The sequence below is a fragment of the Streptomyces sp. 3214.6 genome (assembly GCF_900129855.1).
Lineage (GTDB): Bacteria > Actinomycetota > Actinomycetes > Streptomycetales > Streptomycetaceae > Streptomyces > Streptomyces soliscabiei.
On sequence record NZ_LT670819.1, the window covers coordinates 4,513,805 to 4,627,284 of the forward strand.

A 113,480-nucleotide genomic window follows, 5' to 3' on the forward strand; every position below is an offset into this window, starting at 1 on the left:
TGAGCGGTGTGACCGACTCCGGTACCGGCAAGCAGGCCGGCCTCTCCGGCCGAGCCAACGCCGGTAAGACCGGTACGACGGACTCCCGCAAGAACGCCTGGTTCGTCGGCTACACCCCGAACCTCGCGGGCGCCGTCTGGGTCGGCAGCGCCACCCAGAAGGTCGAGATGACCGACATCACCATCGGCGGCGTCTACCACGCACAGGTCTACGGCGGCGACACCCCCGGCCCGATCTGGCGGGACGCCATGACCAGCGCCCTCGAGGGCAAGGATGCGCCGTCCTTCAACCTCGTCAACATCCCGAACCCCCCGGACAAGAACAAGGGCAACGGGAACAACAACAACGGCGGGGGCAACAACAACGGCGGCACCGGCGGCGACGGTGGCAACAACGACGGCTTCCTCGGCGGCCTGCTCACCAACGGCACCACGAACGCCGGCACGGCGAACGGCGGCGCCGGCACCTACTTCCAGGGCCAGACCAACGGCAACGCAAACGGCGGCGGCGGCAGGCGCAACTGAGCCCACCGCCACCGAAGGCCATCAGCGCCGAGTAAGCACACAGCGAACGGCCCCCGTTTCTCTCGCAGGGAGAGAAACGGGGGCCGTTCGTCTTGCGGGGGCGGCTTCCAGCGCGGGGCCCCCGGTGTGAGGGTGGGGCGGGTCAGCCTGCGAGAAGCTTTTTGACGACGGCGGCTACGCGGCCGCCCTCGGCCAGGCCGGCCACCTTCGGGTTCACGATCTTCATGACGGCGCCCATGGCCCGCGGCCCCTCCGCGCCGGCCGCCTTCGCCTCCTCGACGGCCTGGGCGACGATGGCGTCCAACTCCTCGTCGCTGAGCTGCTTGGGCAGGTACGTGGCGAGAATCTCGCCCTCCGCCTTCTCCCGCTCGGCGCTCTCGGCCCGACCACCCTGCGCGAAGGCGTCGGCCGCCTCCCGGCGCTTCTTCGCCTCCTTGTTGATCACCTTGAGGACTTCGTCGTCGGAGAGCTCGCGCTTCTCCTTGCCCGCGACCTCCTCCTTGGTGATCGCGGCGAGCGTCAGCCGGAGCGTCGAGGAGCGGAGCTCGTCGCGCCCCTTGATCGCGGCGTTGAGGTCTTCCTGCAGCTTCGACTTGAGCGTGGTCATGGGTGTGATTGTCGCAGGTGTGGACAGCCGGGCGCCCGCTCATTTAGCGGGCGGTGCGGCACGGACACCGGAACCGCGGCGCAGCAAGGGCCCTTGCGGGCCAACGCAGTCAAGGGGGCGCTGCGGAAAGAAGCGCCGGCGGCGTCTGACACGATGGACGTATGCGCGCGCGATACGGAGTACCTCTGTCCATTGCGGCGGCCGGCGCCGCCGGCCTGGTGTACGCGGCGGGTTTCGAAGCCCGCTCCTTCCGCCTCCGACGGGTCACGGTCCCCGTCCTGCCCGCCGGAATGCGTCCCCTGCGCGTGTTGCAGGTCTCCGACATCCACATGGTCGGCGGCCAGCGCAAGAAGCAGCGCTGGCTGCGCTCGCTGGCCGGCCTGCGCCCCGACTTCGTGATCAACACGGGCGACAACCTGTCCGACCCGGACAGCATCCCCGAGGTCCTGGACGCCCTCGGCCCCCTGATGGAGTTCCCGGGCGCGTACGTCTTCGGCTCGAACGACTACTACGGCCCGACACCGCGCAATCCCGCCCGCTATCTCCTCGAGAAGGTCCAGGGCCGCCACGGCCTGAACGGCAACGCGCCCGCCGTCGGCGTGATCCACAACCCGTGGGAGGACCTGCGCGACGGCTTCGACGCGGCGGGCTGGCTCAACCTGACGAACACCCGCGGGGTGCTGAAGGTCGAGGGCGCGTCGGTGGAGCTGACGGGCCTGGACGACCCCCACATCAAGCGCGACCGCTACGCACAGGTGGCCGGCGGCCCATCGGCATCCGCCGACTTCTCGATGGGCGTGGTGCACGCGCCCTACCTGCGGGTCCTGGACTCCTACACGGCGGACGACTACCCCCTGATCCTGGCCGGCCACACCCACGGCGGCCAGCTCTGCATCCCCTTCTACGGCGCCCTGGTCACCAACTGCGACCTGGACACGGACCGCGTGAAGGGCCTGTCGACGCACACGGCGGACGGCCGTACGTCCTACCTCCACGTCTCGGCAGGCTGCGGCACCAACCGCTACACCCCGGTGAGGTTCGCATGCCCGCCTGAGGTGACGTTGCTGACACTGGTCGAGAAGGAGTAGCGGGAGAGGGGCCCGGCAGCCGGGGGCCGGAAGTCGGGCAGCCGGGGGCCGGAAGTCGGGGAGCCGGGAGCCGGGAGCCTGAGGGCCGGGGTCCCCCGGACGGACCACCCGCATCGCCCCCTTTGTCCCCCTTGCCTAGCGTGAGGGCATGACCGCGCCGATACCCAGGGACCTCCCGGATCTGCCCGCGATTCCGCGGACCCACGCGCTCCTGCTCTCCTCCGTCCCCGCCGCGGCGGTGGTGCCCCCGGTACGCCGCCGACTGGCCGCCGTCCTCCGCCTGCTGCTGGCCGGCACGGCGGCAGCGGGTGTGACACTCGCCCTCCTGCTCGGCAGCCTACTGCGGGTCCTGAGTCACTTCGCGATCCAGAGCAACATCCTGCTGACCCTGGTCATGCTGCTCTCCGCCCGTCGGGCGTGGACGGCCCGCCGCCCCCTCCCCTCCGCCGTGACCGGCGCCACGCTGCTCTACGTCGTGATCACCGGCCTCGTCTACCACCTGCTCCTGGCGGACGCCGCCGTCCCCTTCTCCCTGACCGGCACGACGACCCCCCTCACCGGTTGGCACATGATCGTCGGGCACGTCCTCCAGACCGTGACACCGCTGGCCGCCGTCCTGGACTGGCTGCTGCTGACCGCCCCGGGCCGAATGCGCCTGCGCCGGGCCGCTACGTGGATGCTCTACCCGGTGGCCTATCTGGTGTTCTCCCTCGCCCGCGCCCAACTGATCCACACCGGCACACCGGGCCGCTACCTCTATCCCTTCCTCGACGTCGAGGCCCACGGCTACAGGCATGCCCTCGCCAACGCTCTCCTCCTCGGCCTCTCCTTCTACGCCCTCGCGGTCCTCCTCGTGGCCCTCGACCACGCCCGCCCCAACCCGATCGGCCACCGCGGCAAAACCGGATTTCGTCTCCAGCCACCAGTGGGCTAAAGTAAACGACGTCGCCGCGACAAGCAGGACAAGCAGCGATATCGGGGTGTAGCGCAGCTTGGCAGCGCGCTTCGTTCGGGACGAAGAGGTCGTGGGTTCAAATCCCGCCACCCCGACACAGGTCAGAGGCCCATTCGCGTGATCGCGAATGGGCCTCTGTCGTGCGTACAGCAGCGGAGTACAGCAACCGCTATGACTCTGGTTGGCCGTCCTTGGCCGCCTGCTCTTCCGCCCGCTTTTGCTGCTTGCGCTTGCCCTTCTTTTCCTTCCCCTCCTTCTTCTGCTTGCTGCCGCCGCCCAGTGCCTTTCCGAGCTTGCGCAGCGCCCGGCGGGTGTCGGCGGAAGGTACGTGGGTGTAGACCTCCATCGTCACTGCGATCTCGGAGTGGCGAAGGATCTGCATCGCGATCCGCGGGTGGACGTCGAGCGCGGCCAGGAGCGAGGCGCAGGTGTGTCGGGTGTCGTGCACGCGGATACGGCGGACGCCGGCGCGCTCACAGCGGCGGTCGAACTCGCGGGTGAAGTTCCTCGGCTCGACCGGGGTGCCGTAACGGGTGGTGAAGACCATGTCCGATTCCGTCCAGAGGTCCTCGGCCCGCTCCTTTGCGGCTTGCTGTTCCTTCTGGCGGAGTCGGAGGGCGGCCAGGCAGATGTCCGGCAGCGGGAGCACCGCCTCCGAGGCCTCCGTCTTGGCCGTGTCGGTGTGCAGGAGACGTCGGCGGACCCGCTGTAGCTGGTGACGGATGTGCAGCTCCCCCGTGTCCAGGTTTACGTCCGACCAGGTGAGGCCGAGCACCTCCCCCTTGCGCAGGCCCAGGACGAGGATCAGCGAGTAGGCGCAGTACAGGTAGTCGCGCCAGAGCTGGGCGTTCTCCAGGAAGCTGCACGCCTCTTCGACCGACCAGGGTTCTGGCCGCTTACGCCGGGCCCGCTGGACTTTGACGAGCTGGGCGACGTTCTTCGAGATGCGCTCCTCAACCATGGCGTTGGTCAGGGCGCTGCGGAGGATCGTCCGGGCGTCGTTGACTGAGCGCTTCGAGAGCGTCTGTCGGCAGCAGTCCCCCTTCGCACAGCAGCGGCGCCGCTCCTCAGGCCGCTTGGCGTCCTTGTCCTGGGCGCAGCACTGGCAGGTGTCGGCGAGCTTGTTGAGCCAGCCGCGCATGTCCTGCACGGTCAGTCGGTCCAGCCGCTTGGAGCCGAGGAGCGGCACGATGTAGAGGCGGACGGTCGTCTCGTAGGTGGCAGCGGTCAGCGGCCGGAGGTTGGGCTCCACGACTTCCTTGAGCCAGTACGCAAGGTACTGCGCCAGGGTCGGCGTGTTGGTCGCGACCGGCCCCTTCTTGGCTTCGTTGTGGAGCTTGAGCCACTTCTCATGGACGTCCTTGCGGGTCGGTCCGTAGACGTACTTCCGTTTGCGGTTGCCCTCCGGGGTGGTCACCCAGGCGTAGGCCGCATAGCCGTTCCGGTAGGGGTAGATCGATCCTTCGCCGTTGCCTCGCTTGCCGCTCACGCGGACCACCTCTCGGATTCGTCGGCGCAGCGGTTCACGTACTCGTCCACCCAGGCCGGGAGGATGCGACGGTTCCGGCCGATCTTGACGGAACGGATCTCGCCGGTGAGGACGAGCATCTTGGTCTTGGAGAGGCTGAAGCCGAGCATCTCGGCGACCTCAGCCGTCGTGTGCCACTTCCGCTGGAGGGTGGCCGGGGTCATCGGGTGGGCTCTCCTTCTGTTCCGGGAGCGGGTTCGAGGGATGCGGCTAGCCAGGCTTCGGCGGAGCTGAGGCCAGTGCCGGCGAAGACCCAGTGAGAAAGGACGAGGGTGGATTCCGCCGGATCTGTCTCGACAGGCGCAGCGACTTGTGCGCGTCGCCAGTCCGCGCGGGCGGTGCGCAGTGCGCCGAGGGTGGTGGAGTAGCGGCGGGACTTGGTGGAGAAGTGGCCGCGGAAGCCGAGCATGTGAGCCCAGGCGCGCAGGCGGAGTTCGGCGAGCTCGGGGCGAGCGCCGAGCGTCCAGGCGGCGCGGATCATGCGCCGGGCGTGGTCTGAGATGCGTGCTTGGGCGAGCTCGGCGAGGAACTTGAGCGGGCGGTCGAGGGTGCCCGTTGCCGTCTCGGCACCTTTGGTGGCGTACTTCGCGATGTACGAGGCGACAGCTCGCTCGGTGAGCTCCTGGCCGTCGTCGAAGTCGGCGGATCGGATCGTACGGACGTCGAGTTGGCGGCCGAAGGCGAAGGTGTGGGGGCGGCCGTCGATGGTCGGGCCGTCGACGCGGGCGGCGGTGGCTGCGGCTTGGATGGCGTCTGTCAGGAGTTCTGCCGTGGCCCAGGTTGGGGGTGCGGTCTCGCCGCCTTCAGGGCCGTCGATGCGGATGACCGCATGGAAGTGGACCGCACCGCGCTTTTGGTACTCGGCGACCTTCGCGAAGGAGACGCGTGCGTGGTCGCGGAAGGTGCGTTGGGTGAGGCCGGCCCGCTTGGCGATCTCGCGGCGGAGGTAGATGGAGAAGCGCCGCCAGAGAGCACCAGCGTGGGCGTTCCAGAGGACGGCTGCTTCGTAGTCGTAGCGGTCCGGGTCGAGGGGGGTGCCCAGTGCGTTGTCGTTCTCGGCGTGGCGGGTGCCGCAGCGGCAGGGGCGTCCGTCGGTGCGGCGGTTGTGGACCGGGCCGAAGCCGGGAGCGGTGAAGGTTGCGAAGACGCGCGGGTGTGTGGCGACCTGGTCCGAGGTGCCTTTGCCGCCGCGCAGTCCGGCCGTGATCAGGTGGTAGGTGTCGCGGCGGTACGTCTCGGCGCAGGCCGAGCAGCGCGTTGCGCGGCGGTTGTTGCAGCGGACGAGGAGTTGGCCGGCCGGGAGGGCCGACGAGTCGAGGTGGTGCAGGGTGCGGCCGATTTCGCCGGATGCCGTGTCGACGGCGTATTCGGTGCGGTGGCCGTCGAGGCGGACAGGGTGGGTGCAGCCGCCCAGGCCGGAGAGTTGGCGGGCCAGTTCGGGCATGGTGCCGAGGGAGGCCAGCATGGAGAGTTCCGCCAGCGGGGGCGGAGTCTGCCGGGTGATGATGGGTATTCCTTTCGGCTGTTTCTGCGGTTGGGAGGGACGGCCCCGGGGCGGCGGGATGCTTGGCGGCGTTTGCCGCCCCGGCGGCCGGTCAGCGCCTGTTGGCGTTGTTGAGGAGCGAGCGCAGGACCACGGCGGCGATGGCCACGGAGATGGCCGTGACGGCGACGGCCGCCAGGAGCGCAGTGAGGACGACACCGCCGGCCAGGACGGCGGCGACCGGGCCCGCGTAGGGGCTGAGCGAGCGTCCGGTCGTGGGCGCCGGGTTGTGGTGGTGCTGAGGGATCAGGGTCGAGGGCGGAGTGGGGACGTCGGGCAGCTTGGGGCGGAACATGGCGGAGCTCCTTTCAGCGGTTGTCGCCGTTGACGACGCCGACCCCGGAGCGGGTGCCGGACTCGATGGCGGGGGCAAGGAAGGTATGGGAGAGCCAGAAGCCGAACAGGGCGATCACGACGGCGACCCACATGCGGACGCCGAGGAACTTGATCGCTCCCCAGGCGATGACGCCCAGGACGAAGACGAGCGGGAGCGAGACGGTCACTGGATCTCCTCAGCGGACGCGGCAGCGATGGGTGCGGGCGGCGAGTTCGGCGGCGGCGCGGGTGTCGTAGTCGTTGGAGAAGTCGCAGCGCGGGGCGGTGCAGACGGCGGTGTGCTTCTCGCGGCCGCGGCCGTCGTAGGCGGTGCCGACCTGAACGGGACCGATTCGGACGACGTTGCGGAAGCGACGGTTGGCGGGCATCAGGGCAGCTCCTTCGGGTCGTTGTGGTTCTCGCCGGTGAAGTCGGCGACGTGGTCGGCGAGCCAGCGCAAGATCTCGTCGCCCTCGTAGGTGTCGGCGGTGAGAATCACCGGTTCGGCAATGAGCACGGCTTCGGTGAGGCGGTTCTGACGTGTCAGCTCGGCGGCACGCTTGAGCGCGCGGAGCGTGGACGGACGCAAGGTGGAAAGTCCTCCGGGATCAGGCGAGTTGGGCGGCGATGACTTCGGCGAGCGGGAGCGGGACGCCGAGGCGGGTGCGAAGGGTCGGGGTGTCGATGTCCGTCCCGGTCCGGGTCCGGTGGTCGTCGGCGACCTTGCGGGCGAGGGCTACGAGCGCGGGCGGGACAGGGGCGGCGGCGGGCTGTGCAGCCGGTTGTGGGTCGGCGGCGGGCAGTTCGGGGGCGGCTGACGTGACGGGCGGCGCGGGTGTCTCGTCCTGCTCCGGTTCCAGCACCTGGTCGCGGTCCGGGGTGTCGTGGGCGAGGAGGGTTCCGCCGAGGAAGGCGACGGCGGGCCATCCGGCGACGAGGATGCGCAGCCGGGCCGGGACGTCGTCGAGGTCGAGCAGGCCGGCCGTGGCGACGTTCGCGCCCAGCGACGCGATCAGGGCGACGAGGAACCAGCACCAGCCAGCGGCTTTCGCCATACCGGAGCGCAGCCGTCGCCAGGCCGCGACGAGGAGCAGGTCAACGCTGATCGGGTAGGCCCAGGCTTTCCAGCCGTCCTGTCCGGCCGCCGCAGCGAGGTCGTGCAGGTGGGCGAAGGAGAGCGCGGCGGCGATGGCCGCTTGGATCAGGACGGGATCGATGCGGATGCGGTGGGTGCGCATCGCTCACTCCCCCGCTGTCTCGGAGGCCAGGCGCGCGGTGGTTACCGGGTTGGGGGCATCGAGGGCGACGGGCGGCACGTACGGCCGAAAGGCCGTGAGCGCCGGAACGTCCGGGGCGAGGTGGGCCGTGTCGCGGCAGGTGGCCGCAGCGGAGGCGAGAGACAGGTGGGGAGTGCGTATGCGGGACCAGCCACCGGAGGTGTCACCGGCCACGGCCAGGCCCGGCAGCTCGGCGGGGATGGCGCAGGAGGCGTAGACCGCTTCGGGGGCGATGTCCCCCAGGGCCATTTTCGCCGAGGCTTCGTCATTGACGCGGTGGCAGACCCGGCCGGTGAGTTGGGCTCGCAGCATGGTCGCGCCCTTGCCGAGTTCGGCACCGAAGCGCTGCCCGCAGACTTCCAGGTAGATGCCGGCCGCACGGCCGAGTTGGGCGAGCCGGATGAGGTGAGTGACCATCTCGTCGCGCCGATCCTCGTCCTTGCGCGTGGCGACGAGGAAGAGTTCCGCCACCTCGTCGACGAACAGCACGACGGGCACGGGCCGTTCGCTCTCGGGCAAGCCCCAGATGTCCGAGGTGATCTCCTCGTCGGGCGTGCCGGGGGCGATCCCCTGTCGGGCCTTGATCAGGTCGTATCGGTCCTCCATTTCCTTGACCAGGACAGGCAGCAGATCGGCCGCCTCGTCCGGATCGGTCGCCAGCGCGGCGAACCGGGAGGCGAACGGGGCCAGCTCGACACCCCGCTTGCAGTCGACGCCGACCAGGGCGACGGGCTGTCGGGCGAGCCCGGTGATCAGGTTCCGCAGGTACATGGACTTTCCCGACAGCGTTGCGCCGAGGACGAGTTCATGCGGTACGGCGCGGTAGTCGCGTAAGAAAGCCGTGGCGTCCTCCCGCAGCGCCACCGGCACGTTGAGGAACCCGCCCTCGGTCCGGCGCGGCATCCGCACCTTGCGCAGGACGTCGAAGCCGATGAGCCGCAGTTCGACGACACCGGGCTTGACGTCCTTCACGTACACGGCGTGCACACCCCAGGCGTGACGGAGCCGTTCCGCCGAGGCGGCGACGTCCGCGGGTTCCTGGCCGGGTGCCAGACGGAGCCGGACGCGCAGACCGGTCGTCGTGGGCCGGATGATGCCCCGACGAGGCGGAACGGGACGGATCTCCCGACGGCTGGTCGCCCTGATCGCCAAGACCCGCAGCCGTGACGGCGCGACGGTCAGGCCGCACGCGTCCATGGTCGAGGAGTACGAGGCCAGCAGCCGGGCCACCGAGACCGGCAGCCCGACCGTGGACCAGTACGCGGCCGGGTTGGCGTGCCGGACGTAGGCCGCGCCGCCTATCGCAGCGAGCGGTGCGCCCAGCTCGGCCAACGTGATCAGGTCCGTCACGACGATCAGCCCGCCTGAGCGACCGGGACCGGGAATGCGCCCGGCGCGATCGCGGTGGCGCGGTAGGCGATGCCGTGCCGCTGCTGGCCGTTGAACACGCTCTCCCACGGTCGGGCGATGAGCCCCGGCAGGGACACGGGAGCACCGACGGTCAGGCCTTCCGTCACACCGCTTTCGGGAACGGTGACCTGGATGAGCGACGAGTCCCCCTCGTCGATGAAGACGACGCCGACGGTCATCAGCGCCTCACCGCTCACGGCGTCCTTGGCGATCTCACCGGTCTGCCGGTCACGCACCTTCGGTGCCGGCGCTTCGGTGAGCAGGATCGTCGCGGTCGAGGCGTCAACGCGGATCACACGCACAGAGAGTTCTCCTTCTGAGATCGATCAACCCATCACCTGACAGGTTGACTTAGCAAGTTCGAAGTTAGGGTTGCCAGGTTGACTTGTCAAGCGAGAACGGGAGGTAAGTGGCCCGCAAATGGGCTCAGTTCAAGCGATACGTGTCTTCGAGTTCCTGCCCGTCGGCAGGAAGCAGCACTTCAGAGACCTGCAAAGCCTGGCCGGACGCGTCGCAGGCGACGACCAGGACACTCAGGACGGGCACGCCGTCAGGCAGGCAGAGGAGATCGGCCTCACCGACGTCGGGCATCCGGGCCGAGACGCGCTCCGTCACATGGTCGAAGCGGACCTTCTTCCGGCCCTCAAGGTGTTCCCGAACACCGGCGCCCAGCGGTTCGGAGCTCCCCAGCTCGGTGCCCTCGACGAGGCCGGCGGGGAAGTACGACGAGACGAGTTCCACCGCCTCCCCGTCCTCCTCGACCAGGAAGCGACGCATCAGGACTTTGGCCCGCTTGGGCAGCCCGAGCACCGAGGCGACACGCGCGGGAACCGGCACTTGGTCGACCACAACCAGACGCCCCGGAGTCTGCGACTCGTCACGCTCCAGCGCTCCACGCCCGCGGCGGTCTTTCTGCTCGACACCGGCCGGCCGCCCGCGCACGATGGTGCCGTACCCCTGCCGGGACTCCAGCCAGCCATCCCGTTTCAGCAGCTCAAGGGCTCGCACGACGGTCGGGCGGGACATTCCGAATGACTGGACCAGCTGATTTTCGCTGGGGACCTTCGTGCCCGGCGGGTACGTGCCGTCCTCGATGCGGCGTTGGATCGTCTGGGCGAGGCGTACGTACTTGGGTGCCTCCACTTCATACGCCATGAACGCCGCCCGTCGGGATTGGCCAAGTCAACTGGTCAACCAGACTAGCGAGAAATCCCGTGGCGCAGTACTGCGGCGTCACACCTGCCTCATGCGGGCCAGGCATCGGCCATCACGAAGGACACGACCGTCCCGCCGAAGCGGCTGGGCCCGGAGTGCCAGGAGTCGGCGATGGAGTCGACGAGGAGCAGCCCACGCCCATGCGCGTCGGCAGCGTCGGGCCGTCGTAGCCTCACCCCCGCCGGAAAGCCTGCATTGTGCACCTCGACCTTGAGCGAGGCTCCTTCCCGGAACCACTCCACCCGGACACGCCACACCTCGTCGGACTCGCCGTAGACGATGGCATTGGTCACCAGCTCCGAGATCATCAGCACGCAGTCATCCACCGAGCAGGCCGGGTTGTACGGGGCGATGAACTTCCGGAACCAGCGCCGGGACAGATGCACGGACTCCGCGACGGGGTACAGGGTCATGGCCCCGAGTCGCGGCGAGTCCTCAGAGGGATAGCGGTCGATCGTGTAAGCCATCCGTGCTCACTCCTTGCCGCTGCCGTCGCAGTCGAGGCAGCGCCGTTTCGTTGCGGCACGGGCACGGTCGTCGACGGTGGAGAGCGCCAGGGCCGTGCGCGAGCTGACGCGTTTCCAGCCCCGCCCACGACATCCCCGGCAAGGTAAGTGCGCGCCTCGTTCCGGCCGCTGACCCGTCACACCGTGCCCCCTTTCACTGAGTGGCCTTAGCCACTTACTGGATAGTGGCATTAGCCACTCACGCTGTGCAAGCGGTTCGCCGAAATGGCGACCCATCAGGTGAGCGGGTAGCCCTGCTCGAACGCCCAGCGCTGCGGCGGGTAGGTGGCTTCGGCGAACTCCAACGGCCGGTCCTGGAGGTCGAACACGACGTGGTGCACGATCAAGACTGCGGATCCAGGGTCGAGTTGAAGGTCTGCCGCCTCCTCGTCAGTCGCCTGTCGGGCGCACATGCGGTCTTCGGCGTAACTCCCCTGCCGTCCCGTCATGTTCTCGACGTACATCAGGGTCCCCTCCTGGATCCGTTCCGGCTCCAGAAGCTTGGGCGCCCGCTGCCCGACATCGGGCGCGAACCACGAGGTGGACAGTGTGATAGGGCCGTCCTGGTTGTTGGTCACGCGCCGGCGGTGCACCGCCCGACGATCCTTGACCAGGCCCAGCGCCTCAGCGACGTGATCCGGAGCCTCAAGCCACCCGGCCGAGGTGATCACCGCGTACTCACCAGGGGTGTAAATCTTCCCCGTCTGCCGCGCCCGCCCGTACAACTCCCGTGCCCGCCGGTTGACTTCAAGGCTGCGCACATACGTGCCCGAACCCTGCCGCTTCTCGACGAGACCCTGATGGCTCAGCGCCTCCAACGACCGCGCGGCCGTCGGCCTGGACACCTTCCAGTTCGCCGCCAACTGCCGCTCCGAAGGCACCTCGTCCCCCGCCCTCAGGTCGCCCCGAAGGATCTGATCGCGGATGTAGTGAGCGATCTGGAGATACTTCGGCTGCGCCTCTTCGATCTGAGGCATGTCCCCTCCTCGTCCAAGTGGCTATGGCCTCTAGCCACTATAGGGTGAGTGGCCAGAGGCCGAACCCGTAATGTTGAGCACATGACGCGGTTGATCGTCGCAGCAGGAGGAGGGGGCGACGCAGTCGCCGCCGCAATGCTTGACGCCGCCTTGTACGGCGACGACGACCAGGCGGTGATCCTCACCTACGCATGGGACCGCCTGTTGGTCGACCCGGTCCCAGGCCCCCGAGGCCCATCCGACTTCACGGGACTCGAACCACTCACCCCGTCTGTCTGGACAGTGCCGGCCAAGGCCCGCCCGATCGCCCCAGCAGGCTCCACCCTCCCCCGACTTGCAGCAGAACTCCCGCACACCTTCGCTCTGATCGACCCACACCACGGCGCCGAAGGCATCACGCGCCAACTCGAAGAGCTGCTAAGCCACTTGGAGCCGACATCCATTGACCTCCTGGACGTGGGCGGAGACATCCTCGCGCGAGGCGACGAACCGACGCTCAAGAGCCCGCTTGCCGACGCCTTGACCCTGGCCGCGTGCTGCCAGGTGAACGCGCCTGTACGGCTCTTGGTCGCTGGCCCCGGCCTGGACGGTGAACTTCCCCTCGACGAGGTGCGCAGCCTGCTTGGATCCCTCATCCACACCTTCACCGCGAAGGACGCGGAGCCGGTCAGCTCGGTCCTGGAGTGGCACCCATCCGAGGCCACCGGGATGCTCGCGGCAACAGCCCGAGGGGTCCGAGGCATCTGCGAGGTACGGGACGCCGGACTCCCCATCCCGCTCACGGACGAGGGCCCAACGGTTCATGAGGTCGACCTGGACGAGGCCCTGAATCGCAACCAGCTGGCCCGCGCCATCCTGTCGACCACCACCCTGGACGAGGTCGAGGCGCACAGCCGCGAGGTCTGCGGCTACTCGGAAATCGACTACGAACGCAACAAGGCCGCGTGGCTCAAGGACCAACCATCGGTAGAGCTCGACCCTGGCACCGTGCGCTCCCAGGTCGACGAGTTCGAGAACGAGGCCCGAAGCCGTGGAGTCACCCACACGACGTTCCGCCGCCTCGCTGAGACGCTGGGCCTCCCCGGCAGCCAGCGAGAAGCTCTGCGGGCGCTGCTCATAGAGACCAAGCCAGGGCAGTACGCGGCTCCACTGTGGGATCTCACCGCCACCAGCCCCGGGACCACCTCACGGTGAGCGTGTACAGAAGCGAACGCGACTTGGACGTGCAGGACGTCACCGGCACAGGGGCCGAAGCCGACGTTGCCCTGAACCTGATGACCGGCAGCATCAGACTGTCGATCCTCTGGACCCAAGAGATTCAGCTCTCCCCGGAGGACGCCGAGCAGGTGGCCCAGGCTCTTCAGCGGGCAGCCGCGGAATCCCGAAGCATGGCAGCAGCCTCGAAGCCGGAGAGCGCGCTAGCCTCAGAACGCGCAACAGGCTCCTGAGTTACAACCTTCTTCACGGGTTCAAGGCGCCGCGCAAGCGCGCCGCGCGGCGCTCGACCGTGCCGCGCGCCGCCGCTCCTGCCTCCGTCCCGCTCCGGCGCGCGGCCCCGTCGGCGCCGCAGCTAGTAACCGGCAAGCCCATAGATGGTGAAGCACGGTAAGACTCCGCCCGCCGGTCCAGGCACCAGGAGTCATCAAGACCGAGCGCAAGTTTCACGGTGCGAGCCGTGGCGGTCCATAAGGAACCCTTGTTCGGCAGCGCTGCCCGGGTGAGGAGGGAGCCCCTTGGCGTTTGCTATTCAATCTTTCTGCGCCTTCTCATATAGGAAACGATTCGGCGATGGAGCTTCGAATGTTTATCTTTGCGCTCCTTCAGCACGCGATGCGCCGACGTATAGAGCTCGACATCATCAGAGAGTACCGCGAGGACAATTGCTCCCCTAGTTTCGTGCGGCAGCCAATCATGGTCCGATATTATATATTCTCGAAGCCGCTTCTTCTCACCCTCGGTGAACCGCAAGGGCGGGAGAGATCCCAAATTCACCAATGCATCCGATATAACCCAGCCTGCGAAGGAATTAATACGACCCTTAGGTGGCCCCAAAAGGAAGCTCCTCAAAATCGGCAATAGGTTTACTTGCTGGGTTCGCGACAGCGAGAGACTTTGGGCCAGCCATGCCGTCGCCCACAATGAAATCACCTGGGCTGCCGGATTGGGATCCAATATGGCTGACAGCACCTGACTCAATGAGTCACGACAAATGACCAACGCATCCGCTTCGGTAACCCCGTGCGTTGATTCATTGATCATATTCTGGGATAGATGATAAGCGAAAATCATCAATAGCTTAAGGGCGGCTACTCTGTCGACCGGGTCATCGCTAGCCAATTTGGCGCGAATTTCCTCGCCCATCCTATCCGGGGCATTAGCATCCTGGATTAGACCAGCCAAGAACACTTTCCCCAATATTGCAATATACGAAGAGTCATAAGGATCGGTCGGGTCACTCACCCATGCACGAGCACTGTCGAGAAGCAGCGCCCCGTAGCGACTCGTAACCAATCCCATGTAATCGTCGGTTTCCTCATCATCAGGAAACCACTCGATCAAGAACCTCAGGGCCTCATCAGCAAGATCGGGGCCGACCTGCACCTCGTCTTCCAGGCACGTATACAACAGTTCTGCTAGGTTCCTGACCGTCTCCATTTCATCTTCATCATCTTCAACCGGCGCCACCATGAAATCTTCTGCTGCTTTTTTCGCCTCTTCCAAAATGAGCGCGACGACTGCGGCGCCCTTCCTCCCGCTCAACACTCCGAACAATGAGACAATCTCATGCCAGCGAGGATCGCTAATCACAGACGTCACGCGTTCAAGTGGGTCATAGCCATCTAGGGAATCTGGATGCCAACCACACACCAGGGCCATCGCCGTCAAATACTCTTGAAAGGTCAGATGTTTGAACTCATACACGGGTTGCAGAGTTCCATTGTATATTTCATGACCCACTTGTGTTACGAGACTGCTTCTCAATTCGATCCGACCTAGCAGGTCATGCGGGCTAAGCTTGCAGAAACCTAGAACCTCGGGGAGCGCTACACGCGCGTCCGCGAAAATCTCTAGCATCTCATCTTTGCAAATCCGTTGATTCCCAGACATGGTCATTGAGTAGGCCAGGAATCCGAGGTGTGGCTTGGCTTCATCCAAGTCAATAGGCTTGAACCCTTCGACGTTCCAGGTCATCAGAAGAAGTTCAATTGCCTTCTCGTACAGGACAGACCTCTTACGAGGGAGGTCTCCGATCCAGCGCTGAACCAGCAGTAGAGTGGTTAGGAGCAGCGGGTTGACTGCCAGTCGACGGACTCGATCCTTGCTGATGATTTGCTCAGCGAGAGCGGTTGCCTGCCCGATCGTTTGCTGACTTTCACCATAAGCTTGCACGTGCCAAGCCACCGTCAGGCTGTGGATCTCGTCAGGAGTCAAATCGGAAATGCGGTACCTCTTGAATCTCTCGCTAACGAATCCCGACACTTCGCGAAACCCGGCTTCGCGGCTGGTCATGATTACAGTGCATAGCGGATAAGTGCCCATGAACGTTCGAAGGCGCTGAAGGAATTTGGCCCTATGTGCCGCTTCTGGAAATTCGTCCACACCATCGACCAAGATTAGCGCCTGACCGCTCCGGAGGCAGGCATCAACAAGCGGGCCAAAAGATTGTGTGAATTGCGGCATCTCTGCGCGGCTCGGAATTTCGCGCAGTAGATTTACAATCGTTCGGCTGGCGTCTTGGATATCTCGGCATCGCAATACGAGGGGAACCCAGGCCGTTTTCGGCAGAGAATCACGAACGAGTCCAAGCCTGTCCCTGTCCGCGTAACTAGTTGCCAATCGCTTGATTAGGGTGGTCTTACCCGCACCTGGAACGCCCAGAATAGCAATGGCGTTACCGCTCGACAGGGCGTCGCTCACCCGAATTCGATTCTTCCGCGGATAACGCTCTCCTTCCTCAGCGTCAGTGGATGGCTCATCGTCGAATACCTCCTCTAGCATCTGCGGAATGTACAGATTTTCAAGGCTAATGCTTTTTGAGCCGACATATTGATCGACGGGAAATCCCTCGAGTGTGAAATTCCCGTACTCTTGGATCAGATGCTCGTAATAGGCGTTTCGTGCCGAATCTATGTCGGCTTCCTTAGGCGCCGGCCGCCCCGCCTTGAAGGGAATACTCACTTTTTCATGCTCGCGCAATCCATGGGCGATCTCCGCGGCGATGACTTCGGTAGGAAAATTGCCATCAGCGTGAATGAGTGTGAATGCTTGACGCCCCCCGCTGTGAGTGAAGTAAACCACCCATAGCCAACCGGAGGCATGAGCGGCTACATCGCATTCATCGTCTACACTCCATTCACCGGAACCAGCCATAAGAGTCCCTGCCCTGAAGGTTGCAGTACTCCTCGGCGTGAGGACGCGACTCTTTATGAGTTGCTCCACAATTTCGTTGGGGCCTAGCAGAGCCACACGCTTCCTGCCCGATGCCTCTTCTTGCTCAATGGCGGAGTCCTTAAACCCGGAAATTGAGGCAAAGTAACCAGAAATCTGCTCTTGCGGTCCACGTTCGGCATCCAGAGCGCCAACGAACTTGTTTACGTCACCCCCGCCAATCTTTTCCTTATGCGCCTTGCACTCGACTACGGCACGACGGCCCTCGAACGGATGCCTGGCAACGATATCGATTTCACGGCCAGGCTTGTGAATATTAGTCCTGACAACCTCGTAGCCAAGGGCGTGCACCAAGTCCTTCATGCGCTCGTTAAAAAGGTCGCCCCGAGAATTAGAATCATTAGAAATGACAAAAATTTCCACAGTCCTGAACCTTTGCTATATCCGCACGCGTAGTTGTCTAGTGTCCCGCTCTACGAGGGTGGTGTCTCCGTTTTCGGAAAGATAAGTGGACCAATGACCTCATCCAGAAGTAAACTCCCAACCTGAGCTGCTCCGCGCCGTCGTAAACTCTCGGCCGTCATGGGTTGCTCTGGTCGACATACCACCAGCGTGGCTGAGGCCGGCGGGGGTGCAGCGAGGCACACGCGCGCGTGATCGGTTGGCGCACCCACCGTCGTGGCGGACGGTCGTCGGCTGAGGCACAAACTAACCCGCGTCGATCCTTGCCCACGATGCGATCACGAGTGTCGGCTCTCGCCGTCGCGGCCGGCCCGGAGTGCGCGATGCTTGGGGTATGACCCCTGAACCCAGCGTTGCTCCGTCGATGACCACTCACATGAGTGCAGTGACCGATGGAATCACCAGAGCCTTCACATGGGAGGAAGGCGCACGCATCGAGGTCCGCAACCTGGGCGGCGAGACCGTCATTGAGGCCAACGCTGCCGGGTTGAAGACCCTGGCCAGCCACCTCCTCGCGCTCGCCCAGGACGGCACACCGGACGGTGCTCATCTCCATCTGGAGGAGAACAACGGGCTCGAAGAAGGCTCCGCAGGCCTGGTCTTGGAGCGGTGCGACGAGGAATGACTCGTGCCAAACGCGTGCCAGATCGTGTGGGGAACCACGGGGAACAGCAGGGAAGCAATCGACCGTCCACCGCGTGTCTGCATCCCATCGCCGCAGGTCAGGCCTGGAGCAAGCCCTAGACGCCCTGAGCTTCCCAAGCTGAGGGCGTGAGGCGGGAGAGGCCAAGAGCGGAGAGGGGAACCGCTGCGGGTGTTTCGGTCGTTTCGGATTCACGACGGGGGTGGTGTTTCTAGCCTGGTGTTCTTTGGGAGCCGTGACGGTAGGGGGTATCAAGTGAGTTCGGAGATCGTACAGTTGGTCGAACAGGCGGGCCCAGCGGTGACGGCCGCGGTGGGCGCCTACGGGGTGGCAGTGCTGACGAGGGCGCAGGATGCTGCTGCCGAGGCGACGGTTGGTCTGGGGCAGCGGATCCTGCAACTGGTCTGGCGGCGCACCGACGAGGCGGGCCGGACAGAGCTGGAACGGATCGTAGGTGAGACCGCCGACGAGCAGGACGACGCCTACTCCACTGCTGTGCTGGGCCGGCTCCTGAGGCGCGCGTTGCAGGAGGATCCGGCACTGCGGGAGGAACTGTCGTCCCTGCTACCCGCCTCAGTCGCAGGCACGGTCACCATCACGGCGTCCGGTGAGCGGTCGATCGCCGCGCAACGCATCGGCACCGCGATCACCGGTGACGGTCACACCCCGCCACGGTCGTGAGCATGGAAGAAGCCGTGTCCGGGCCGCGCATCGAGGCGGCGGGAGAGCGGTCGATCGGAGCCCAGCAGATCAGAGACGCCTTCACGGGTGACGTTGTGTTGCCTGCTGAGGCGTTGCATGCCGCGGAGAGAGTCACGGCGGCGCCAGGCACCTCGAACCTGCCTCCGCCGCCGTTGTGCCTGGGCCGTCAGGATGAACTGGCCTGGCTGCGGCATACCCTGACCGACCAGCGCGAGGGTGCAATCACGCAAAGCGGGACCGTCCATGGTTTGGGCGGGGTCGGCAAGAGCACGCTCGCTTTGCACTACGCCCACTGCTATCGCGGCGACTACACCCTGATCTGGTGGATCGGCGCCGCCTCCCCCGACGAAATCGAGACCGCCCTCACCGCCCTCACCCAGACTTTGGTGCCCGGCTGGGCTGGCACGGCCGGGCGTGGGGCGCAGGTGGCGTGGGCGAAGCAGTGGCTGGCCTGGCATCCCGGCTGGCTGCTGGTATACGACAACGTCGACAATCCCGAAGACCTCGCCCCCTATACAGGGGCACTCAATCAGGGGCATCACCTGGCCACCAGCCGCCTCACCATCGGCTGGCCCGACACGGCCCCTACCCTGCCCCTGGGCAACCTCCACCCGGACGACGCAACCACCCTGTTGTGCCGCCTCGCCTTCAAGGACACCGCTCCCACCCCTCGCCAGCAGTTCGATGCCCGCGCTCTCGCCGCTGACCTGGGGCACCTTCCTCTGGCGATCAAGCAGGCCGGCGCCTACCTCGCCCAGAACCGTGGCATCAGCCTCGACGCCTATCGCCGACGCCTGGGTACCAAACTTGCCAAGACTGCCCACGGCCTCGACGCCGAACGCACGATCGCCCGGGTCTGGAACGTCACTCTCCAGGTCCTGGAGCAAGCGGATCCGCTGGCCGTGCAGGTCCTGCACACGGCTGCCTGGCTCGCCCCCGACGACATCCCTTATAGCCTGCTCACCCCACCCGGCGCCGACCTGGACGAGATCGCCGAGGCCATCGGCACCCTGGCCGCCTACAGCATGATCACCGACACAGGCACCCACGTAAGCGTGCACCGCCTGGTGCAAACCGTCCTGCGCGCCCCCCTCACCACCACGGCTAACACACAGCCGTCCACGTGCCCGCCAGGACGCCAACGGGCCGAACGGACCGTCCTCCACCACGTGAGCCCTCCAGGCCGGGACGGCACCAGCAACACACAGTGGGACACCCTCATACCCCACCTCGCCGCCCTGGCAGCCACCACTCCACCAGGACACCACAACAACGCCCTCACCAGTGCGTACAACAACGCCGCCAATCGCCTCCACCAGCAAGGTCATACTGCCCGCACCATTCCCCTGATGGAGGCAACCCTCGCCCAACGCAAGCAGGTCCTCGGCGACGCCCACCCCGAGACCCTCATCAGCCGCAACAACCTCGCCAGCGCCCTCCTTACAGCGGGGAATCTCGGCAAGGCCGTCCCTCTGTTGGAGACCACTCTCGCCCAGTATGAGCGGGTCTTCGGCGACACCCACCCTGAGACCCTCACGGGCCGCGGCAACCTCGCCTGTGCGTACCGGATTGCGGGTGATCTGGGCAGAGCAATCCCCTTGTTGGAGACCACTCTCGCCCAGTGCGAGCAGGTCTTCGGCGACACCTACCCTCAGACTCTTATTTGCCGCGGCAACCTCGCCAACGCCTACCAGGAGGCGGGAAATCTAGGCACAGCCATCCCCTTGATGGAGACCACCCTCAACCAGTGCGAGCAGGTCTTCGGCGACACCCACCCAGAGGCCCTCACCAGTCGCGGTAGCCTCGCCAGGGCGTACCGAGAGGCGGGTGATCTAGGCAAGGCAATCCCCCTGTTGGAGACCACCCTCGCCCAACGGGAGCAGGTTCTCGGCAACACCCACCCCGACACCCTCACCAGCCGCAGCAATCTCGCAAACGCCTACCAGGAGGCGGGTGATCTGGGCAAGGCAATCCCTCTGTTGGAAGCCACCCTCGCCCAACGGGAGCAGGTCTTCGGCGACACCCACCCCGACACCCTCACCAGCCGTAGTGACCTCGCCGGCGCCTACCGGGTTGCGGGTGATCTGGGCAAGGCAATCCCTCTGTTGGAAGCCACCCTCGCTCAGCGCGAGCAGGTCTTCGGCGACACCCACCCTCAGACTCTTATTTGCCGCGGCAACCTCGCCAACGCCTACCAGGCGGCGGGTGATCTGGGCAAGGCAATCCCTCTGTTGGAAGCCACCCTCGCCCAGTGCGAGCAGGTCTTCGGCGACACCCACCCTCACACCTTTACCAGCCGCAACAACCTCGCCAGCACTTTGTTTACGGCAGGTGATCTAGGCAGGGCTACCTCTCTGTTGGAAGCCACCCTCGCCCAACGGGAGCAGGTTCTCGGCAACACCCACCCCGACACCCTCACCAGCCGCAACAACCTCGCCACTACCTACTACGCGGCAGGAGATCTCAGCAAAGCCATCCCCCTGTACGAGGCCACTCTCACCCAACGCGAACAGATCCTCGGCAACACCCACCCCGACACCCTCACCAGCCGCAACAACCTCGCCACTACCTACTACGCGGCAGGAGATCTCAACAGAGCCATCCCCCTGTACGAAGCTGCCCTCACCCAACGCGAACAGATCCTCGGCAACACCGACCCCGACACGCTCACCAGCCGCAACAACCTAGCCAGCGCCCGCCAAGCGGCCGAAGCTGTACAGCACGGAAGTACAGCAACCTCAGCGACTGAGGCTGCACCTCAAAGGCCCTCCACGGCTGATTGAGCAGCCCAATATCCATCGATGGCCCTCCCGCCGAGAGTTCGGGACGAAGAGGTCGTGGGTTCAAATCCCGCCACCCCGACAGCTGAGTAGCAGATCAGAGGGCCCTTACCGGGTAGGTAAGGGCCCTCTGGTGTTGCTGCGTGTCTAACTGCGTGACTATCGATTCTTGAGTGCTTGGCTGCGTGCTTACGGCCGCTGCTGGTCGGTGCCGAAGATGCCGTCCATGACGACGGCGCCGGTCTGGATCACGGGCCGGATCTGCTTCCGGTAGACCTCTTCCGTCACGGCCGTACCGGAGTGCCCGACGAGCCGGGAGATCTCTTCCAGCGGGACGCCCCGGTCTGAGAGCAGCGACACGAAGCTGTGCCGGAGCTCCCGTGGCGTCCACTCGTCTCCGTTGATCCCGTCGACATCCTTGAGCGCCTGGCGGAAGGCGCGGCGGATGTTCGCGGCGTCGAGGGGCTTGCCGACAGCCGAGGAGAAGACGAGGCCGTGTTCCTCCCACTTGTCGTCAGCGGCGAGCCGATCCCAGCCCTGATCTTCGAATTGTTGCCAGAGGGCATCGACACATCGCGCCGGCAGGGCGAGCGTGCGCCGGGACTTCCGAGTCTTGGTGTCCCCGCTTTTCCGGACGGAGCGCCAGACGGCGATCTGCGGAGGCTGCGGCGGGTCGAAGTCCGGCCGCCCCTTCAGGAAGACGTGGTCCCAGGTGAGCGCCCGCAATTCCTCAGTACGGGCCCCGGTCAGCAGGGCGAGGACGATGTACGCGTACATCGAGGTCTGAAGTTCCCCCGCTGAGCTGGACAGCCTGATACTGGGACGGATGGGTCCCAGAGGAAGCAGTTCCAGGTAGTGAGCAAGAAGAGCAACATGACCGCTGATACCGGGAGGCCGGCGTCCTGCTGTTTCTTCTGCTGCTCGTCGTGGCGGTTGCGCTCGGTGTCATCGGGGCGCTCGCCAGGGGCACGCTCTACCTGCTGGTCATCGGGGTGATGGTGCTCATCGCCAACCTTGTCCTCCTCACAACGCGGATGGGGCACAGCCACGGGCCCCGCCCCCGCGTCCGGCAGGGCGGTCCGTCGGCCACCCGACCTGCCCTTCTGCGTGGGATACCACCGCGTCTCCTGGCGCAATGCCCGACATCGCTCACATGCCACTTGCCTGAGCGAGGTCGGGCACTCGCCTTTAGCGTGAAAGGAAGGGGCACGACAGGCTGCCTGTTGCGGCGGAAAGTGGTGACCGAAGATGACCGATACCGGACTGCCGAACCGGCCCGAGACCTCTCGCGCGGGATCATTGGGCGAGCGCGGCGGGAAGAGTGCGAGGGTGCCGCACGGAAGCGATCCCGGGTCGCGTGGCCGTACAACGATCGCCGACGGTGTGGTGGCGAAGATCGCCGGGATGGCGGCCCGGGATGTGCCGGGCGTCCATTCGATGGGCGGTGGGTTCGCCCGTGGCATGGGGGCCATGCGTGAACGGATGCCCGGTGCGGGCGGGAAGTCCGTCACCAGCGGAGTGAAGGTCGAGGTCGGCGATGTGCAGACCGCTGTAGACCTGGAGATCGTCGTCGAGTACGGCGTCTCCATCATCGAGGTCGCGGGCGACGTCAGAGAGAACGTGATCGCTGCCATCGAGCGGATGACCGGTCTGGAAGTTGTCGAGGTCAATATCGCGGTCGGCGATGTGCATTTGTTCGACGAGGAGGAGGTCCAACCAGAGCGGCGGCTCGAGTAATCGCTTGCCGGAGCCAAGGCGAGCAAGGAGCGCGCGACGGGTATGGCCGCGGTTGGCCTGATCACCGGGATGGCGCCGGGTTTCGCCGGACGGTTCGCCGGCTTCGGCGTGTCCTTGCTGGTGGAAGCACTGGGTGCCATCGGGTTCGTCGCCGGACGGTTCGCCGACGGTGCCGGGGAACTCGGTGACCTCTTCTCACACCCGCGAGCACGGCAACCGGCGGCGACGGTGAGACCAGCCGGTCCTCGGAGGACGACCGCCGACTGAAGTGAGCCGACGTCCAGGAGCGGTCCGTTCGGCCTCTTCGGGGAGTAGCGTGAATTCATCGGGAGCACTTCGCACACCGGCTCCGATGCCGGTTTCGTTCCCGGTGAGCAACGACACCGGACGGCTGCCCTCGCGCAGAGGTGCAGAGGTGCAGAGGTCCGGAGACGGGTTCGCGCGATGTCCGCGACCACCTCTCATCCCCCGCTACGGGCCGTTCCCTTCAGGGCCCCGACCGCGCGACTCGCCCTGAAAGCCGTGAGTCCTTCACGAGGGCACGTCGAGTTGGACGGCGCCTGGTGGCCTCGGTCACGTGACCTGACACACGAACTCTCCGCTCTGGCGGACGTGCTGGATCCGCTGTGGGGACGTATTACCCATATCGCCGTCAACCCCCGCCACTGGCCGATCCTCCCGCGCAAGATCTTCGTCAACGGCCATGTGGTGAAGGCCGGTTGGTTCACGTCGGAGCAGGATCCGCACAAGATCCTGCTGCTGTCCTATACGGCAGGCCGCTGGGACCTCTTGGTGATACCCCGGGAGACCAGCGCTCCCTCAGCCGCCCGGCTGATGGCCGCCGCGAGCGCGAACACCGGCCCTCCGATGACCGCGACCGCCCTCGTGACGGCGGAACAGGCAGGCGGAACCACCTCCTCGTACGAGGCCACCGGCAGCCGGCCCGGCCGAGTGGTGGTGGGGGTGTGACGGTCGTCGTCGCCGCCCTGGCCGTCGGTGCCTGATGATCCGCCGGGCAGTCCGCGGGGGGGGGCGGATCACACGTGACCACCTGCCGCGGCCGCCATGAGCGGTTCCGCTGTCTCCTCGGTCGCATCCGGAGGCACGACCAGCAGGTCCCAGCGCCCCCGGCCGGGGGCGAGCAGGACGATCGTGTGCGGGGCGGATGCCGCCACGGTCCTGCGCAGGCGTACGACCTGGTTGAAAACGAGCATCCGGCCGGGCACCGCGGACCACGTCGCCCCGTTGACGGTGACGCTGGTGATGTGACCCCACGCGCGCGGCAACCCGGCAAGCAGCCGGGGGAGTTCGGAGAGCAGGTCGTACGAACGGGGCCACCACGCTCCGTCGACGGGCCGGGGCATGCCGCTGCGGGATGCGAGACGCATCCGCAGGACGGGGTGGGAGGGAAGCGGGGACTGCAGTGCGGTGGTCATGAAGGCTCCTGCCAACTGCCGTAAGCGATGGAGTGGTTGACGTCAGGCACGACGGGCCGCGACCCGCTGCGCCGTCGGCCAGCGCACGTCGTACACCCAGCCGAGGCGTTCAAGGAGGCGGATGACGGCGGCCGACGGGTCGATCTGACCGCGGTCGACGCCGTGCCGGGCACTGGTGGGGTCGGCGTGGTGGAGGTTGTGCCAGCTCTCGCCGAACGAGAGCAGGGCGAGGGGCCACAGATTGGTGGCCCGGTCGTGGCGCCGGGTGCGGAACGGGCGCTCACCGATCAGGTGGCAGAGGGAGTTGACGCTCCAGGTGACGTGGTGAAGCAGCGCGATACGTACAAGTCCCGCCCACAGCAGGGCGGTTACGCCGTACAGCCACGTACCGCCGATGGCCCAGCCCACCGCGAACGGCAGGGCGAGGGTGAGAACGCACAACGCCGGGAAGGCGCGGGCGACGGCACGGATGTCGCGGTCGGCCAGGAGATCGGGGGCGTAACGCTCCGGCGGCGTAGGGTCGTTGCGGAACAGCCAGCCGACGTGCGCGTGCAGCAGACCGCGCAACTGGCCTCGCAGATGCGTGCCGTAGCGGTACGGGGAGTGCGGGTCCCCCGGCCGGTCGGTGAAGGCGTGATGGCGGCGATGGGTGGCGACCCAGCCGATGACGTCGCCCTGGAAACTCATCGAACCGGCCACCGCGAGCGCGATCCGCACGGGACGGACGGCCCGGTAACCGCCGTGGGTGAGGCCGCGGTGGAAGCCGACCGTGACGCCGAGACCCGTGATCGTGTAGAGGACGAGCGCGAGCACGATGTCGGCGGGATGGATGAGACTCCCCCACAGCAGCCAGCCGGCGAGACCGATCGCCAGGAACGGCAGGACGACGATCACCGTCGTCACCGCAACGTTCAGACGCTCACCGCCGCTGCGCGCGGGCATCGGGCCGTCCGGCGGGAAGGGGGACGTCCCGTCGTAGCCCTGGGGCGCCGGGGCAGGATCCGACGGTGTGACCGTCGTGGACGTGGTCGGACTGAGTGGCATGCGTGGCTCCTCGGCCTGGATGCGGGTGGCGCGGCCGGGGTCACGGGCTGCCCATGTGATGGGAGTCGCGAGGACGGGCCGGTTCGGAGACCGGCAGACGAAGAGCCCTCGCTCCCTCCACCGTACTCCCCCACGCTCCGCGACGAGGCGGACCGGATCGCGTGGCCACCGCGTTGACACGGACCATTGCCGGACGTTGACTGGCAGCACGGTGCAGGGCCATGCCACCCCGGGACACACGGCGGGGCATTCCGCCTTCCCGCCTCGCCCGGACCCCGCGGGAACCCATCTACCGGACAACAGCGAGGCCGGCCATGACCGTTTCACGGACCATCAGGAACAAGGCGCAGACGATGAAGGGCAGGATCACGGAAGAGCTCGGTCGGGTCACCCACGACAGGCGGCTGCAACGCCGAGGCAGGGCCGACCGGGTCTCCGGAAGCCTGAAACAGGCCGTCGAGAAGACCAAGGACGCCTTCAGGCGGAACGGGAGCGGTCCCCGATGATGTACGACCAGACGCGCGCCCAGCAGCCTGCGGGCCACACCCCGGGCCCGGCCGGGCGCCGCAGCCCGGGCCCGGAGCCGCTGCTGTCGTCGATCGAACGGGACAAGGTCGTCCGGCGCCTCAGGCACGCCCTCAACACCTTCGCCGACACCCCGCGCGAGGCGCTGGATGAGGCCGAGAGCGCCTTCGACGAAGCCATCGAGCAGCTCGTGAACGCCCTCGCGGAACGGCGGCGTCTCCTGCGCGCCGGCTGGCAGGACCAGGACCCCGAGACGCAGTCCGACGAACCCCGCGCCGCGCTGAGGCAGTACCGGGAGATCACCCAACGACTGCTCCAGGTCTAGGCGGCCACTACTCCGCGCTGCGGCGGAGCGCGGAGTAGTGTGGACAGTACCGAGAGCATTTCGCACACCGGCTTCCACGCCGGGTCGTTCTCGGCGAAAGATGAAACCCGGGCCGCCGCAGAAGCGGCCCGGAGACGGGTCCGCATCATGTCGGCGACCTTGCTTCCACCTCTGACACACCCCGAGCCCGTCGCAGCCCCGGCCGCGCGTCTCACCCTGAAGACCGACGGCACCTCGCGCGGACTCCTGGACGGTGCCTGGTGGCCCCGCTCCCGGGATCTGCTGAGCGAACTGCCCGCACTGACCGACGTGTTGGACCCCCTGTGGGGCCGCATCACCCGCGTCGCCGTCAACCCGAAGCACTGGCCGGTCATCCCGCCCAAGGTTCCCGTGCACGGCCACATCGTCAAGGTCGGCTGGTTCACCCCGGAAATCGACCCGCACAAGCTGCTGCTGCTCTCCTACGGCACCGGCCGCTGGGACCTGCTGATCATCCCGCCCGAAACCGGGGCGGAGTCGGCGGCCCGGCTGATGGCTGCCGCGTCCGACTACGACGGCCCGCCACTGACCGCGAGCGCGCTCATCGCCGCGGACGAGGCCCGGCACGGCGTCTTGGCGACCGACGAGCCACTGGACCCGGACGAGGCATGGGAGTACGAGGGCGGCGCCTCCACGGTGTCGGTGTCAGCGGCCGTTCCGCAACAGACCGGTCTCCCCGGCCGGGCCAGCCGCCTGATCATCGGTATGTGAGGTGGCTGCCATGAACGCCTTCCTGACAGCCGCCGCCTTCGTGGTCCTCATCGCAGCGGCTGCGTACGTGATCCACCGGCTCAACATCGAGCACGCCGACAGAATCGCCGTGCACCAGTACAGCGCCCGCCTGCCCGGCCGTCGCGGACGTGACACGCCGCAGCCCCCGGTGGAACCCGACCGGTCCGAGTCGCCGACCGCCGGCGAACGACGGGACCACCGCGACGGGGACCGTGGCCGCTTCCCGCCGCGCCGCCGCCCTACCACTCACCACGGGTGACCAGTCGGTTTCCCCGCACCGGCCGTGCCGTACGTGTCGTCGACTCGGCCCGTACCGACGTGTGTGCCCGAGCGCGAGCACCCGGGCCATGGACCGCGCGAGAGCGGCGCGCACCTGGGGCGCGGTGGCCGGGTCGATGCCTCGGTTCATGGGTCCCGGCTGCTCCTGGAGCGGTGCCTGCATGACGGCATCACCACCATCGACGTGGATCTGACCACCGTCGGCCGCTGCGACAACAGCGGTCTGCGCGTCTTCCTCGACGCGTCGCGGCACGCCGCCGGGAGCCACGCGTCCCCGCGGCTGCACCACCCGTCCTCGCAGACCGCGCGGCTCCTCACGGACACCGGCTCCGATCTTCTGCTCCTGTGACGGCTCCGGGAGAGACGTGGTGCACAGCGGTACGGAGAGCCACCTTTTCTGATCATGTGTGACATGCCGTTCTCTGGAGTAATGGGCTGTTCGGGGTGACCGGCCGCGTCACTCTGTGCGGGTTGATCACGGTCGTGTCAGGAGCCCGTGTGTCGGTGCGGGCGCTGGACTCGCGGCACGAGGTGAGCATGGACACGGTCGCCGATGCTTTGACGACGCCGGTGCGGGGGTGCGGTTGTGGCGGAAGGTGAGCGCCGACCTGACGAGGGCATGCTGGACCGGTCGGAAGGGTTCGGTGAGCGACTTCTGGGGGTGCTGCTGGACCGGGCACACGAGATGCCGCCGCAGCTGATTGCCCCGCTGATCGCGGAAGAGGTGGCCAGGGTCGGTGGCCGCGACGTCTCGATCCTGCTGCAGGACTACGGCCAGCTGGTGCTGGTGCCACTGCCAGGTCGGCGGCTGATGGTCGGCGAGCCCGAGCCGATCGACGACTCTCCCGCCGGCACGGCCTTTCTGCAAGCGACCACTGTCGAGGTGCCGAGGGGCGGCGGCGTCCGGATGTACCTGCCGTTGCTGGACGGCAGCGACCAGGTGGGCGTGATGGCCCTCACCCTGGACACCGTCGATGACAACGACCGCCGGCTGCTGCGCAGACTCGCCGGCCTGGTCGCCGACATGCTGGTCACCAAGCACAGCTACACCGATCAGTTCTTCCGCGCCCGGCGCCGTGAACCCATGAGCGTGGCCGCGGAGATCCAGTGGTCCCTGTTGCCGCCGCTGGCGATGTCGGTCCCGCAGGTCGCGGTGGCCGGAATCCTGGAGCCTGCCTACGACGTCGCGGGCGACAGCTTCGACTACGCCCTCAACGAGGACATCCTGCACGTGGCCATGGTCGATGCGATGGGCCACGGCCTGGACGCAGCCACGATGGCGACCGTCGCCGTCGGGGCCTACCGGCACGCCAGACGTGCCGACATCGGCCTGTCCGAGATCTACGCGTTCATGGACCGGGCCATCGCCGAGCAGTTCGGGCCCGACCACTTCGTCACCGCCCAGATGATGCGTCTGAACATCGCGACAGGCCACCTGCAGTGGGTCAACGCGGGCCACCCCGCACCGCTGCTGATCCGCGACCACCGGGTCGTCCGGCAACTGGGAGGCCCTACCACCCTGCCCGTCGGCTTCGGCGGTGAAGAGCCCCGCATCAGCGGGCAGATGCTCCAACGCGGCGACCGGGTGCTGTGCTTCACCGACGGCCTGATCGAAGAGCACGAAGCCGGCGAAGAACAGTTCGGCGAAGAACAACTCATCCACTGGGTCAACCGCATCGAACACACGACGAAGGGGGTACGTGCGGTGGTGCGCTCACTCTCCCACACCCTGAAGCAGCAACGGGGCGGCCGCACCACCGACGACGCGACCCTCTTCCTGATCGAATGGCGCGGGGGCGCCGACGACCACCTCGTGCTCCTGGAGTGAGCCGACAACCGCACCGCCGAAGACAGGGCCGACGCCACAGGGACCCGCTGCCTGGCTGCGGGTCCCGGGGATTTTCCCCGCCGCCCCGCCCGCGACGATCGTTTCGCCACGAGGCTCCGACTCGGTCGGCAGCATCGTGCCCAGGCGAGTGCGGGACTCATCCGGACCGGGACGGCAAGGCACGGACCGCCCCACTCGGCCGGCTTGGGCGTTTCGCGTGCGAATACCGTGCGGTGCCTCGGACATGCGTGAGCCGCCGCGTTTCTTCCAACGCACCCGGGTGGGGCCACCGAACGACGCCGCGGCCAACCCCGCAGGTGCGCCGGCGGCGCACGTACGACCGGGTACGACGGGTGCTCGCGGAGGTGGAGCAGGGGTGGCCGGCTAGGCGTGCTGGAGTTCAGCGTCGGACCGGCGCGGCCTCCGTGCGGGGTGTTGGTATTCAGAGCGAGGCTGCTATGGCTGCCGCGGCCGCGGTAAGGATGCGGTGCAGGACGGGGACCGGGATCGCCGGGTTGGTGACCGCTGCGCATGCCGTGTCGCGGTCGTGCAGCAGCCCGGCCAGGACGCGGGCTGGAAGCTGCGGACTGCGCACCGCGGTGCCGCGGACGTGGGCCTCCGGGTCGTTCAGCAGCCGCACCGCGTCGGCCGGTGACAGTCGGGGGTCCTCCGCCGCGCGGCGGCGCACTTCGGCTTCGGGATCCCGGGCCAGGCGTGCGACGTCGGCCGGTGTCGACTCCGGATCGTCCAGGGCCAGGCGGCGCATCCGACCGCTGGGGTCGGCGGTGTAGCGCAGCAGGCCTGTGCGGGGGAAGTTGGGGTGGCTGCGGGGGCGGTCGGGGTGGCTGAAGCTGCCGTCCCACCAGCGCCAGACCTCCAGCAGCATGTCGGCCGGCGCGTCCTCGCACGATTCGGCGAGGAACAGGCGGACCACCCGGTCCTCGTCCCGTGCCAGGCGCGCCACGACATCCGGCGGGAGATGCCGGGCTCGGGCCACACTGCGGCGGACCAGCGGGTGGGACGACGCGGCCAGACGGCGCATCGCGTCGGCGTCGCCGTGCAGGTCCTCGACCCAGGGCAGGGTGTGCGACAGCGATGTCGGGTCGAAGTCGTGGCGCACCGCGGCACGTTGCTCCTCGGTGAGGTCGGGGCGCAGCGCCACCGCGGAGCGGATGTCGTCCTGCGGGTCCTCCGCCAGCACGGCGACGGCGTGCGCGCCCAGGCCCGGGTTGGCGGCCAGCGCCCGACGTACCTCCGCGTCCCCGTCCCGGACCAGCTCCGCCTCCAGCTCGGGCGTGAGGCGGCACCGTTCGAGCGCCCGCTGCGGGTCGGGCAGGGCGGCGAAAACCTCTCGGGGCATGGGTACGCCGGTGTGGTGGGCGAGCAGCGCTGCCGTTCGCACCGCGTAGTCGGTGTCGGCCAGCAGCCGCTCCCGCAGCGGCGCAGCGAGGTCCTCCCACCGGGCACACGCCGCCGCCCGCACCCGGGGATCGGCGTCGGCCGCGAGGCCAGGGAGGTGCTGTGCGGGGAGCCCCGGGAGTTCGGCGGCTCGCGCGCGGGACGGGCCTGCAAGGAGGTCGTCGTACAGGTCCTCGGGGAGTTCGGCGCCCCAGATGCAGGCGCGCTCCGCCCAGAGCACGCGTCGATTCGGCGACGGCTCGGCGCGGACCAGGGATACCCACTGATCGGACGTGAGCTTGGGCCGGAAGGTGTCAGCGGGCCTTGACCGCACCCGCGGATCCGGGTGCGCCACTGCGGCGTCGAGGACGGCGGGCCGGTCGCATCCGTGCAGGAACCCCTCCTCCACATCCAGCAGCCGGATCAGCAGTTCGTCCGTCGCGGCCGGATTGGACCCGATCCCCTCCGCCCAGTGCAGAGGCCACGCACGTCGGCCGGGCACCGCCGCCCACACCTCGGCGCGCTCGACCTCCGTCTCGCGCCCGGCGCCCGCGGCGGCCTCCTCCAGCCGCTCCGGCAGTCGGTCGAGGGCCGTTACCCGAGGCCCGCCCGCGACGGGCACCTCCGCCAGCAGCACCTGCCCGTCGAGGGAGAGCGCCACGAACCCGGGGTCGCCGGTCAACTCCGGCACGCCGCTCCCGGCGTGCCGGACCCGGGTCCACCAGGAGTCGTTGCCACCGATCCGATGTCCGAGGACGGCCACCAGGAACTCACCGTCGACATCGCAAAGACGGCGCCACCACGCGGCATCGAGCGCTTCCCGGGCCACGCCGTCCGGCGCCGCGATCCCCCGCGCGATCCGCCAGCCGGCCTCCGGCGGGAACAGGCTGCCCGGGCGCACGTCCTCGACGACAGTGAGTCCGGCGCGTGCGAGTAGTTCGTGGGGTTCCTCTCGGTGCTGCACGCGGTCATGATCCCCGCCGACTCGCGGTGGGACAAGGCCCTCAGCCCAGGCCCAACCGGCCCTCACCCGCGTACACATCATTGACTGCCGCGTCGTTCGGTGGCCCCACCCGGGCGGCTGGAATCGGCCCCCACTCCGGTCGAACTGGGCCAGCATCAGCGAAGGGTTCCCGGGCCAGGTCCGCAATACGGCTTCCGTCAGCACGAACACCGATTCCCGCCCCGACTCGTACAAGACGCTCTGCCGTTCCACACGGGCAGCCACGGCACGGCCGATGGCTTCAGGGGTCGCGTTCGGCGCACTCGAGAAGACGTGACGGGCGTATTCCGCACTCTGGAGCACGGCAGGCAGCACGACACATTGGAAGGACCGGACCAGCCGAGCGGACCGCACCGCCTCATCGAGGACTGCCCCCGGCGGCAGCCTCCTTGTCGGACGACCAGGAGCTCGCGCACTTCACGAGAGGTCGGCTCGTCGAGGTCGAGAGCCAGCGACAAGCGCCCCAGGACGTCGAGGCTGGGAACCATGCGCCCGTTCTTCGTCGTGCCAGTAGTGGCGGTCATGGGTCTGACAGAAGTACGAGAAAACTAACGAAATACGGCGAAAGCGTTGGTCTGGGCAAACTGGCCCCTGCCGTCGAAAGGCCCCACTGCTCGGCGTGGGGCCTTTCGTCCGGCTCGGTTACGGCTCAACTGCTCTTCGGGGGCATCTGGGGGGACGCGGGCTCGGCGGCGAGCGTGGTGTCCTTCCGCCCTGCAGGGAGTGTGACTCGGCTCTTCGAGCCGAGTACGCCGGGCCTGCCCTGCACAGGTACGGTTCTGGCTCCTGTCGCTCGTCCGAGTGCCGGATGCCAGCTGTCCGTCTGCCGCATCGCGCGTCTGCAGAGGTGGGGCAGGAAGGTGTAGAAGCGGTCGGGAAGGAACGCGGCGTCCGCGACGATCATCGCGCCGGAGAACAGAGGCAGCCCCATAAGCGCGGCGATGCCAATGTGCATGCCCAGCAGCATGGCGAGAACGGGGTACTTGAGCCTGCCGAAGAGAACGAACGGGAAGGCCACCTGCAAGAGCACGGTCATGTAGCCGGCGATGGCGACCGCGAGCGTGTGCTCGTCCACGAAGTGGGAGAGCGCGGGCCAGGGCCGGAAGAGTTCGAGGTTGAGGACGTAGTGGAGTGCGGTGCCGCTGCTCCAGGAAGGTCCCTGGACCTTGTAAAGGCCGGCTGATCCGTAGAGGAAGCAGACCTGTGTCGCGATGAGGAGCATGCCGCAGTTGTGCACCACCGTGCTCAAGGTGGTTCGGGCGTCGCGGAGTTGCAGCGTGAAGGGACTCCTCGCCGATTCCGGCGCGGTCCCCGCGCGAACCGTCTTCAGCCTGTTCCTGCGCGCGTCCAGCGACCAGCGCCGACCGCATGCCGTGAGGACCAGGTAGAAGGCCATCAGCAGGATCAGGTTGTCGCCCCCGTCCGTCATGAAGATCGCCCGGGCATGGAACGAGGTCACCATGACGGCGAACAGGACGGACAGGACGCGGGTCCGCCAGCCCAGCATGAACAGCGCGGACGTGACCAGGGCCAGCACGTAGCAGAGCTCGAAGTAGGTGCGGCCGTCGGACAGGGTCAGGATGCTGAACCAGCCCGTCTGCTCGAAGAGCTGGCGCGCCAAGGCGGGCGTCCACGCGGAACCGGGACCCCAGATCTCGGCACGGTGCGGGAACTCGCGCAGCAGAAAGAGCAGGTAGAGCAGTCCATAGCCGATCCGCAGCACCGACGCGGCGTACAGGGACACCGGGCGGCCGGTCAGAAGGTCCCACACGGCGGTGATCCGGTCGGCGAGCCACCGATCGGCGCCTGTGCACGCGGTCCTCTGCGCCTCATTTTCCATGGCGGGTCACCTTCCACCAGGGCAGGAGCCGGTTCTCGGCCGGCGTCGGCGGGCGATTGCCGGCGGCGGGGCCGGACGGGATGGGCATGGTGAGGACGCGGAGCTGAATGAAGTCGAAGGTGCCGCTGTTGTGGGCGGCGACGCGGTCCGCGGCGATGTTGGTCAGGTACTTCTGCATCATCAAGGCGCGTTCCGTGCGCGCCTTGTCGTCTCCTCCGTGCGTGTCGACGTAGCTGGACCAGGCACGGCGCAGCATGTTCTGAGCCGTGTGGCTCGGGAACGGCTGATGTTCGACTGCGGAACCATCCACGGCGGTCAAGTCGAACCAGGGACCTACACGGACCGATCCGTCGGAGACGGTGTGTGCGGTTCTCGCCAGAATCTGGCGATTGACGGATTCGGGGTCCGGGGCGAAGAGCCGCCAGTTCTGTTCGAAGAAGGGGTACACCCATGCATTGATCAGCGGGCTGTATCGCTTGGAGACGGTGTTGGCCGGTGCCACGTGAAAGAAAACGAGGATCACGTGGACGACGCTCGCCGCCAGGCATAGGACCACGGCGGCGCGCAGTCCGGATTTCAGGGCACGGGCACCCCTCGGCGACTTGTGCGGTGCGGCCGTGGCGTCAGGACGTTCCTGCGTGGCCGGACCGGAGTCGGACTGCTGGATTTCCTCCACGTCCGCTGAGTCAATTCCGCTCGACACCGCCTACCTGTCTTTCTCCTGGCTTTTTCGCTGAATGCCACCGACAGCGCGCGGCGGAATCGATGAGAATTCCGCCGCGCGTCGTCATTCGGTGAGTGGACTGACCGTTGTGGGCTGTCTAGTCCTCGTAGCCCATGGAGTGGTCGTCGCCCTCGTAGCCCTTGGGCGTCTCTTCGTAGCCGTAGTTCTCGTCAGGCTGCTTGGCGTGGTCGTACCCGGCGTGGTCGTACTTGCCGTGGTCGTACTTGCCGTGGTCGTACTTGCCGTGGCCGTACTCGCCGTGGCCGTACTCGCCGTGGCCGTACTCGCCGTGGCCGTACTCGCCGTGGTCGGGCCTGCCCCCGTGGTCGGGCCTTCCAGGCTTGACGCCGTGGTTCGGGCCGCCGGGCGCGTGGTCGTGTCCGCCGCCGTTACCGCCGGAGGTGTTCCCGGCCGTGTTGCCCACGGTGGCCCCGGAGCTGGTGTTCCCCGCGGTGTTGCCCGCGGTGTTCCCGGCGGTGTTGCCTTCGGTGTTCCCGGAAGTGGTGCCTTCGGTGTTCCCGGAAGTGGTGCCGGCAACGTTGCCCGAAGAGGCGCCGGGGGAGAGGATCGGCCCGCTCAGGACGCCACCGGTGACCAGCCCGCCGCTGAGCAGCCCGCCGCTCGTGGCGCCTGCGATCGTTCCGGTCGTGGCGCCGGTGGTCGTTCCCGCCGTGGTGCCGGCGGTCGATCCCGTCGTCGTTCCACCAGTGGTGGAGGTAGCGCACCCGCCGAGGAAGATCCTGTTGTTGTCGAGCGTCACGGAGCCATTACGGGCCAGCGCCCGCCCCTCGATGTTCGTCCCTGTCGTCACGGTGATCGAGGTCAGAGCCATGATGGTGCCCACGAATGTGGAGTTGGTGCCGAGCGTGGCCGAACTCCCGATCTGCCAGAAGACGTTGCACGCCGAAGCCCCGTTGGTGAGGAGCACTCGGCTGGAGGACGCAGTCGTCAGAGCTTCAGGAATCTGGAACACCCAGACGGCGTTCGGGTTCCCCGCGGCGTCCAGGATCAGGTCACCGGTGAGCCCGACACCGGAGACAGCGGTGTGGACGCCCGGAAGCAGCGTCTGGCCGTTGCCGATTGCCGACGCGAGTGCGAAGTTCGTGGCCTGGCCGGCCGCATTGTCGTACGCCGTGACCAGGTCGGACTTGGCCTGAAGTGCGACAGCGTCCGCCGCGTGTACAGCGCCGAGTACCAGGCCTGGCGGGAATCCGGTGATGGACGGATTCGGGTGCGTCCCAAGGTCGTGGGAGATCAGCGAGGGGCCGGTATTGGTGACTCCCTGACCCGCCAGAACGGAGAAACTCGCGGCCGTGGCCAGAGGCACCTGCGTAGCGATGGCCAGCGCCTGCGTCGGGGTCAGGGCGACCAGCACGGCGGCAATGGTCGCGGCGAGCGCGGAGGCCAGTACGCCGGACAAAGTACGGCGATCAGCCAATTGCGGGATCTTCAGCTTCATCGAAAGGCCATTTCCTGTGTAGGCAGCGGCGAACCGGTCTTACCGAACATTCGGGGAGCCTTGTCGCTGTTTGCGTCGCCGCATATTACGCAGAAATGTCCACGCAACAGCCTCAAGCAGGACAGACGAATATGCCAATCACGCGAGCAGCGCACAACGCTACGAAAATACTTTGATTGCATTTTCCGGCTATTGGTCACACTCTCGAATGGGCGGTGCCGGCGGCAACGAAACCCCCGGCCATCCCGCGTCGCCCTGCCCAGGAGGGCCGGAGGCGGTGGCGGCTCCCACGGTCGGCCGCCCATGAACGCAGGTGAACGGCCCCGTCCGAGTCGCTCAAGACCACCACCACAGTTGGAAAGCGGGTGGAGGGCAACGTACGCGCCCCAACCCGCTTGACATGGTTGAACCGTCGTGAGGTGATCCACCCACTGTGATCCTCTGGGGGGAGAAATCTTGTGTCGTACATAACCATGACGCTTGCTGGCGCCGATTCACCGAGTGAACATCTCCAGCTGGCCGCCTTCACGGCGATGGCAGCGGTCGTCTTCATATCGCTGGGCCGGAGGCAACGCCGCACCGGGCGCAACCTGATCGCTCCGAACGAGACGATGAGAGCAGACGATCGGCTGATCCAACCGCCGCCGCCAAGCCCCGGCCATCGAACCGCAGGGCGCATGTGGATCGGTGTCGGGGGCGTCTTCGTCCTGCCGGCGGTGTTCAACTTTGTGGCGGCGATCCACCAGCTCATCGGCTGAGCCTCGGGCCCTGGCCCATCGCTCTGGGAAACCAGCGCACCACAACCGCACCAGATCGAGCGGGAAGCAGCGGGGAACGAGCCGCAGCACGAACCTTCGGCAATCCGGACGTTCACGCTGGTCAAAGGCCGATCCAGCCCCAAATGATCGCAGCTTCCCAAGCTGAGAGCGTGGACCGGGCTCCACCCCAGCGACCACCCAGCCAGCGTCTTGGCAAGGGTTGCCTGCAGCAGATGTGCAGACGTCCACGCCTCGCTGGCAGACTGCGACCCATGAAGCAGCCTGCCCGTCTGCCTTTGACCCCTCGGCCCATGCCCCCGCTCCGCGGCGACGAGTCAATCGTCGGCGTCCCGGACGCAACCGTGGTCGACTTCTGGCGGTTCGCCATGCCAGACCTCCGTATGAACAACACACGCGGCCTGTTCGCCGAATTCCTGGTCCACCAGGCGATCGGCTCTTACGAGCCCCGTGTGGAATGGGCAAGCCACGATGTCGAGACCGACGACGGACTACGCATCGAAGTCAAGGCCGGCGCCTACCTACAAGCCTGGGAGCAACGGACACCGTCCCAAATCCGCTTCGGTGGGCTCCGCGCTCGCACCTGGTCATCTGATGACGGTTACTCAGAGGCAAAGTCGTACAACGCCGACGTCTACGTTTTCGCCGTCCAGACCGCCCGTGAACACGCTGTCTACAACCCACTCGACATGGCCCAGTGGGAGTTCTACGTACTCCCCCGCCCAGTAGTCGCCACCCTCGACGCGGATAGCCTCAGCCTGGGCGCGGTTCACGCGGCGGCGGGATCACCCGTGTCCTTTGCCACCCTCAATGACTGCATCCGGTCGGCTGATCCCCGCCTCGGCACGACCGGAGGCTGAGGGCCGAAGCCCGTGCCACAACGGTGCCAGATACAGGGGTCAACCACGGTCAACACCGGTGCCCCGCAGTCGAGTACTCGCCCGCAGCCTCGGCCGACGAAACCGCAGTTCAGCCGGAAGATCGTCCAGCCGCTCTCCTAAAGTGGTTGTCCAGCGTGCTCACCGATTCCACACCTGATGGAACTCTCCGGCCGGGATAGGCTCCAGCGGATCCTTCTCAGGATCGACCGCTTGGTCTGTCAGACCACCGTGCTCGTCCTCCAGGTGCTCCCAGCTGTATTGGTGGAGCTGGCCGGCCGAGGTCAGCTCCACCTGCTTGATGACAACCAACTCGCCGCGATCCGGTACGGCCTCGAAGTACCAGAGGCCGTCTTCCTCGTCAGCATGGCGAAAGTGGTGTCTCAGGGTGGCGCCCTCGTCGAGCGCTCGGTAGTACGCCATGATCTCCGTCGCGATGCGCTCTAGGTCAGCCACGAGGTCATCGTGCCAGCGAGCGCATACGGAAGTACGGCAGGAAGGGGGGACTGTGGGTAGGAGACGCTACGTATCTCGAGGTGTGCCAGGTGGATACCGGATCTGGGACAACCGAGGACGTCGTTGGTGGGGGGATCTCTACGAGTTGTGTCCTGACGATCTCGTAGCCGAACTCAACGGCCAGGCGGACCACGCACGGATCACTGCACTGATGAAGCGCTACAGGGCGCAGAAGCGATAGGCACTGCCGGGACGGGGACGAGGCATGCGTGCACCACAAGCGCACCAGAAAGCGACCGGGCCCAACGAGGCCCTATCTTGGTCGTTCGCGCAGGCCAGTGTACGAGTGAGCCGCGAAAGGCCGCAGCTTCCCAAGCTGAGGTTCTGACCTCTGGCCTCCGCTCATGGTCGACCTTCACCTTCCGCAGGCCGGCCTTGGTTTCTCTACAACTCGACGTGTACGCGGCTCGGTTGAGGGTGGTCGAGCATGTTCGTTCACACAGGCCGGTGGGTGACTGGAGCCCTGACGCCAACGCTCGTGGCGAACATCCTCGGACTATCCCAGCAGCTCAGAGCCGCATCAGCCCAAGGCAGCGCCTTCACCCAAGTTGCTTCGGGACGAAGAGGTCCTCACCCAAGGACTCACCGCCACGCTTCCGCCGTCGTGGCTGACTGTCGTCGGCTGAGGCGCACGGTGAGCTGGACACCGGTTCCAGGCCGTCCGTGGCCTTCCTGGACGCCTCCGGCATGGTGGCCCCGACCGCGGCGTACACCGCCGCCGGGGCCCATATGCCCTCTGCGCGCCCAGCAGTTCGCAGCCCTGGCCGACGAACCGCAGCCCGCCTTGTCCGCGGCGGCGGGCGGGGAGCTGTCGCCGGCGCTGTGCGTGCTGTAGGTGGGCGTTGCCCGGCCCTGCGCTAGAAGGTCAGGTTCCAGGCGTCGATCTTGCCTGTGTCGGAGGCGGCGTTGTCGTTGACGCGCAGCTTCCAGGTGCCGTTCGCGACCTCCGAGGAGGCGTTCACGGTGTAGGTCTGGGCGATGTCGTCGGCGCTGCCGCCGGCGTGGTTGTGCAGCGTGTAGACGGTGCCGTCGGGCGCCACCAGGTCGACTTTCAGGTCACCGATGTAGGTGTGCTTGATGTCCACACCCACCTTGAGGGTGGCCGGGGCGTTGCCGGTCACGCCGGTGACGGTGATCGGGCTCTCCACGGTCGCGTTGTCGTTGATCGCGAAGTCCGCGAGGTTCTCGAAGTACTTGCCGGTCGGCGGGGTGGTCCCGACGGCCTTGAGGGCGTCGACCTGTCCTTCGCCGAAGAACGAGTTGTTGGCCGTCGTGCCCGTGCAGCGGCTGTCCGAGGGGCAGGCGATGTCGTTGGCCTGCTCGGCCAGCTTGGCGCGGAGCTGCGCCGGGGTGATGCCCGGGTTGGCGCTGGCGATGAGTGCCGCCACGCCGACCACGTGCGGGGTGGCCATCGAGGTGCCGCTCTTGCTGCCGTAGCCGCCGCCGGGGACGGTGGAGTACACGTTGCTGCCCGGCGCCGCGACGTCGATGACGCCCTGACCGTAGTTGGAGAACGAGGCCTTGGTGACGCCAGTGCCGTTGGCCGCGACCGTGACCACGCCCGGCAGCTCGGTCGGGATGTCGAGGCAGGCGTTGGTGATGGTGCGGGTGACCGGCGTCGAGTCGTTCGGGCTCGCGGAGTCGGTCGTCTTGTGGGCGAGGTCGTAGTTCTCGTTGCCCGCGGCGGCGATCTGGAGGGAGCCCTTGCCCTCGGCGTACTCCTGGGCGCGCTTGACGCCCTCGATGATGGCGGCCTGGTCGATGTTGTCCGGGCAGTTGAACTGCCACGGGTCCGTGTAATAGCTGTTGTTGGTGACCTTGAAGCCGTGGTCACCGGCCCAGACGAAGCCGCAGATGGTGTTCTCGGCGAAGAAGAAGGAGTTGCCCGGCTCGGCGACCCGGACCGCGGCGATCTTCACCCCGGGTGCCACGCCGACGACGCCCTTGCCGTTCTTGGCCGCGGCGATGGTGCCCGCTACGTGGGTGCCGTGCGTGTCGACGTCCCGCCACGCGCCGGCACGGGTGTCGGGCTTGCCGTAGGCGCAGGAGACCGAGTCGGCCGCGTCGAAGTTGGGCGCCAGGTCCTGGTGCTGGTCGTCCACACCGGTGTCCAGGATGCCGACCGTGACGGAGGCGGAGCCCGGGTTCACGGCCCAGGCCTGGTCGGCCTTGATCTGGCTCATGTCGGCCCGGACCGGTTCTCCGGCCGGGGTCGAGGCCTGGGCCGGATTGGCCGGGAGTGCCGGGTTGTAGGCGTCGGCCGGGACGTCCGAGGTACGCGTGGCGCCGACCTGCTGCACGCCGGCGACGCCGCGCATGGTGGCGGCGAATCCGCTGGACGCCGAGTGGGCGACGATCACGCCGATGGCGTCGAAGTTCGAGAAGACGGTGCCGCCGTTGGCCGTGATCGCCGAGCGGACCGCCGAACTGTCACCGGGGGCGGTGATCACGAGGTAGGCACGCGTCCCGGCCACCCAGGCCGCACTCCGGGATGCCGGCACGGCGGCAGGAGCGTGGGCCTTGGCGACCGGCGCGGTGGAGGGGACGACGGGGAGCGTGCCCGCGAGGGCTCCCGGGGCGCCGAACGCGAGGGCGGCACCGAGCGTGGCCGCCAGCACCAGCGTGCGTCTAGGGCGGCTGGATATGTGGGGTATCAATGCGTCCTCCGGAGACGGCCCGGCCGTGCTGAGGGCACCGGCCGGGCCGTACGAAACGAATGGTGGATGCAAGATGTCAGGTGCATGCTCCTGTACGGAAGTACCTTTCCGTGCAGGGACGTTACAGAGGCATGGCTGAAAATAGACGTGCTCCGGGCATCGAGGGTCGGGAGCCACCGAGAGCTCGGCGACGTAACGGGCCCTGCAGCCACGCATCGTCCCTGGGGGGAAGCTTGCGCGTCATCCGGCATCGCCGCCCCGGACCAGAGTGAGCCGAGCGGACTCGGGCGCCGGCGTCCAGGTATGCCTCAGCGTGCGGGGGAGCCGGGTTGCGGCACCAGCGTTGCCTGGTCCGGGTACGGCTTGACTGCGAGGCTGTGCGCTTCCCGGAAGGCCGATGTCGTCGCCCACGCAAGCCTGGGGTTGACGGAGAATTCGGAGCGCAACCGGTTTTCCTTTGCCATGGTGGCGGCGTTGGAAGACACGCTCATGGTCGTGCGTCCGTGCGCCGTGCCTTCGCCGGGCGAGGGCGCGCCGAGCTGACCGTTGGAGAGGTCCGCCTCCCGGCGACGGTGGTTCGGGGCGGCGGCAGACACGCGGCTGACTGGTCGGGTCGCCCTTACTGGGCCGCTCCTTCGGGTTCGTCCGCTGCCGATGGGTGAATGTGTCTGCCCTCGTTGAACGGGGTGAACCACGACCTGAACGACTTGGGTGCGGTTCCCGGAGCCGCGCCCGACGGGGCTTCGTCGAATGCGTCCAGCGAGTCGTCGTAGAGCCACTCGTGGTCCTTGTCCTCGTAGACGTTGGCGGCGAACGCGTCCAGAGCGGCCGAGACGTCGTCGTCCAGGAGTCCGTGCAGTTCCAGGGTCGTGGTCGTCTCGCTCAGCAGGAAACGCAGGGCGAGTTCCTCGGCCACGCAGCTGAGCCGTTGGAAGCTGCCGTCGGTGAAACGGGTGGTCATGGCGATGGTGGTGACGAGGAAGCGGCGGGCGAAGCGGGCGTCGTACTGGAGGGCGTAGCGGTCGGGGAGGCGCTCCAGGTGCCACAAGGGGCCTTCGCATTCCGCGACGGTGGCGTCCTCCTGCGTCAGGACCTGCACGTCTTCGAACAGCTCGTCCACCAGGATGTCGATCGCGTGGACCAGGGCGCCGGCGGCGAGTCTGGCGCTCTCCGCGGGGATCACGATCTCCCCGCTCCCCTCTTTCCCCTCTTTCCGTTCACCGTCCGCGTCGCTGTCGAGTGTGCCGAACGTCGACAGCGGGAACGCGCGTAGTTCGTCGGCCGACTTCAGCATTCGGGTTCGTACAGCTGCGGCTTTCGCCTCGCCGGCGTGGGTCTCGTCGGTGCCTTCCGGTGCCGAGGCCTCGGTGTGGCGGGCCTTGCGGGCGGCGGGGTCGTCGGGCGGGGCGTCGGGGCCGTCGGCGGCGTCGAGGCTCTGCCTGGCCAGGTCCTGATGCAGCTCGACCTCGCACCGATCGATCGTCCAGTCGGCCAGCAGTTCCGTGCGCTCCAGCAGTTCGTCCACCAGGGCCTGTACGGATTCCTCGGCGAACTCCAGCGCCGGAGCATCCACGATGACTTTGAGGAAGGCGCCTCCGGGATGGACGGCCACGATGGTGTCGACGAGGTCGACCTCCACGCCGTCGGGGCCTTCGACGGACCTGACCGAGTTGAAGGCGTCCTCGATGAGCGCCACGGCGCCGGCGCGCTGCAGCGGGTCCATCTCCGGACTGCCCTGCGGGATGCAGGTGTCCACGCTCACTACGTACGTCACGCCCCCGAGCCTGTCAGGAAGGAACCGTCTCGCGCGAGGGGTGCTGTCTTAACAAATCCGCAGGTGCTCAAAGGTGGGTGGGTTCTCGGGAGAGGTCGTCGAGGAGGGAGGCCGCCACCGTTTCCTCCATCAGGGCCGTTCCCCGTCGCGCCATGGCCGGGGTGAGGGCCAGGTCCCAGGGGGCCTCGGTGAGGCGACCCGGGGCGGGGCCGTGCGGGGTGTGGGTGAGGCCGGCGAGGTAGTCGTGGGTGGACATGCGCCAGGGGACGGCAGAGGTCTTGTGCATGACGTGGGCCGCGATGCGGACGCCCTCGCCATCGAAGTCTCCGTGGTAGCGCAGTGGCGCGCCCTCCGCGGCGAGGAGGTGCAGGAGGCGGATGACGGCGCTGTTGGGCCAGCCCGAGGTACAGACCAGCGGCGGGCAGTGCGCGCCGAAGCGGCGCAGTGCCAGGGCGAGGACGCTCGGGTTCTCCGTGATGTGGACGGGTCGGGCGGGGAAGCGGACGTCACCCGGTGACCTCAGCTGGGCCAGGGTGAGCGAGACGGCGTGGCCGGACTCGGAGCAGATGCGGCTCAGTCGGCTCAGCATGCCCTCGCCGGACGGGCGGAGTCCGGCGGCGAGGACCGTCGTGGACAGCTCGTCGTCGGCGACGCCGGCCCGGGACCAGAGTGCGCGCCGCGCCTGGGAGCCGTCGGGCACGGGGGTGCCGTAGAGCGTGGACAGGGCCCGCAGCACGAGGGTGGCGAGGCGGGTGCCGTCGTCCAGGGCGTGCGGGTCGCCGTGCCGTGTGCGGGCCGCGAACACCGGCAGGGGTTCGCCCTCGGCGGGCAGCGCGGCGAGCACGGTGAGGGCGGCGGTCAGCAGGTCGCGGGTACGGGCGACCGAGCCGCCCACCAGCCCCTGGGCACGGCAGTACGCGGTCCACTCGGACAGCGCGGGCTGGGACCGGACGGTGTCTTGGTCCGCCAGCCAGACCCACAGTGCGCTCCGTTCGTCCTCGTGGCGCCGGCGTTCGGCCTCCCGGTCGCCGAGCGGGCCGATGACCTGTGCGACCAGGTCCCGTACGGTGCCGGCGCCGGCCCCGGCCACGGCGTCCTCCAGCCGGGCGAGACGCACGGTCGGCCGCTGGTCGGGCAGCCGGTCCATGCCCAGGAGGTCGGCCAGGGCCTCCCGTTCGTCGTCGTCGAGCGGGCCCACGCGCACCCCGCTGACGGGGCGGCCGGAGGACAGACGGTCGTGCACCGCCTGCCAGAGAGGGCGCAGGCGGGGTTCGGCGAGGTGCGGGGGGATGGGGGGCGTGCTCATGTCCCGGGGTCCCCTGCACCTCTGCCTTCGTCGGCTCCGCTGCCTTCGTCCGACTGCATGCCTGTCCCCGTCCACACGAAGCGGGCGCTGGTCACCGCGTCGTCGCCGTCCGTTCCCGTGATCAGTTGGTGGACGGCGATGCCGGAGAGTTCGCGGTAGTGGCACCACTCGTGGTCCGAGGTGAGCATCAGGTCGAGGTCGAGCGCGGCGAGCAGGGCGAAGATCTGCCCGCGGTTGGTGGCGTCGACGCCGACGAAGACCTCGTCGAGGAGGATCAGCCGAGGCGCCTCGGGTACGGCCTCGTAGTGCGCGGCGACGGCTGCGAAGAGCGGCAGGTGCAGGGCGATGGCCTTCTCGCCGCCGGACAGGGCGCCGTGGAGTTTCTTCGTGAGCACCTGCCATCCGGCGCCGTTCGCGCGGTCGAGCCGGACCACGAACTGGTGCCAGGCGGTGTAGTCGAGGACCTCGGCGAGCTGTTCCTCCCAGGTGGCCGCCGTGTTTCTGGCCTTCGCCTCTTCGATGCGGGCCCGGAAGAAGGCGTGCAGGGCCTCGCGGTCGGCGTCGGTGACGTTCTTGGGCTCCTTGAGCAGGAGCGTCCGGGCGGTCTGGGTGCCGGCCGGGAGGTCGGGGTGGATGCGCCACACCAGTTGGACGGAGACGTTCGACGCCGTACGGACCCGCTGCAGGTGGCCGTTCATGCGGTCGACGAGTTCGCCCGCCTGACGGATCCGGGCGGCCAGGTGGCGCCGGGTGTCCCCGGTGAGGGTCTGGTCGAAGAGGCGACGCTCGGCGACGGTGATGTCGTCCCGGCTGCCGTCCCGTTCGGCGGTGAGGGTGTGGAGCAGTCCCGTCGCGCCGGTCCGCGCGCCGTCCATGGTGGCGGTGAAGATCTGGACGTCCTCGTCGGCTTCCAGGTCGAGGTCGGCGCGGCGGCCGAGGACCTGACGGGCCTGGTGGACCGCCTCCGACAGCCGCTGCACGGCGTCCCCCAGGTTGCGCGGTTCGTGGGGGAGGTTCGGCCAGTCCGCGGCGATCTCGCGGGCCGCGTACAGCGTGGCGCGGGCGCCGTCCTGTGCGGTCAGGTGCAGAGCGGCCCGTTCCGGTGGAGCGCCCGTGTCCTGGGGCAGGCCGAGCAGGCACAGGTGGCGGAAGCGGAGCGCCGAGGCGTCTCTCGTGGCGGTGGCGTCGTCGCGTCGCCGGACGTCCTCGGCCATGGTCGCCTCCAGCGCGCCGATACGGCGCTGGAGGCGGCTCAGTTCGCCGTCGCTCGCGGTGATCTCCTCGCGGCTGCGGCGGGCGTCCTGCCTCAACTCGCCGATGCGGGCCGCTATCTGGCGGAAGTCCTCGCCGACCGAGCTGTCGACGGCCTGGAGGGTGGCGGCGAGCGCCCGTGCCTCGGTCTCGGCCCGGTCGGCCTCCGCCTGGCTCTCCTGGGCGGCCTCCAGGGAGCGTTCGGCCTGGCTGCGCGCCGCGGCGGCGCGGCCGAGGGCGGTGGCCCAGTGCAGGTGTGCGTCGGCCCATGCGTCGGCCGTGTCGGCGAACGCGTCGACCGCGGCAGACAGTTCGTTCAGGCGGCTGCGCTCGGTGGGCAGGGCGTGTTCCGAGGAGAGCCTGCCCAGGGTGCGCAGGCAACGGCTCACGTCGGCTTCCCGCCCGTCGAGCACCTTGACCGCGACGCGGACGGCGTCGTCACGCACTCCGACCGCCTCCTCCGCACGGTCCCAGCGGCGCCGTCTCTCGTCGAGCTCGCGGTGCCGGGGGCGGGCCGCGAGGTCGGCGTCGAGCCGGGAGCGGCTCTCGCGCAGGGCGCGCAGCCGCGCGTCGAGCGACGCGAGGTGCGTGTTCAGCTCGGTGAGGCGGGCGGTGAGTTCGGCGATGCGCCGCGCTCTGGCCTGTTCCCGGGCGTGGGAGCCGATGTGGGCGGGGGCCTCCTTGCTCCAGGTGCCGATGGCCGCGACCAGCCGCCAGCTGCCGTCCGCGGCGACGGCGGCGGTGTGCCAGTGCGGGAGCTGGTCCCCGTAGGCGATGCCTGCGAGGAGCCGGGCCACCCGGTCGCCGGACACCGGGCTGTCCTCTTCGGGTCGCAGGACCTCGAGCAGGGAGGGGCCCGGCGCGGGTGTCGCCCAGGCGGGCGCCGCGAAGGTGTCGTGGCCGGCCAGCTCGATCGTGTCCTCGGGGCTGACCCATGCGTCGAGCAGTCCCGATGCCTCCAGTGCCGCCTCGACGCCGGCCTGGACGTCCTCGGGGACGCCGTCGCGGAAGGCCACCAGCCGCCACAGGGGTGCGCCCTCCATCGTGGCACGGTCCGTGGTGCGGAACGGCGGGGCGGGCGGCGGGAGGTCGGTCTGTGCCGTGAGCGCCTCGACGGCCCGGACGGTCCGCTCGCGGTGCTCCAGCGCGGTCTCCCGCGCCGTCCGGAACCGCGTCTCGTACTGGGTGATCGCCTGGTCCTGGGCGCGTACGGCACGCTCCACGACGGCCAGCACGTCCGCTTCGACGGCGGCTCGCGCGGCCAGTTCCTCGACGTCGTCGATCCGCAGTTCCACACATCCGGCGGCCCACTCCCGGAGCAGCTCCGCCTGTGCCTGCAAGGCCTGCGCGCACTCCCGGGCCGCTTCGTCGCGACGGGTCATGGCCTCGGCCAGGCCGTCCCGGGCGCCGTCCAGGGCGGTTTCGGCGGCGGTGCGGTCGCCCACTGCCCGCTCATGGCGTTCGACGGCCTCGCGGACCGCCGCCATCTGGTCGCGCCGGCCCTTGACGGCGCCGCGCAGCAGATGGCGGACCTGACGGACCCGGTTGGCCTCCTGCGCGGGATCGTCGGTGGCGGGAGCGTCGGCGAGGGCGGCGCGCAGCTCCGTGTGCACGGACTCCATGCCCACGGTGCGGGCCGTGCGCTCGGCGTCCTCGGCGGTGTCCCGGGCGTGGTGGGCGTATTCCTCGGCCTGTCGGACGGCGGCGCCCGCCTGTTCGTCGTCCGCGTGGAAGCGGCGCTGCCGGTCGTCGGCGGTGGCGCGCAGCCGGTGGGCGGTCTGCGCGGTGTCCTGGGCGCGGCGGCGGAGTTGGTCCAGCTCCTTGCCCTGCTGGTAGAGGTCGCTGTCGACCAGGCCCTGGACGGCCGCGTCGAGTTCCTCGACCCGCTCGCCCAGCTCCGCCCTGCGCCGCCCGGTGACCTCCTGGTCGTGCAGGGCCTGTCGGTGCTGCTCCGCGCTCTCCCGGGCGATCCGGGTGCGGTTGTCCAGGTCCGTCGTCGCGGAGATCAGCTGTGCGGCGGCGGCGCGCAGCACCCGCTGGGCGTAGCCGCGTTGCCGGCCGGCGATGGCGGCCGCGGCGCTGACCTCCTCGTCGAGCCGCTTCAGGTCCTCGCGCTGCCGGTCGAGCCGCTCGAACCCCTCGGCGAGCTCCCCGATCTCCGTCTCGCCGAGCGGCGGCAGGGCCTTGGACAGCAGGGTGGACAACAGGGACGGGTCGAGCCGCTCGGAGAGTTTCGGCTGCCGGAGCTGGAGCAGGGCCGTGATCAGTGCCTCGTAGCGCTGCTCGCCGAGGCCGGCGAACAGGGTGCGGCGGATCGTGGACCGGTAGTCGGCGGCCGTGGCGTGGATCTCGCCGTGGCCCTCCAGGGCGTCCGCGAGCGCGGCCCGGGTGAGGGGCTGGCCCGCCTCGTTGAGGAGGGAGATGCCGTCGGGGCGGTCGCCGAGGCGCCGGGCGGTGGTGAAGTAGTCGGTCTGGACGCCGCTCGTGTGGACGCTGGCCTGCAGCCGGGCTCCGCAGGAAAACCATCCGCCGTCGGCCCGGCCGAACTCCATCCACACGTACCCCACGCGGGTCTTGCCGGTGGCTCCTTCGCCCATGAGGTTCCAGTGCATGGTGCGCTCGGAGCCGCCGAAGGTGGACAGCCGATGGGGCCGCAGGTTCGCGTCGAAGAGGAACGGCAGCAGCAGCTCCAGCGCCTTCGACTTGCCCGTGCCGTTCGGCCCGCGCAGCAGCAGGCGCCCCTCGTGGAACGTGAACGTCTCGTCGTAGTACCGCCAGACGTTGAGGATGCCGGCGCGGACGGGCTGCCAGCGGGCCCGGGTGGGAGCGATGCCGTCCGTCGGCGAGTCCGTGCCGCGTACCGGCAGTTCGGTCACGCTCACCACGAGCCTCCTTCTCCGTCCGTGGTGGCGACCGTCGCGTTGGTGGTCGTGGTGACGGCCGTGTTGGCGGTCGTGGTGACGGTCGTGTTGGCCGTCGTGTTGGTGGTGTCGGCGGTCGTCGTGGTGGTGGTGTCGGCGACGCGGTAGCGGTGGGCGGCCGGGCGGGCCACGACCCGGTCGCCGGTGCGGCGGACCAGGCCGAAGTCGCGCAGCACCGCCACGGCGTCGTCGGCCAGCCGACGGGCTCCTTCGGCGGCCTGGTAGGCCTTCGCCCAGCGGGGGAAGCGGTGCAGCAGCTCGGACGCCGCCGCCGCGAGCTGTTCGGGGGTCGCGCCCTCGGGCGTGTCGGCGATGCGTTCGAGGAGGAGCAGCGCCGCGACGCGGGCGGTCGAGGAGTCGTCCGGGAACCTGGAGTCGGTGGCGACGGCGTCGGGGTCGACGAGGAGGTAGCCCTCCGCGCGTTCCTCCAGGACGAGACCGGCCTGCTCCGCCGCCCGCCGCAGGATCTGACGCCCCGTGGGGGAGGCGAGGTAGGCGAGCTCGTCGTCGGTCAGGTCCTCCCGGTAGAGGACCGGGTCGTCGAAGAGGCGGCGCAGTACGGAGTGCCGTAGCCATAGGTTCCGCCTGGTCCCGGAGACCACGAACGCCTCGTCGCCCGTGCCCATGCCCGCACTGGTGCCGGTGCCGGTGCCGGTGCCGGTGCCTGTGCCGGTGGCCATGGGCTGCGTCGCGGGCGGGGGGCCGTAGCGTCGCTCCCGCATCAGTTCGGCGAGCAGTTCCTCGAAGCGGCCCGGCACCTCCTGCGCGGGCAGCGCCAGCCGGGACGGCCCCACGGGCGCGGCGGGCAGCCTCATCAGCAACGTGACGTCCACCCGGTAGAGGACCTTCGCCTCCGCCGTGTCCACGAAGGCCTCGGTCAGCCCGTCGACGACCGCCAGGACGCCGTAGGACTCCAGCAGCTTCAGGACGTCCACGAAGGCCGTCCGCTCCCGGCGGCTGGTGGTGTCGAACGACTCCAGCGCCGGGTCGGCGGCCATGGCCTGTACGACACGGTCGGCGAGCAGCCCGATGGTCGTCATCGGAACGGACGTCAGCTCGGCCGCGGTGACGCAGAACAGCACATACCTGCGGCGGTCGAAGGGCGCCCGGCCCGCTCGGGGGCGCAGGGCGGGCCGGGAGGCGTCGGCGTCCGGGCGGACCTTGACCAGCCGGGCGTAGCCGCGCCGCGGCTCCACCACCAGACTCCAGCCGCAGGTGTAGTCGAACCACTTGGCCAGCGGCTCCTTGCGGCGCCGGACCACCTCGAAGGCCGCGGGGTCACCGCGCTCGGTGATCAACGGCTGGGCGAGCAGCAGACGGATTCCCCGCGCCACCTCTTCCCGTTCGACCACCACCAGCTGGTTGGCGAGCGTGCTCATCCCACGGCCTCCTCGCGCCCCGCCGACGGGTTTTGGTCGTACTCGGCCGACGATGCCTTCTCATGCCCGGCGGCCGTGTCCACGCCGCCGATGCGAACGACGTAATCCGGTCCGCTCATCACGCCGTTCGCGGTGTGCAGCCGAGCGGTCCTGCCATCGGCCGCGGCCCCGCCCTCCAGGAGGATCTCGACTCCGCCGTCCGCGCTGACGGCTCGGCGCACCCCTGTGCTGTCAGGGCGGGACGACAGTGCTCTGCCGAGCAGGTCGAGCAGCCGCTCGAACGCCGCCGGGTCGAGTTCGCCGAAGGCGGAGAGCCGCACCGGCCGCCCGTCGGTGGTCAGCACCTGCCAGGCCGCCTGCAGTTCGGCGCGTTCCCGGCGCGCGCGCTCGGCTCGCGCGGCTCTCGTCGCGGAGATGTCGCGCACCCTGCCGGTGCGGGTGAAGCGCTCCGTGCGGCCGCTGGTGCGCAGCAGCGCGGACACCTCCACCGGTGGTGCGGCGGCCCAGGTCCGGGACGCCGGGACCAGTTCGGGGTCGGGATGGGCGAGGTGGGCGTGGCGCGCGGACCCCAGTCCGAAGGCCAGCGACCACAGCCGGTGCAGGTCCTCCTCCCCCGGCGCGGCGGCAAACCAGCGGGCCAGCTCCCGGAAGTCCTGGACGGCGCTGGACGAGCGCCGCCGTGACTCCGTGATCCGGTCGAGCACCTGCAGCAGCGAGACGATCGCCCGCCGGGCCACGTCGTGCAACTGCTCGACCCGGGGCGGCGACCCGTCGTCCGGCAGGAACCACGCGCGCAGCCCCGCCCAGCGTGCCCTGCGCCGCTCCAGCCACGCGGCCGCCGGGTCCGCTCCGGTCGCCGGCGGCAGTTCCGCGCCCCGTAGCGCGCGCTCGTGCAGCAGCCCGACCCCGCGCTCCTCCACGCGGGCCACCGCCACGGCGACCCCGGCGCCCCGCCGGTCCAGGTTGACGAGGAACTCCCGCAGATACGCGACCGTCGCCGCCTTCACCTCCCGGAAGACCCCGGGGTCGGCTCCTTCGGCGCGCAGCAGCCGCTGCAGTTCCCCGTTGAACGTCTTGGTGTTGTCCAGCAGCGCTTCGAGGTGCCCCTCCAGTTCCTGGAGGGTGCTGAAGATCCGGCGGTCCGCCGAGGAAGGCTGCTCCAGCAGGACGTACAGCTCGTCGAGCCGGTCGGTGATCGCCTCCAGTACCGCGGTCTGGAGCGCGCCCGTCGACGCGAGCACGGTCAGCGCGTGTTCCACGCCCGCGATGGCGGCCTCGCCCTGGCGGGTCAGGGAGTACTGGAGGTTGCGGCGCTCGTACTCCTCCGCGGTGCGGTAGTTCTCGGTGTGGTTCTGGACGACGTCCAGCAGGTTCCACTCCCTGAGCTTGCCGAGTGCGTCGTGCAGTCCCTCGTCCGTGATCGCGTCCAGCCAGCCGACGGTCCGCAGCCGCGCCCGGACCTCGTCGAGCCCGAGAGCCGTCTCCAGCCGCTCGTTGGCCGCGCCGAACGCCCGCAGCACCGCCCCGTAGAGATCGGCACGATCCCCCATGGTGAACCGGAACATCTCCGGCGGAACCCTGCGCACGTGCCTCCCCCTCCCCGACAGCGAGCCATCACCAGCTCACACAACGGTAAGGGCCGCCACTGACAACCAGGGCAGAAAGGTGGGGAGAACCACCACCGTCACATCCGGGCGGCACGTTCGTCACATCCGGGCGGCACGTTCGTCACATCCGGGCGGGACCTTCGTCGCGTCCCCGCGGGACTACTGATCGTCGGAATCCGTGGCGGTGCACACGCCGCACCGTTCGGCACCGGTCCCTCCCCTCGTGCGGACCGCTGCCGAACGGTGCGGACGGCGTCGACCGCGCCCCGTCGAGGGGCTGCCGACCGCGCCCGGTAGATGCGCTTCTTCCTCGGGATCGTGCCAGCTGAGGCCCGATCCGAGGAGGATCCGGTGTCCGGTCAACCCCTTCTTCGCAGGTCAGCCATATAAACTGGGTTTTCCGGTCCGGATTTCCAGGTGCGGGGGGAAGTAAGGGGTGGAGGCCTTGAGTCCCGACTCGGGGGCGCGTACAGCCTTCGCGGAACGACTCGCGCTGCTGTACAAGGAGGCCGGCAACCCTCCCCTCAAGCGCGTGTCCGAGGCGGTCGTCCGGCTGCGGCGGGTCGATGAACGGGGGCGGCCCGTACGGGTGTCCGCCCAGCGGATCAGCGACTGGCGACGGGCCAGAAACGTTCCCGCGCAGTTCGCCGCCCTCGCCGCGGTGCTGCACGTCCTGATACCCGACGCGCGCCGTTCGCGGCCCACGCCGGTGTCCCCCGGTCTGTACGACCTCGCCCAGTGGCAGCGGCTGTGGGAGCGGGCGGTGGCCGATCCGGTCGTCGGCGAGGTCCCCGTCGCCTCCACGCTGAAGCAGGAGGCACGGCCTGCGTCCGAAGGGGCCGGCGTCCCCGGCGGCGTGTGCCCGTACCGGGGGCTCGCCTCGTACCGCGAGGAGGACGCCCGCTGGTTCTTCGGCCGGGAGCGGAGCACGGACGCGCTCGTCGCCCAGCTCCGCGCGGTGGAGCGGACGGGTGGCCTGGTCATGCTGGTCGGCGCCTCCGGGGCGGGAAAGTCCTCGCTGCTCAGCGCCGGTCTGGTGCCCGCGCTGCAGAACGGCGCGATGGGCGAGGCGCCGGGCGAGCAGAGCGGCACGGCGAAGGTCCTGCAGCTCGTGCCCGGCGCGGACCCCCTCGCCGAGCTGACCCGCCACATCCCCGAACTCGCCTCCGTCGTCGCCGGGGAGCCCGCCCCCGACAGCCCGCGTTTCGCCCGCGCAGTACGGAAGGCCGTCACCGCGTGGGCCGCCGACGACACCCCGTCGCCCCCGACCCCGGCCTCTCCCGCGTCTCCGGCCTCTCCCGCGTCTCCGGCCCCGCCCTCGACCTCGCCGTCCCCCTCCCCCGCCCGCCCCGTCATCATCGTCGACCAGTTCGAAGAGGCCTTCACCCTCTGTTCCGACGACACTGTCCGCCGGCTCTTCATCCAGCTCCTGCACGCGGCCTGCACCCCCGTCGACAGCGGCACGGCGGAGGAAGCCGCCGATCCGCCCCCCGTCCTCGTCGTCCTCGGGATTCGCGCCGACTTCTATGAGCAGTGCCTCAGTCATCCCGAGCTCTCCGATGCCCTCCAGCACCGGCACATGGTGCTCGGGCCGTTGAGCACTCCGGAGTTGCGGGAGGCGGTGGTCGGGCCGGCCAGGGCGGTGGGGCTGGAGCTCGAACCGGGGCTGGCGGAGCTGATCATCCGTGAGGTGACCGTCGACGGTCCGCGCGGAGCGCACGCCGGCGTGCTCCCCCTGCTCTCGCACGCCCTGCTCGCCACCTGGCAGCGCCGCAAGGCGGGTCGGCTGACGCTGGCCGGCTATCGCGCGGCGGGCGGGATCCAGGGCGCGGTGGCGGCGACCGCCGAACGCGCCTGGTCCGGGCTCGACCCCGCCGCGCGCGCCGCGGCGCGGCTGCTCCTGCTGCGGCTGGTGCGGCTCGGGGAGGACACCCAGGCCACCCGGCGGCGGGGCACGCGCCGCCAGTTGGCGGCGGAGTCGACCGATCCCGGCAAGACGGAGGAGTCGCTCGAAGCTCTGGTGCGGGCCCGTCTGGTGACGCTGGACGCGGAGACCGTCGAGATCACCCACGAGGCGCTGCTGCACGCCTGGCCCCGGCTGCGGGACTGGATCGACGAGGACCGCAGCGACCATCTGCTGCGGCAGCGGCTGGAGGAGGACGGCAGGGCCTGGGAGGGCTCCAACCGTGACTCGGCGCTGCTCTACCGGGGTTCCCGGCTGGAGCAGGCCCGCAGTTGGGCGAAGTCGGCCGGCAACACGTTCCTGACCCGCAGCGCGGTGGAGTTCCTGGCGGCGTCGGTCCGGCTGCGCCGGCGCACGGTGTGGATCCTCCGGGGCGCGGTGTCGGCGCTGGTGGTGCTGGCGATCCTCGCCGTCGGCGCGGCCTTCGTCGCGTGGCAGCAGCGCAACGACGCCGTGTTCGAGCAGGTGGTCGCGGAGGCCGACCGGGTCCAGTACACGGATCCGTCGCTGTCCGCGCAGCTCGACCTGGTGGCGCACGACCTGCGGCCGGACGACGAGGGCACGAGAAACCGTCTGATCTCGATCGTGAACGCGCCGCTGGCCACGCCGCTTCTCGGCCACACCGGCGCCGTCTATCTCACCTCGTTCAGCCCGGACGGCAAGGTCCTGGCCACCGCCGGCTACGACCGGACGGTCCGGCTGTGGAACGTGAACGACCGCTCGCACCCGAGGCCGCTGGGCAAGCCGCTCACCGGGCACACGAGTTGGGTGAGCAGCGCGGTCTTCAGCCCCGACGGCCGCACCCTCGCCAGCGCCGGGGACGACGGCACCGTCCGCCTGTGGGACGTCCGTGACCCCGCGCGCCCGCGCGCGCTCGGGGCGCCCCTGACCGGCCGCACCGGCACGATCTATCTGCTCGCATTCAGTCCGGACGGGCGGACGCTGGCCTCGGCCGACGAGGATCACACCGTACGGCTGTGGGACGTGACCGACCGGGACCGGGTCCGGCTGCTCGGCGCTCCGCTGACCGGGCACACGGCGGCCGTGCGTTCCGTGGCGTTCAGCCCCGACGGCCGGCTCCTCGCGGCGGGCGGCGACGACAACTCGATCCGACTGTGGGACACGGCCGATCCGCGTCGGCCCGAGCCGCTCGCCGAGGTCCTCACCGGGCACACCGACACCGTCCACTCGCTCGCCTTCAGCCCTGACGGCGACACCCTCGCCAGCGGCAGCGCGGACGACACGATCCGGCTGTGGAACGTCGCCGACCCGCGTCGTACGACCCAGCTCGGTTCGCCGCTCACCGGCCACACCGGTCCCGTCTGGTCGGTTGCCTTCAGCCCCGACGGCAGGACCCTCGCCGCCGGCAGCGCGGACAGCACGGCCAGCCTGTGGAACGTCAGCGACCCCGCCTACCCGTCGCAGGTCGGCGAGCCGCTCGCGGGAGGCAGCGGCGAGATGTACGCCGTGGGTTTCAGTCCCGACGGCAGGACCCTCGCCACGGGCAGCGGCGACAGCAAGGTGCGGCTGTGGTCGGTGCCGACGTCGGACATGGTGGGCCGCAGCGGTGCGTTCCGCCCGGACGGGCAGGTGCTGGCCACCGCCGCGCGCGACGGGCGGATCCGGCTGTGGAACGTGCGGGTTCCCGGCCGGCCCGTGGCGATGGGAGAGCCGTTCATGCCGGGGGACGGCGACCAGCGCATGCTGACGTTCTCGCCCGACGGCCGCACGCTCGCCGTGCTGAACGGAAACCGGCGGCTGTATCTGTGGAACGTCACCGACCCGACCCGGCCCGTCCCCTACGGCAAGCCCCTCACCCTGCGGACCCGCTTCACGGGTTCCGACACGCTGACGTACAGCCCGGACGGGCGCACGCTGGCGACGCCCTACGACGACCGCACCATCCAGCTGTGGGACGTCGCCGACCCGTCCCGTGCCGTCAAGCTCGGCGCACCGCTCACCGGCCACAAGGGCTACATCAACAGCCTGGTCTTCAGCCCGGACAGCCGCACCCTCGCCAGCGGCAGCGCGGACGCCGCCATCCGGCTCTGGGACGTCACCGACCCCCGCCATGTCACCCCCCTCGGCGCACCGCTCATGGGGCACGGCGGACCCGTCAACGTCCTCGCCTACAGCCCGGACGGCCAAACGCTGGCCAGCGGCGGCGACGACGACATGGTCAGGCTGTGGGACGTCTCCGACCCGCTCGACGCGAGCGAGTCGAGCAGGCCCCTGACCGGTCACACCGAGGCGGTCGTGTCGCTCACGTTCAGCCAGGACGGCCACACCCTGGCGAGCGGCGGCAACGACAACACGGTCCGGCTGTGGAACGTGTCCGACCCGGACGGGGCCTCCCCCATCGGGCAGTCCATGAGCCCCAACGCCAAGACCGGCAACTTCCTGTCGTTCAGCCCGGGCAGCCACCTGCTCGGCGTCTCCAGCGGCGCCGACACCGTACGGCTGTGGAACCTGGACGTCGACGCGGCGATCAGCCGTATCTGCGCGACCACGCGGGGCGTGCTGACGGCTGACACGTGGCGCGAGTACCTGCCCAGGCTGTCGTACGACCCTCCGTGTGAGTCGTGATTGGGGGGATGAGTGAGGGATAAGCGACGGTTAAGTAAAGACCGCGATGTGACAGTGATCCCGATCACAACGGCAAGGCAGCTGAGAAGTCGGCTCCCGTCCGACCGGCTGCCTTGTTAGCCTTGGCCATAGCCCGGTCGCTGGTGCATCCCCCGTCGCCAGCGACCGGGCCTTTTCGCGCCCTGTGCCCTGGGATCACGGGCCGAACGGTCCGGGGCCCTTACTGTGGTGCCGTGCCCAAGGCCTACCGAGTGATCGCCGTCCGTGACAACGGCAGGCACCAGTGGGAGAAGGACCGGGCCCGCTGCCCGGAAAGCACCCGCGCCGCGACCGGAGTGACGGAACGCGACACCGGCCTCCCCTCCGAGGAACTGGTCTTCCACGCCGCGTACCGGCGGATCGAGGCGCCCGAACCACTCGCGGACGCGTTCGGCGTCCCGCCGGGCACCCCGCTCCTGGAGCGCTCCTACCGCACGCGCCGCGCCACCGAACACGCCCCACTCAGCCTCGTCACCTCCTACCTCGTGCACGCCATGGTCGCCGTCAACCCCGAACTCCTGGACGAGACCAGGGAGCCGTGGCCCGGCGGCACCCAGAGCCAACTGCACACCGTCGGCATCGAGGTGGACCGCGTCGAGGAACGCCTCACCGCCCGCCCGCCGACGCCGCAGGAGGCCCGGGACCTGGACCTGCCGCCGGGGACGCCGGTGATCCTGCTCCGCAAGACGTCGTACGCCGTCGACGGCCGCGTGGTGAACGTCTCCGACGTCACACTGCCCGCCGACCGCACCGAACTGCTGTTCACCACCCGACTGGAAAGGTGGTGAGTGCCGCCGTGAGCCGGCGCATCGTCATCGTGACCGCTGTCCACGCCCCGTCGGCCCGCTATCTGTCCGAGGCCTACGAGTCGCTGCGCGCACAGGAGTTGCCCACGGGGTGGACGTGGCAGTGGGTGATCCGCGAGGACGGCACGACGAACGAGGTCGCGCGCCATGTCCCCGTCGCCGACGCACGCGTGACCTTCCGGCAGGGACGCGCCGGCGGCCCCGGAGTCGCCCGCACGCTCGCGCTCGCGCACGCGGAGGGCGAGTACGTGAAGGTCCTCGACGCCGACGACCGGCTGGCGCCCGGCGCGCTCGCCCGCGACCTGGCCGCGCTGGAGGGCGACCCGGGCCTCGGCTGGGCGACCTCGCGCGTCCTCGACCTGTTCCCTGACGGCTCCACGGCCGGCTTCCCCGGGGATCCGGCCGAGGGGCCGATCGAGCGGGGGGCCGTCCTCGACCACTGGAAGGCCCACGACTTCCGCGCACAGGTACACCCCGCCAGCCTCTTCGCCCGCCGGGACCTGCTGACCGCCCTCGGCGGCTGGATGGCCCTGCCCGCCTCCGAGGACACCGGGCTGCTGCTGGCGCTCAACTCGGTGAGCCGCGGCTGGTTCACGGCGGAGGTCGGCCTGTACTACCGGAAGTGGGACGGCCAGGCCACGGGCCAGGCCTCGCACGTCGACCCCGTCGAACGGGCGGCACGCATGGCGGTCGTGGAGGCGAGGGCCCGGGCACTGGGGTCGTTCCGGTGGAGCTATCCGACGGCGCCGGCGTCGGCCCCGTCCGCCGCCGGCGGCTGACGGACGCTCACTCGACCGGCGCGCCGGCCACTGCCATCCAGTGGGCGACCCGCCGCAGTGTGCCCTCGTCGACCCGGTCGACCAGGGTCCGGACGGCCGTCACGTCGTCCGGGGTGAGGTCGTAGAGGCCCGCCTTGCTCAGGCCCGCCATGAGGACCTGATGCCGCCGGTCCTCCATACGTTCCGCGAGCTTGGCATGACCGGGGCGGGCAGCGCCGTCGGCCGGCGCCGGGGAGACGGCATCCGCCGGGGACTCCGATTCAGCCGGTGCAGCCGCCGGAGACGAGTCGAAACGCTGCCACTCACCGTCCTTCGGACCCCACAGGGCGACGGTCACCTCGTCGCCCCTGGCCCGTTTGACCTGGGTCATCTCGCCGATCGCGTACAGCACGGGCGTGCGGTCGGGGGACTCGGCGGCCTGTCGCCAGGACGCCGAGGACGGGTCGTAGAACATCGCCACCCAGCGGGGATCCCCCGGCGGCTGCGGGCTGCGGGAGGGACGGGTCGAACGGTCCGGGTCGGTCTCCATGGCGCTCACCCCTTCTGCGTCGGCACGTGCGACAGCACAGCAGACGGTATCTGACGGACCGTCAGCTCACCAGATCCGGAGACGCCGAGGTCCGGCCGGCTTCGGAAGATTCAGATGCCGTCGGCGCCGTCGCGGGTGAGCGCCGGTTCCCGGTGGTCGTTGCAGCGCGGGAGGGCGGCGCCGTCGGCCGCCGGGTACCGCTGATGGGCCTGGAGCGCGGCACTGACCAGCGTCATGAGCAGGTCGATGTCCGTCTCGCACTCCAGGTGGACGGTCACCCAGGGCGAGCCCGGCAGCAGCCGGATGGCCGTGGAATGTCTCAGGTCCCTCTCGAACCGCCGGATCGCCCTGGCGGTGAGGTGCAGGTCGACGCTCATGTCGGAATGGAAGTGCGCGATCTCGACACCGCCCGAGCGCAACGCCCAACCGGTGCCGCAGCTGGGCCGGTCCTCTGTGAGGTCCGGCCAGGTCGCCAGTCGTGTCAGGGCACGCGAGGCCGCCGTCATGCCCCCATCATGAGGCGATCACCGCCCGGCCACCAGGGGTTGAGGGGGGCGTAACCGGGATGTAGCGCAGGGTGGTTCGTCCCGTGCGGTGTCCGGTCAGTTGTTCCACGACTCGTCGTACGGGTCCCGTGGGGTCACGGTCGGTTTGGCGGCGGTCACCTTGATGAAGGGGATCGGGCCGTTGTTGACCGGGTCGTGGGTGATGCGGGGGGTGTAGGCGCCGGTGACGGTCAGCCAGGTGTCCGGCTGGAGGACCGGGGGGATGTCGCCGGTCAGGCCGACCTTGACCGGCTGGGCGTCGGCGGCGCAGCAGTTGAGGGCCATGCGCACCAGGTAGGGGGTGCCGGCGTGGTCCAGGGCGACGAAGCCGGTGAGCTGGACCTCGCGTCCGGTGAGGGTGCGGCCGTGGTCGTAGACGGCTCGGCCCGCGTAGTCGACGACGCTGAGCGGGAGCGGGTTCGTCGCCGCGAGGGCCGGATAGGCGAGGGGCTCCTGCAGGGCCGTGCCGGTGCGGGTCGCGCTGTACGAGCCCAGGGCCGGCGGGGCGACGAGGATCAGCGCCAGGAGGGGGAGGATCAGCAGCCAGGAGACGCGGGGTTCGGGGTGGGTGTGGGTCTCCGCGTCCTCCGCGCCCTCGACATCCCCGGCCCCCTTCTGCTGTTGCGTCGCTTGCTGGTGCTTCGCTTGCTGGTGCGTCGCTTGGTGCTTCGTCCTGCGGCGTTCGTACCAGGCCGTCGCCAGTGACGTCACGATCAGGACCACGCCGGACGCCAGCAGGAGCGGTTGCAGGCCCGCCTTGACGTAGCGCAGGTAGAGGTCGGTGGTGCCGGCGTGGAGGAGGGCCGCGCCGAGGAGGAAGAGGACGGCCGCCTGGGACTGTCGGTTCACAGCAGGATCCATCCCGTCAGGACCGCCGACGCGATGGCCAGCACGAACGTCGCCGGGGCGAAGCGCAGGGCGAAACCCCGGCCGAACGTGCCCGCCTGCATGGCGAACAGCTTGAGGTCGATCATCGGGCCGACCACCAGGAAGGCCAGTTTGGCCGTGAGGGAGAACTGGGTCAGGGACGCGGCGACGAACGCGTCCGCCTCCGAGCAGATCGAGAGGACCACCGCGAGAACGGCGAGCGTCAGGACCGCCAGCAGCGGGTTGTCCGCCGCCGTGCGCAGCCATTCCTGCGGGGCGACGGCCTTCAGGGTCGCCGCCGCCATCGCGCCCACGACCAGGAAGCCGCCCGCGTGCATCACGTCGTGGCGGACCGAGTCCCAGAACGCCGCGCCCTTCGTCTCCCCCTCGTGCGGCGCGTGGGTCGGCAGGCGCAGCCAGTCCGTGCGGCCCAGCCGCTGCCACAGCCAGCCCATCACGCACGCCACGAGCAGGCTGCCCACGAAACGGGCCAGCACCATCTCGGGGTTGCGGGGGAACGCCACGGCCGTCGCCGTCAGCACGATCGGGTTGATCGCCGGGGCGGAGAGGAGGAAGGCGAGGGCCGCGGCCGGGGTCACTCCCCGGCGGACCAGCGCGCCGGCCACCGGCACCGACGCGCACTCGCAGCCGGGCAGCACCGCGCCCGCGATCCCGGCGACCGGTACGGCGAGCGCGGGCCGGGAGGGGAGGGCGCGGGCGAAGAAGGAGGGGGGCACGTAGACGGCGATCGCCGCCGACAGCAGCACCCCCAGCACCAGGAACGGCAGCGCCTGGACCACGACGGCCACGAACACGGTCGTCCAGCTCTGCATCACCGGTGCGGACAGCGCGCGGCGGATGGGGCTCTGCAGCAGCACCATCAGGAGCAGCAACATGGTCAGGACGAGGGGGGAAGTGAGGCGCTTGGGCTCGTCCGGCGCGGGAGGGGTCTCCCGTCGGTCGTGGCGCGTGCCCTCCTCACGCGGAGCCGCCTTGGTGATGGCCACGGGTCGCGCACCTCCGGCTTCCGTGTTCGCCCTGCTGTTGTCGCTGTCGGTTTTCTGCATTCCCTCCCCTTTCATACGGGGGTTCCGCGCCGGTTGTTCACGTGTGTTCACGTCCGCCGTGGAACCTCCCGTCCTGGTGGGGCAGTCTTCTCCCTCGTGGGGAGCGTTCCGAATCAGGGTCAGCCGTCGCCGGGCTCCGCCGGCGCGCACATGGTGGTGTGCGGCGACGACGGTCTCGCACACCGGCTCGCCGCCGAACTGCGGGGCGTGTACGAGGAACAGGTCACGCTCGTCGTGCCGCCCGCCGAACGAACGGCACGGCCGCCGGTCGTCGGGCGGGCCCGCGCGGTGTCGGCGGCGCTGCTCGACCGTGTGGTGAGCGCGGCCGTCAACCGGGCCGCGGGCAACGGCACGCTCACCGCCGCCCCGGGTGAACCCGCTGACGGCCAGCGCACGTTGGAGGCCGTCGAGGCGACCGAGGCCGTGCTCGCCGAGGCGGGGGTGGACCGGGCCGCCGCGCTGGCGCTCGTGTACGACGACGACGAGACCAACATCCGCGCCGCCCTCACCGCCCGCCGGCTCAACCCCAGGTTGCGGCTCGTCCTGCGGCTGTACAACCGGCGGTTGGGCCAGCACATCGAGGAACTCCTGGACCAGGCAGCGGCGTTGGCGGCCGGGGGCGTACCGGGGGACGGCTCGGCGAGCGACGCCTCGACGACCGTCCTGTCCGACGCCGACACCGCCGCGCCCGCACTCGCCGCGACCGCCGTCGCCGGCACCACCAAGGTCGTCCAGACGAACGGGCTCCTGCTGCGGGCCGTGGAACGGCTGCCGACCGGGGCCGGTGAGGCCGACCCGCCGGGCCTGCCCACGCTCGCGCTGCTCTCCGCGAACAGCAACGACCCGGCCTTCGCGGACGGTTCCGACGCCAGCGGCGAGCAGGGGCCGCTGCTGCTGCCCGACGCGGCGACGGTGCGGGAGGCGGCCGCGGCCGGCAGGCGCGGGTCGGTCGTCCTGGAGCAGGTCGCGTACTCCGCCGGGCCCGCCGTGCAGTCCGGGCGGGGGGTCGGGGTGGTGGCGTCGTTCGCCTCACTGTTCTCGCGGCGGCTCAGGTGGTCGCTGGCGGGCCTGGTCGGGTGTGTGTTCGCGCTGGCGGTGGCACTGTGGCTGGCGACCGGGATCCATCCGCTGGGGGCGCTGTACCTGACGCTGCTGGACCTCTTCTCCATCAACGACCCGGCGATCGGCTCGACCACCGAGCGGCAGGTCCTCCAACTCCTCTCCGGACTGGTCGGGTTGCTGCTGCTGCCGGTGCTGCTGGCGGCGGTGCTGGAGGCGCTCGGCACGTTCCGCGGTGCGGGTGCGCTGCGCCGGCCGCCCCGGGGCCTCGGCGGCCACGTCGTACTCCTCGGACTCGGCAAGATCGGCACCCGCGTTCTGATCCGGCTGCGTGAGCTGAACATCCCCGTGGTGTGCGTCGAGGCGGGACCCGAGGCGCGCGGGCTCGCGGTGGCCCGCCGTCTGCGGGTGCCGGTCGTCCTGGGCGACGTCACCCAGGAGGGCGTCCTGGAGGCCGCGAAGATCCACCGCGCCCACGCCCTGCTCGCGGTCACCAGCTCCGACACCACGAACCTCGAAGCGGCCCTGTACGCCCGCTCGCTGCGCCCCGACCTCCGCGTCGTACTCCGCCTGTACGACGACGACTTCGCGACCGCCGTCTACCGCACCCTGCGCGCCGCGCACCCCCAGGCCCTGACCCGCAGCCGCAGCGTCTCCCACCTGTCGGCGCCGTCGTTCGCCGGGGCGATGATGGGCCGCCAGATCCTGGGCGCGATCCCGGTCGAACGCCGGGTGCTGCTGTTCGCCGCCCTGGAGGTCGGCGGCCACGCCCAACTGGAGGGCAAGACGGTCGGTCAGGCGTTCCGGCCGGGCTACTGGCGCGTCCTGGCCCTGGACACCGGCCGCGAAGGCCAGGGCGGCTCCGGCCTCCTCTGGGACCTCCCGGACACCCGCGTACTGCGCGGCGATGACCGAGTGATCCTCGCCGCCACCCGCCGAGGCCTGGCGGAACTACTGCGTCGACGGGGGCGGAGGGTCGCGGGGGCATAGGGCCCCCGCCCGGGCCTACGCCTCTCCGGCGAATGGATTGCCGTGCCCGGGAAGCCGCCCGCCTGGCGGCACATACCGCAGCCGCCCGTTCCGGTCGGTCACCGGCGTGAACCCGGCGGCCTGCAACCGGGCCGCGTACTTGGCTCTGTAACGTCGGCTGTAGGCGAGCATGACCGGCAGCAAGGCCATGAGCGCGGCCCAGACGATGCCGACGATGACGACGGCGGAGGTGTACGCACGGAGCTTGAAGCCGATGGCCCCGGCGAACGCGGTAAGGGCGAAAACCGCGATCGCCATCCGCAGCCTGTCGGTGAACTGACTGCCGAGGTCGACCACCATGCGGGCCCTGAGGAGCTCGATCGCGTCGGGCACGACGGGCGGCAGCGAGACCCCGTCACTCGCGTCCGGGTACCGCGCCCAGTTCCGCGCGGCACGCTCCTGGGCCTGCGGGCTGGGGTCGGGCACGATGAGCAGCGCGAACCTGTTGTCGCCGGTCTGCTGCAGGTCCGCGTACTCGTACCCGAACTGCTCGGCGATGAAGGCGAGTCGGCTGAGTCCCTTCATCGTCGTCATGGAGATGATGATCTGAACGGGCTCCCCGCTTGCCATCTTCCGCAGCATTTTCCGCGCATGCTTCTTACTCACCGGTGCCCCCCGTCACTCGCAGTCCAGGCAGTCTGCCACCAACGGCAACGGCAACGGCACCGTCATCGTCGCCGCGCGAAAACCAGTGGAACAGCGCCGCCCCGCCACCGGCAGTGACGACTGGAAATCCAGCGGTTCTGCTTCTGGTTCTGGTCAGACGTACTGCTCGACCCATGCCTGGCCGTCGGCCGCTGCGGTGGCGAGACGCATGGCACCTCGGGCAACGACCAGTTCCGTGGCGTGGATTCGGTCGACGCTGCAGACGTCCCACAACTCCGGTAAGGCGTGGGTGCGCGCCGTGGTCACGGCGGTGTCCCAGTAGCCCGCGTAGCCGAGGGTGCCACCAGCGATCCGGACCACGTCCGGGTTGAGGATGTTGACCAGCGAGGCGATGGCGAGGCCGAACGCCTCGCCCGCAGCGTTGACGATGCGCCGCGTTCGAGGATCACCAGCGGCAAGCGCGGCATGGATCTGTTCCGGCTGCTCACCGAGCGCGCGCACGATCGCAGCGCCGCCGGCGAGGTCGTCGAGCCGTTTGACGCCCTGTGGTGTCGGCACGGGCATGCTGCCGATCTCACCGGCCCATCCTCGCGAGCCGCGGACGACCCGTCCCTCGCACAGGTAGGCCGAGCCGACTGCCGTTCCACAGACGATCACCACAGCGGAGGAGGCCCTGGAGAGGCCGGAAGACTCCTGCGCGAGAGCGCCCCGGATGTCATTGACGAGCAACGCAGGGGTGCCGTCGATGTGGAGGCCCTCCCAGCCTGCGAGCTGGGGCAGCACGTCGGAGATCTTGACCTGACCCTTCTCGACCAGACCGGGCACGGCGATCCCCAGGGCTGTCGGCTTCAGGGAGTTGTCGGCGAGGAAGGCCCGGACGGCGGCCTCGACGTCCGCGGGCACGGCCGACGGCCCCGTGGCCAGGCGTCGAGCGATCGGCGCTTCAAGATCCTGCCCTTCCGCGAGCATGAGCAGCTTGGTACCACCGATGTCGACGCCTACTGCCGCGTGCCTCATCGCCACTTCCACCTCACGCCATGATCCCGAACAGAGACGCACCAAGAACGCTAGCGGAGACCGGCACCGCGAACGAGCTTCACCAGCAGCTCCGACTCCAGGAGATCTGGCAGCACGGTCTCCGCGCCGGCTTCACGAAGCGCGACCTCGTCGCTGCGTCCCGACGCCACGGCGATGACGCGCACACCGTTCGCGTGCGCGCCCTCCACGTCAGCCGGGGTATCACCGATCAGCACGGCGTCAACGGGTAAGGCGTCGGCTCGCTGGAGGGACATCCTCACGAGTTCTGCGCGCAGGTCGTTGTCCTCGCCATAGGCACCGAGATCCCACAAGATGTGCCGGTCGAGACCGAAGACCTGGAGCTTGATCTCGGCAACGGGGCGAACGTTCCCTGACACCACGGTCTGCTGGATGCCATAGACGGCGAGAAGGTCCAGGGCGGCGGCTGCGCCGGGCAGAGCGTGGCCCCGCTCGCGGAGATCCACTGCTTGCGCCAGATGCTCTTCCGTCAGGGCGGCAGCGAAGCGCTCGAAGTCACTGCGGTCGGTGGTCAAGCCGTGAAGTTTCGCGGTCTCCCGGAAGATGACGGGCTCGGTGATGCCGTCGATCTTTGCCTGCCGGCGCATGGCCGCGCCCAGCGTCCGTTGGAACGCCGCAGCCGAGAGCTCACGGCCCACACCGCGCGTATCGATCAGGGTGTGGTCGATGTCCCACAGGACCAGTCGCGCCATGACGCCTCCTCAACTTGCCGCTCTGTACCTGGGTGTTACGACGGGTCACTCGAACGTGTGCGGACCGGCACGCGGCAACGTGCTCCGTCCTACGCTGACGGTACGAGACCCGGGCGGGGGAAGGGGGCCGCAATGATGACCTCACCGAGGCTGCCTGTTGGCCAGATGGTCAGGTACTACCGGCGCAAGAACGGAGCCCGGACGCAAGCGGCCGTCGCCGGACTGTGCGGGATCACAGAACGCTATCTGCAGCAGATCGAGGCCGGACAGAAAGTACCCTCCGCAGACGTGCTCGCCCGCCTCGCGTCTGAACTCGGTGTGCCGCTGGCCGCGCTGCTCACCAGCGACCCCGTGGAGGATTCGGTCCTTCCCGTCACGGCTGCCCCGGGAGTCGTCAGCGCGCTGATGGGCTACGGCTTACCGGTCAGTTCGGCTCCGGCAAGTCCGGTACAGCTCCGGGAACGGGTAGAGCGGGCCTGGAGGTCCTGGCAGTCGTCGAAGGATCGGTTCACGGAAGCGGCGCGTGTCCTCCCGGAGCTGATCAGGGACGTCGAGCATGCCGTCCGCGCGCACCGCAGGGGAGACGACGTCGAGTCGCGGCGCGAAGTCCTGCGCGTTGCCGCTGACCTGTATGGGCTGCTCAGGTCGTATTGCCGCCGCGCAGCACGGCTGGACCTGTCGCTCATGGTCGCCGATCGCGCGATCAGAGCCGCCGAGGACGCGGACGACCCGCTACGCATCGCGGCGGCCCACTGGAACCTCGGTCACGTCCTGCTCTCACACGGGGAGTCCGCCGCCGTCGAAGAGGCCAAAAAGGTCGCCGTGCAGGCGATCGAGCAGCTCGGCCGGGCACAGGCGACTGAGGAAGCCAAGGCCGTCGAAGGGGCCCTTGAACTGGTGGCGGTGGTATCCGACGCGCGCCGCCGCCGCTGGTGGGATGCCCGTCAGCGGCTTGAGCAGCGGGCGGCTCCTCTCGCCCGGAGGGTTGGCGAGGGCAGCAACGTTCAATGGACCGTCTTCGGCCCGACGAACGTTCACCTGCATGCCATGAGCATCGAGATGCTGGCGGGCGAGGCATCCGAGGGGCTGCGCCTGGCCGACACAATCGATACGCGCGTACTGCCCAGCCTCGAGCGTCAGTTCACATTCGGCCTGGAACTGGCCAGGTGCTACGACCTGCGCAGGGAAGACGCGGCGGTCCTCGTGCACCTGCTGGACCTGGAAGAGACGGCACCCGAGGACCTGGCGCGCAGCCCCCTCGCCCGGGACATGATCCTCGGCCTCCAAAGGCGCGTCCGTCCCACCTTCCGCCGCCAGGTCGACGGCCTTGCCGAACGCCTCCAGCTCCTCTGACCCCGAACTCCTGGTTCACCCGAACTCTGGGTTCGGGTCGCGCCGTTGGTCCCGCCGTACCTTCGCTGCACACCGCAACGAAGGACGGACGACAGATGATCAACGATGCGGCACAGCTGCTGAGCGCGGCCGGAATGCGGCTCGCACCCGCCGGTGTCGAATGGGACGCCGTGAAGGTCGGTCGGCACCTCGCCGTCCGCGCCATCGAGCAGATCGCGACACCGGGGGCCGTCGCCGTGGACCCGGCTCCGTCCGAGCCGATGCTGTACTTCTTCGTCCCGCCGGGCAGCGCCGCCGACTGGGACGTCCCCGAGACCACGGCCCTCGGGCGCAACTCCCACGTGGTACTCCCGCCGAGTCACAAGGAGGAACCGCCCGGCCCGTACTGGCTCCTCGCGCAGCGACACGGGCTGACCCGGACCGCGATCCTGCGCCAGGCACTGGAGGCGGTCCGGTGAAGACGGTCGTGAACACCAGCGACGGCTCACCCATGCGCCTCTCGGCGATGCGCGAGACAGCGAATCTTCTCCTGGTCCCGGAGAGCCGCGCGCTCGTACAGGCCGTGTCCGGCGAGGAGTTGGCCACGGTCGCCGATACGGTACGCGGACACCTGGAACTTCTCATCCCCGAGGTCGAACGGGCGGCCAGGAAGCTGAACGAGGAGAGCATCCCCCGCTGCTGCGCGCTCGCCTGCGTCGGGGAGGCCCGCGGGAAGCTCCGCACCGGAGCGAGCCACAGACCCGGCGGAGTGTTCGAACACGTCCAGCGCCTGGCCCGCGTCCTGAACGCCCTGTGCGACCACTACGAGACGATCGGCGGCGAGCACGCGTGAGGACGACGGCCGACGGCACCGCCCAGACCCTGTCCGCAGAGTGCACGCTGGCCCGCACGCCAGGCTACGAGGACGTACACGCCGGGTACCGCCAGCTCAAGGACGTACCCCTGCCGCACTCGACGAAGGTACTGCTCGTGCACCGATGCCGCTGCTCGTGCCACCGGCAGCCAACGCCGAGGAACCCCGCGTGAGGGCCATCACCGGCCTGTTCGTGTACGTCGCAACGGTCACCGCCCCGGTCCTCGCCCTGGTGCTGGCGCGGGTGCCCTACTGACGCACTCGACGCGCACCCCACGCACACCCCCATGGCGGCCGCTCCAGCACAGGGCCGCACTTCCTGGGCCGTGTGAGGCGGTAGGGACGGCCGCCCCGGCGGTCAGCCCGGGGGCCGGAGGAGTCGGGTCGCCCCCGACGGCCCCCGGGCTGGTCGCTGGAAGCTGTCGGGAGTTGTGAACCCGGCGGTCGCTCGACGAACGGCTCGCCTACCCCAAGTGCCTCTTCGCGAACTCCAGTTCCAGCCTTACCTGCTTGATGCGTTCGTCGACCACCAGGGAGCCGTGGCCCGCGTCGTAGCGGTAGACCTCGTGGGTTGCTCCTCTGGCCTCCAGGCGCTTGACGTAGTTGTCGATCTGGCGGATGGGGCAGCGGGGGTCGTTCACGCCGGCCGAGATGTAGACGGGGGCTCGGACCTTGTCGACGTAGGTCAGGGGGGAGGAGGTCTCGAAGCGGTCGGGGACCTCTTCCGGGGTGCCGCCCAGCAGGGTGCGGTCCATCGCCTTCAGGGCCTCCATCTCGTCGTGGTAGGCCGTGACGTAGTCGGCGACGGGGACGGCGGCGATGCCCAGGGTCCAGGCGTCGGGCTGGACGCCGAGGCCGAGGAGGGTGAGGTAGCCGCCCCAGGAGCCGCCGGTGAGGATCAGGCGGGCGGGGTCGGACAGGCCGGACGAGACGGCCCATTCGCGGACGGCCTCGATGTCCTCCAGCTCGATGAGGCCGACCCGGTGCTTCAGGGCGTCCGTCCAGGCGCGGCCGTAGCCCGTGGAGCCGCGGTAGTTGACGCGGACGACCGCGTAGCCGTGGTCCACCCAGGCCGCCGGGCCCGCCGCGAAGGAGTCGCTGTCGTGCCAGGTCGGCCCGCCGTGGATGTCGAAGACGGTGGGGAGGGGGCCCGTGCCCGCCCCCCGCGGTCGCTGCACCAGGGCGTGGATACGGCCTCCCGGGCCCTCCACCCACACGTCCTCCACCGGGACCGAGCCGGGGGACTTCATGCCGGGCGGGTCCAGGACGACCCCGCCGGTCGTCGAGCGGACCGCCGGCGGCTGGGCCGCGGACGACCACAGGTACTCCACGCTGCCGTCCGGGCGGGCCGTCGCCCCGGACACCGTGCCCGCGGGGGTCGCCACCTTCACGAGCTCGCCGACGGCGAAGTCGTAGCGGAACAGTTCGCTGCGGGCCTCGAAGCTGTGCTCGATGAGCAGGCCCGAGCCGTCCGGGTACCACTCGGCGCTGACATCTCCCGGCAGGTCCAGGGCCAGGTCCTTCTCCGAGCCCGTCGCCACGTCCCAGACCAGCGGTTCCCAGCGGCCCCGCCGCTGGTGCCCGATCAACAGCCGGGTGTCGCCGTCGACCGGGGCGAAGCCCAGCACGTCCAGGCCCAGCTCCTCGGTGCCGCCCCGGGTGTCGTCCAGCTCGGCGACCGTCGAGCCGTCCGGGCGCAGCACCCGCAGCGCGGAGTGCATCGCGTCGCCGTGCTCGGTGTGCTCGATCGCGATCAGGCTGCCGTCGTGGGAGAGGTCGCCCACGCCGGCCGACTCCCGGTGGCGGTACAGCTCGAAGGGGGGCTCGCCGGCCCGAGCCACGTGGATCGTGGTCCCCTCCTCGTCCGTCGAGCGGCCGACGACCGCCGTACGGCCGTCCCTGCCCAGAGCCAGGCCCGCCGGGTAGGAGGGGTCCAGGCCCGGCGTCGCCAGTTCGTCCTCGCCGCCCGCGAACGGCTGGCGGCGCCAGACGCCGAACTCGTCGCCGTCCTTGTCGTCGAACCACCAGATCCATGCGCCGTCCGGGGAGAGCACTCCGTCCGTCGTGCCGTTGGGCCGGTTCGTCACCTGGCGCTGCTCGCCCGTGGAACGGTCCCAGGCGTACAACTCGTACGTCCCCGTCGCGTTCGACACGAACAGGGAGTGGTGCGGCGCGTCCTCCGCCCAGTCGGGCAGCGATACCCGGGGCGCCCGGAAGCGCTTCTCCCAGTCCGGCGTCTGCGGCGTCTTTTCGTCCCGCTCCGGTGCGGCGGACCCGTTGCTCTCAGTCATGACCCCATACTGCCCGTCCGCGCCGACAATCGGCCTCCCCGGCCCCCAGCCTGTGGATAACTTCGAACCAACCTCTCACACTTCCTGGCAGCTGCCGCCGGCAGTCCGCGGTCCGCAACCCCGCCAGCAGGTCTTCGGCACGTGCCCCGTACCGTGGAAGGCGTGTACCGGTTTCTGGTGACTCCCCGGTGGTGGGGGATCAACGTCTTCGTGCTGCTGGCCATCCCCTTCTGCGTGTTCATGGGGTCCTGGCAGCTGAGCCGGTTCGAGGCGCGGGTGGACGATCACCGTGACGCCAAGGCGCAGGCCCGCTCCGCCGAGACCGACGCCGCGCGGCCCCTGGCCGAGCTGCTGCCCGTGGACAAGGCGACGTCCGGCAAGCAGGCCACCGCCACCGGGCGCTACAGCACGCAGTTGCTGGTGCCCGACCGGGAGCTGGACGGGAAGAACGGCTACTACGTGCTGACCCTGCTGCGGACCGACGGCGGCAAGGCGCTGCCCGTCGTGCGCGGCTGGCTGCCCGGTGCCGCCGACGCCGCGAAGGCGCCGGCGCCGCCGGCCGGCCAGGTCACCGTCACCGGCGCGCTGCAGGCGTCCGAGCAGCCCGGCGACAACGGCGTGAGCGCCCGGGGCGGGCTGCCGGCCGGGCAGACCGCGGCGATCAGTGCGGCTTCGCTGGTCAACCTCGTGCCGGACGACCTGTACGACGCCTGGATCACCCTCTCCACCGCCGACCCGGGGATGACGGCGGTGCCCGCGAAGGCGGCCGCCGACACGGGGCTCGACCTGAAGGCGTTCCAGAACCTGGGCTACACCGGCGAGTGGTTCGTCTTCGCGGGGTTCGTGGTGTTCATGTGGTTCCGGCTGCTGCGCCGCGAGGTGGAGTTCGCCCGGGACGCGGAGCTCGGGATCGTGCCCGAGGAGCCCGCGGAGGCCGAGGTGGCCGAGGTGGCCGAGGTGGCCGAGAAGCCCGCCGGGTCAGCGGTTCACGAGGACACCAGCACGCCCGTGCGGTAGATCATCCCCGTACACGCGTTCGTCACCGTCGCCTTGGCGGTGGGCGAACCGCCCTCCGCCGTGTACGACACGATGACGCTGCCGTCGGCCGGGGTGCCGTCCTCGGGAAGCAGCTGGGCCGAGGTGCCGGACGTGGTGTCGCCGCTCGTGCCGGCCGGCTCGCTCGGGGTCGGCGACGGGGACGCCGTACCGCCGCCGCTGTCGCCGCCGCCGTTGCCGCCCGTGGTCGGACAGGTCGCGGCAGGCACCCAGGCGAACTTCACCTCGTAGGCGGAGCCGGGCGCGAGGACGTGCTCGGTGACGTAGAGGGAGGGGTCGGGAAGGCCGGCCGCCGCGTCGCCGGAGGTGTGCTCGACCACGGTGATCTTCGTGGCGTCGGCGGCGCCCTGCGCGGCGAACGTCATGGAGACCTTGCCGCCGACGGTGCAGGCGGCGGCTGAGGAGTTCGTGACGCGGAAGGTGCCGTAGACGATGCTGCCCGAGTCGGGGACGTTGACGACGGGGGTGCCGGCGGTGAGCTGGGACGGTCCGCAGACGGCCACGCTCGGCTGCGCCCCGGCGGTCGGGCCGGTGCCGCTGGAGGCGGTGCCGCCCGCGGACTCCTTGCCCTGGCCGGGGTCGGTGGCGCCGCCCTTGTCCTGCTCACCGGTCGCGCCGGAGGAGTCGCCGACCTTGCCCGAGGAGCCGCCGTCGGGGTTCTTGCCCTGATCCACGCCTCCCTGCGCCTGTGAGGCCTGGCCGGCGATGGAAGGGTTTGCGTCGGAGCTGCCCGCGTTCGAGACGTGCAGCACGGCCGGGACGGCGGTGCCGAGGAAGAGCGCCGCGGCCGCCATGCCGACGGCCGCCTGCCGCTTGCGGGCCCGGCGGACGGGGACGGCCCGTCGCAGGTGGTCCAGGGTGCCGTCGCGCGGCTCCATCTCCTGGACGGCGTCGTGCAGCATCCGGCGCAGTGCCAGCTCGTCCGAGTCGAGCCCTTCGAGGCCCTGGTCGTCGAGGTGGTGGTTCACGGTTGAGTTCCCAGCGTGCGATTGCTTCGGCTCTTGCTTGCCCGACGAGCCTGTCGAACGCGGCGAGTTCGACGAGGCCGTCGGCTCGTGCCACGCGAACGGCTCGTGGCGCTCGTGACGGTCGTGGCGCTCGTGACGGTCGTGGCTCTCGTGACGGTCGTGGCTCTCGTGACGGTCGTGGCCCTCGTGACGGTCGTGGCCCTCGTGACGGTCGTGGCCCTCGTGACGGTCGTGGCCCTCGTGACGGTCGTGGCCCTCGTGACGGTCGTGGCTCTCGTGGGGGCCCCGCCCTTCGGCTTCTCCGCTCACGCCGGAGCCTCCATGGCTATCCGCAGGGCGGCGATGCCGCGTGAGCCGTACGCCTTGACCGAGCCGAGGGAGATGCCGAGGGTCTCGGCGACCTGGGCCTCGGTCATGTCCGCGAAGTAGCGCAGCACGAGGACCTCGCGCTGGCGGCGCTGGAGGCCCTTCATCGCCTTGATGAGCGAGTCGCGCTCCAGCTGGTCGTAGGCGCCCTCCTCCGCGCTGGCCATGTCCGGCATCGGCTTGGAGAGCAGCTTCAGGCCGAGGATGCGGCGGCGCAGGGCGGAGCGGGAGAGGTTGACGACGGTCTGGCGGAGGTAGGCGAGGGTCTTCTCCGGGTCGCGGACGCGTTTGCGCGCGGAGTGGACGCGGATGAAGGCCTCCTGGACGACGTCCTCGCAGGAGGCGGTGTCGTCGAGGAGGAGGGCGGCGAGACCGAGCAGCGAGCGGTAGTGCGCCCGGTAGGTCTCGGTGAGGTGATCGACGGTGGTTCCGGCCGCCACGGCCTCTTCGACGCCGTCACGCTGACTGGGTATGCGGGCGGGCCGCGCTGCTGGCATGGGCGCGATCACCGGCATGCCGCCGGGCGCGCCGGGCATGCGGGGTCGCAGGACGGCGCGAGCCATCGGGAGTTCGAGTACCTCAGCCACGCCAGTTGGACACACGTCCCCCCGCGTAGGTTGTACGTGCCGGGCGTCACTTTTACGTCGGACGAGGCCACGCCTACCCGTCTCATGTGTCCCGCTCTTCCCTTGTATCCCATATGAACGGGCGTCCCCACGCCCGGATCACGGCGTCCCCACGCCGGGACCGCAAAGACGCTCCCCGCCCTGCGCGCGGTTGCACAGAACGGGGAGGAAGTCTTGGGACAATCTTCAAACGACAACGCTGTCCGATACAAGGGTTCCGAACCATCGACCCGCTCACACTTTCCCAAGGCTCTGGCCAGGGCTTTTGCCGACCGATCCGGAACAGCTCCTGACTCGCGAGTCAGCCCAGCTCCGCCGCCACCAGTTCCGCGATCTGCGCGGTGTTCAGGGCGGCTCCCTTGCGCAGGTTGTCCCCGCACACGAACAGTTCGAGCGCCGTCGGGTCGTCGAGGGCCCGCCGCACCCGGCCCACCCAGGTCGGGTCGGTGCCGACGACGTCGGCGGGTGTGGGGAACTCGCCGGCGGCAGGGTTGTCGAAGAGGACGACGCCGGGTGCCGTCGCGATGATCTCGCGGGCGCCGTCGACGGTGACCTCGCCCTGGAAGCGGGCGTGGACGGTGAGGGAGTGCGTGGTGACGACGGGGACGCGCACGCAGGTCACGGCCACCGGCAGCTTCGGCAGTCCGAGGATCTTGCGGGACTCGTCCCGCACCTTCATCTCCTCCGACGACCAGCCGTCCTCGCGCAACGAGCCCGCCCACGGGACGACGTTCAGCGCGACCGGCTCCGGGAACGGGCCGGTGTTGTCGCCGACGGCCCGCCGCACGTCCCCGGGGCTGGTCCCCAGCTCGGTGCCGGCGACCAGCGTCATCTGCTGCCGCAGCGTCTCCACCCCGGCCCGCCCGGCCCCGCTCACCGCCTGGTACGAGGACACCACCAACTCGCGCAGCCCGTACTCGGCGTGCAGCGCGCCCAGGGCGACGATCATCGACAGGGTCGTGCAGTTGGGGTTGGCGACGATGCCGCGCGGCCGGTTGCGCACCGTGTGCCCGTTGACCTCGGGGACGACCAGCGGCACGTCCGGGTCCATCCGGAAGGCGCCGGAGTTGTCCACCACGACCACGCCCTTGGCGGCGGCGATCGGCGCCCAGTGCGCGGCGACCTCGTCGGGGACGTCGAACATGGCGACGTCGACCCCGTCGAAGACCTCCTCCGACAGGGCCAGCACCTCGACCTCGGCGCCGCGCACGGCCAGCTTGCGGCCGGCCGAGCGCGGCGAGGCGACGAGTCTGATCTCGCCCCAGACGTCCGCCCGCTGGGACAGGATCTGGCGCATGACGGCGCCGACGACGCCGGTCGCCCCGACGAGCGCGAGCGTCGGCCGCCTGCGGGCGGACATCCCAGGCTGTACGGCCATCAGCGGCCGGTGCCTCCGTAGACGACGGCTTCGTCGCTGTCGGAGTCGAGGCCGAAGGCGCTGTGCACGGCGCGCACGGCCTCGTTGACGTCGTCGGCGCGCGTCACGACCGAGATGCGGATCTCGGAGGTCGAGATGAGCTCGATGTTGACGCCCGCGTCGGCCAGGGCCTTGAAGAAGTCGGCCGTGACGCCGGGGTTCGTCTTCATGCCTGCGCCGACCAGCGAGATCTTGCCGATCTGGTCGTCGTAGCGCAGCGAGTCGAAGCCGATGCCGGAGCGGTTCTTCTCCAGGGCGTCGATGGCCTTGCGGCCCTCGGCCTTGGGGAGCGTGAAGGAGATGTCCGTCAGGCCGGTGGAGGCCGCGGACACGTTCTGCACGATCATGTCGATGTTGATCTCGGCGTCGGAGATCGTGCGGAAGATCGCGGCGGCCTCGCCCGGCTTGTCCGGCACGCCGACGACCGTGACCTTGGCCTCGGAGGTGTCGTGCGCGACACCGGAGATGATGGCCTGCTCCACCGGCTTGTCCCCTTGCTCGATCGGTGCACTGCTGACCCACGTGCCCTGCAGTCCGCTGAAGGACGAGCGGACGTGGATCGGGATGTTGTAGCGGCGGGCGTACTCCACACAGCGGTGGAGCAGCACCTTGGAGCCGGAGGCCGCGAGCTCCAGCATGTCCTCGAAGGCGATCCAGTCGATCTTCCGCGCCTTCTTCACCACGCGCGGGTCGGCGGTGAAGACGCCGTCCACGTCGGTGTAGATCTCGCAGACCTCGGCGTCCAGCGCGGCGGCGAGGGCGACGGCCGTGGTGTCGGACCCGCCGCGCCCCAGCGTGGTGATGTCCTTCTTGTCCTGGCTGACACCCTGGAACCCGGCGACGATGGCGATGTTGCCCTCGTCCAGCGCGGTCCGGATGCGGCCCGGCGTGACGTCGATGATCCGGGCTTTGTTGTGGACCGAGTCGGTGATGACGCCTGCCTGGCTGCCGGTGAAGCTCTGGGCGCTGTGACCCAGGTTTTTGATCGCCATCGCCAGCAGGGCCATGGAGATCCGCTCTCCGGCGGTCAGCAGCATGTCGAACTCTCGTCCGCTGGGCATCGGTGACACCTGCTCGGCGAGATCGATCAGCTCGTCCGTCGTGTCGCCCATCGCGGAAACGACGACGACCACCTGGTGGCCGTTCTTCTTCGCTTCCACGATCCGCTTGGCGACGCGCTTGATGCCCTCGGCATCGGCTACGGAGGAGCCTCCGTACTTCTGCACGACAAGGCCCACGTGCGCTCCTCGCTCAGTTCGTTCGTTTCCGCACATACGCCCTTGTACTGCGGTCGGCTCAGTCTAACGAGCGCCCGAAATTCACCTCCCGAGTACCGCATCGTGAGATGTCCGGACGCCCGCTTCGGGAACTCCCTTCCCACTGAGGCCGAAGTGATAGCTGTGAATTAAGTTTCAAGCACTTCGTACGCACTATCGTGCGGCTGTGCACGTACTCCTGGTGGAAGACGACGAGCCGGTCGCCGAGTCGCTGCGGCGCGGACTGAAGCGCTACGGCTTCGAGGTCGACTGGGTCACTACGGGCGCCGCCGCCCTCGCCCACTCCGGCCCCTACGACGTCGTACTGCTGGACCTCGGGCTGCCCGACACCGACGGCCTCGACGTCTGCAAGGCGCTGCGCGAGCGCGGCAACGTGCCGATCATCGTGATCAGCGCCCGCAGCGACGAGACGGACCGCGTGGTCGGCCTGGAGCTGGGCGCCGACGACTATGTGTCCAAGCCGTTCGGGGTGCGGGAGGTCATCGCGCGGATACGGGCGGTGATGCGGCGCGTCCAGCCGCGTACGGCCGCCGCCCCCGAGAACGGCGCCGACCGGTACGGCGCCCGCCTGACCATCGACCGCAAGGCGGCCCGCGTCCATGTGGACGGCGAGGAGGTCTCCCTCGCGCCCAAGGAGTACGACCTGCTCTCCTTCCTCACCGAGGAGCCGGGCGCGCTGATGTCGCGCGAGCAGATCATGGAAGCCGTCTGGGACGCGAACTGGTTCGGGCCGACGAAGACGCTGGACGTGCACGTGGCGGCCCTGCGGCGGAAGTTCGCCGGGGTCGTCGCCATCGAGGCGGTGCGGGGCGTCGGCTTCCGCCTGGAGATCGTCAAGGACCCGGAGACCGTGAAGGGTCCCGAGTCCTCATGAACCGCCAGCTCATCCGCAGCTACATCCTGCTCGTCGCGGTCGCGATCCTGCTGTTCACGGTGCCGGTGGCCTTCACCCTCACCAAGCAGCTGCGGGACGACACCGAGCTGTCCGTCATGCGCGAGGCCAACACGATGGCGCTGCTCCTTGGCAACGGCGACCGCATCTCGTGCGAGGCGCTGACCGAGGTGGCGAACGCGTACGGCCGCAAGACCCCCGGCGACGTCCAGGTCACCCCCACCGGCAGCTGCGCCCCTGACCTGCCGAGGCCCACCGCGGACGCGGCGCTGACCCGGGCCGTGAAGAAGAACGATCCGACGACCGACTGGGGTTCGGACTTCATCTGGGGCAAACAGCTGACGATCACCGTGCCCGCCCAGGGCGACGCAGCCGTACGGATCGTCTACTCGACCTCGGACATGACGAGGCGGCTGTGGCAGATCTGGGGCTTCAGGGCCGCGCTCGCCGTGCTCGTCCTGGCGGCGGCCGCCGCGATCGGCGCGTTCGCCGCCCGCCGGATCACCGCCCCGCTGCGCGCGCTCAACTCCATGGCGAGCAGGTTCAGCGACGGCGATCTGACGGCCCGCTCCCCCGTGGCGGGTCCGCCGGAGACGCAGACCCTGGCGATCACCCTCAACCAGGCGGGCGAACGCCTCGACACGCTGATCGCCTCGCAGCGGATCTTCGTCGCGGACGCCTCGCACCAGCTGCGGACCCCGCTGACGGCGCTCCGTCTCTCCCTGGACAACATCGCCGACGGCGTCGACGACGAGTTCGTACGGGAGGACGTGGAGCAGGCGACCGCCGAGGTGGTGCGGATGAGCCGCCTGGTCAACGGGCTGCTGGTGCTGGCGCGGGCCGAGGCCAAGGTGACGGCCGCCGAGCCGCTGTCGCTGACGGACATCGTGGCCGAACGGCTGTCGGTGTGGAGGCCGGCCGCCGACGAGCGCGGAGTCACCATCGCGCTCAGGGGGAGTGGTGTCGACGACCGGCCGTCTGTGTTGGCCAGCCCCGGTCATCTGGACCAGGTGCTGGACAACGTGCTCTCGAACGCCCTGGAGGTGTCACCGGACGGCGGGGCGATCACCGTCCGGGCGGAGTCGAAGGGCGACAAGGTGGTGCTGTCGGTCCTCGACGAGGGTCCGGGCATGTCGGACGCGGAGAAGTCCCGCGCCTTCGACCGCTTCTGGCGCGGTCAGGGCCTCACCGGGCGCTCCGGCTCCGGTCTCGGCCTCGCCGTCGTCAAACAACTGGTGACCGACGACGGCGGGACGGTGACGCTGGTGGACGCTCCCGGGGGCGGGCTGTGCGTGCGGATCACGCTGCGGGCCGCACAGCGCGCCGGGTGAGCGTGGGCTGATCAGCCCTCGGGCATCGCGGACGAGTGGTGGTTGACGATCTTCCACTGGCCGCCGCGCTTCTCGTACTCGTAGGTGTAGCGGGCCTCGACCACCTTCTTCTTGCCGGTGGCCTTGTCGGTGAGCGTGAACTGGTACACGCCGGAGTCGAGGGCGGAGTTGCTGTCGAGGACGTTGATGTGCGTCTCGATCTTCTTGCCGACCGGCTTGTTCTGGAGGAAGTGCTCCATGTAGTCGACGATGCCGGCGTGGTCCGTGCGGACCTTGTTGGACAGGGTGGGCAGCAGGACCGCGTCCTTGGCGTAGCGGTCGGCCACGATCTCGGGGTCGCCGGTCTGCAGCGCGGCGTTCCAGCCGTCGAAGAGGGCGGCGATCTGCTTCTTGGTGGGCTTGGCGGGCTTGTTGTCGCCGGCCGCACTGACCCCGGCCGTCACCGTGGCGACGGTGGCGAGGGCGGTGGCGGTGACGAGGGCGGCGCGTATGCGGGTCTTGCGGGTCATCGCAACTCCTGTGCGGCTGGCGCTTGTTGGGATGACTCAAGATTCACGTGCGGCCGGTTAGCGTCCGTGCAGCCGTCGTACAGGGGACGTCCAAGACCTCTCCAACGTTCGCCGGCCGTCAGGAGCGGGCGGGCTTGCCGCGGTCGCGGACCAGGCCGGCACCGGCCCCGAGGGAGACGACGCCCATGCCGACGGCGGTCAGCACACCCTGCGATCCGTCGACCGCGAACCGATGGTGTAGGCAGGTACACCGTGACGAACGGGACGTGGGGGACGGGCGAGGCGCTGCTCGCCGGGATCGTGCTGCTGGGGTCGGGCGTGCAGTGGCTGACCGGGATGGGCTTCGCGCTGGTGGCCGTCCCCGCGCTGGTGCTGCTGCTGGGCCCGGCCCAGGGGGTGGTCCTGGCGAACTGCGCGGCGGGCGTGATCAGCGTGGTGGGTCTGGCGGGCGGCTGGCGTCGGGTACGTCCGGCGGCGATGGTCCCGTTGTGTGTGGCCGCCGCCTGCACGGTCCCGGCGGGCTCCTGGCTGACCCGCCGGCTCCCGGAGCCCGTCCTGCTGCTGGTGATGGGCGCGCTGGTGACGGTGGCCGTCGTGCTCGTCATGCGGGGCGCGCGGATACCCGCCCTGCGTGGCGCCCGGGGCGCGGTCGTGGCCGGCGCGGCGGGCGGCTTCATGAACTCGGCGGCGGGCGTCGGCGGCCCCCCGGTCTCCCTGTACGCCGTCAACGCGGGCTGGACGGTACGGGAGTTCGTGCCGAACGCGCAGTTCTACGGCGTCGTCGTGAACGCCTTCTCGGTGGCGGCGAACGGGGTGCCGAAGCTGGCCGCTCCCCAATGGGTCGCGGTCGCCGCCGCGATGACGGTGGGCGCGTCGATCGGCAGGGCGCTCGCGGGGCGGCTGCCGGAGCGGCGGGCCCGACTCCTGGTGCTGGGGCTGGCGTTGGCGGGTGGAGTGACGGCCGTGGGGAAAGGACTCTTCGGCATCTTCGTCCCCTTCCACCTCTGACACCACGCGCGCCGGCGCGAGGCGTCAGCACGGCAGTCCGCGGTCGCTCCCCCGCTCCGTTCGCGCGGTTACTTCGCCGAGCGGGCGCCCAGGTGGTCGCCCATCTCCTCCGCCATCACACGGCCCGCCTCGAACTCCAGCGTCTCGTCACCCAGCGGGGTCTGGTCGGTGTCGAGGCCGTCCAGTTCCTCCAGGGGCTGGTCCAGCCGGACGTGCGCGAGCACCGAGTGCAGGGCGCGCAGGGTCGCCGAGGCCGTGGAGCCCCAGTTGGAGAAGTAGGAGAACTGCCACCACCACAGCGCCTCGGTGGTGCGGCCCGCGCGGTAGTGGACCATGCCGTGGCGCAGGTCGGCGATGACGTCGGCGAGGTCGTCGGAGATCCGGGCCGGGACGGGCGCCTTGCGGGGCTCGTAGGGGTCGAAGACCTCCGAGTAGACGTCCACCGGGTCCAGCAGTCTGGCCAGGTTCTCGCGGAGTTCGTCCGCGTCCGGCTCGAAGCCCGGGTCGGGCTCGTAGCGCTCGTCGGGGACGATGTCCTCGTGCGCGCCGAGCCGGCCGCCGGCCAGGAGCAGCTGGGACACCTCCAGGAGGAGGAAGGGGACCGCCGAGCCCGGCTCGTCGCCCTTCGCCACCTCCGTGACGGCTACCAGGAAGCTCTCGACCTGATCGGCGATCTGGACAGCGAAGTCGTCCGGATTCCGGTCGGTCGCGTGCAGCGTGGCGTCAGACATCTAGGAGTCGTCTCCCCTCGAAGGCGCGGCCGAGCGTGACCTCGTCCGCGTATTCCAGGTCGCCGCCCACCGGGAGGCCGCTGGCCAGGCGGGTGACCTTCAGGCCCATGGGCTTGATCATGCGGGCGAGGTACGTGGCCGTGGCCTCGCCTTCCAGGTTCGGATCCGTGGCCAGGATCAGTTCCGTGACCGTCCCGTCGGCCAACCGCGCGAGAAGTTCTCGTATACGCAGGTCGTCGGGACCGACACCCTCGATGGGGCTGATCGCGCCGCCGAGGACGTGGTACTTGCCGCGGAACTCGCGGGTGCGCTCGATCGCCACGACGTCCTTCGGCTCCTCGACGACACAGATGACCGTCGGGTCGCGGCGGGCGTCACGGCAGATGCCGCACAGCTCCTCCTGCGCCACGTTGCCGCAGGTCGCGCAGAAGCGGACCTTCGCCTTGACCTCCATGAGGCACTGCGCGAGCCGCCGTACGTCCGTCGGTTCCGCCTGGAGGATGTGGAAGGCGATCCGCTGCGCGCTCTTGGGACCGACGCCGGGCAGCCGCCCCAGCTCGTCGATGAGGTCCTGGACCACGCCTTCGTACACGGACTGCCGTCCTTCCTGGGTTTCCTTGCAGTACGTACGGTAGTTGGCCGGGGCCGGTCTTAGAAAGGCAGGCCCGGAATGCCGCTGCCGCCGCCCAGGCCCTGGGCCAGCGGGCCGAGCTTCTGCTGCTGGAGCGTCTGCGCGTTCTCGTTGGCCGCGTGGACGGCCGCGACGATCAGGTCGGCGAGGGTCTCGGTGTCCTCGGGGTCCACCGCCTTCGGGTCGATCTGCAGGGCCCGCAGTTCACCGGAGCCGGTCACGGTGGCCCTCACCAGGCCGCCGCCCGCCTGCCCGTCCACCTCCGTGTTCGCCAGCTCCTCCTGGGCACGGGCCAGGTCCTGCTGCATCTTCTGGGCCTGCTGGAGCAGCTGCTGCATGTTGGGCTGGCCACCACCGGGAATCACGATCGGCTCCTGTCTCTGCCTTGTTCCTGTCTGCCACTGAGCCTACGTGCTCCATGAGTGCGTCGCCCCGCCACTCTTTCGAGTGAGATACCTCGGTGGCCTATACCTGATCAAGACCTCCTTCCGGGCGGAAAAGCGACGAAAGCGTGCCCTTCGCCACCCATTGGGAGGTAGGAAGGGTCGGCACATTCAGCATCAGGCGTTACGCGGAGTCACTGAGTCATAAGGGAGTGCCGGGTGGGTCAGCCGGAGATGCAGCCCGAGGGTCCGCCTCAGGACGAGCGGGGCGAGGGCGCGGCCGGGCTGCGGCCGGGCGACCTGACCGGGCGGGCGCTCCCGCTCGGCGACTGGGGCGAGCCCGCCGAGCGGCTGGAGGAGCTGTACCGGTGGGTGGAGCGCGGCGCGCTGGAGACCGCCGCCTGGTACCTCGCCGACCGGGTGTGGAAGCGGCGGGGCGCACGGGCGCTGCGGGCCGGGGCGGCGGCGGGGGCGGTGTGCGGGGCCGCGCTGCCGTTGCTGGATCTGACCCGGGTGATGGGCGGGGTCGCCCCCTGGGGGTATCTGGCGCTGCTGCTGGCGGTGGCGTGCGTGGCGGTGGACCGGTTCTTCGGGGTGACGTCCGGCTGGATAAGGGACGTGGCGACCGCGCAGGCCGTGCAGCGGCGGTTGCAGGTGTTGCAGTTCGACTGGGCCTCGGAGAGCGTGCGGGAGGTGCTGGGGCCTGCGGAGGGGACGGCGAGTGAGGCCGCGGAGCGGTGCCTCGGGGTGTTGCGGCGGTTCTCGGAGGACGTGACGGATCTGGTGCGTACGGAGACGGCGGACTGGATGGTGGAGTTTCGCAGCGGGCCCGCTCCGCTGGGGATTCAGTCGGCGGTTGCCTCCGGCGGGCGGGTGGACGTCGGTGGCGGGTCTGGGCGGTTTCCTTCGCCGCCCGGGGTGAACGCTCGGCCGAACATGCCTCGGCAGCGGCCGCCGGAGCCGCGGTGAGGGCGGTTCTTCGCCCCCGCCGCCCCTACCCGTCCCATCCCTGGGGGCTTTGCCCCCAGACCCCCTGTCGGCCCTTGAAGGGCCTCGTCCTCAAATGCCGGACGGGCTGGGTGTGCCGGACGGGCTGGGTGTGCTGGAGCTGCACAGGCGCCGTGTTCGATGGCGTCGACGGAGGGCGGGGCGCCGTCCTGGGCAGTCGTTCGTGAGTTCACCGTACGACTGTCCGAAGGCGTCGGCGGGGCCCGTCGGCCGACGTTCGCCCGACGTTCACCCCTTGGTGTAGGTGAGCTTCTCCCCGGTGCCGGTGTTGACGCGTTGCAGCTTGCCGTCGGCGAGCAGGGTGACCTCGGAGGCGGTGCCGGGACTGCACGAGGTGAGGGGTTCGCCGGCGGTGACCTTGGAGGGGCCGATCTCCAACGGGCCGTCGCCGCCCGGTCGTTGGGTGAGGTCGGCGCTGAACTCGCAGTGGTAGGTGCCGCCGTCGGCGACGAGGGCGAGCACCGGGTCGCCCACCGTGCCCTGGCGGATGGTGAGCCGGCGCTTGTTCGTGCCGCTCGCGTTCTCGATCGTGGTGGTCCAGGTGCCGAGGTAGGCCGCCGGGACCACACCGTCCGACGACGACGGGGAGGGCGAAGGCGACGAGGACCCCGACGGGTTCGGCGGTGTCGAGGCCTTCGGGGGCGGGGAGTTCGAGGCTCCCGTGGCCGGGCCGGGCGTCGGCTGCGCGGTGGCGTCGCCGTCGCCGTTCAGGAACGCGTACACCGAGCCGCCGGCGGCGATCGCGACCACCAGGGCGACCAGGACCAGCAGCGCGGTCGTACGGCGGTTGCGGCGCGGGGGGTCCTGCGGGTCGGCGCCGGTCTGCCCGTGGGGGGCGCCGCCGCCGTCCGCGTACGGGTTGTACGGGACGGAGGCGCCCTGCGCCGGGGACCAGGCGCCCGACGGCTGGGGCGGGTAGCCGTAGGCGGGGGCGGCGGCCGGGTGTTGCTGGGGGTGGCCGTACGCCGGGTGGGCCGGGGCGGTGTCCGCGCCGGCCGGGGGTGACTGCGGCGGGATGCCGTCGTGGCCCGCGAGCAGGGTGGGGCGGTGGGCCGGGGAGAACGCGTCGCCGCGCGGGCCGGAGTGTTCCGGGGTGGCTTCGCGGGCGGTCGCCGGGTACTCGGGGAAGGCCGGGGCGGCGGGGTGGGAGAGGCCGCCGCCGTCCGTGCCCTCGGGGTCCTCCACCTCCAGCAGCCGCACGGCGTGACGGCCGAGTTGGGCGACGAGGGCGCCGGGCAGCCAGGGGTCGCGGGAGCGGCCGTCGGAGACGGTGTCGTCGGCGCCCGTGAGCTCCAGGACGCGGTCCGGGGTGGGGCGGGCGGCCGGGTCCTTGCGCAGACAGGCGCGGACCAGGTCGGCGATGCCCTCGGGGACGCCCGTCAGGTCGGGTTCGTCCTCGGCGATGCGGAACATCAGGGCGTGCGCCCCGCTGTCGGCGGAGCCGAAGGGAAGGGTGCCGGTGGCGGCGTAGGCGAGGACGGAGCCGAGGCAGAAGACGTCGCTGGCCGGGGTGACGGCGTCGCCGCGCACCTGCTCGGGGGCCAGGAAGCCGGGCGAGCCGACCACCGCGCCGGTCTGGGTGAGCCGGCTCTCGCCGGTGACGCTCTCCAGCGCCCGTGCGACACCGAAGTCGATGACGCGGGGGCCTTCGATGGTGACCATCACGTTGGACGGCTTGAGGTCGCGGTGGACGATCCCGGCCGCGTGGATGTTGGTGAGCGCGTGCGCGAGCCCGGCGGCGAGGATGCGCACCGACCGCTCGGGCAGCGGCCCGTGGTCGTGGCTGACGACCTGCTGGAGGCTCGGGCCCGCGACATAGCCGGTGGCGACCCAGGGCACCTCGGCCTCGGTGTCGGCGTCCAGGACGGGCGCCGTCCAGAACCCGCCGACCCGCTGGGCGTTGCGCACCTCCTGCCGGAAGCGCGCCCGGAACTCCTCGCGCGCCGCCAGCTCCCGCCGCACCAGCTTCACGGCGACCGTCCGCCCACGGTCCGAACGGGCGAGGTAGACCTGCCCCATCCCGCCCGCTCCCAGCCGCGCGAGCAGCCGGTAGCCGCCGATGCGCTGCGGGTCCCCGGGCCCCAGTTTCTCCATCGCAGCGCCGCCCTTCCCCCACATGTGTGATCGAGACATGTGTGTGCCGAGAATAAACCGGCCGTTCGGGCCGTCGCGTGGCGCGATGTCTACGGTTCCGTAACAGGCGGAGGCGGCGGAGAGGGAATCGGCGGGGGCGCGGCCGACGGGGGCGGGAGCTCCAGGGCGTCCAGCAGCTTGGACAGGCGTTCCAGCGCCTGCACGGCCTCGGCGAGTTCCGCCTCGCCGTACGCGGCGGCCAGCCGGTCGGCGAAGGCCGCGTGACCGGGGTGGATGCGGGCGATCGCGGCCCGGCCCTCCTGGGTGGGCGCCAGCAGCTTGGCGCGCCGGTGGGCCGGGTTGGGCCGGTATTCGGCCAGCCCCTTGTCCACCAGCAGGTCGGCGATGCGCTGGACACTCTGCCGCGTGATGCCCATCTCTCGGGCGATCCCGGACACGGGCAGCGGCTCGCCCAGTACCGCGCCGAGCACCTGCCACCAGGCGGCGGTGAGCCCGGCGGGCCGGGCCAGCTCCTCGGCGACGGCGAGGAACTGCCCGTTCAGCCGGAAGACGCCGAGCGCGCTGCGGCTGAGCAACTCCTGACGCTCACGGCTCACGCCCGCGTCCCCGCCTGCTCCAGCACGGCGTACGCCTGCGCGTCCGAGTCGTGGAACAGCCGGTACCAGGCGTCCAGGACCTCGCCCTCGTACACGCCGAGGAGCCCGAGGATCTCGCACGCGAAGGCGACCGGTTCGGTCGGACCGGCGGTGATCAGCCCGCCGTCGGTGACGGCGTCCGCCTCGAAGTACCGCTCCGCGCCGCCGTACCCCGTCGCGGCCAGGTAGAACGAGACGGCGCTGGTGTGGTCCCGGTCGTCGAGCAGGCCCTCACGGGCGAGGCCCGCGGTGGCGCCGCAGATGGCGGCGACGGGGACACGGGCCCGCAGAAACTCCCGCGCCTTGCCAGTTGCTCCACGGCGGGCGGGCGTCAAGGACGGGCCCAAACCCCTGAACGTCCGGGAATGGACCTGTACCGCCTGCGGCGCCGTCCACGACCGGGACCACAACGCCGCGATCAACGTGAAGACGGCCGCCGGACTGGCGGTGTCGGCCTGCGGAGCGCCGGTAAGACCAGAATCCGTTCTGGCACAGCGCGAAGAAACAGGAAGCCACGGATTCCCGACCGAACCGCGTGCCGCGTAGCGGCACAGCAAACCAGTCACGGAAGGCCAGAATCCTCGGGCTTCAGCCCGAGGAGCAAGTCAAAACTCGGACGAGTACCAGACCGCCAATTACTGATCCGCCGGCACACGACCGGTCCGGTCCGCGCCGAGGCAGCTCCGCGGCGCGGACCGGTGACACTGTGTCGAGCCGGGCCCCCCGCCTGCGTGCACGATGCCGATACCCCTTCCGCATCGCGGACATTTACGCTCACTGGCATGACCCCTCAGACCGACCCCCAGGCCGGCGCGGCCGTGAAGGCCGCGGACCGCGCGCATGTCTTCCACTCCTGGTCCGCCCAGGAGCTCATCGACCCGCTCGCCGTGGCCGGCGCGGAGGGCTCGTACTTCTGGGACTACGACGGCAAGCGGTACCTCGACCTCACCAGCGGCCTCGTCTTCACCAACATCGGCTACCAGCATCCGAAGGTCGTCGCCGCGATCCAGGAGCAGGCCGCCCGCCTGACCACGTTCGCGCCCGCCTTCGCCGTCGAGGCCCGCTCGGAGGCGGCCCGGCTGATCGCCGAGCGCACCCCCGGCGACCTGGACAAGATCTTCTTCACCAACGGCGGCGCGGACGCCGTCGAGCACGCCGTGCGCATGGCCCGGCTGCACACCGGCCGGGCCAAGGTGCTCTCCGCCTACCGTTCGTACCACGGCGGTACGCAGCAGGCCGTGAACATCACCGGCGACCCCCGGCGCTGGGCCTCCGACAGCGCCTCCGCCGGGGTCGTGCACTTCTGGGCGCCGTTCCTGTACCGCTCCCGCTTCTACGCCGAGACGGAGGAGCAGGAGTGCGCGCGGGCCCTGGAGCACCTGGAGACGACGATCGCCTTCGAGGGGCCGGGGACGGTCGCCGCGATCATCCTGGAGACGATTCCGGGCACCGCCGGGATCATGCTCCCGCCGCCCGGCTACCTCGCGGGCGTGCGGGAGATCTGCGACAAGTACGGGATCGTCTTCATCCTGGACGAGGTCATGGCCGGATTCGGCCGCACCGGCGAGTGGTTCGCGGCCGACCTGTACGACGTCACCCCTGACCTGATGACCTTCGCCAAGGGCGTGAACAGCGGGTATGTGCCGCTCGGCGGTGTCGCCGTCTCGGGCGCGATCGCGGACACCTTCGGGAAGCGGCCGTACCCCGGCGGGCTGACGTACTCCGGGCACCCGCTGGCCTGCGCCGCGGCCGTCGCGACGATCAACGTCATGGCGGAGGAGGGCATCGTCGACAACGCGAAGAACCTGGGCGCGTCCGTCGTCGGGCCGGGGCTGAAGGAGCTGGCCGAGCGGCACCCGAGCGTCGGCGAGGTGCGCGGTGCCGGCATGTTCTGGGCGGTCGAGCTGGTGAAGAACCGGGAGACCCGCGAGCCGCTGGTGCCGTACAACGCCGCCGGTGAGGCGAACGCGGCCATGGTCGCCTTCGGCGCCGCCGCGAAGAAGGCCGGGGTGTGGCCGTTCGTGAACATGAACCGGACACACTTCGTGCCGCCGCTCAACGTCTCCGAGTCGGAGGTCAAGGAAGGGCTCGGGGCCCTGGACACGGCGCTCTCGGTGGCCGACGAGTACACGCAGTAGGAGCAGAACGGTCCTGACGCGTGTAAGGGCTTGAAATCTTCGAACGCGTAAGGTGGCGTGCTCGTACATACCGACGAGCACGCCACCTTTTCCGTGTCCGAGCATTTCGCACCCCGACGATGGAGACGCCCTGACCATGTCCGGCAGCAGCGGCAACGGCGCCGTGACGCGCAGCACCCTGCGACAGCAGATCGCCGACGCGCTTCGCGACGAGGTGCTGGGCGGTCGGCTGCAGCCGGGGCAGGAGTTCACGGTGAAGGAGATCGCCGAGCAGTACGGCGTCTCCGCGACCCCCGTCCGCGAGGCTCTCGTCGATCTCTCCGCCCAGGGCCTGCTGGAGGCCGACCAGCATCGGGGCTTCCGGGTCCACGAGTACTCCGTCGAGGACTTCCGGGGCATGATCGAGGCGCGCAGCCTGATCATCGAGGGCATGTTCCTCGCCGTGGACGAGGGCCGCCAGCCCCAGCAGAACCTGGAGGAACCGCGGATCGTCGCCGCCATCGCGGGGGTGCGCCGGCGGGGCGAGGAGGCGCAGCGGGCCGCGGCCGCCGGTGACCTCACCGTCCTCATCGGCTACGACCTGCGTTTCTGGCGCGAGCTGAGCTCCCTGTTCGGCAATCCCTACCTCGCCGACTTCCTGCACCGGCTGCGCGTGCAGTCCTGGGTGTGCACGGTGCAGCACCTGCGGCGGCTGACCGATCTGCGCGGCCACCTGTGGTCCGGCCACACCGAACTCGTCGACGCCCTGTACCGCCGCGACACCGCCGCCGCCCGTGTGATCCTCGCCGCGTACAACGCCGACTCCATCGGTCTGATCGAACGACTGGCGGCCGGATGAGCCGGGCGGACGCCACCGCGCCCGGCACCACGGCCGTCGAACTCTCCGTCGTCATCCCCGCCTACAACGAGGAGCGGCGGCTCGGCGCCACCCTGGACGCGGTGACCCGCCATCTCGACGCGACGGGGAGCCACTGGGGCAGCTGGGAGATCCTGGTCGCCGACGACGGGTCCACCGACGCCACCCGCGAGCTCGTCACCGTGCGCCGCGACCCGCGCGTGCGGCTCGTCCTCGGTACCGGCTCCGGCAACCGGGGCAAGGGGCACGCGCTGCGGCTCGGGGTGGCCGCCAGCCGGGGCCGGCACATCCTGGTCACGGACGCCGATCTCGCCACCCCCATCGAGGAGTTGGGTCGGCTGGAGAAGGCGCTCGCCGACGGTCACACGGCGGCGATCGGCTCCCGGGCGGTCCCCGGCGCGACCCTGGGCGACCGGCAGCACCGGATCCGCGAACTCCTCGGCACGGCGGGCAACCTGCTCATACGCCGGACGACCCTGCGCGGGATACGCGACACCCAGTGCGGGTTCAAGCTGTTCGACGGCGACAAGGCACGGGACGCCTTCGCCGCCTCCCGGCTCAACGGCTGGGCCATCGACGTGGAGGTGCTGCGGTACTTCCAGCGCGCCGGCTGGCCGGTCGCCGAGACGCCGGTGCACTGGTCGCACCAGCCCGGCTCGAAAGTCCGCCCAACGGACTACCTCCGGTTCCCGCGCGACCTGGTCCGGCTGCGGTTCCCCGTCCTGAGACCCGTGGACGTCCTGGCCGTCGTCCTGTTCCTCGCGATGGCCGTGGCCCTCTACTCGGGCCGCGTCCTCGACCCCGCCCACCGCTATCTCACCGACTCCCTCCAGGACCAGAACCAGTGGGAGTGGTTCTTCGCGGTGACCGCCGACAACGTGGCCCACCTGCGCAACCCCCTCTTCACCGACCTCCAGGGCTTCCCCGACGGCGTCAACCTGATGGCCAACACGGCGATGCTGGGCCTGGCCGTCCCGCTCACGCCCGTCACCCTGCTGCTCGGCCCGGCCGTCACCCTCAGCCTGGTGATGACGCTGGGCCTGGCCGCCACCGCCGCCGCCTGGTACCGGCTCATCGTGCGACGGCTCGTCCGGCAGCGGGCTGCCGCCTTCGCCGGGGCCGCGCTGGCCGCGTTCGCACCGCCGATGATCAGCCACGCCAACGCCCACCCGAACTTCGTCGTCCTGTTCATGATCCCGCCGATCATCGAGCGGGCCCTGCGGCTGACGACCGGTGAACGGGTCACCCGGGACGCGGTAGTCCTCGGCCTGATGGCGGGCTACCAGTTCTTCCTCGGGGAGGAGCCCCTGCTGCTGGCCGCGCTGGGCATGCTCCTGTTCGCGCTCGCCTACGCGGCCGTACGCCCCGGCGTGGCGCGGGGGGCGGCCCGCCCGCTGCTGAACGGTCTGGCGATCGCCGCCGCCGTCTGTCTGCCGCTCGTCGTCTACCCACTGGCCTGGCAGTTCTCCGGACCGCAGAGCTACTCCGGCATCGACCACGGCAGCGCGCCCGGCGTCAGCAACTCCGCCCGCGCGCTGCTGTCGTTCGCCGAGCGCTCCCTGATCGCGGGCGACGCCGACCGCGCGGACGCCCTCTCCCTCAATCCGACCGAACAGAACGCCTTCTACGGCTGGCCGCTGGCCCTGCTGGCGTTCGCGATCACGGTACGGCTGTGGCGGCGGCCCGCGGTCAAGGCGCTGGCCTGCACGGCGGCCGGCGCGGCGGTGCTGTCCCTCGGCCCGCGCATCCCGCTCCCCCTCACCGGCACCACCGTCCCCGGGCCCTGGAGTCTGCTCGCCGGTCTCCCCCTCTTCGAGTCGGTCATCGAGAGCCGGGTCGCGCTGGTCTGCGCCCCCGCGCTGGGCATGCTGCTCGCCCTGGCGATCGACCGGCTGGCGCAGGCCCGCCGCCTGGGCACCCAGTACGCCGGACTGCTCGCCGTCTGCCTCGCCCTGCTCCCCCTCGTCCCGGCCCCGCTGAAGTCCGAGCCGCGCGCCGAGACGCCCGCCTTCTTCACCGACGGCTCCTGGAAGACGTACGTCCGCTCCGGCGAGACCCTCGTCCCGGTGCCGCTCGCCGAACCCGAGGACGCCGAGGCGCTGCACTGGCAGACGGCGTCCGGCCTCGGCTTCCGGATGCCCGGCGGCTACTTCAACGGCCCCTACGGCGACGGCGACCGCACCGGCGTCTACGGCGTCCCGCTGCGTTTCACGGCGAGCCTGCTGCGGGACGTGCGCTACACGGGCGTGGTCCCGGTGATCGACGCCCGTGCCCGGACCGAGGCCCGCGAGGACTTCGCGTACTGGCGGGCGGGCGCCCTGGTGCTCGCCCCGCAGCCACGCGCCGACCGGCTGCGTGAGACGGTGGAGAAGCTGGTGGGCCGACCGGGTAGGTGGGTGGCCGGAGTATGGGTATGGGACCTGCACCAGGGGACGCAGGACGGGAGCTGACGTGCGCGGCAGCGACTACCCTGCCCTGACCGGCAACGGCAACCGCAACCGCAACCGCAACCGCAACGGCAACGGCAACGTGAGGAGCTCTCTTTGGCCTGTGACCTGTGGCTGGTGCCGCTCGTCGACGTGTTGTGTCACACCCCCGACAACCCCTTCGCCGACGAACTCGCCCAGTACAACAAGGTGCTGGCCGAGGCGGGACTCCCGCCGGTGCCGGTGTACCAGTACATGCCCGGTGTGTTCGGCGAGGTCGCCCCGGTGGCCGGCTTCGACTACGACGCCCTGCACTTCCTGCGCCGCGCCTACCTGCTCCAGGTGTGCCGGCTGCCGGTGACGCCGGTGGACGAGCTGGGCGGCGACTACGAGCAGCTCCTGGAGATGTTCGAGACGACGGCCCAGCAGTCGCACCTGGTCTGGCACTACGACCACGCGGGTGCGTACGTCCCCGTCGACTTCCCGCACCCCCTGTCCAGCGACGAACTCCTCGCCGGCGGCGGCCCGCTCGGCTCCTCCCAGTCCCTGCTGCGCGAGCTGGAGTTCGTGGCGCCGTCGATCGGCATCGATCCGGCCAATCCTCCGGCGGCTCCTCAACCGCCCGCCGGTCCCACGGAGTTGGAGGAACCCGCCGTTCCGGCGCCGTACGATCCCAGCCCCTTCGCGCGTGAACGGCACGTCTGGCTGGGGCTGCACGCGGCGGCGACGCGGAGTCTGGCGCAGGGGTCGATGATCGTGTTCAGCTGAGGTCAGCGACCGACCTGGGAGAGGCCCTTCTGCACGTCCTCCATGTTCATCACGGGGGTGTAGGTGATCTCGGCGTCGAGGTTGAGGAAGAACGGCTCGCTGAGCACGGGCATCTGCGAGCTGTCCTGCATGTCGAAGACCACGTACGCGGTGCGCTTGCCGTGGTCGGCGGTGAAGTAGGCCGCCTCGGGCTTGATCTGTTCCATCGACTCCTGGATCAGCTTCGTCAGGGTGCCGTTGCGGATGGCATCGTTCGCTTTCTCCGTGTCGAAGGACGCCTTGAGCAGCATGCGCATCGCACTCACCTTCTCCGGTCGACACACGCGGCCATGTGGGTTCAGAATATGCCCTTTTGCCGGATACCTCCCCCGGAACGGGGTCACGGCAGCGCGTCGATCTCCCCGACGAGCCGGGCCCCTTCGCGGGTCATGACCTCCGGGTCGCGCAGGGCACTGGAGAGCAGCGACATGCCCTGATAGGCGCCGACGAGCGCGAGCGCGTGACCGTCGGGTTCGTCGACCCCGATTTCGCGGTACTGCCGCTCCACCCAGTCCAGCAGTCGGCGGACGACGAGCCCGGCGGCGAGGTCGAGACCGCCCTCGGCGCGCTTGTCGAGCTCGACGGCGAGGGTGCCCGTGGGGCAGCCGTACCGGGCCGTGACGTCCCGCGCCTCGACCCAGCCGGCGACCAGGCTCTTCAGGCGTTCCCGCGGGTCGGCGAGCTCTTCGAGCCGGGCGGTGAGGTCGTCGAGGTACTCGGCGTGCCGGTCCAGGGCGGCCTCGACCAGCTCGTCCTTGGTCTTGAAGTAGTAGTACACGTTGCCGACCGGGACGTCGGCGGCGCGGGCGATGTCGGCGATGGTCGTCCGCTCCACGCCCCGCTCGTGCAGCACCGTGGCGGCGGCCGCCATGAGCCGCTGCCGCTTGCCGACGCCCTTCTTGCCCGCGCCGGCCTCCGTACCCCGCTTCTCCACTGAGTCAGTCACCCAACTGACTATAGACAACGGGCGGTGGAACCGTGCTAGCGTCATACCCATCGAGTTAGTCAGCCAACTAACTAATGCTCGACGAGAGACGAGAGACGGGGACCGAAATGACCGACACGAACGACACGAACGACACGATCGTGGTGACCGGTGCGACCGGGAACGTCGGACGCGCGCTGGTGCGGATGCTGTCCGAGGCCGGGGTGCCCGTGACGGCCGTCGCCCGCGCCGTCACCGACGCCGACGTGCCGGCCGGGGTGCGGGCGGTGCCCGCCGATCTGGCCGAACCGGCCGGGCTGCGGGCCGCGTTCGAGGGAGCGCGGGCGCTGTTCCTGCTGGTGGCGGGCGAGGACCCGCACGGCGTCCTGGCCGAGGCGAAGTCCGCCGGGATCCGCCGGGTCGTACTGCTGTCCTCGCAGGGCGCGCAGACCCGCCCGCAGGCGTACGGGCACCCACGCCGCTTCGAGGACGCCGTACGGGAGTCGGGGCTCGACTGGACGGTCCTGCGGTCGGGCGGGATGGCGACCAACGCGTTCGCCTGGGCCGAGTCGATCCGCGCCCGACGGGAGGCGGCGGCGCCGTTCGGTGACGTCGGCCTGCCGTTCGTCGACCCCGACGACGTGGCCGCCGTCGCCGTCGCGGCCCTGCTCGGCGACGACCACCTGGGCGCCACCTACACGCTGACCGGCCCCGCGCCGACCACCCCGCGAGAGCGGGCCGCGGCCATCGCCGCCGCGCTGGGCGAACCGGTGCGCTTCACCGAGCAGACCCGGGAGGAGGCCCACGCGCTCATGGCGCGGTTCATGCCGCTGCCCGTGGTCGAGGGCACCCTCGCGATCCTGGGCGAGCCCACCGAGGACGAGCGGCGCCCGAGCCCGGACGTCGAACGCGTCCTGGCCCGGACCCCGGGCACCTTCGCCGCGTGGGCGGCGCGCAACGCCCCCGCCTTCCGCTGAGGCGCCGTCAGAAGACCGGCGAACCCGCCTGGGTCAGCTTCCAGTTGGCGGCGGCGAAGTCCGCCGGGTCGAGCGTCTTCTTCGCCGTCACGTAGTCGATCATCAGCTGGCGGATCTCGTTGGTGGAGCTGTAGGCGATGCCGGCGGTGGCGATGTGCGGGTAGCCGCTGCCACCGTTGGCCCGGTAGTTGTTGACGGCGACGACGAAGACCTGGTCGTCGGCGACGGCGGCGCCGTTGTAGGTGAGGTTCTTGATCCTCGACCCCTCCGCCTGCGCGATGTCGATGTCGTAGGAGACGCCCGCGGCGGTGTCGTACATGTAGTCCCAGAATTTGTTGGCGTTGGTGAGGGTCGCGGTGTCGACCGTCGTGCCCGCCGGGACCTGGTGGTAGTACTTCGCCGCGTACTCCAGGTAGTCCTTGAGCTGTGCGCCGGTGAGCTTCTTGCCGTACAGGGTGTTGTCGTAGATGTAGAGCCCGGCGATGTCCTTGATGGTGACGTCGCCTGCGGGGATGTCGGCGGTGCGGCTGAAGGGCGCGGCGACGGAGATGAGCGGGAGGGCCGCGTCCGCCGTCGACAGGCCCGCCTTGACCGTCTGCATCTGCACCTCGTGGATGAAGTCCATGATGGGGACGTCCTTCCAGCAGGACTCCGCCGCCGAGAGGTCGGCCGTGCAGGTGCCGACGGCCGTGTTGACGTACTTCACGACGAGTTCGTGGTCGGCCTCCAGGAGCTTCTTGATCTCCGGGTCCTCGTCCACGGTGTTGGGGTTGAGGGTCTGCGCGGACTTGCCGACGACCTTCCAACGGCCGTGCTCCAGCTCGACCTCGAAGTCGAAGACGCTGAGGCGGTATCCCCAGCAGTACGGCTCCGAGAGGAGCACGTCCTCTCCCGTCTCGGCGTTCTTGACGGTGTACGACGGCACTTCCACATGCGTGTGGCCCACGAGGATCGCGTCGATGCCGGGGACCTGCTCGGCGACGAGGTTGGACGCGTTCTCGACGTACGGAAGGGCGTCGCCGTAGGAGGAGGAGCCGTCGAGGCCGGAGTGGTCGGTGAGGAAGACGACGTCACAGCCGAGGGCGCGGAGCCGCGGGACGTACTTCTTCGCCTGCTCGACCAGGCCCGGGAAGACCATCTTCCCGCTGACGTTGTCCTTGTCCCAGATCGCGATGCCGGGGTTGGTCAGACCCAGGATGCCGACCTTGATGTCGGGGGCGCCCGGGACACAGATCCGCTTCACGGTGTACGGCGGGAACGCGGGGCGCAGCGTCTTCGCGTCGAGGGCGTTCGCCCCGAGCAGCGGGAAGTGACACTGCTGCTCGAACTTCCGCAGCACCTCGATGCCGTAGTTGAACTCGTGGTTGCCGAGGGCGGCGGCGTCGTAGCGCATGTGGTTCATGGCGACGGCCATCGGGTGCTTGACGCCCTTGCCGGTGATGGGCTCCACGCGCGCGAAGTAGTAGGCGAGGGAGGTGCCCTGGATGATGTCGCCGGCGTCGACGAGCAGGACGTGCTCCTCGCCCTTCGCCGCGCGCTGCTGCTTGACGAGCGTCGCGACCCGGGCGACGCCGACGGAGTTGCCCTTGGCGTCGGAGTAGGCGGCGTCCTTGTAGTAGTCCCAGTCGAAGACGTGACTGTGCAGGTCGGTGGTGCCGAGGATGGAGAACGTCCAGGTACGGGGCGTCTTGGCAGGCTTACGGTCGGCCGCCTGGGCGGTGCCCGCCCCCACGGTCCCCGCGACGGCGACGGCCGCCCCGGTCACAGCCGACTTCTGCACGAACTCACGGCGGTTCAGGGGAGGAACGGGCATTCGGGACTCCTGGAACTGGAGAGGAAGGAAGACTGGCAACTACCCGCGTAGATGCTTGCCTTCCGCCAGTTACGGGCGTAACCGCGAACAGCCCATGGGCCGGTCAAGGATGTCCAAGACCGGCCCAAGTCGACGTTCCGTCAGGTGACTTACAGGAACGAGTTGATCTCGATCGTCTCGTCGCGGCCCGGGCCCACGCCGATCGCGGAGATCGGGGCGCCGGACATCTCCTCCAGCGCCTTCACATACGCCTGGGCGTTCTTCGGGAGGTCGGAGAACGACTTCGCCTTGGTGATGTCCTCGGACCAGCCGGGCAGGGTCTCGTAGACCGGCTTCGCGTGGTGGAAGTCGCTCTGGGAGTACGGGAGTTCCTCGACCCGCTTGCCGTCGATCTCGTACGCGACGCAGACCGGGATCTGCTCCCAGCCGGTGAGGACGTCGAGCTTCGTCAGGAAGAAGTCCGTCAGACCGTTGACGCGGGTCGCGTACCGCGCGATGACCGCGTCGAACCAGCCGCAGCGCCGGTCACGGCCGGTCGTCACGCCCCGCTCGCCACCGATGCGACGCAGCGCATCGCCGTCCTCGTCGAACAGCTCCGTCGGGAACGGGCCCGAGCCGACCCGGGTCGTGTACGCCTTCAGGATGCCGATGACCCTGCTGATCTTCGTCGGACCCACGCCCGCGCCCGTGCAGGCGCCGCCCGCGGTCGGGTTCGACGAGGTGACGAAGGGGTACGTGCCGTGGTCGATGTCGAGGAGCGTGCCCTGACCGCCCTCGAAGAGGACGACCTTGTTCTCCTCCAGCGCCTGGTTCAGGACCAGCACCGTGTCGGTGACGTAGGGCGCCAGCTTCCCGGCGTAGCCGAGCAGCTCCTCCACCACCTGGTCGACGGCGATCGCGCGCCGGTTGTACAGCTTGGTGAGCAGCTGGTTCTTGGCGTCGAGCGCGGCCTCCACCTTCTGGGTGAGGATCGACTCGTCGTAGAGGTCCTGGACGCGGATGCCGACCCGGTTGATCTTGTCGGCATAAGTCGGACCGATCCCGCGCCCGGTGGTGCCGATCTTGCGCTTTCCGAGGAAGCGTTCCGTCACCTTGTCGACAGTCACGTTGTAGGGCGTGATGATGTGCGCGTTGCCGCTGATCAGCAGCTTCGACGTGTCGACGCCGCGCTCGTTCAGACCGCTCAGCTCGGAGAGCAGTACCGAGGGGTCGACGACGACACCGTTACCGATGACCGGCGTACAGCCGGGGGACAGGATTCCGGAAGGGAGAAGGTGGAGTGCGTACTTCTGATCGCCCACGACGACCGTGTGGCCGGCGTTGTTGCCACCTTGGTAGCGCACTACGTAGTCCACCGAGCCACCGAGCAGGTCGGTGGCCTTTCCCTTGCCTTCGTCACCCCACTGAGCACCGAGCAGCACAAGTGCGGGCACGCGCGTACACCCCTTCCGGGTGGGGCATGTCCAAGGTCAGGGGCGTACGCGGCAGTTCGTTCCACCGCGTGCACCGCGACCGTCTTCGGTCGCCAGTTGTCGGACCCGGATGCCCCGGAATAGACGAAGCCCCTGGCGCAATAGCGCAAGGGGCTCTTGCACAAAGATGCTACCCGAGGAAGCGAGGCAGGACCGAGGTGGCGACTTCTCCGACGTCCGATCAGCTGCTGGTGATCATCGATCCGGTCGCCCGAAGCATGGACGGGGAGTCCGTCCGAATCGCGAAAGACGTGCTCAGCGCGGGTGCGGCGAGTACCAAGGTGTGCCTGCCCGAGGATCCGGAGGAATTCGCCCGGGTGCTGTCCCGGCGGGGCTCACGGCGGCCGGTGGTCGTCGGCGACGACCGTGCGCTGAACCGCGCGGTGGCCCTGCTGCACCGGCAGCGGGCGCTGGCCGAATGTGTGCTGTCGGTGGTGCCCGTGGGCGCCTCGCTGAGCATCGCGCACGCCCTCGGGGTGCCCACGGGGGCCGTGGCGGCGGCCCGGGCCGCCCTGGACGGCGCCGAACGGCGGCTGGACGTGCTCGTGGACGACAGCGACGGGGTGGTGCTGGGCGCGCTCAGGATCCCACCGATACCACTCGCCCCACGCGACTCACGGGACGCCCGGGACACCCGGGACGAGCTGGAGGCGTCCGACGGGACTGACCGGACCGACCGGACCGACTGGACCGACTGGACTCACGGGACCGATGGGGCGGCCCGGGCCGGCCGGGCGGAGGGCGCGGACGGGGCGGAGAGGCTCGTGCACGGCGGGCGGCACTGGCTGCGCACGTACCAGTCGCTCGTCCGCACCCTGGTGCCGTCGCGGCCCTCCTGCCTCTCCCCCGCCCCCGCCCCGCCCGGACCGGCCCGGCTGCGCATCGAGGTCGACGGCGTGACGCTGGTCGACCTCGACCAGCCGGTGGCGGCGGTCTCGGTGGCCCCGGGTCCCGCGGGCACGGCCGTCGTGACGGTACGGCCCCTGTCCCTGGGCGCGGAGGCGGCCCCCCTGGAGGCCAGGGGACGCACGGTGACCGTCTCGGGCGCGGACTTCCGCTACCGGGCGGACACGGCCGTCGCGGGGCCGGTACGGCGGCGGACGTGGACCGTGCGGGAGGGCGCGCTGGGGCTGATGCTGCCGGGCCGGTGACCGGGAAAATCCGGAGCGTCCGGCCGACGGACCTGGTTACGCTGCGCATCCGTTGACATGAACGCGCACGCGCTGCGGAGGCCGTGGACGCGCGCGCGGGCGAATGGGGGCCGCGATGAGCCAGTACTACGAGGTGGACGGCGAGTCGGTGTGGAACCCGGCGACGAAGGCCTCCGAACTGTTCCTGGCGCATGTGCGCGTCTACGAGGAGTGGGTCGGCGTGCCATCGGGGTTCGGGCCGATGTGGAACGACGAGTGTCAGATCGACGTGCCGGTCTTCGAGGCGTTCGTGAACGCCGTGCTCGACCGGCACAACCGGACCAGCCACGCGATCATCAACGCCCTGTCCGACGGGTTCCTCGCCACGGTGCTGGCGCTCGCCGCGCGGATCGGCCTGGACATCCGCCTGCCGGAGCCGCCCGCCACGCTCGACGGGTTCATGGCCGTGCAGGTGCCGCTCTCCTCGGACCCCGACCGCCCGGCCCGACTGCGCGCCCAGGTCTTGGAGCTGCAGCGCGCCATGCCCCGCTGAGTCCGCACGCGGCGCCGGCTACTCCGGCAGCCCCTGCGTACCGAGGTTCTCGTCCTTCAGGTCCACCCCGCTGCGGCCCAGCTCACGAGCCCCCCGCAGCAGCGCGGCCAGCTTCGCCGCCGCCGTCTCGTAGGTCAGGCCCAGCGGGGGCCGGATGTTGGAGAGGCAGTTGCGGTCGGCGTCCGTCGTGACGCCGGGCCGGGGCCGGTACGTCAGATACGCGCCCAGCGAGTCCGCCGCCGACATGCCGGGGCGTTCGCCGACGAGGACCACCACGGCGACGGCGCCCATGGCGTGCGCGACGTCGTCGCCGAGAGCCACCCGGGCCTGTTCCGCGAGGACGACGGGCGCCACCCGGGTGGGGTGCGGCAGCAACGCGGCCGTCGCCCGGACCAGCGCCGCCGCGTGCTCGTGCACCGCCCGGCTGGAGAGCCCGTCGGCGACCACGAAGACGACGTCCCACCCGTCCGTGGGCAGATGGGCCCGGTCGACGGGGTGCAGACGGCGGCCCAGATCGGGGCGCTGGAGGTAGGTGAGGCGGTCGGGGGCAGCGCTGCGGACCCGGATCACCGGCGTGCCGGTCAGCTCCGCCGCCACCGCGTCCGGGTCGAACGGCGAGTGCACCGCGTCCCGGGCGGCCGCGTGCGCGGCCTGGAGCTCCAGCCGGTGCCGGGTGGGCAGGGCACTGCCGGCCCGGCCCAGCCCGATGCGGGCCTGGGTGCGGCGGCGCAGGGCGGTCCACAACTCGCCGTCCGCTGTGGATACTTGAGCAGCCGGTGCCATCTGATCCACCTGAGTCGCCTGGCTGTTCGTCATGCCGCGAGCTCCCGTCCGATCGCCGTCAGCGGATGCGCCGTGCCGGACACCTCGCGGATGCCGCCGCGCTCGTCCAGCAGCCCGATCGACGCAAGCCACGTCTCGAACTCCGGCGCCGGGCGCAGCCCCAGCACCTCCCGCAGGTACAGCGCGTCGTGGTAGGAGGCCGACTGGTAGTTGAGCATGATGTCGTCGCCGCCCGGGGTGCAGATCACGAAGGACGCCCCGGCCACGCCGAGCATCGTCAGCATCGTGGCGATGTCGTCGTCATCGGCGTCGGCGTGGTTGGTGTAGCAGATGTCCAGGCCCATGGGCAGGCCGAGGAGCTTGCCGCAGAAGTGGTCCTCCAGGGCGGCGCGCAGGATCTGCCGGCCGTCGTAGAGGTACTCCGGGCCGATGAAGCCGACGACCGTGTTCACCAGCAGGGGGTCGTAGCGGCGGGCGACCGCGTACGCCCGCGCCTCGACCGTCTGCTGGTCCACTCCGTGATGCGCGTCGGCGGAGAGGGCGCTGCCCTGGCCCGTCTCGAAGTACATGACGTTCTGCCCGACCGTTCCGCGCCCCAGCCCCCGCGCCGCTTCGTGCGCCTCGTCGAGCAGCCCGAGGGTCACCCCGAAGGAGGCGTTCGCGGCCTGGGTGCCCGCGACGGACTGGAAGACGAGGTCGACGGGGGCGCCCTGCTCCATGAGGCGGACGCTCGTGGTCACGTGGCAGAGCACGCAGGACTGGGTGGGGATCGCGTACCGGCCGATCACCTCGTCGAGCAGCTCCAGCAGGTCGCGTACGGCCCTGGGGCTGTCGGTGGCCGGGTTGATGCCGATCACCGCGTCGCCGGAGCCGAGGAGGAGGCCGTCGAGCAGGGCGGCCGCGACCCCCGCCGGATCGTCGGTGGGGTGGTTGGGCTGCAGCCGGGTGGCCAGGCGGCCGGGCAGGCCGATGGTCGACCGGAAGGCCGTGACCACCCGCACCTTCCTGGCCACGGCGACCAGGTCCGCGTTGCCCATGAGCTTGGAGACGGCCGCGACCATCTCCGGGGTGAGCCCGGGCGCCAGCGCGGCCAGCGTCACCGCGTCCGCCGCCTGAGACAGCAGCCACTCCCGCAGCTCCCCGACGGTCATGGCGGCGACCGGCGCGAAGGCGGCCGGGTCGTGGGTGTCGAGGATGAGGCGGGTGACGTCGTCGTCCTCGTAGGGGATGAGGGGTTCGGTCAGGAAGTCGGCCAGCGGCACCTCCGCCAGCGCCCAGCGTGCCGCGACCCGTTGCCGGGCGCTGTCCGCCGCGAGGCCGGCCAGGCGGTCGCCGGAGCGTTCGGGGCTCGCGGCGGCGAGCAGCCGGGCGAGCGAGTCGAAGCGGTGCCGCTCGCCGCCGAGGGTGGAGGTGTGCACGGTCATGGCGGCGACGGTACGAGCCACGTGTTGCCGCCAGATTTCTAAAGGTCTGGTTGACAAGCATTTAACGTACCGACACCCTTGACCGACTCATTCGGGCTACAGAGTTCCGGTCCAGCACACCAGCGGACGACCAGGAGAGGGGCCACCCCGATGACAGTGGACCAGGGAGTCGCCTCGGCGGCCGGCACAGGCGAAGAAGGCACCGTTCACCGGCTCAAACCCAATGCCATCGGTTTGCTCGGCGTGGTCTTCATGGCCGTTGCGACGGCGGCGCCGATCACCGCGATGACCGGCAACGTGCCCTTCATGGTGTCGTCGGGCAACGGCATCGGGGCCCCGGCGAGCTATCTCGTCGCAATGGTCGTCCTGGCAATCTTTTCCGTCGGCTTCACATCGATGGCAAAGCACATCACCTCGACGGGCGCCTTCTACGGCTTCATCTCCTACGGCCTCGGCCGCTCGGTCGGCCTCGCCTCGGGCCTGCTCGCGACCTTCGCGTACGTCGTGTTCGAGCCGGCGCTGATCGGCATCTTCTCGTCCTTCGCGACCACGACCCTGAAGGACCAGACGGGGCTCGACATCCCGTGGTGGGCGTTCGCGCTGCTGATGCTCGCGATCAACGCGACGGGCACCTGGTTCGGCGTCTCCGTCGCCGAGAAGCTGCTCGTCGTCCTGCTGGCCACCGAGGTGACGGTCCTCGCCGCGATGGCCGTCTCGGTCGCCCTGCACGGCGGCGGCCCGGACGGCTTCAGCCTCGACCCGGTCAACCCGGCCAACGCCTTCAAGGGGACGAGCGCCGGGCTCGGGCTCTTCTTCGCCTTCTGGTCGTGGGTCGGCTTCGAGTCGACGGCGATGTACGGCGAGGAGTCCCGCAACCCGAAGAAGATCATCCCCAAGGCCACGATGATCTCGGTCCTGGGCGTCGGCGTCTTCTACGTGTTCGTCTCCTGGATGGCCATCTCGGGCACCGGCCAGTCGCAGGCCGTGAAGGTCGCCACCGCCGACCCGCTGGGCCTCTTCTTCAACCCCACCGAGCGCTACGTCGGCCACTGGGCGGTCGACGTCATGCAGTGGCTGATGATCACCGGCTCGCTGGCCTGCGGCATGGCCTTCCACAACTGCGCCGCCCGCTACATGTACGCGCTCGGCCGCGAGGGCGTCCTGCCGTCCCTGAAGAACACCATCGGCCGCACCCACGCCCGGCACGGCTCCCCGCACATCGCGGGCCTGGTCCAGACGGTCGTCTCGGCCGTCCTGATCGGCGCGTTCTGGGCGGCGGGCAAGGACCCGTACACCGGGACGTACGTCCTGCTCGCGATCCTCGGCACGATGGCGATCCTCGTCGTCCAGGCGGTGTGCTCGTTCGCGGTGCTGGTCTACTTCCGCTCGCACCACCCCGAGAGCCGGCACTGGTTCCGGACCTTCACCGCCCCGCTCCTCGGCGGTGTCGCGATGCTCGCCGTGGTCGCGCTGCTGGTGTCCAACATGGGCGTGGCGGCGGGCCCGGAGTCGGGCTCGCTGGTGCTGAAGGCGACGCCGTGGCTCGTCGCGCTGATCGCGGTGGCGGGCGTGGGCTGCGCCCAGTACCTCAAGAAGCGCTCCCCGGAGAGGTACCTGCTGCTGGGGCGGACGGTGCTGGAGGAGACGAAGGAGCGCTGACCCGGCCGCCGAGTGCCCGGCTCACCGACCGAAGGTCTGGTCGCGGTGCACCCGCCACCGTTCCATCAGCGCGGTGAGCTCGCCCTCCAGGTAATCGAAGAAGGCGAGCGTCTCGGCGATCCGCCGGCCGCCCGGAGTCGCGGCGCCGAGGCTGTCGACACCCTCGCGCAGGGTCTGCCCCCACCGCTTGAGGATGGCATCCCGACTGGTCAGCGCCTCGTACCACTGATCGCTGTGTACCCGGTAGCGCTCACGCCGCGAGCCGGGTTCACGCTCCCGCGAGACCATGTGCACCTGCGCGAGGTAGCGCACCGCCCCGGAGACGGCGGCCGGGCTGACCTGGAGCTGTTCGCCGAGTTCGGCGGAGGTCAGGGTGCCGGAGTCGGACGCGAGCAGCGCGGCGAACACCCGGGCGGCCGGTCACCTGCTGGTCGCCTTCGGCGGCGCGGCCCTGATCATGCTCCTGGCGGGCCTGGGCTTCGCGGCGGGCTACGGCAAGGAGGCCCTCCCGATCCTGGCCGCCTGTCTGATCCAAATCCCGGCGATCTGGCTGGTGGGAGGCCTGACGGTCCTGCTGTACGGCACGGCCCCGCGGCTGGCGCCGGCGGCGTGGGCCGTGGCGGGCGCGATCCTTCTCATCGGCTGGATCGGCCCGGCGCTGGACGCCCCCCGGGCGGTGCTGGACCTGTCCCCCTTCGGCCACCTGCCGAAGCTGCCGGGCGGAGCGATGGAGTGGACGCCGGTGGCGGTGCTCCTGGGCGTGGCGGCGCTGCTGACGGTCGCGGGCCTGGCGGGACTGCGCCGCCGGGACATGACGACGTGACGACGCGACGGAGCCGGGGGCAGGCGGAACCTTGTGGTGGCCCGCGTGCGTCCGTCCAGGGCATGGGACAACGTACGGGGTCCGCCGCCGGGTGCCTCGCCATGGCGCTCGGGTGGGGCGCGGGGCTCACGGTGTGGGCCGTGGACGTCCGCGCCCGCTTCTGGCGGTTCGAGCAGGCCCCCGACTGGAAGGTCCTCTACGCCGAACTGCCGCTGGCGCTGCTGGGCGGGACGGCCGCCGGCCTGGCTCTGTGGGCCGTGCTCAGCCGTCTGCTCGGCCGCGTCAGAGGGTCACGCTGAGCCCCTCCAGCCCTCGGATCACGAAGTTCGGCTTGCGTCGCGGCTCGGCGGCGAGGGACAGGGTCGGGGCGCGTTCCAGCAGTGCCGTCATCGACGCGGCCAGCTCGATGCGGGCCAGCGGTGCGCCGATGCAGTAGTGGATGCCCGCGCTGAAGGAGATGTGCGGGTTGTCCGCGCGGGTCAGATCGAGCCGCTCCGGGTCGGCGAACACGGCCGGGTCGTGGTTGGCGGACCCGAACAGCATGGCGATCTCGGCGCCCCGGGGCACGACGGTCCCGTCGATCTCGATGTCGTCCAGCACCCACCGCTCGAAGAGCTGCAGCGGGGTGTCGTATCGCATCAGCTCCTCGACGGCGGACGGCACGAGCGAGTGATCGGCACGCAGCGCGGCCAACTGCTCCGGGTTCCGGAACAGCGCCCACCACCCGTTGACGGTGGCGTTGACGGTCGCCTCGTGCCCGGCGTTCAGCAGCAGCACGGCGGTCGAGATCATCTCCTGCTCGGTGAGCCGGTCGCCCTCGTCGTGGGCGGCGATGAGCCCGGAGATCAGATCGTCGCCGGGCTCCTTGCGCCGGGCGGCGATCAGCTCCCGCAGATACTCGGAGAACTCGACGGAGGCGCGCACAGCCCGCGCCGCGGTCTCCTGCGACGGGTGGAGCTCGTACATCCCGCAGATGTCGGCCGACCAGGGCCGCAGCGGCCCTCGGTCCGACTCCGGAATCCCCAGCATCTCCGCGATCACGGCGACGGGCAGCGGCTCGGCGACGTCGCTCAGCAGATCGCCCCCGCCCGCCTCCACCAGCCGGTCCACCAGCTCCCCGGCCAGCCGCCGCACATACGGCTTCAGCTGCTCCACGGTGCGCGGCGTGAACGCCTTCGACACCAGCCGCCGGATCCGCGTGTGGTCCGGCGGCTCCAGGTCGAGCATCCCGTGGTCGTTGAGCGTGTGGAACGGCTCCTGCTCGGGGGGCGGCGCGGTCCGCCCGAAGTCCTCGTGCGTGAACCGGTGCTGATACGTCCGCCCCAGCCGCCGCTCCCGCAACAACGCCGACACATCCGCGTGCCGAGACACCAGCCACTGGTCGGTCGGCTCGTAGTAGATCACCCGCCCCCGCCCCCGAAGCTCGGCATACGCCGGATACGGATCCGCCACGAACGCCGGATCCCACGGATCGAAGGAAAGGTCCTCAACTACAGCCATGACCGGACGCTAGCCCGTGCCCGGGGGTGCTGACCAGGGGGGTCTCGGTGAGCGGCGCTCAGCTGCGTACGCCGGACGATCGCGAACCTCTCCCGGCCAGGCGCCCTCGTAGCCATCGGGTCAGGCCGCCCCGTCAGGACTTGGTGGTGGTCCAGGCGCTGCAGGAGCTGTCGATGACGTGCTTGTTGTGCCACTCGCCTGCGCAGACCCGGAGCTCCAGGATGTAGCCCTCGTGGAGGTCCTTGTTCTGGTAGCGATACGTCTGGAAGCCGGCGGTGTTCCAGATGGTTCCCTGCCGAATGGTCGCCTGGGTCTGGGGGTAGACGCTGCGCCAGGCGACGAGGGTCGCGTGCCCGTCCTTCTTCTCGTCGACGATCTCGAACCAGTCCCCGACCTCGCGGAAGCAGCCCTTGCCGACGGAGTTGTTGGCGCACGCCATGGCGGACGGAACACTCCCGTCATACGGCGTGGGATCGGCCTCGTCGATCTCGAAGTTGACGGCCGACGCGTTGCCGATCGTGAGCAGGGTCGCGGCGGCGATGCCACCAAGGACAGTGGCTATTCGTGCTGTACGCAAGGCAGTTGCTCCAGGAGAGACGTTCGTGTCGAGACCCGGTGAGTGTACGGACGGGTCCGCGCCGTCCGCGACAGCAAGCAGCACGACGGCCCCCTCCTCGCCGTCTCCCGTGAGGGCTGGCGCGCCTTCATCCAGCAGTTCTGAACAGCGTCACGCGGGGGCCGTGACGGCCTGCGCCGGTCGTGACACGTGGGCGACGACGAAGAGCAGTGCGCCGCAGGCAGCGACCAGGATCCAGCCCGGGCGGGACGCGTGTGCGAGTTCCGTCGGGCTGGTGGCCGTGACCAGGCCGCCGGCGAGAGCGATGCCGAGGGCGGAGCCGAGTTGCCGTGCGGTGGAGGTGATCGCACCGGCCACGCCGGCCCGGGCGAGCGGCAGTCCATTGACCGCCGTGTTGGTGATCGGGGCGTTGGCGAAGCCGAACCCGATGCCGATGAGCGCGTACGCGGCCAGCAGCAGGAGCACGCTCGTGTGCGGGGTGAGCCCGACCATGCAGAGCCCGCCGGCCGTGATGAACCCGCCGGCGAGGAGCAGCGGCAGCCGTGGTCCCGTGCGGCCGACCATGCGGCCCGACCAGGGCGCGCAGACGCTCGCTCCGACGGCCAGGGGCAGGGTCGCCACGCCGGCGGCCAGCGGCGTCCATTCCCGGGTGTGCTGCAGGTAGAGGGTGTTCAGCAGCAGTGTCACGTTCAGGGCGACGAAGACCGCGACCGCGCCCACGACGGCGCCTGTGAAGACCGGTCGCCCGAAGAGCCGTAGATCCATCAGCGGCTCACGTCGGCGGGACTCGGCCCACACGAACCCGGCAGTCGCCACGGCGGCCCCCGCGTATCCCGCCAGCGCCGCAGGCGACGTCCAGCCGATGCGCGGTCCTTCGATCAGGACGCCGACCACGACGGCGAGGACCATCGTCAGCAGGACCTGGCCGGGCAGGTCGAGCGGCCGGGCCCGCGGTGCCCGGGACTCCGGCACGAACACCGCACTGAGCAGCAGAGCGGCCGCGACGACGGGTGCGTTGATCCAGAACAGCGCCCGCCAGTCGAGCCCTGCGAGCAGCGCGCCGCCGGTGACAGGTCCGGCGGCCATGCTCAGTCCGAACACCGACGCCCAGACGCCGATCGCCTGCGCCCGTTCCTTCGGGTCCGGCATCGCGTTCACCACGATCGCCAGCGCCACGGGGCTGAGCATCGAGGCGCCGACGCCCTGCACGGCGCGGGCCGCGATGAGCACGCCCGCCGACGGGGCGAGCGCGCAGAGCAGTGAGGCCGCGCCGAACACGGCCAGCCCGCACTGGAACACCCGGCGGCGTCCGAAGCGATCCGCCAGTGCGCCGGAGGAGATCAGACAACTGGCCAGGACGAGGGTGTAGGCGTCCACGATCCATTCGAGGCCGCGCGTGTCGACGTCCAGGCCGCGCCCGATGGCCGGCAGGCCCACATTGACGACGGTGGTGTCCAGGCCCACCAGGAACATGCTCAGGCAGCAGACGGCCAGCACCGTCCAGCGTCTGCGCGCACTCAGCACGGGTTGAGCGGGTTGAACGGGTTGAACAGGGTGTGTCGTCGCGGTCTCGGTCTCGGTCACGGTCTACCTCTGACGTCCGGGAACAATGGCCCGGCAAGACTCGGCTCGGACGACGGCCGCGGCCCATCAATTTTGCGAACACTGCAAAACTTGATCCATGAACACAGGATCCGGGGACGCGGAGCTGGAACAGATCCTCGACGGCATCGGGCCCCGGTTGCGCAGGCTGCGCCGGGAACGGGGACTCACGCTCGAGGCGCTCGCGGCCACGACCGGGATCTCGGTCAGCACACTGTCCCGGGTGGAATCGGGCCGTCGACGCCCCACTCTGGACCTGCTCATCCCGCTGGCCCGGGCACACCGCGTCGCACTCGACCAGCTGGTGGCGGCGCCGGCCAGCGGTGACCCCCGGGTACACCTGCGGCCCCTGCACAAGGAGCGCGGAAGCGTCCTGGTGCCCCTGACGCAGTACCCGGGCCGCGTACAGGTCTTCAAGCAGGTACTGGCGCCCCGCCGGCCGGAACTGGTCACCCACGAGGGCTACGAATGGCTCTACGTCCTCGCCGGCCGGCTACGCCTCATCCTCGGGGCGCGGGACTTCACGCTGCGGCCCGGCGAAGTGGCCGAGTTCGACACCGCCGAGCCCCACTGGTTCGGCCCGGCGGACACGAACGCCGTGGAGATCCTGCACCTGTTCGGCCCACGAGGAGACCAGGCCGTCGTCCGCGCCGGCCCGTCCACAACACCCTGACCCGTCGCGTGCTTCGTGTCTCGGGCGGAGAAAATCTGTCGTGGCAACAGTAGACATCGACATGTCGCGGGGTTACTGTTTTTTCGTACCCAGGAAGTCGAAGTGGGCACGGCAGACATGAACTGCCGTGCAAGCAGGTCAAGCAGGACGCGGCCCCTGAGGGTCGTAAGCAGTACCCGCGGTATCCAGCAGTACAAGCGAGTCACCGAACGAAAAGGAGCAGACGCCATCAGGATCGCCCGGGCGAGGGAGTAGTCCGCCCGGGTACCGCAGGCCCCGGATTGGAAGGTGGTCCCCGGTCACGCATCAGCGATCCCCGCAGCCCCGCCCACCCGGGCGGAACCTGCGGACATAGAAGGCCGGCGCAGTAGGCCGGTAGATGGTGTTGAAAGCTCGGGGCCCGGGTGCCAGTACGGCACCCGGGCCCCCCGACGCGTCCCTGAAAGAAGAGGTCTATGCCCGCTGCCAGTACCCGTCCCGCCGACAATCTCGACGACGACGACTACCCCGCCTACACCATGGGCCGGGCCGCCGCGATGCTCGGCACCACCCCCGCCTTCCTCCGCACCCTCGGCGAACACCGCCTGATCACCCCCCTGCGCTCCGAAGGCGGCCACCGCCGTTACTCCCGTTACCAGCTGCGCATCGCCGCCCGTGCCCGCGAACTCGTCGACCAGGGCACCCCCATCGAGGCCGCCTGCCGCATCATCATCCTCGAAGACCAGCTCGAAGAAGCCCAGCGCATCAACGATCAACTGCGCAACCGAGGCCCCGAGTCCGAAGCCTCAGCCTGATCAGGACGCCGGAAGCGCCGCATCCCCGACCGCACAGGCCAATATGCCTAGCCGGGCGTCACCAACCGTGCCTCGTACGCGAACACCGCGGCCTGGGTGCGGTCCCGTAGGCCCAGTTTCACCAGGATTCTGCTCACATGGGTCTTGATGGTCGACTCCGCCACCACCAGCCGGCCGGCTATCTCCAGGTTCGACAGACCCTGGGCGATCAGGACCAGCACCTCCGTCTCCCGCTCGGTCAGATCGCCGTACGCCGCCTGGGCGGTCGGGGACAGCCGCGGGGAGCCGGAGAGCTTCGAGAACTCCGTGATCAGGCGCCTGGTGACGGAGGGCGCCAGGAGGGCTTCGCCCGCCGCCACCACCCGTACCCCGTCGGCCAGTTGACGGGCCGAGGCGTCCTTCAGGAGGAAGCCCGACGCCCCCGCGCGGAGCGCCTGGTAGACGTACTCGTCCAGGTCGAAGGTGGTCAGGACCAGAACCTTCGCCGATCCGTCCGCCGCCACGATCTCGCGCGTCGCCTCGATGCCGTTCAGCTCGGGCATACGGATGTCCATCAGAACCACGTCGGGAGTCAGTTCGCGGACCCGCTCCACCGCCTCCCGGCCGTTGACGGCCTCGCCGACCACCTCGATGTCCGGCATCGCGTTCAGCAGGACCGAGAAGCCCTCGCGCACCATCATCTGGTCGTCCGCTATCAGTACGCGGATCGTCATGCTCCACCCTCGTCAGGAGAAGAATCGGAAGAAGCGGAAGCCGCGGAAGCCATCGGGACCGGCAGGAACACCGTCACCTCGTAGCCCCCCTCCGGTGTCGGTTCCGCCGTCATCTCACCGTTCAGCATCGTGACCCGCTCGCGCATGCCCGTGATGCCGTGGCCTGCTCCGGGAGACGGCTTGATCAGGGACGGGTTGGGCGGGGGGCCGTTCACCACGCGCAGGCCCAGGCCGCCCAGGACGTACCCCACCTCCACGCGGGCGCTCGCCCCGGGCGCGTGGCGCAGCGTGTTGCTCAGCGCCTCCTGCACGATGCGGTACGCCGACAGCTCCACACCCTGCGGCAGTTCGCGCACCGCGCCCGTGATCCCCTTCTCCACGTCCAGACCGGCCTCCCGCACGTTGGCGAGCAGCGCGTCCAGCTCGGCGAGGGTGGGCTGCGGGGCGTCGGGGACCTCGTAGTCCTCGGCGCGGACCACGCCCAGCACCCGGCGCAGCTCCGTGAGCGCCGCCACCGCGTTCTCCCGGATGGTGGAGAAGGCCTTCTCCAGCTCCGGTGGCGGATTCTCCACCCGGTAGGGCGCGGCCTCCGCCTGGATCGCGACCACCGACATGTGGTGCGCGACCACGTCGTGCAGCTCGCGGGCGATCGTGGTGCGCTCCTCCAGCAGGGTGCGCCGGGAACGCTCGTGCGCGGTCACCGTCTGCTGGGCCGTCACCTCCTGCTCGGCCTGCCGGCGGATGTGCCAGACGGTGACGGCGAGCAGGATGATCGCGGAGAACACCAGCATCGGCGCGACGTTCGTCTCGTAGTGGCCCGAGCTGAAAGCGGTCTCGGCGACAAGGCCGTACAGCCCCGTCAGCAGCCACATCCACGCCGTTGTGCGCGGGCGGGTGCGTATCGCCACGACCGTCAGGACCAGCAGGTGGGAGAGGAAACTTCCGGGCAGCCACGGCCAGTTGCCGTAGGTCGTGCCGACCAGGGCCACCGCCGTCGTCGACGCGAGGGACAGCCAGAACGCGCCGACCGGCCGCACCAGCGTCATCAACACCGGCGCCAGGGCGAGCAGGCCGATCACGGTGCCGAACAGGCCCCCGCCGTCGTCCGTGTAGCCGATCAGCATCGCCAGCACACCGCCCGCGCCGACGATCCCGTGCCGGGACCAGACCGCGTACTCCCCCCTGCGGCCCTTCGCGATGCGTGCGAGGACGCCCGTGGGCTCGCGGCGGGGCAGCGGGCGGTAGGCGAAGGCGTCGTGGAACAGGTCCTGGCGCATGCCGCGCAGGGCGTCCACGGCCGCCCGGAACTCCGGACTGCGCGGCCGGTAGGCCTCGAACGGGTCGTCCGGGTGCGTGGTGTGCGTCTGCGTCGTGTCGGTCACCTGCAAAACGGTAGGCGCAGCGCGGGGTCCACGTCGTCACCAGTGAGAGGGGTTCCAGCGGATCCGTCTCAAGTACTACGGGTACTCCCCTCCCCTTCCGGACCTCACCACGCCAGTTGCGCGATCTCCTCCGCCACCACCGCGCACGCGTCCGCCGCCGGGTCGATGAGCGGGAAGTGGCCGACGTCCTCCAGGAGGGTCAGGCCCACCACCTCGCCCGCCTTCGCCGCCGCGTCCGCGTACGCCTCGGCGACCGCCTGCGGCACGACCAGGTCGGTGCGGCCCTGGACCAGCGTCGTCGCGATCCCGGTCGGCAGCAGGAGGGCGGGGTCGGCGTACGGTCGGCGCTCGTCGAACTGCTCCTCGCCGCCGAGGAGTTGACGGGCGGCGCCGCCGCAGACGTCCAGTTTCTCGGCGACCGTGAAGTCGGCGATCGGGGCGAGTGCGACGACGCCCCGCAGCGGAGCGGGGCCGCCGGTGCGCCACGGGGCGTCGGCGGGCAGCACATGCCGGGCCGCCGCCCACAGGGCGAGGTGTCCGCCCGCCGAGTGGCCGGTGAGCACGGTGCGGCGGGCGTCGGCCTGCGGCAGGGCCTCCCCGACGAGGGCGGGGAGCGCGTCGAGGGCGGCGGCGATGTCGTCGAAGGTGTCGGGCCAGCGCCCCGCGATCGGGGATGTCCCCTGCGGGGCCGGGCTCTCGGCGCCGCGCCGGTACTCCACGTTGGCCACGGCGAACCCCCGTCGGGCCAGGAAGTCCGCGAACGGGGTGACGTGCCGCCGGTCGTACGGTGCGCGCCAGGCCCCGCCGTGCAGTACGACGACGAGCGGGACGGAACCGCCCGGTCCGCTCTCCACGCGCGGGGCGTAGAAGTCGATCACCTGGTCGGGGTGGTCGCCGTACGACCTGGTGACGTCGGGGTCGACGGGCGGATGCGCGAAGGCCGACTCCTCCTCAGCGGCGGCCCGGGCTGCGACAACGTCGTCCGGCATGCTCCAACCTCTCAGCGACGAAACGGATTTGGACGGCACGGATAGTGGACCAGGGGAGAATTCGGCCGCTGGCCGGGACGGTATCAGGCCCGTGACGTGCGCGGACACGCGGATGTCACGCTCGGTGAGAGGTAAACGGTTCTGCTGGTGTCACCCCTGTGGGCTGCCCGCCAGGGATGCCGATCTCCTGGGCGTACCCCCAAGTACGCCCAGGAGAGCCGGTCGGCTCAATCAGCCGCATCGGTGATCGGTCGGATCCACGATCAACGGGATCCACGACCAGCCGGATCCGGCCGACCAGCCAGCTCTTTCATCAGCCGGACCGGCGCAGTTCCTCGCCCAGGATCCGCGCCGCCCGTTCCACGTCCGCGAAGCCGACGTACAGCGGGGTGAAGCCGAAGCGGAGGACGTCCGGGCGGCGGAAGTCGCCGACGACCCCGCGCGCCATGAGCCGCCGCATGACGTCGCCGGCGTGGTCGCAGCGCAGCGCCACCTGGCTGCCCCGCTCCTCGTGACGCACCGGAGTCAGCGACTCGACCTGCCCGTCGGGGACGTACGCGGCGACGCACTCCAGGAAGAAGTCCGTAAGGGCCAACGACTTCGCCCGCACCGTCTCGATCGACACGCCCTCCCAGACGTCGAGGGCCGCCTCCAGGGCGAGCATCGACAGGATGTCCGGGGTGCCGACGCGCCCGCGCAGCGCGCCCCGGGCCGGCTCGTACGTCTCCCGCATGCCGAAGGGTTCGGCGTGCGAGTTCCAGCCGGGCAGCGGCGAGTCGAAACGGTCCTGGAGTTCGCGTCGGACGTACAGGTACGCCGGCGAACCCGGGCCGCCGTTCAGGTACTTGTAGGTGCAGCCCACCGCGAGGTCCACGCCGTGCTCGTCGAGGCCCACCGGCAGGGCGCCCGCGCTGTGGCACAGGTCCCAGACGGCGATCGCGCCCGCCGCGTGCACGGCGGCGGTGAGCGACGGCAGGTCGTGCAGGCGTCCGGTGCGGTAGTCGACGTGGTTGAGCAGGACGGCGGCCGTGCGCTCCGACAGCGCGGCCGGCACCTCGCCCGGTGCCACCGGGATCAGTGTGCGGCCGGTCAGACGGGCCGCGGACTCGGCTATGTAGCCGTCGGTGGGGAAGGTCGTCGCGTCGACGAGAATCTCGTCCCGGGCATCCCCGGCGTCGTCCGCGAGGCGTACCGCGCCCACAAGTGCCTTGAAGACGTTGACACTTGTCGAGTCGCCGACCACGATCTGCCCGGCCGCCGCGCCCACCAGCGGGGCGATCCGGTCGCCGATCCGCTCGGGCGCCGTCCACCAGCCGCTCTCGTCCCAGGAGCGGATGCGCAACTCGCCCCACTGGCGGCGGACGACGTCCTCGACGCGGCCGGGGACGGCGGCGGGCAGCGCGCCCAGCGAGTTGCCGTCCAGATAGACGCCCGCGGCGCCGTCGGCGTGATCGGACCCGGTGTCGAGGACGAACCGTGCGCGCAGGTCCGCGAGTTCGTCGCCCTCGTCCAACTCCTTTGCCTCGAAGGCGAGTCGGTCAGACATGGGACCTCGCCGTCCACAGCTCCGGGAACACGTTCTTCTGGGCGCGCTTCTCCAGCCAGGCCACGCCGGCCGAGCCGCCGGTGCCCGCCTTCGCCCCCATCGCGCGGCGGGTGGCGACGAGGTGGTCGTTGCGCCAGCGCCACACCAGCTCGGCGACGTCCGTCAACGCCTCGCCGAGGCGGGCGACCTCGTCGCTCTCGTCGCCCGAGTAGACGGTCGTCCACACCGCTTCGACGTCCGGGGAGGGCTCGTAGCGCTGCGAGACGTCCCGCTCCAGGACGGAGGAGGGGATCGGGTGGCCGCGGCGGGCCAGCAGCCGCAGCACCTCGTCGTACAGGCCCGGCTCGTGCAGCGCCTTCTCCAGCTCCGCGTGGACGCGGGGTGCGCCGCGGTGCGGGACCAGCATGGACGCGGACTTCTCGCCGAGCAGGAACTCCATGCGGCGGTACATCGCCGACTGGAAGCCGGAGCCCTCGCCGAGCGCGGAGCGGTAGGCGTTGAACTGGGCCGGGGTCAGCTGTGCGAGCGGCTTCCAGGAGGCGTTCAGCGCCTCCAGCTCGCGGACGGAACGCTTCAGCGCGGCGATCGCCGTCGGCACGTCGTCCGAGCGCAGGGCGCCGGCCGCCGTCTCCCACTCATGGACGATGACCGTGAACCACAGCTCCATCACCTGGGTCGTGACCAGGAAGACCATCTCTCCGGGATCGTCGGAGAGGGTGTGCTGGAGGTGGGTGAGCACGTCCGCCTTGACGTAGTCCTCGTACGGCGTCGTACCTGCGAAGTCGAGATGCGGGGTCTCGGGCTCAGAGGCCTCGTGGGACATCGCTGTCTCCTGTATTGCTCCGGGTAGCGGTCCGCACCTGCCGTCTTCGACAGAACGCCCCGGTCCCCGCGGCAAATCTTCTTCGATGGCCCCGCGAAAACGCAAGGTCCGCCTGAGCTGATCAGACGGACCTCACACCCGGCCGGGCAGCCGCGGGGGTCAGCCCAGCGTCTGGGCCGCCGTCGCCGAGGAGTCCTTCAGGAACTGCGTGCAGCGCTCGTACTCCTCCTGCTCGCCGATGGATCCGGCGGCGCGGGCGAGGGCGTGCAGGGCACGCAGGAAGCCACGGTTCGCCTCGTGCTCCCAGGGCACCGGTCCGTGGCCCTTCCAGCCGCTCCGCCGCAGACTGTCCAGGCCGCGGTGGTACCCCGTACGGGCGTACGCGTAGGACTCCACCACGCTGCCCCGCTCGAACGCGTCGTCGGCGAGCTGGGCCCAGGCCAGCGAGGACGTCGGGTACTTCGCGGCGACGTCGGCGGGCGCCGTGCCGTTCGCGAGGAGCTCGCGCGGCTCCGGGTCGTCGGGGAGGTGGGTCGGGGGCGGGCCCCCGAGGAGGTTCTCGTGAATGGACATGCGTCCAGTGTGCCCCCAGCCGCCGGACGGACCGAACCCGAACCGGCGCTCACGAGACACACCGCCGTACCACCCGCGTGACCACCTGCGTGACCACCCGCGTCAGCCGAGCCTCGGTTTCGCCCGCTCCCCCTCCAGCGGCGGGGCCAGCACGCTGCCGTGCGTCCTGCACTCGGGCCTGCGGCAGTCCGGCGGCAGCCGCCGTACGGTCGCGAAGGCCACCACCGCGCCCAGCGCCAGCACGCCCGCGCACAGCATCATCGCCCGACGGAACGCGTCGTCGAAGGCGTCCGCCGAGCGGTACGCCTCCTGTCCCATCCCGGTGAGCAGCGGCAACGCCGCCACCGCGATCAGGCCCGCCGCCCGCGCCGCCGCGTTGTTGATGCCGCTGGCCAGGCCCGCCCGCGCGACGTCCACGGAGGCCAGGACGGTCGCCGTCAGCGGCGCCACCAGGGACACCATGCCGAGGCCGAGGACCAGGACGGCCGGCAGGACGTCGGGGACATAGGAGGCGTCCGGCCCCACCCGCAGCATCAGCAGCATCCCCGCCGCGCACAGCAGCGGGCCGACGGTGAGCGGGATGCGCGGTCCGATGCGGACGGCCAGTTCACCGGAGCGGGCGGACAGCAGCAGCATCAGCACCGTCGTCGGCAGCAGTGCCGTGCCCGCGCCGAGGGCCGACCAGCCGACCACCACCTGCAACTGGACCGCGGAGAGGAAGAAGAACCCGCCGAACGCCGCGTACACACACAGGGTGACCAGGTTGACGGCCGTGAACTGGCGGGACGCGAAGATGTCGGGCGGAAGCATCGGGTCCGGCTGGCGCCGCTCCACCGCCACGAAGGCGGCCCCGGTCGCCACGCCCGCGACCGCCGCCGCCACGACCACCTCCAGCGGTCCGCTCCCGGCCTCGATCAGGGCGTACGTGACGAGGGCCAGCGCCAGCGCGCCCAGGACGGCGCCCAGGACGTCGAAGCGGCCGTGTTTACGGCCGTCCCCGGACTCGGGCACGTGCCGCAGCGCCACCGGCACGCACACCAGCGCCAGCGGCACGTTCAGCAGGAACACCCACCGCCAGCCCGGGCCGTCCACCAGCCAGCCGCCCAGGAACGGCC

General features: G+C 70.0%; 108 protein-coding genes, 1 tRNA gene and 6 pseudogenes (2 of these 115 running past the window's edge). 48 read left to right on the forward strand and 67 right to left on the reverse strand.

The annotated features are described in order from the left end of the window. A protein-coding gene (locus B5557_RS20240) for a transglycosylase domain-containing protein (protein WP_079660799.1) crosses the window boundary here: on the forward strand, positions 1-524 show its 3' portion. 1,762 nt of this gene lie to the left of the window's left edge; only the last 524 of its 2,286 coding nucleotides appear in the window; the start codon falls outside the window, past its left edge; it ends in the stop codon at positions 522-524. Between the two features lie 142 nt (positions 525-666). Here B5557_RS20240 and B5557_RS20245 read toward each other — a convergent pair whose 3' ends face one another. Next, positions 667-1,131, reverse strand: coding sequence for a GatB/YqeY domain-containing protein (locus B5557_RS20245; protein WP_079660800.1), 465 nt, complete (start codon positions 1,129-1,131; stop codon positions 667-669). Positions 1,132-1,292: 161 nt separating this feature from the next. On the opposite strand from B5557_RS20245, the gene B5557_RS20250 reads away from it, so the two are divergent. The 3 genes from B5557_RS20250 (at position 1,293) to B5557_RS20260 (ending at position 3,269) form a co-directional block, all read left to right on the forward strand. Beyond that, positions 1,293-2,219, forward strand: a complete 927-nt coding sequence (locus B5557_RS20250; RefSeq protein ID WP_079660801.1) for a metallophosphoesterase — start codon at positions 1,293-1,295, stop codon at positions 2,217-2,219. 148 nt (positions 2,220-2,367) lie between these two features. Further along, complete coding sequence (locus B5557_RS20255) at positions 2,368-3,153, forward strand: Pr6Pr family membrane protein (RefSeq protein WP_079660802.1); 786 nt, start codon at positions 2,368-2,370, stop codon at positions 3,151-3,153. Positions 3,154-3,195: 42 nt separating this feature from the next. Then, positions 3,196-3,269, forward strand: a tRNA-Pro gene (locus tag B5557_RS20260). A 74-nt stretch (positions 3,270-3,343) separates the two neighbouring features. On the opposite strand, the gene B5557_RS20265 is transcribed toward B5557_RS20260, so the two are convergent. From B5557_RS20265 to B5557_RS20325, 13 genes are all read right to left on the reverse strand, one after another. Then, the gene (locus tag B5557_RS20265; protein WP_197697308.1) at positions 3,344-4,672 is read right to left on the reverse strand and encodes a site-specific integrase; all 1,329 of its coding nucleotides are present in this window, start codon (positions 4,670-4,672) and stop codon (positions 3,344-3,346) included. Next, complete coding sequence (locus B5557_RS20270; RefSeq protein WP_079660803.1) at positions 4,660-4,866, reverse strand: excisionase family DNA-binding protein; 207 nt, start codon at positions 4,864-4,866, stop codon at positions 4,660-4,662. Before B5557_RS20270 ends, B5557_RS20265 begins: the two co-directional genes overlap by 13 nt. After that, positions 4,863-6,167, reverse strand: a complete 1,305-nt coding sequence (locus B5557_RS20275) for a replication initiator (RefSeq protein WP_079660804.1) — start codon at positions 6,165-6,167, stop codon at positions 4,863-4,865. The genes B5557_RS20270 and B5557_RS20275 overlap by 4 nt, the downstream gene beginning before the upstream one ends. 130 nt (positions 6,168-6,297) lie before the next feature. Beyond that, positions 6,298-6,540, reverse strand: a complete 243-nt coding sequence (locus B5557_RS20280) for a SpdD protein (RefSeq protein ID WP_079660805.1) — start codon at positions 6,538-6,540, stop codon at positions 6,298-6,300. Positions 6,541-6,553: 13 nt separating this feature from the next. Further along, positions 6,554-6,748, reverse strand: a complete 195-nt coding sequence (locus B5557_RS20285; protein ID WP_079660806.1) for a hypothetical protein — start codon at positions 6,746-6,748, stop codon at positions 6,554-6,556. 9 nt (positions 6,749-6,757) lie between these two features. Continuing rightward, positions 6,758-6,949 (reverse strand): mobile element transfer protein, encoded by a 192-nt coding sequence (locus B5557_RS20290; RefSeq protein ID WP_079660807.1) that lies wholly within the window; start codon positions 6,947-6,949, stop codon positions 6,758-6,760. Further along, positions 6,949-7,149 carry a hypothetical protein gene (locus tag B5557_RS20295; RefSeq protein ID WP_079660808.1) on the reverse strand — a complete coding sequence of 67 codons (201 nt, stop codon included), beginning with the start codon at positions 7,147-7,149 and terminating at the stop codon, positions 6,949-6,951. Before B5557_RS20295 ends, B5557_RS20290 begins: the two co-directional genes overlap by 1 nt. A gap of 19 nt (positions 7,150-7,168) precedes the next feature. Continuing rightward, positions 7,169-7,798: a DUF2637 domain-containing protein gene (locus tag B5557_RS20300; RefSeq protein WP_079660809.1), complete on the reverse strand. Its 630-nt coding sequence runs from the start codon at positions 7,796-7,798 to the stop codon at positions 7,169-7,171. Positions 7,799-7,801: 3 nt separating this feature from the next. Next, positions 7,802-9,187 (reverse strand): FtsK/SpoIIIE domain-containing protein, encoded by a 1,386-nt coding sequence (locus B5557_RS20305; protein ID WP_079660810.1) that lies wholly within the window; start codon positions 9,185-9,187, stop codon positions 7,802-7,804. Positions 9,188-9,192: 5 nt separating this feature from the next. Beyond that, the gene (locus B5557_RS20310) at positions 9,193-9,549 is read right to left on the reverse strand and encodes an SCO3933 family regulatory protein (RefSeq protein ID WP_057603435.1); all 357 of its coding nucleotides are present in this window, start codon (positions 9,547-9,549) and stop codon (positions 9,193-9,195) included. Between the two features lie 124 nt (positions 9,550-9,673). Then, complete coding sequence (locus B5557_RS20315) at positions 9,674-10,402, reverse strand: GntR family transcriptional regulator (RefSeq protein WP_079660811.1); 729 nt, start codon at positions 10,400-10,402, stop codon at positions 9,674-9,676. Between the two features lie 89 nt (positions 10,403-10,491). Continuing rightward, entirely contained in the window at positions 10,492-10,929 is a 438-nt protein-coding gene (locus tag B5557_RS20320; protein WP_079660812.1) for an ATP-binding protein, read from the reverse strand. A gap of 275 nt (positions 10,930-11,204) precedes the next feature. Continuing rightward, positions 11,205-11,945, reverse strand: coding sequence for a GntR family transcriptional regulator (locus tag B5557_RS20325; protein ID WP_079660813.1), 741 nt, complete (start codon positions 11,943-11,945; stop codon positions 11,205-11,207). An 81-nt stretch (positions 11,946-12,026) separates the two neighbouring features. Between B5557_RS20325 and B5557_RS20330 the strand changes: the two genes are divergently transcribed. Together B5557_RS20330 and B5557_RS20335 are read left to right on the forward strand one after the other, a co-directional pair. Further along, complete coding sequence (locus tag B5557_RS20330) at positions 12,027-13,139, forward strand: DUF1152 domain-containing protein (RefSeq protein ID WP_079660814.1); 1,113 nt, start codon at positions 12,027-12,029, stop codon at positions 13,137-13,139. 29 nt (positions 13,140-13,168) lie between these two features. Then, complete coding sequence (locus B5557_RS20335; protein ID WP_231976457.1) at positions 13,169-13,393, forward strand: hypothetical protein; 225 nt, start codon at positions 13,169-13,171, stop codon at positions 13,391-13,393. Positions 13,394-13,688: 295 nt separating this feature from the next. On the opposite strand, the gene B5557_RS20340 is transcribed toward B5557_RS20335, so the two are convergent. Continuing rightward, positions 13,689-16,757 (reverse strand): restriction endonuclease, encoded by a 3,069-nt coding sequence (locus tag B5557_RS20340; RefSeq protein ID WP_159424400.1) that lies wholly within the window; start codon positions 16,755-16,757, stop codon positions 13,689-13,691. Positions 16,758-17,172: 415 nt separating this feature from the next. Between B5557_RS20340 and B5557_RS20345 the strand changes: the two genes are divergently transcribed. From B5557_RS20345 to B5557_RS20355, 3 genes are all read left to right on the forward strand, one after another. Beyond that, complete coding sequence (locus tag B5557_RS20345) at positions 17,173-17,421, forward strand: Imm32 family immunity protein (protein WP_231976416.1); 249 nt, start codon at positions 17,173-17,175, stop codon at positions 17,419-17,421. A gap of 273 nt (positions 17,422-17,694) precedes the next feature. After that, positions 17,695-18,120 (forward strand): hypothetical protein, encoded by a 426-nt coding sequence (locus tag B5557_RS20350; RefSeq protein WP_079664889.1) that lies wholly within the window; start codon positions 17,695-17,697, stop codon positions 18,118-18,120. Between the two features lie 2 nt (positions 18,121-18,122). Then, positions 18,123-20,924, forward strand: coding sequence for a tetratricopeptide repeat protein (locus B5557_RS20355; protein ID WP_107472614.1), 2,802 nt, complete (start codon positions 18,123-18,125; stop codon positions 20,922-20,924). Between the two features lie 186 nt (positions 20,925-21,110). Here the strand turns inward: B5557_RS20355 and B5557_RS20360 are convergent. After that, positions 21,111-21,704 (reverse strand): annotated as a pseudogene (locus B5557_RS20360) (tyrosine-type recombinase/integrase); the annotation flags it as partial. Between the two features lie 465 nt (positions 21,705-22,169). On the opposite strand from B5557_RS20360, the gene B5557_RS20365 reads away from it, so the two are divergent. The 3 genes and pseudogenes from B5557_RS20365 (at position 22,170) to B5557_RS42985 (ending at position 23,627) form a co-directional block, all read left to right on the forward strand. Beyond that, positions 22,170-22,658: an Asp23/Gls24 family envelope stress response protein gene (locus B5557_RS20365; protein WP_079660820.1), complete on the forward strand. Its 489-nt coding sequence runs from the start codon at positions 22,170-22,172 to the stop codon at positions 22,656-22,658. 42 nt (positions 22,659-22,700) lie between these two features. Next, a pseudogene (locus B5557_RS20370) lies at positions 22,701-22,890 on the forward strand (hypothetical protein). Positions 22,891-23,180: 290 nt separating this feature from the next. Next, positions 23,181-23,627, forward strand: coding sequence for a DUF5994 family protein (locus tag B5557_RS42985; RefSeq protein ID WP_197697309.1), 447 nt, complete (start codon positions 23,181-23,183; stop codon positions 23,625-23,627). A 68-nt stretch (positions 23,628-23,695) separates the two neighbouring features. On the opposite strand, the gene B5557_RS20380 is transcribed toward B5557_RS42985, so the two are convergent. Both B5557_RS20380 and B5557_RS20385 read right to left on the reverse strand, forming a co-directional pair. After that, a complete protein-coding gene (locus B5557_RS20380; RefSeq protein ID WP_079660822.1) occupies positions 23,696-24,094 on the reverse strand; it encodes a DUF5994 family protein in 399 nt (132 codons plus the stop codon). A 42-nt stretch (positions 24,095-24,136) separates the two neighbouring features. Beyond that, entirely contained in the window at positions 24,137-25,138 is a 1,002-nt protein-coding gene (locus B5557_RS20385) for an acyl-CoA desaturase (protein WP_079660823.1), read from the reverse strand. A gap of 353 nt (positions 25,139-25,491) precedes the next feature. Between B5557_RS20385 and B5557_RS20390 the strand changes: the two genes are divergently transcribed. From B5557_RS20390 to B5557_RS20415, 6 genes are all read left to right on the forward strand, one after another. Further along, positions 25,492-25,644, forward strand: coding sequence for a CsbD family protein (locus B5557_RS20390; protein ID WP_231976458.1), 153 nt, complete (start codon positions 25,492-25,494; stop codon positions 25,642-25,644). After that, entirely contained in the window at positions 25,641-25,988 is a 348-nt protein-coding gene (locus B5557_RS20395; protein WP_079660825.1) for a hypothetical protein, read from the forward strand. The genes B5557_RS20390 and B5557_RS20395 overlap by 4 nt, the downstream gene beginning before the upstream one ends. Positions 25,989-26,027: 39 nt before the next feature. After that, entirely contained in the window at positions 26,028-26,738 is a 711-nt protein-coding gene (locus tag B5557_RS20400) for a DUF5994 family protein (RefSeq protein WP_079660826.1), read from the forward strand. A gap of 10 nt (positions 26,739-26,748) precedes the next feature. Next, entirely contained in the window at positions 26,749-27,018 is a 270-nt protein-coding gene (locus tag B5557_RS20405; protein ID WP_079660827.1) for a hypothetical protein, read from the forward strand. Between the two features lie 33 nt (positions 27,019-27,051). Beyond that, positions 27,052-27,387, forward strand: a complete 336-nt coding sequence (locus B5557_RS20410; protein WP_231976417.1) for an STAS domain-containing protein — start codon at positions 27,052-27,054, stop codon at positions 27,385-27,387. A 237-nt stretch (positions 27,388-27,624) separates the two neighbouring features. Then, positions 27,625-28,866, forward strand: a complete 1,242-nt coding sequence (locus B5557_RS20415) for a PP2C family protein-serine/threonine phosphatase (RefSeq protein WP_079660829.1) — start codon at positions 27,625-27,627, stop codon at positions 28,864-28,866. A gap of 442 nt (positions 28,867-29,308) precedes the next feature. Here the strand turns inward: B5557_RS20415 and B5557_RS20420 are convergent, their stop codons facing one another. From B5557_RS20420 to B5557_RS20440, 5 genes and pseudogenes are all read right to left on the reverse strand, one after another. Continuing rightward, a complete protein-coding gene (locus B5557_RS20420) occupies positions 29,309-31,228 on the reverse strand; it encodes a hypothetical protein (protein ID WP_079664890.1) in 1,920 nt (639 codons plus the stop codon). A gap of 198 nt (positions 31,229-31,426) precedes the next feature. After that, a pseudogene (locus tag B5557_RS45235) lies at positions 31,427-31,621 on the reverse strand (Scr1 family TA system antitoxin-like transcriptional regulator); the annotation flags it as partial. 295 nt (positions 31,622-31,916) lie between these two features. Then, the gene (locus B5557_RS20430; protein WP_079660830.1) at positions 31,917-33,107 is read right to left on the reverse strand and encodes an HTTM domain-containing protein; all 1,191 of its coding nucleotides are present in this window, start codon (positions 33,105-33,107) and stop codon (positions 31,917-31,919) included. Then, positions 33,097-33,783 (reverse strand): DUF5819 family protein, encoded by a 687-nt coding sequence (locus B5557_RS20435; protein ID WP_231976418.1) that lies wholly within the window; start codon positions 33,781-33,783, stop codon positions 33,097-33,099. The genes B5557_RS20430 and B5557_RS20435 overlap by 11 nt, the downstream gene beginning before the upstream one ends. A 145-nt stretch (positions 33,784-33,928) precedes the next feature. Next, positions 33,929-35,290, reverse strand: coding sequence for an ice-binding family protein (locus B5557_RS20440; protein WP_079660831.1), 1,362 nt, complete (start codon positions 35,288-35,290; stop codon positions 33,929-33,931). Positions 35,291-35,748: 458 nt separating this feature from the next. Between B5557_RS20440 and B5557_RS20445 the strand changes: the two genes are divergently transcribed. Then, on the forward strand, positions 35,749-36,048 hold the full coding sequence (locus tag B5557_RS20445; RefSeq protein ID WP_079660832.1) for a hypothetical protein: 300 nt from the start codon (positions 35,749-35,751) through the stop codon (positions 36,046-36,048). Between the two features lie 272 nt (positions 36,049-36,320). Continuing rightward, positions 36,321-36,926, forward strand: coding sequence for a hypothetical protein (locus B5557_RS20450; RefSeq protein WP_159424401.1), 606 nt, complete (start codon positions 36,321-36,323; stop codon positions 36,924-36,926). Between the two features lie 159 nt (positions 36,927-37,085). Here B5557_RS20450 and B5557_RS20455 read toward each other — a convergent pair whose 3' ends face one another. Further along, positions 37,086-37,400, reverse strand: a complete 315-nt coding sequence (locus tag B5557_RS20455; protein ID WP_231976419.1) for a hypothetical protein — start codon at positions 37,398-37,400, stop codon at positions 37,086-37,088. Between the two features lie 52 nt (positions 37,401-37,452). On the opposite strand from B5557_RS20455, the gene B5557_RS45240 reads away from it, so the two are divergent. After that, positions 37,453-37,641, forward strand: a complete 189-nt coding sequence (locus B5557_RS45240) for a hypothetical protein (protein WP_079660834.1) — start codon at positions 37,453-37,455, stop codon at positions 37,639-37,641. A gap of 676 nt (positions 37,642-38,317) precedes the next feature. On the opposite strand, the gene B5557_RS20465 is transcribed toward B5557_RS45240, so the two are convergent. From B5557_RS20465 to B5557_RS20495, 7 genes are all read right to left on the reverse strand, one after another. Further along, positions 38,318-40,078, reverse strand: coding sequence for a S8 family peptidase (locus B5557_RS20465; protein ID WP_079660835.1), 1,761 nt, complete (start codon positions 40,076-40,078; stop codon positions 38,318-38,320). 347 nt (positions 40,079-40,425) lie between these two features. After that, entirely contained in the window at positions 40,426-40,713 is a 288-nt protein-coding gene (locus B5557_RS45960; RefSeq protein WP_159424402.1) for a hypothetical protein, read from the reverse strand. Positions 40,714-40,736: 23 nt separating this feature from the next. Further along, complete coding sequence (locus B5557_RS20475; protein WP_079660837.1) at positions 40,737-41,891, reverse strand: hypothetical protein; 1,155 nt, start codon at positions 41,889-41,891, stop codon at positions 40,737-40,739. Positions 41,892-41,958: 67 nt separating this feature from the next. After that, positions 41,959-43,197 (reverse strand): TIGR02679 family protein, encoded by a 1,239-nt coding sequence (locus B5557_RS20480; RefSeq protein ID WP_079660838.1) that lies wholly within the window; start codon positions 43,195-43,197, stop codon positions 41,959-41,961. Next, positions 43,194-47,330 (reverse strand): TIGR02680 family protein, encoded by a 4,137-nt coding sequence (locus tag B5557_RS20485; RefSeq protein ID WP_107472616.1) that lies wholly within the window; start codon positions 47,328-47,330, stop codon positions 43,194-43,196. Before B5557_RS20485 ends, B5557_RS20480 begins: the two co-directional genes overlap by 4 nt. Then, positions 47,327-48,748: a TIGR02678 family protein gene (locus B5557_RS20490; protein WP_079660839.1), complete on the reverse strand. Its 1,422-nt coding sequence runs from the start codon at positions 48,746-48,748 to the stop codon at positions 47,327-47,329. The genes B5557_RS20485 and B5557_RS20490 overlap by 4 nt, the downstream gene beginning before the upstream one ends. Beyond that, positions 48,745-50,313, reverse strand: a complete 1,569-nt coding sequence (locus B5557_RS20495; protein WP_173877847.1) for a TIGR02677 family protein — start codon at positions 50,311-50,313, stop codon at positions 48,745-48,747. The genes B5557_RS20490 and B5557_RS20495 overlap by 4 nt, the downstream gene beginning before the upstream one ends. A gap of 478 nt (positions 50,314-50,791) precedes the next feature. Here B5557_RS20495 and B5557_RS20500 point away from each other — a divergent pair, with 478 nt between their 5' ends. The 3 genes and pseudogenes from B5557_RS20500 to B5557_RS20510 all read left to right on the forward strand — a co-directional run bounded on the left by B5557_RS20500 (position 50,792) and on the right by B5557_RS20510 (position 56,528). Then, complete coding sequence (locus B5557_RS20500; protein WP_079660841.1) at positions 50,792-54,904, forward strand: nSTAND1 domain-containing NTPase; 4,113 nt, start codon at positions 50,792-50,794, stop codon at positions 54,902-54,904. A 248-nt stretch (positions 54,905-55,152) separates the two neighbouring features. Then, a pseudogene (locus B5557_RS20505) lies at positions 55,153-55,731 on the forward strand (UTRA domain-containing protein); the annotation flags it as partial. Positions 55,732-55,739: 8 nt separating this feature from the next. Beyond that, positions 55,740-56,528, forward strand: a complete 789-nt coding sequence (locus B5557_RS20510; RefSeq protein ID WP_079664894.1) for a glycosyltransferase family 2 protein — start codon at positions 55,740-55,742, stop codon at positions 56,526-56,528. A 7-nt stretch (positions 56,529-56,535) separates the two neighbouring features. On the opposite strand, the gene B5557_RS20515 is transcribed toward B5557_RS20510, so the two are convergent. The 4 genes from B5557_RS20515 to B5557_RS20530 all read right to left on the reverse strand — a co-directional run bounded on the left by B5557_RS20515 (position 56,536) and on the right by B5557_RS20530 (position 59,476). Beyond that, positions 56,536-57,057 (reverse strand): hypothetical protein, encoded by a 522-nt coding sequence (locus tag B5557_RS20515; RefSeq protein ID WP_079660843.1) that lies wholly within the window; start codon positions 57,055-57,057, stop codon positions 56,536-56,538. A gap of 110 nt (positions 57,058-57,167) precedes the next feature. Beyond that, on the reverse strand, positions 57,168-57,563 hold the full coding sequence (locus B5557_RS20520; protein WP_079660844.1) for a luciferase domain-containing protein: 396 nt from the start codon (positions 57,561-57,563) through the stop codon (positions 57,168-57,170). Positions 57,564-57,659: 96 nt separating this feature from the next. Further along, a complete protein-coding gene (locus B5557_RS20525; RefSeq protein ID WP_079660845.1) occupies positions 57,660-58,451 on the reverse strand; it encodes a TIGR03943 family putative permease subunit in 792 nt (263 codons plus the stop codon). Beyond that, complete coding sequence (locus tag B5557_RS20530) at positions 58,448-59,476, reverse strand: permease (RefSeq protein ID WP_079664895.1); 1,029 nt, start codon at positions 59,474-59,476, stop codon at positions 58,448-58,450. Before B5557_RS20530 ends, B5557_RS20525 begins: the two co-directional genes overlap by 4 nt. 210 nt (positions 59,477-59,686) lie before the next feature. Between B5557_RS20530 and B5557_RS20535 the strand changes: the two genes are divergently transcribed. Then, entirely contained in the window at positions 59,687-61,585 is a 1,899-nt protein-coding gene (locus tag B5557_RS20535; RefSeq protein ID WP_079664896.1) for an NAD(P)-binding protein, read from the forward strand. Between the two features lie 15 nt (positions 61,586-61,600). Here the strand turns inward: B5557_RS20535 and B5557_RS20540 are convergent, their stop codons facing one another. From B5557_RS20540 to B5557_RS20550, 3 genes are all read right to left on the reverse strand, one after another. Continuing rightward, the gene (locus B5557_RS20540; protein WP_159424403.1) at positions 61,601-62,158 is read right to left on the reverse strand and encodes a hypothetical protein; all 558 of its coding nucleotides are present in this window, start codon (positions 62,156-62,158) and stop codon (positions 61,601-61,603) included. A gap of 225 nt (positions 62,159-62,383) precedes the next feature. Next, complete coding sequence (locus tag B5557_RS20545) at positions 62,384-63,247, reverse strand: ROK family protein (RefSeq protein ID WP_079660847.1); 864 nt, start codon at positions 63,245-63,247, stop codon at positions 62,384-62,386. A 50-nt stretch (positions 63,248-63,297) separates the two neighbouring features. After that, positions 63,298-63,978 carry an HAD family hydrolase gene (locus B5557_RS20550; RefSeq protein WP_079660848.1) on the reverse strand — a complete coding sequence of 227 codons (681 nt, stop codon included), beginning with the start codon at positions 63,976-63,978 and terminating at the stop codon, positions 63,298-63,300. Between the two features lie 165 nt (positions 63,979-64,143). Here B5557_RS20550 and B5557_RS20555 point away from each other — a divergent pair, with 165 nt between their 5' ends. The 4 genes from B5557_RS20555 (at position 64,144) to B5557_RS45730 (ending at position 66,440) form a co-directional block, all read left to right on the forward strand. Further along, positions 64,144-65,331 carry a helix-turn-helix domain-containing protein gene (locus tag B5557_RS20555; RefSeq protein ID WP_231976422.1) on the forward strand — a complete coding sequence of 396 codons (1,188 nt, stop codon included), beginning with the start codon at positions 64,144-64,146 and terminating at the stop codon, positions 65,329-65,331. Positions 65,332-65,426: 95 nt separating this feature from the next. Further along, the gene (locus B5557_RS20560) at positions 65,427-65,789 is read left to right on the forward strand and encodes a hypothetical protein (protein WP_079660849.1); all 363 of its coding nucleotides are present in this window, start codon (positions 65,427-65,429) and stop codon (positions 65,787-65,789) included. Further along, complete coding sequence (locus tag B5557_RS20565; RefSeq protein ID WP_079660850.1) at positions 65,786-66,163, forward strand: DUF6415 family natural product biosynthesis protein; 378 nt, start codon at positions 65,786-65,788, stop codon at positions 66,161-66,163. Before B5557_RS20560 ends, B5557_RS20565 begins: the two co-directional genes overlap by 4 nt. A gap of 145 nt (positions 66,164-66,308) precedes the next feature. Next, positions 66,309-66,440: a hypothetical protein gene (locus B5557_RS45730; protein ID WP_269460218.1), complete on the forward strand. Its 132-nt coding sequence runs from the start codon at positions 66,309-66,311 to the stop codon at positions 66,438-66,440. A gap of 208 nt (positions 66,441-66,648) precedes the next feature. Here the strand turns inward: B5557_RS45730 and B5557_RS20575 are convergent, their stop codons facing one another. Beyond that, entirely contained in the window at positions 66,649-68,475 is a 1,827-nt protein-coding gene (locus B5557_RS20575; RefSeq protein ID WP_079660852.1) for a S9 family peptidase, read from the reverse strand. Positions 68,476-68,637: 162 nt separating this feature from the next. On the opposite strand from B5557_RS20575, the gene B5557_RS20580 reads away from it, so the two are divergent. After that, entirely contained in the window at positions 68,638-69,492 is an 855-nt protein-coding gene (locus tag B5557_RS20580; protein WP_079660853.1) for an SURF1 family protein, read from the forward strand. On the opposite strand, the gene B5557_RS20585 is transcribed toward B5557_RS20580, so the two are convergent. The 4 genes from B5557_RS20585 to B5557_RS20600 all read right to left on the reverse strand — a co-directional run bounded on the left by B5557_RS20585 (position 69,462) and on the right by B5557_RS20600 (position 74,146). After that, positions 69,462-70,808, reverse strand: coding sequence for a hypothetical protein (locus B5557_RS20585; RefSeq protein ID WP_231976423.1), 1,347 nt, complete (start codon positions 70,806-70,808; stop codon positions 69,462-69,464). The two genes, B5557_RS20580 and B5557_RS20585, sit on opposite strands and share 31 nt — an antisense overlap. Continuing rightward, entirely contained in the window at positions 70,805-71,380 is a 576-nt protein-coding gene (locus B5557_RS20590) for a SigE family RNA polymerase sigma factor (RefSeq protein WP_079664898.1), read from the reverse strand. Before B5557_RS20590 ends, B5557_RS20585 begins: the two co-directional genes overlap by 4 nt. Before the next feature lie 412 nt (positions 71,381-71,792). Continuing rightward, positions 71,793-72,851: an aspartate-semialdehyde dehydrogenase gene (locus B5557_RS20595; protein ID WP_079660854.1), complete on the reverse strand. Its 1,059-nt coding sequence runs from the start codon at positions 72,849-72,851 to the stop codon at positions 71,793-71,795. Between the two features lie 17 nt (positions 72,852-72,868). After that, complete coding sequence (locus tag B5557_RS20600) at positions 72,869-74,146, reverse strand: aspartate kinase (RefSeq protein WP_079660855.1); 1,278 nt, start codon at positions 74,144-74,146, stop codon at positions 72,869-72,871. Positions 74,147-74,351: 205 nt separating this feature from the next. Between B5557_RS20600 and B5557_RS20605 the strand changes: the two genes are divergently transcribed. Both B5557_RS20605 and B5557_RS20610 read left to right on the forward strand, forming a co-directional pair. After that, complete coding sequence (locus B5557_RS20605; protein ID WP_079660856.1) at positions 74,352-75,059, forward strand: response regulator transcription factor; 708 nt, start codon at positions 74,352-74,354, stop codon at positions 75,057-75,059. After that, positions 75,056-76,408 carry a sensor histidine kinase gene (locus tag B5557_RS20610; RefSeq protein WP_079660857.1) on the forward strand — a complete coding sequence of 451 codons (1,353 nt, stop codon included), beginning with the start codon at positions 75,056-75,058 and terminating at the stop codon, positions 76,406-76,408. Before B5557_RS20605 ends, B5557_RS20610 begins: the two co-directional genes overlap by 4 nt. A gap of 11 nt (positions 76,409-76,419) precedes the next feature. Here the strand turns inward: B5557_RS20610 and B5557_RS20615 are convergent, their stop codons facing one another. Continuing rightward, positions 76,420-76,917, reverse strand: coding sequence for an SgcJ/EcaC family oxidoreductase (locus B5557_RS20615; RefSeq protein WP_079660858.1), 498 nt, complete (start codon positions 76,915-76,917; stop codon positions 76,420-76,422). Positions 76,918-77,169: 252 nt separating this feature from the next. On the opposite strand from B5557_RS20615, the gene B5557_RS20620 reads away from it, so the two are divergent. Then, positions 77,170-77,925, forward strand: coding sequence for a sulfite exporter TauE/SafE family protein (locus B5557_RS20620; protein ID WP_269460219.1), 756 nt, complete (start codon positions 77,170-77,172; stop codon positions 77,923-77,925). Between the two features lie 68 nt (positions 77,926-77,993). Here the strand turns inward: B5557_RS20620 and B5557_RS20625 are convergent, their stop codons facing one another. From B5557_RS20625 to B5557_RS20635, 3 genes are read right to left on the reverse strand one after another with little or no spacing between them, the layout of a single operon-like run. Further along, the gene (locus tag B5557_RS20625; protein WP_079660859.1) at positions 77,994-78,656 is read right to left on the reverse strand and encodes a DUF5063 domain-containing protein; all 663 of its coding nucleotides are present in this window, start codon (positions 78,654-78,656) and stop codon (positions 77,994-77,996) included. Next, positions 78,649-79,248 carry a recombination mediator RecR gene (gene recR, locus B5557_RS20630; protein WP_079660860.1) on the reverse strand — a complete coding sequence of 200 codons (600 nt, stop codon included), beginning with the start codon at positions 79,246-79,248 and terminating at the stop codon, positions 78,649-78,651. The genes B5557_RS20625 and recR overlap by 8 nt, the downstream gene beginning before the upstream one ends. Positions 79,249-79,307: 59 nt before the next feature. Continuing rightward, entirely contained in the window at positions 79,308-79,652 is a 345-nt protein-coding gene (locus B5557_RS20635) for a YbaB/EbfC family nucleoid-associated protein (protein WP_079660861.1), read from the reverse strand. Between the two features lie 237 nt (positions 79,653-79,889). On the opposite strand from B5557_RS20635, the gene B5557_RS20640 reads away from it, so the two are divergent. Further along, complete coding sequence (locus B5557_RS20640; RefSeq protein ID WP_079660862.1) at positions 79,890-80,639, forward strand: SLATT domain-containing protein; 750 nt, start codon at positions 79,890-79,892, stop codon at positions 80,637-80,639. 267 nt (positions 80,640-80,906) lie between these two features. Here the strand turns inward: B5557_RS20640 and B5557_RS20650 are convergent, their stop codons facing one another. The 3 genes and pseudogenes from B5557_RS20650 to B5557_RS20660 form a co-directional block, all read right to left on the reverse strand. Next, positions 80,907-82,772, reverse strand: coding sequence for a serine/threonine-protein kinase (locus B5557_RS20650; protein ID WP_079660864.1), 1,866 nt, complete (start codon positions 82,770-82,772; stop codon positions 80,907-80,909). An 89-nt stretch (positions 82,773-82,861) separates the two neighbouring features. After that, entirely contained in the window at positions 82,862-83,368 is a 507-nt protein-coding gene (locus B5557_RS20655; protein WP_079660865.1) for a MarR family winged helix-turn-helix transcriptional regulator, read from the reverse strand. Then, positions 83,365-83,712 (reverse strand): annotated as a pseudogene (locus B5557_RS20660) (DJ-1/PfpI family protein); the annotation flags it as partial. The pseudogene B5557_RS20660 and the gene B5557_RS20655, both read right to left, overlap by 4 nt. On the opposite strand from B5557_RS20660, the gene B5557_RS20665 reads away from it, so the two are divergent. From B5557_RS20665 to B5557_RS20685, 5 genes are all read left to right on the forward strand, one after another. After that, complete coding sequence (locus tag B5557_RS20665; RefSeq protein WP_443031358.1) at positions 83,669-83,953, forward strand: zinc ribbon domain-containing protein; 285 nt, start codon at positions 83,669-83,671, stop codon at positions 83,951-83,953. The pseudogene B5557_RS20660 and the gene B5557_RS20665 sit on opposite strands and share 44 nt — an antisense overlap. 236 nt (positions 83,954-84,189) lie before the next feature. Further along, positions 84,190-85,545: an aspartate aminotransferase family protein gene (locus B5557_RS20670; RefSeq protein WP_079660867.1), complete on the forward strand. Its 1,356-nt coding sequence runs from the start codon at positions 84,190-84,192 to the stop codon at positions 85,543-85,545. Positions 85,546-85,681: 136 nt separating this feature from the next. Beyond that, a complete protein-coding gene (locus tag B5557_RS20675) occupies positions 85,682-86,383 on the forward strand; it encodes a GntR family transcriptional regulator (RefSeq protein ID WP_079660868.1) in 702 nt (233 codons plus the stop codon). After that, complete coding sequence (locus B5557_RS20680; protein ID WP_079660869.1) at positions 86,380-88,851, forward strand: dolichyl-phosphate beta-glucosyltransferase; 2,472 nt, start codon at positions 86,380-86,382, stop codon at positions 88,849-88,851. Before B5557_RS20675 ends, B5557_RS20680 begins: the two co-directional genes overlap by 4 nt. Before the next feature lie 93 nt (positions 88,852-88,944). Then, complete coding sequence (locus B5557_RS20685) at positions 88,945-89,595, forward strand: hypothetical protein (RefSeq protein WP_079660870.1); 651 nt, start codon at positions 88,945-88,947, stop codon at positions 89,593-89,595. 2 nt (positions 89,596-89,597) lie between these two features. Here B5557_RS20685 and B5557_RS20690 read toward each other — a convergent pair whose 3' ends face one another. Both B5557_RS20690 and B5557_RS20695 read right to left on the reverse strand, forming a co-directional pair. Further along, the gene (locus B5557_RS20690; protein ID WP_079660871.1) at positions 89,598-89,891 is read right to left on the reverse strand and encodes a DUF3303 family protein; all 294 of its coding nucleotides are present in this window, start codon (positions 89,889-89,891) and stop codon (positions 89,598-89,600) included. An 83-nt stretch (positions 89,892-89,974) separates the two neighbouring features. Beyond that, positions 89,975-90,580 carry a TetR/AcrR family transcriptional regulator gene (locus B5557_RS20695; protein WP_443031359.1) on the reverse strand — a complete coding sequence of 202 codons (606 nt, stop codon included), beginning with the start codon at positions 90,578-90,580 and terminating at the stop codon, positions 89,975-89,977. A gap of 107 nt (positions 90,581-90,687) precedes the next feature. On the opposite strand from B5557_RS20695, the gene B5557_RS20700 reads away from it, so the two are divergent. Continuing rightward, entirely contained in the window at positions 90,688-91,536 is an 849-nt protein-coding gene (locus tag B5557_RS20700; RefSeq protein ID WP_079660872.1) for an SDR family oxidoreductase, read from the forward strand. Between the two features lie 7 nt (positions 91,537-91,543). Here the strand turns inward: B5557_RS20700 and B5557_RS20705 are convergent, their stop codons facing one another. Further along, entirely contained in the window at positions 91,544-93,349 is a 1,806-nt protein-coding gene (locus B5557_RS20705; protein WP_079660873.1) for a bifunctional metallophosphatase/5'-nucleotidase, read from the reverse strand. Between the two features lie 149 nt (positions 93,350-93,498). Beyond that, positions 93,499-94,782, reverse strand: coding sequence for an adenylosuccinate synthase (locus B5557_RS20710; RefSeq protein ID WP_079660874.1), 1,284 nt, complete (start codon positions 94,780-94,782; stop codon positions 93,499-93,501). A 197-nt stretch (positions 94,783-94,979) separates the two neighbouring features. Between B5557_RS20710 and B5557_RS20715 the strand changes: the two genes are divergently transcribed. Together B5557_RS20715 and B5557_RS20720 are read left to right on the forward strand one after the other, a co-directional pair. Beyond that, positions 94,980-95,972: a diacylglycerol kinase family protein gene (locus B5557_RS20715; RefSeq protein WP_079660875.1), complete on the forward strand. Its 993-nt coding sequence runs from the start codon at positions 94,980-94,982 to the stop codon at positions 95,970-95,972. Positions 95,973-96,087: 115 nt separating this feature from the next. Next, the gene (locus B5557_RS20720; protein WP_079664902.1) at positions 96,088-96,504 is read left to right on the forward strand and encodes a DUF6086 family protein; all 417 of its coding nucleotides are present in this window, start codon (positions 96,088-96,090) and stop codon (positions 96,502-96,504) included. A gap of 18 nt (positions 96,505-96,522) precedes the next feature. On the opposite strand, the gene eutC is transcribed toward B5557_RS20720, so the two are convergent. Both eutC and B5557_RS20730 read right to left on the reverse strand, forming a co-directional pair. Beyond that, a complete protein-coding gene (gene eutC, locus B5557_RS20725; RefSeq protein ID WP_079664903.1) occupies positions 96,523-97,287 on the reverse strand; it encodes an ethanolamine ammonia-lyase subunit EutC in 765 nt (254 codons plus the stop codon). 29 nt (positions 97,288-97,316) lie between these two features. Beyond that, positions 97,317-98,711 (reverse strand): ethanolamine ammonia-lyase subunit EutB, encoded by a 1,395-nt coding sequence (locus B5557_RS20730; protein ID WP_079660876.1) that lies wholly within the window; start codon positions 98,709-98,711, stop codon positions 97,317-97,319. 150 nt (positions 98,712-98,861) lie between these two features. On the opposite strand from B5557_RS20730, the gene B5557_RS20735 reads away from it, so the two are divergent. Continuing rightward, the gene (locus tag B5557_RS20735) at positions 98,862-100,370 is read left to right on the forward strand and encodes an APC family permease (protein ID WP_079660877.1); all 1,509 of its coding nucleotides are present in this window, start codon (positions 98,862-98,864) and stop codon (positions 100,368-100,370) included. Positions 100,371-100,391: 21 nt separating this feature from the next. Here the strand turns inward: B5557_RS20735 and B5557_RS20740 are convergent, their stop codons facing one another. Further along, positions 100,392-100,778: a GbsR/MarR family transcriptional regulator gene (locus tag B5557_RS20740; protein WP_079660878.1), complete on the reverse strand. Its 387-nt coding sequence runs from the start codon at positions 100,776-100,778 to the stop codon at positions 100,392-100,394. 4 nt (positions 100,779-100,782) lie between these two features. Between B5557_RS20740 and B5557_RS20745 the strand changes: the two are divergent. Both B5557_RS20745 and B5557_RS20750 read left to right on the forward strand, forming a co-directional pair. Continuing rightward, positions 100,783-101,193, forward strand: a pseudogene (locus B5557_RS20745) (ABC transporter permease); the annotation flags it as partial. 62 nt (positions 101,194-101,255) lie between these two features. Beyond that, a complete protein-coding gene (locus tag B5557_RS20750) occupies positions 101,256-101,492 on the forward strand; it encodes a hypothetical protein (RefSeq protein WP_079660879.1) in 237 nt (78 codons plus the stop codon). Here the strand turns inward: B5557_RS20750 and B5557_RS20755 are convergent. Both B5557_RS20755 and B5557_RS20760 read right to left on the reverse strand, forming a co-directional pair. Next, the gene (locus B5557_RS20755) at positions 101,476-102,693 is read right to left on the reverse strand and encodes a cytochrome P450 (protein WP_079660880.1); all 1,218 of its coding nucleotides are present in this window, start codon (positions 102,691-102,693) and stop codon (positions 101,476-101,478) included. The two genes, B5557_RS20750 and B5557_RS20755, sit on opposite strands and share 17 nt — an antisense overlap. A 133-nt stretch (positions 102,694-102,826) precedes the next feature. Next, a complete protein-coding gene (locus B5557_RS20760; protein ID WP_079660881.1) occupies positions 102,827-103,270 on the reverse strand; it encodes a hypothetical protein in 444 nt (147 codons plus the stop codon). Between the two features lie 42 nt (positions 103,271-103,312). Here B5557_RS20760 and B5557_RS20765 point away from each other — a divergent pair, with 42 nt between their 5' ends. After that, entirely contained in the window at positions 103,313-103,414 is a 102-nt protein-coding gene (locus B5557_RS20765) for a DUF397 domain-containing protein (protein ID WP_079660882.1), read from the forward strand. A gap of 6 nt (positions 103,415-103,420) precedes the next feature. On the opposite strand, the gene B5557_RS20770 is transcribed toward B5557_RS20765, so the two are convergent. Further along, positions 103,421-104,794, reverse strand: a complete 1,374-nt coding sequence (locus B5557_RS20770; RefSeq protein ID WP_099936305.1) for an MFS transporter — start codon at positions 104,792-104,794, stop codon at positions 103,421-103,423. Positions 104,795-104,951: 157 nt separating this feature from the next. On the opposite strand from B5557_RS20770, the gene B5557_RS20775 reads away from it, so the two are divergent. Further along, positions 104,952-105,545: a helix-turn-helix domain-containing protein gene (locus B5557_RS20775; RefSeq protein ID WP_079660884.1), complete on the forward strand. Its 594-nt coding sequence runs from the start codon at positions 104,952-104,954 to the stop codon at positions 105,543-105,545. Positions 105,546-106,000: 455 nt separating this feature from the next. Further along, positions 106,001-106,339, forward strand: a complete 339-nt coding sequence (locus tag B5557_RS20780) for a MerR family transcriptional regulator (RefSeq protein ID WP_079660885.1) — start codon at positions 106,001-106,003, stop codon at positions 106,337-106,339. 47 nt (positions 106,340-106,386) lie between these two features. On the opposite strand, the gene B5557_RS20785 is transcribed toward B5557_RS20780, so the two are convergent. The 7 genes from B5557_RS20785 to B5557_RS20815 form a co-directional block, all read right to left on the reverse strand. After that, positions 106,387-107,052, reverse strand: a complete 666-nt coding sequence (locus B5557_RS20785) for a response regulator (protein ID WP_079660886.1) — start codon at positions 107,050-107,052, stop codon at positions 106,387-106,389. Then, complete coding sequence (locus tag B5557_RS20790) at positions 107,049-108,434, reverse strand: sensor histidine kinase (protein ID WP_079660887.1); 1,386 nt, start codon at positions 108,432-108,434, stop codon at positions 107,049-107,051. The genes B5557_RS20785 and B5557_RS20790 overlap by 4 nt, the downstream gene beginning before the upstream one ends. A 104-nt stretch (positions 108,435-108,538) precedes the next feature. Then, the gene (locus B5557_RS20795; protein WP_079660888.1) at positions 108,539-109,423 is read right to left on the reverse strand and encodes an alpha/beta hydrolase; all 885 of its coding nucleotides are present in this window, start codon (positions 109,421-109,423) and stop codon (positions 108,539-108,541) included. Positions 109,424-109,736: 313 nt separating this feature from the next. After that, entirely contained in the window at positions 109,737-110,969 is a 1,233-nt protein-coding gene (gene kynU, locus B5557_RS20800) for a kynureninase (RefSeq protein WP_079660889.1), read from the reverse strand. Continuing rightward, the gene (locus B5557_RS20805) at positions 110,962-111,792 is read right to left on the reverse strand and encodes a tryptophan 2,3-dioxygenase family protein (RefSeq protein WP_079660890.1); all 831 of its coding nucleotides are present in this window, start codon (positions 111,790-111,792) and stop codon (positions 110,962-110,964) included. Before B5557_RS20805 ends, kynU begins: the two co-directional genes overlap by 8 nt. Positions 111,793-111,951: 159 nt before the next feature. Further along, positions 111,952-112,365 (reverse strand): DUF3151 domain-containing protein, encoded by a 414-nt coding sequence (locus B5557_RS20810; RefSeq protein ID WP_079660891.1) that lies wholly within the window; start codon positions 112,363-112,365, stop codon positions 111,952-111,954. Positions 112,366-112,467: 102 nt separating this feature from the next. Next, positions 112,468-113,480 carry the 3' portion of an MFS transporter gene (locus B5557_RS20815; protein ID WP_079660892.1) on the reverse strand. It continues 457 nt past the right edge of the window, so the window shows 1,013 of its 1,470 coding nt (coding positions 458-1,470); its start codon lies off the right edge, out of view; it ends in the stop codon at positions 112,468-112,470.

Coding starts and splice junctions, on each gene's coding strand:
- B5557_RS20245 (WP_079660800.1), bottom strand. CDS start 1,131: ATGACCACGCTCAAGTCGAAGCTGCAGGAAGACCTCAACGCCGCGATC.
- B5557_RS20250 (WP_079660801.1), top strand. CDS start 1,293: ATGCGCGCGCGATACGGAGTACCTCTGTCCATTGCGGCGGCCGGCGCC.
- B5557_RS20255 (WP_079660802.1), top strand. CDS start 2,368: ATGACCGCGCCGATACCCAGGGACCTCCCGGATCTGCCCGCGATTCCG.
- B5557_RS20270 (WP_079660803.1), bottom strand. CDS start 4,866: ATGACCCCGGCCACCCTCCAGCGGAAGTGGCACACGACGGCTGAGGTC.
- B5557_RS20275 (WP_079660804.1), bottom strand. CDS start 6,167: ATGCTGGCCTCCCTCGGCACCATGCCCGAACTGGCCCGCCAACTCTCC.
- B5557_RS20280 (WP_079660805.1), bottom strand. CDS start 6,540: ATGTTCCGCCCCAAGCTGCCCGACGTCCCCACTCCGCCCTCGACCCTG.
- B5557_RS20290 (WP_079660807.1), bottom strand. CDS start 6,949: ATGCCCGCCAACCGTCGCTTCCGCAACGTCGTCCGAATCGGTCCCGTT.
- B5557_RS20300 (WP_079660809.1), bottom strand. CDS start 7,798: ATGCGCACCCACCGCATCCGCATCGATCCCGTCCTGATCCAAGCGGCC.
- B5557_RS20315 (WP_079660811.1), bottom strand. CDS start 10,402: ATGGCGTATGAAGTGGAGGCACCCAAGTACGTACGCCTCGCCCAGACG.
- B5557_RS20320 (WP_079660812.1), bottom strand. CDS start 10,929: ATGGCTTACACGATCGACCGCTATCCCTCTGAGGACTCGCCGCGACTC.
- B5557_RS20325 (WP_079660813.1), bottom strand. CDS start 11,945: ATGCCTCAGATCGAAGAGGCGCAGCCGAAGTATCTCCAGATCGCTCAC.
- B5557_RS20330 (WP_079660814.1), top strand. CDS start 12,027: ATGACGCGGTTGATCGTCGCAGCAGGAGGAGGGGGCGACGCAGTCGCC.
- B5557_RS20345 (WP_231976416.1), top strand. CDS start 17,173: ATGAGTGCAGTGACCGATGGAATCACCAGAGCCTTCACATGGGAGGAA.
- B5557_RS20355 (WP_107472614.1), top strand. CDS start 18,123: ATGGAAGAAGCCGTGTCCGGGCCGCGCATCGAGGCGGCGGGAGAGCGG.
- B5557_RS20365 (WP_079660820.1), top strand. CDS start 22,170: ATGACCGATACCGGACTGCCGAACCGGCCCGAGACCTCTCGCGCGGGA.
- B5557_RS20380 (WP_079660822.1), bottom strand. CDS start 24,094: ATGACCACCGCACTGCAGTCCCCGCTTCCCTCCCACCCCGTCCTGCGG.
- B5557_RS20385 (WP_079660823.1), bottom strand. CDS start 25,138: ATGCCACTCAGTCCGACCACGTCCACGACGGTCACACCGTCGGATCCT.
- B5557_RS20390 (WP_231976458.1), top strand. CDS start 25,492: ATGAAGGGCAGGATCACGGAAGAGCTCGGTCGGGTCACCCACGACAGG.
- B5557_RS20395 (WP_079660825.1), top strand. CDS start 25,641: ATGATGTACGACCAGACGCGCGCCCAGCAGCCTGCGGGCCACACCCCG.
- B5557_RS20405 (WP_079660827.1), top strand. CDS start 26,749: ATGAACGCCTTCCTGACAGCCGCCGCCTTCGTGGTCCTCATCGCAGCG.
- B5557_RS20430 (WP_079660830.1), bottom strand. CDS start 33,107: ATGGAAAATGAGGCGCAGAGGACCGCGTGCACAGGCGCCGATCGGTGG.
- B5557_RS20440 (WP_079660831.1), bottom strand. CDS start 35,290: ATGAAGCTGAAGATCCCGCAATTGGCTGATCGCCGTACTTTGTCCGGC.
- B5557_RS20450 (WP_159424401.1), top strand. CDS start 36,321: ATGAAGCAGCCTGCCCGTCTGCCTTTGACCCCTCGGCCCATGCCCCCG.
- B5557_RS20480 (WP_079660838.1), bottom strand. CDS start 43,197: ATGAGCACGCCCCCCATCCCCCCGCACCTCGCCGAACCCCGCCTGCGC.
- B5557_RS20490 (WP_079660839.1), bottom strand. CDS start 48,748: ATGAGCACGCTCGCCAACCAGCTGGTGGTGGTCGAACGGGAAGAGGTG.
- B5557_RS20495 (WP_173877847.1), bottom strand. CDS start 50,313: ATGTTCCGGTTCACCATGGGGGATCGTGCCGATCTCTACGGGGCGGTG.
- B5557_RS20515 (WP_079660843.1), bottom strand. CDS start 57,057: ATGGAGACCGACCCGGACCGTTCGACCCGTCCCTCCCGCAGCCCGCAG.
- B5557_RS20520 (WP_079660844.1), bottom strand. CDS start 57,563: ATGACGGCGGCCTCGCGTGCCCTGACACGACTGGCGACCTGGCCGGAC.
- B5557_RS20535 (WP_079664896.1), top strand. CDS start 59,687: ATGGTGGTGTGCGGCGACGACGGTCTCGCACACCGGCTCGCCGCCGAA.
- B5557_RS20540 (WP_159424403.1), bottom strand. CDS start 62,158: ATGACGACGATGAAGGGACTCAGCCGACTCGCCTTCATCGCCGAGCAG.
- B5557_RS20545 (WP_079660847.1), bottom strand. CDS start 63,247: ATGAGGCACGCGGCAGTAGGCGTCGACATCGGTGGTACCAAGCTGCTC.
- B5557_RS20550 (WP_079660848.1), bottom strand. CDS start 63,978: ATGGCGCGACTGGTCCTGTGGGACATCGACCACACCCTGATCGATACG.
- B5557_RS20555 (WP_231976422.1), top strand. CDS start 64,144: ATGGTCAGGTACTACCGGCGCAAGAACGGAGCCCGGACGCAAGCGGCC.
- B5557_RS20560 (WP_079660849.1), top strand. CDS start 65,427: ATGATCAACGATGCGGCACAGCTGCTGAGCGCGGCCGGAATGCGGCTC.
- B5557_RS45730 (WP_269460218.1), top strand. CDS start 66,309: ATGCCGCTGCTCGTGCCACCGGCAGCCAACGCCGAGGAACCCCGCGTG.
- B5557_RS20575 (WP_079660852.1), bottom strand. CDS start 68,475: ATGACTGAGAGCAACGGGTCCGCCGCACCGGAGCGGGACGAAAAGACG.
- B5557_RS20590 (WP_079664898.1), bottom strand. CDS start 71,380: ATGCCGGTGATCGCGCCCATGCCAGCAGCGCGGCCCGCCCGCATACCC.
- B5557_RS20595 (WP_079660854.1), bottom strand. CDS start 72,851: ATGTCCGCCCGCAGGCGGCCGACGCTCGCGCTCGTCGGGGCGACCGGC.
- B5557_RS20610 (WP_079660857.1), top strand. CDS start 75,056: ATGAACCGCCAGCTCATCCGCAGCTACATCCTGCTCGTCGCGGTCGCG.
- B5557_RS20615 (WP_079660858.1), bottom strand. CDS start 76,917: ATGACCCGCAAGACCCGCATACGCGCCGCCCTCGTCACCGCCACCGCC.
- B5557_RS20625 (WP_079660859.1), bottom strand. CDS start 78,656: ATGTCTGACGCCACGCTGCACGCGACCGACCGGAATCCGGACGACTTC.
- B5557_RS20650 (WP_079660864.1), bottom strand. CDS start 82,772: ATGGAGAAACTGGGGCCCGGGGACCCGCAGCGCATCGGCGGCTACCGG.
- B5557_RS20665 (WP_443031358.1), top strand. CDS start 83,669: ATGGCGGCGACGGGGACACGGGCCCGCAGAAACTCCCGCGCCTTGCCA.
- B5557_RS20670 (WP_079660867.1), top strand. CDS start 84,190: ATGACCCCTCAGACCGACCCCCAGGCCGGCGCGGCCGTGAAGGCCGCG.
- B5557_RS20675 (WP_079660868.1), top strand. CDS start 85,682: ATGTCCGGCAGCAGCGGCAACGGCGCCGTGACGCGCAGCACCCTGCGA.
- B5557_RS20680 (WP_079660869.1), top strand. CDS start 86,380: ATGAGCCGGGCGGACGCCACCGCGCCCGGCACCACGGCCGTCGAACTC.
- B5557_RS20690 (WP_079660871.1), bottom strand. CDS start 89,891: ATGCGCATGCTGCTCAAGGCGTCCTTCGACACGGAGAAAGCGAACGAT.
- B5557_RS20700 (WP_079660872.1), top strand. CDS start 90,688: ATGACCGACACGAACGACACGAACGACACGATCGTGGTGACCGGTGCG.
- B5557_RS20705 (WP_079660873.1), bottom strand. CDS start 93,349: ATGCCCGTTCCTCCCCTGAACCGCCGTGAGTTCGTGCAGAAGTCGGCT.
- B5557_RS20720 (WP_079664902.1), top strand. CDS start 96,088: ATGAGCCAGTACTACGAGGTGGACGGCGAGTCGGTGTGGAACCCGGCG.
- eutC (WP_079664903.1), bottom strand. CDS start 97,287: ATGGCACCGGCTGCTCAAGTATCCACAGCGGACGGCGAGTTGTGGACC.
- B5557_RS20730 (WP_079660876.1), bottom strand. CDS start 98,711: ATGACCGTGCACACCTCCACCCTCGGCGGCGAGCGGCACCGCTTCGAC.
- B5557_RS20735 (WP_079660877.1), top strand. CDS start 98,862: ATGACAGTGGACCAGGGAGTCGCCTCGGCGGCCGGCACAGGCGAAGAA.
- B5557_RS20750 (WP_079660879.1), top strand. CDS start 101,256: ATGGGACAACGTACGGGGTCCGCCGCCGGGTGCCTCGCCATGGCGCTC.
- B5557_RS20755 (WP_079660880.1), bottom strand. CDS start 102,693: ATGGCTGTAGTTGAGGACCTTTCCTTCGATCCGTGGGATCCGGCGTTC.
- B5557_RS20775 (WP_079660884.1), top strand. CDS start 104,952: ATGAACACAGGATCCGGGGACGCGGAGCTGGAACAGATCCTCGACGGC.
- B5557_RS20780 (WP_079660885.1), top strand. CDS start 106,001: ATGCCCGCTGCCAGTACCCGTCCCGCCGACAATCTCGACGACGACGAC.
- B5557_RS20785 (WP_079660886.1), bottom strand. CDS start 107,052: ATGACGATCCGCGTACTGATAGCGGACGACCAGATGATGGTGCGCGAG.
- B5557_RS20795 (WP_079660888.1), bottom strand. CDS start 109,423: ATGCCGGACGACGTTGTCGCAGCCCGGGCCGCCGCTGAGGAGGAGTCG.
- kynU (WP_079660889.1), bottom strand. CDS start 110,969: ATGTCTGACCGACTCGCCTTCGAGGCAAAGGAGTTGGACGAGGGCGAC.
- B5557_RS20805 (WP_079660890.1), bottom strand. CDS start 111,792: ATGTCCCACGAGGCCTCTGAGCCCGAGACCCCGCATCTCGACTTCGCA.
- B5557_RS20810 (WP_079660891.1), bottom strand. CDS start 112,365: ATGTCCATTCACGAGAACCTCCTCGGGGGCCCGCCCCCGACCCACCTC.